This window comes from Streptomyces sp. NPDC053541 (assembly GCF_044544705.1).
Lineage (GTDB): Bacteria > Actinomycetota > Actinomycetes > Streptomycetales > Streptomycetaceae > Streptomyces.
Map to the genome: position 1 here is coordinate 281536 of NZ_JBITXM010000008.1, position 112424 is coordinate 393959.

General features: G+C 73.0%; 107 protein-coding genes, 7 tRNA genes and 1 riboswitch (1 of these 115 running past the window's edge). Of the genes, 88 read left to right on the top strand and 26 right to left on the bottom strand.

All coding sequences use genetic code 11. The features are described 5' to 3' along the window. On the bottom strand, nucleotides 1–169 hold the 5' end (the start) of the coding sequence (locus ACIGW2_RS21940; RefSeq protein ID WP_399845220.1) for a protein kinase. The gene continues 1091 nt to the left of window position 1, outside the view; only the first 169 of its 1260 coding nucleotides appear in the window; the start codon lies at nucleotides 167–169; its stop codon lies off the left edge, out of view. 485 nt (nucleotides 170–654) lie between these two features. On the opposite strand from ACIGW2_RS21940, the gene ACIGW2_RS21945 reads away from it, so the two are divergent. The 3 genes from ACIGW2_RS21945 (at nucleotide 655) to ACIGW2_RS21955 (ending at nucleotide 2315) form a co-directional block, all read left to right on the top strand. Continuing rightward, the gene (locus ACIGW2_RS21945) at nucleotides 655–822 is read left to right on the top strand and encodes a hypothetical protein (RefSeq protein ID WP_361580021.1); all 168 of its coding nucleotides are present in this window, start codon (nucleotides 655–657) and stop codon (nucleotides 820–822) included. A gap of 215 nt (nucleotides 823–1037) precedes the next feature. Next, nucleotides 1038–2030: a phosphotransferase family protein gene (locus ACIGW2_RS21950; protein ID WP_399845222.1), complete on the top strand. Its 993-nt coding sequence runs from the start codon at nucleotides 1038–1040 to the stop codon at nucleotides 2028–2030. Nucleotides 2031–2036: 6 nt separating this feature from the next. After that, nucleotides 2037–2315 (top strand): zf-TFIIB domain-containing protein, encoded by a 279-nt coding sequence (locus tag ACIGW2_RS21955; RefSeq protein ID WP_356072552.1) that lies wholly within the window; start codon nucleotides 2037–2039, stop codon nucleotides 2313–2315. 119 nt (nucleotides 2316–2434) lie between these two features. Here the strand turns inward: ACIGW2_RS21955 and ACIGW2_RS21960 are convergent. The 5 genes from ACIGW2_RS21960 to ACIGW2_RS21980 form a co-directional block, all read right to left on the bottom strand. Then, nucleotides 2435–2509 (bottom strand) — tRNA-Val (locus ACIGW2_RS21960). A 35-nt stretch (nucleotides 2510–2544) separates the two neighbouring features. Beyond that, nucleotides 2545–2616, bottom strand: a tRNA-Val gene (locus ACIGW2_RS21965). A 34-nt stretch (nucleotides 2617–2650) separates the two neighbouring features. Then, nucleotides 2651–2722, bottom strand: a tRNA-Val gene (locus ACIGW2_RS21970). A 1-nt stretch (nucleotide 2723) separates the two neighbouring features. After that, nucleotides 2724–2797, bottom strand: a tRNA-Cys gene (locus ACIGW2_RS21975). Nucleotides 2798–2835: 38 nt separating this feature from the next. Next, nucleotides 2836–2908, bottom strand: a tRNA-Gly gene (locus ACIGW2_RS21980). A 276-nt stretch (nucleotides 2909–3184) separates the two neighbouring features. On the opposite strand from ACIGW2_RS21980, the gene ACIGW2_RS21985 reads away from it, so the two are divergent. From ACIGW2_RS21985 to ACIGW2_RS21995, 3 genes are read left to right on the top strand one after another with little or no spacing between them, the layout of a single operon-like run. Further along, nucleotides 3185–4237 (top strand): chorismate-binding protein, encoded by a 1053-nt coding sequence (locus ACIGW2_RS21985; protein WP_356072550.1) that lies wholly within the window; start codon nucleotides 3185–3187, stop codon nucleotides 4235–4237. After that, nucleotides 4234–5064 (top strand): aminotransferase class IV, encoded by an 831-nt coding sequence (locus tag ACIGW2_RS21990; protein ID WP_391653811.1) that lies wholly within the window; start codon nucleotides 4234–4236, stop codon nucleotides 5062–5064. The genes ACIGW2_RS21985 and ACIGW2_RS21990 overlap by 4 nt, the downstream gene beginning before the upstream one ends. 43 nt (nucleotides 5065–5107) lie before the next feature. After that, nucleotides 5108–5947 (top strand): GNAT family N-acetyltransferase, encoded by an 840-nt coding sequence (locus tag ACIGW2_RS21995; RefSeq protein WP_391653809.1) that lies wholly within the window; start codon nucleotides 5108–5110, stop codon nucleotides 5945–5947. A 24-nt stretch (nucleotides 5948–5971) separates the two neighbouring features. Here the strand turns inward: ACIGW2_RS21995 and ACIGW2_RS22000 are convergent, their stop codons facing one another. Next, the gene (locus ACIGW2_RS22000) at nucleotides 5972–6484 is read right to left on the bottom strand and encodes a DsbA family protein (RefSeq protein ID WP_399845225.1); all 513 of its coding nucleotides are present in this window, start codon (nucleotides 6482–6484) and stop codon (nucleotides 5972–5974) included. Between the two features lie 133 nt (nucleotides 6485–6617). On the opposite strand from ACIGW2_RS22000, the gene ACIGW2_RS22005 reads away from it, so the two are divergent. After that, a complete protein-coding gene (locus ACIGW2_RS22005) occupies nucleotides 6618–7046 on the top strand; it encodes a hypothetical protein (protein ID WP_361580011.1) in 429 nt (142 codons plus the stop codon). 133 nt (nucleotides 7047–7179) lie between these two features. Continuing rightward, on the top strand, nucleotides 7180–7401 hold the full coding sequence (locus ACIGW2_RS22010) for a hypothetical protein (protein ID WP_391653806.1): 222 nt from the start codon (nucleotides 7180–7182) through the stop codon (nucleotides 7399–7401). Nucleotides 7402–7432: 31 nt separating this feature from the next. On the opposite strand, the gene ACIGW2_RS22015 is transcribed toward ACIGW2_RS22010, so the two are convergent. Both ACIGW2_RS22015 and ACIGW2_RS22020 read right to left on the bottom strand, forming a co-directional pair. Beyond that, a complete protein-coding gene (locus ACIGW2_RS22015) occupies nucleotides 7433–7990 on the bottom strand; it encodes a CGNR zinc finger domain-containing protein (protein WP_356072537.1) in 558 nt (185 codons plus the stop codon). 190 nt (nucleotides 7991–8180) lie between these two features. After that, nucleotides 8181–8594: an SsgA family sporulation/cell division regulator gene (locus tag ACIGW2_RS22020; RefSeq protein WP_015032345.1), complete on the bottom strand. Its 414-nt coding sequence runs from the start codon at nucleotides 8592–8594 to the stop codon at nucleotides 8181–8183. A gap of 189 nt (nucleotides 8595–8783) precedes the next feature. Here ACIGW2_RS22020 and ACIGW2_RS22025 point away from each other — a divergent pair, with 189 nt between their 5' ends. Further along, the gene (locus ACIGW2_RS22025) at nucleotides 8784–9266 is read left to right on the top strand and encodes a TIGR02611 family protein (RefSeq protein WP_391653805.1); all 483 of its coding nucleotides are present in this window, start codon (nucleotides 8784–8786) and stop codon (nucleotides 9264–9266) included. Between the two features lie 63 nt (nucleotides 9267–9329). Further along, nucleotides 9330–9401 (top strand) — tRNA-Val (locus ACIGW2_RS22030). A 50-nt stretch (nucleotides 9402–9451) separates the two neighbouring features. Here ACIGW2_RS22030 and ACIGW2_RS22035 read toward each other — a convergent pair. Further along, nucleotides 9452–11866 (bottom strand): SCO7613 C-terminal domain-containing membrane protein, encoded by a 2415-nt coding sequence (locus ACIGW2_RS22035; protein WP_399845229.1) that lies wholly within the window; start codon nucleotides 11864–11866, stop codon nucleotides 9452–9454. Between the two features lie 82 nt (nucleotides 11867–11948). On the opposite strand from ACIGW2_RS22035, the gene ACIGW2_RS22040 reads away from it, so the two are divergent. Beyond that, entirely contained in the window at nucleotides 11949–12392 is a 444-nt protein-coding gene (locus ACIGW2_RS22040; protein WP_399845231.1) for an SRPBCC family protein, read from the top strand. A 77-nt stretch (nucleotides 12393–12469) separates the two neighbouring features. Further along, nucleotides 12470–12541, top strand: a tRNA-Val gene (locus ACIGW2_RS22045). A 99-nt stretch (nucleotides 12542–12640) separates the two neighbouring features. Here the strand turns inward: ACIGW2_RS22045 and ACIGW2_RS22050 are convergent. Further along, nucleotides 12641–13369: a 3'-5' exonuclease gene (locus ACIGW2_RS22050; protein ID WP_361580004.1), complete on the bottom strand. Its 729-nt coding sequence runs from the start codon at nucleotides 13367–13369 to the stop codon at nucleotides 12641–12643. A gap of 120 nt (nucleotides 13370–13489) precedes the next feature. On the opposite strand from ACIGW2_RS22050, the gene ACIGW2_RS22055 reads away from it, so the two are divergent. The 3 genes from ACIGW2_RS22055 to thrS all read left to right on the top strand — a co-directional run bounded on the left by ACIGW2_RS22055 (nucleotide 13490) and on the right by thrS (nucleotide 17523). Next, a complete protein-coding gene (locus ACIGW2_RS22055) occupies nucleotides 13490–14065 on the top strand; it encodes a DUF4365 domain-containing protein (protein ID WP_391653801.1) in 576 nt (191 codons plus the stop codon). After that, nucleotides 14065–15408: a hypothetical protein gene (locus tag ACIGW2_RS22060; RefSeq protein WP_399845234.1), complete on the top strand. Its 1344-nt coding sequence runs from the start codon at nucleotides 14065–14067 to the stop codon at nucleotides 15406–15408. The genes ACIGW2_RS22055 and ACIGW2_RS22060 overlap by 1 nt, the downstream gene beginning before the upstream one ends. A gap of 138 nt (nucleotides 15409–15546) precedes the next feature. Then, entirely contained in the window at nucleotides 15547–17523 is a 1977-nt protein-coding gene (gene thrS, locus ACIGW2_RS22065; RefSeq protein ID WP_391653799.1) for a threonine--tRNA ligase, read from the top strand. A 13-nt stretch (nucleotides 17524–17536) separates the two neighbouring features. Here thrS and ACIGW2_RS22070 read toward each other — a convergent pair whose 3' ends face one another. After that, a complete protein-coding gene (locus ACIGW2_RS22070) occupies nucleotides 17537–18223 on the bottom strand; it encodes a potassium channel family protein (protein WP_391653798.1) in 687 nt (228 codons plus the stop codon). Between the two features lie 65 nt (nucleotides 18224–18288). On the opposite strand from ACIGW2_RS22070, the gene ACIGW2_RS22075 reads away from it, so the two are divergent. Then, nucleotides 18289–18852: an HIT domain-containing protein gene (locus ACIGW2_RS22075; protein WP_361579994.1), complete on the top strand. Its 564-nt coding sequence runs from the start codon at nucleotides 18289–18291 to the stop codon at nucleotides 18850–18852. Between the two features lie 86 nt (nucleotides 18853–18938). Here the strand turns inward: ACIGW2_RS22075 and ACIGW2_RS22080 are convergent, their stop codons facing one another. Then, on the bottom strand, nucleotides 18939–20597 hold the full coding sequence (locus tag ACIGW2_RS22080) for a hypothetical protein (protein WP_361579992.1): 1659 nt from the start codon (nucleotides 20595–20597) through the stop codon (nucleotides 18939–18941). Between the two features lie 244 nt (nucleotides 20598–20841). Then, nucleotides 20842–23043, bottom strand: a complete 2202-nt coding sequence (locus ACIGW2_RS22085; protein ID WP_391653797.1) for an elongation factor G-like protein EF-G2 — start codon at nucleotides 23041–23043, stop codon at nucleotides 20842–20844. A gap of 307 nt (nucleotides 23044–23350) precedes the next feature. On the opposite strand from ACIGW2_RS22085, the gene pgsA reads away from it, so the two are divergent. From pgsA to ACIGW2_RS22160, 15 genes are all read left to right on the top strand, one after another. Further along, nucleotides 23351–24010, top strand: coding sequence for a phosphatidylinositol phosphate synthase (gene pgsA, locus ACIGW2_RS22090; RefSeq protein ID WP_361579988.1), 660 nt, complete (start codon nucleotides 23351–23353; stop codon nucleotides 24008–24010). Further along, entirely contained in the window at nucleotides 24007–24987 is a 981-nt protein-coding gene (locus ACIGW2_RS22095; RefSeq protein WP_391653796.1) for a phosphatidylinositol mannoside acyltransferase, read from the top strand. The genes pgsA and ACIGW2_RS22095 overlap by 4 nt, the downstream gene beginning before the upstream one ends. Then, a complete protein-coding gene (locus ACIGW2_RS22100; RefSeq protein WP_356072502.1) occupies nucleotides 24984–26141 on the top strand; it encodes a glycosyltransferase family 4 protein in 1158 nt (385 codons plus the stop codon). The genes ACIGW2_RS22095 and ACIGW2_RS22100 overlap by 4 nt, the downstream gene beginning before the upstream one ends. Nucleotides 26142–26291: 150 nt before the next feature. Then, nucleotides 26292–26834 carry a hypothetical protein gene (locus ACIGW2_RS22105; protein WP_391653795.1) on the top strand — a complete coding sequence of 181 codons (543 nt, stop codon included), beginning with the start codon at nucleotides 26292–26294 and terminating at the stop codon, nucleotides 26832–26834. Between the two features lie 124 nt (nucleotides 26835–26958). After that, nucleotides 26959–27873, top strand: a complete 915-nt coding sequence (pdxS, locus tag ACIGW2_RS22110; protein WP_356069255.1) for a pyridoxal 5'-phosphate synthase lyase subunit PdxS — start codon at nucleotides 26959–26961, stop codon at nucleotides 27871–27873. A gap of 6 nt (nucleotides 27874–27879) precedes the next feature. Then, the gene (gene pdxT / locus ACIGW2_RS22115; protein ID WP_361579982.1) at nucleotides 27880–28470 is read left to right on the top strand and encodes a pyridoxal 5'-phosphate synthase glutaminase subunit PdxT; all 591 of its coding nucleotides are present in this window, start codon (nucleotides 27880–27882) and stop codon (nucleotides 28468–28470) included. A gap of 62 nt (nucleotides 28471–28532) precedes the next feature. Then, nucleotides 28533–29285: a YebC/PmpR family DNA-binding transcriptional regulator gene (locus tag ACIGW2_RS22120; RefSeq protein WP_356069249.1), complete on the top strand. Its 753-nt coding sequence runs from the start codon at nucleotides 28533–28535 to the stop codon at nucleotides 29283–29285. Between the two features lie 140 nt (nucleotides 29286–29425). Next, the gene (gene ruvC / locus ACIGW2_RS22125) at nucleotides 29426–29956 is read left to right on the top strand and encodes a crossover junction endodeoxyribonuclease RuvC (RefSeq protein ID WP_356069247.1); all 531 of its coding nucleotides are present in this window, start codon (nucleotides 29426–29428) and stop codon (nucleotides 29954–29956) included. Further along, nucleotides 29953–30585, top strand: a complete 633-nt coding sequence (gene ruvA, locus ACIGW2_RS22130) for a Holliday junction branch migration protein RuvA (RefSeq protein WP_361579980.1) — start codon at nucleotides 29953–29955, stop codon at nucleotides 30583–30585. The genes ruvC and ruvA overlap by 4 nt, the downstream gene beginning before the upstream one ends. Before the next feature lie 44 nt (nucleotides 30586–30629). Then, on the top strand, nucleotides 30630–31721 hold the full coding sequence (gene ruvB, locus ACIGW2_RS22135; RefSeq protein ID WP_399845245.1) for a Holliday junction branch migration DNA helicase RuvB: 1092 nt from the start codon (nucleotides 30630–30632) through the stop codon (nucleotides 31719–31721). 175 nt (nucleotides 31722–31896) lie between these two features. Further along, nucleotides 31897–32361, top strand: a complete 465-nt coding sequence (gene yajC / locus ACIGW2_RS22140; protein ID WP_391653792.1) for a preprotein translocase subunit YajC — start codon at nucleotides 31897–31899, stop codon at nucleotides 32359–32361. Between the two features lie 145 nt (nucleotides 32362–32506). Beyond that, entirely contained in the window at nucleotides 32507–34267 is a 1761-nt protein-coding gene (gene secD / locus ACIGW2_RS22145; RefSeq protein ID WP_399845248.1) for a protein translocase subunit SecD, read from the top strand. Nucleotide 34268: 1 nt separating this feature from the next. After that, nucleotides 34269–35348, top strand: a complete 1080-nt coding sequence (secF, locus tag ACIGW2_RS22150) for a protein translocase subunit SecF (protein WP_361579974.1) — start codon at nucleotides 34269–34271, stop codon at nucleotides 35346–35348. Next, entirely contained in the window at nucleotides 35345–35899 is a 555-nt protein-coding gene (locus ACIGW2_RS22155; protein ID WP_356069232.1) for an adenine phosphoribosyltransferase, read from the top strand. The genes secF and ACIGW2_RS22155 overlap by 4 nt, the downstream gene beginning before the upstream one ends. A gap of 306 nt (nucleotides 35900–36205) precedes the next feature. After that, on the top strand, nucleotides 36206–38671 hold the full coding sequence (locus ACIGW2_RS22160) for a bifunctional (p)ppGpp synthetase/guanosine-3',5'-bis(diphosphate) 3'-pyrophosphohydrolase (RefSeq protein WP_361579972.1): 2466 nt from the start codon (nucleotides 36206–36208) through the stop codon (nucleotides 38669–38671). Nucleotides 38672–38741: 70 nt separating this feature from the next. On the opposite strand, the gene ACIGW2_RS22165 is transcribed toward ACIGW2_RS22160, so the two are convergent. Then, entirely contained in the window at nucleotides 38742–39971 is a 1230-nt protein-coding gene (locus ACIGW2_RS22165) for a DUF349 domain-containing protein (RefSeq protein WP_361579970.1), read from the bottom strand. Between the two features lie 209 nt (nucleotides 39972–40180). Next, nucleotides 40181–40969: a peptidylprolyl isomerase gene (locus tag ACIGW2_RS22170; RefSeq protein WP_392174227.1), complete on the bottom strand. Its 789-nt coding sequence runs from the start codon at nucleotides 40967–40969 to the stop codon at nucleotides 40181–40183. 164 nt (nucleotides 40970–41133) lie between these two features. On the opposite strand from ACIGW2_RS22170, the gene ACIGW2_RS22175 reads away from it, so the two are divergent. From ACIGW2_RS22175 to ACIGW2_RS22195, 5 genes are all read left to right on the top strand, one after another. Continuing rightward, entirely contained in the window at nucleotides 41134–41853 is a 720-nt protein-coding gene (locus ACIGW2_RS22175; protein WP_399845253.1) for an MBL fold metallo-hydrolase, read from the top strand. A gap of 10 nt (nucleotides 41854–41863) precedes the next feature. Continuing rightward, nucleotides 41864–43126: a histidine--tRNA ligase gene (gene hisS / locus ACIGW2_RS22180; RefSeq protein ID WP_391653787.1), complete on the top strand. Its 1263-nt coding sequence runs from the start codon at nucleotides 41864–41866 to the stop codon at nucleotides 43124–43126. Nucleotides 43127–43285: 159 nt separating this feature from the next. Further along, nucleotides 43286–43912, top strand: coding sequence for a vitamin K epoxide reductase family protein (locus ACIGW2_RS22185; protein WP_399845257.1), 627 nt, complete (start codon nucleotides 43286–43288; stop codon nucleotides 43910–43912). Between the two features lie 52 nt (nucleotides 43913–43964). Beyond that, nucleotides 43965–45320, top strand: a complete 1356-nt coding sequence (locus ACIGW2_RS22190) for a replication-associated recombination protein A (protein WP_391653785.1) — start codon at nucleotides 43965–43967, stop codon at nucleotides 45318–45320. 19 nt (nucleotides 45321–45339) lie between these two features. Continuing rightward, nucleotides 45340–46056: an HNH endonuclease family protein gene (locus ACIGW2_RS22195; RefSeq protein WP_399845259.1), complete on the top strand. Its 717-nt coding sequence runs from the start codon at nucleotides 45340–45342 to the stop codon at nucleotides 46054–46056. Between the two features lie 28 nt (nucleotides 46057–46084). On the opposite strand, the gene ACIGW2_RS22200 is transcribed toward ACIGW2_RS22195, so the two are convergent. Further along, complete coding sequence (locus ACIGW2_RS22200; RefSeq protein WP_399845395.1) at nucleotides 46085–46780, bottom strand: DUF2470 domain-containing protein; 696 nt, start codon at nucleotides 46778–46780, stop codon at nucleotides 46085–46087. Nucleotides 46781–46995: 215 nt separating this feature from the next. On the opposite strand from ACIGW2_RS22200, the gene rpsD reads away from it, so the two are divergent. After that, on the top strand, nucleotides 46996–47610 hold the full coding sequence (gene rpsD / locus ACIGW2_RS22205; RefSeq protein ID WP_356069209.1) for a 30S ribosomal protein S4: 615 nt from the start codon (nucleotides 46996–46998) through the stop codon (nucleotides 47608–47610). A gap of 34 nt (nucleotides 47611–47644) precedes the next feature. Here the strand turns inward: rpsD and ACIGW2_RS22210 are convergent, their stop codons facing one another. Further along, on the bottom strand, nucleotides 47645–49822 hold the full coding sequence (locus tag ACIGW2_RS22210) for an ATP-binding protein (protein ID WP_391653781.1): 2178 nt from the start codon (nucleotides 49820–49822) through the stop codon (nucleotides 47645–47647). 175 nt (nucleotides 49823–49997) lie between these two features. Here ACIGW2_RS22210 and ACIGW2_RS22215 point away from each other — a divergent pair, with 175 nt between their 5' ends. From ACIGW2_RS22215 to nusB, 14 genes are all read left to right on the top strand, one after another. After that, the gene (locus ACIGW2_RS22215; RefSeq protein WP_391653780.1) at nucleotides 49998–50429 is read left to right on the top strand and encodes a DUF948 domain-containing protein; all 432 of its coding nucleotides are present in this window, start codon (nucleotides 49998–50000) and stop codon (nucleotides 50427–50429) included. Nucleotides 50430–50434: 5 nt separating this feature from the next. Further along, nucleotides 50435–50791 (top strand): DUF6167 family protein, encoded by a 357-nt coding sequence (locus tag ACIGW2_RS22220; protein WP_391653779.1) that lies wholly within the window; start codon nucleotides 50435–50437, stop codon nucleotides 50789–50791. Next, nucleotides 50791–53460 carry an alanine--tRNA ligase gene (alaS, locus tag ACIGW2_RS22225; RefSeq protein WP_391653778.1) on the top strand — a complete coding sequence of 890 codons (2670 nt, stop codon included), beginning with the start codon at nucleotides 50791–50793 and terminating at the stop codon, nucleotides 53458–53460. Before ACIGW2_RS22220 ends, alaS begins: the two co-directional genes overlap by 1 nt. Continuing rightward, nucleotides 53460–53924 (top strand): Holliday junction resolvase RuvX, encoded by a 465-nt coding sequence (gene ruvX, locus ACIGW2_RS22230; protein WP_361579946.1) that lies wholly within the window; start codon nucleotides 53460–53462, stop codon nucleotides 53922–53924. Before alaS ends, ruvX begins: the two co-directional genes overlap by 1 nt. A gap of 101 nt (nucleotides 53925–54025) precedes the next feature. Next, a complete protein-coding gene (gene mltG / locus ACIGW2_RS22235) occupies nucleotides 54026–55783 on the top strand; it encodes an endolytic transglycosylase MltG (RefSeq protein WP_399845264.1) in 1758 nt (585 codons plus the stop codon). After that, complete coding sequence (locus ACIGW2_RS22240) at nucleotides 55780–56607, top strand: shikimate dehydrogenase (protein ID WP_399845267.1); 828 nt, start codon at nucleotides 55780–55782, stop codon at nucleotides 56605–56607. Before mltG ends, ACIGW2_RS22240 begins: the two co-directional genes overlap by 4 nt. 182 nt (nucleotides 56608–56789) lie before the next feature. Beyond that, nucleotides 56790–57974, top strand: a complete 1185-nt coding sequence (aroC, locus tag ACIGW2_RS22245; protein ID WP_391653775.1) for a chorismate synthase — start codon at nucleotides 56790–56792, stop codon at nucleotides 57972–57974. Beyond that, nucleotides 57971–58489, top strand: coding sequence for a shikimate kinase (locus tag ACIGW2_RS22250; RefSeq protein ID WP_391653774.1), 519 nt, complete (start codon nucleotides 57971–57973; stop codon nucleotides 58487–58489). The genes aroC and ACIGW2_RS22250 overlap by 4 nt, the downstream gene beginning before the upstream one ends. Next, on the top strand, nucleotides 58486–59580 hold the full coding sequence (gene aroB, locus ACIGW2_RS22255; protein WP_399845272.1) for a 3-dehydroquinate synthase: 1095 nt from the start codon (nucleotides 58486–58488) through the stop codon (nucleotides 59578–59580). Before ACIGW2_RS22250 ends, aroB begins: the two co-directional genes overlap by 4 nt. Then, nucleotides 59577–60023 carry a type II 3-dehydroquinate dehydratase gene (gene aroQ / locus ACIGW2_RS22260; RefSeq protein ID WP_361579934.1) on the top strand — a complete coding sequence of 149 codons (447 nt, stop codon included), beginning with the start codon at nucleotides 59577–59579 and terminating at the stop codon, nucleotides 60021–60023. Before aroB ends, aroQ begins: the two co-directional genes overlap by 4 nt. Nucleotides 60024–60129: 106 nt before the next feature. Continuing rightward, nucleotides 60130–60978 (top strand): AAA family ATPase, encoded by an 849-nt coding sequence (locus ACIGW2_RS22265; RefSeq protein WP_391653772.1) that lies wholly within the window; start codon nucleotides 60130–60132, stop codon nucleotides 60976–60978. An 80-nt stretch (nucleotides 60979–61058) separates the two neighbouring features. After that, nucleotides 61059–62165 carry an aminopeptidase P family protein gene (locus tag ACIGW2_RS22270; protein ID WP_391653771.1) on the top strand — a complete coding sequence of 369 codons (1107 nt, stop codon included), beginning with the start codon at nucleotides 61059–61061 and terminating at the stop codon, nucleotides 62163–62165. 49 nt (nucleotides 62166–62214) lie between these two features. Beyond that, nucleotides 62215–62781, top strand: a complete 567-nt coding sequence (gene efp, locus ACIGW2_RS22275; protein ID WP_356069172.1) for an elongation factor P — start codon at nucleotides 62215–62217, stop codon at nucleotides 62779–62781. Nucleotides 62782–62783: 2 nt separating this feature from the next. Continuing rightward, nucleotides 62784–63221 carry a transcription antitermination factor NusB gene (gene nusB / locus ACIGW2_RS22280; protein WP_356069169.1) on the top strand — a complete coding sequence of 146 codons (438 nt, stop codon included), beginning with the start codon at nucleotides 62784–62786 and terminating at the stop codon, nucleotides 63219–63221. A 179-nt stretch (nucleotides 63222–63400) separates the two neighbouring features. On the opposite strand, the gene bldD is transcribed toward nusB, so the two are convergent. Beyond that, nucleotides 63401–63904 (bottom strand): transcriptional regulator BldD, encoded by a 504-nt coding sequence (gene bldD / locus ACIGW2_RS22285; protein ID WP_356069166.1) that lies wholly within the window; start codon nucleotides 63902–63904, stop codon nucleotides 63401–63403. Nucleotides 63905–64151: 247 nt separating this feature from the next. On the opposite strand from bldD, the gene pyrR reads away from it, so the two are divergent. The 14 genes from pyrR to ACIGW2_RS22355 all read left to right on the top strand — a co-directional run bounded on the left by pyrR (nucleotide 64152) and on the right by ACIGW2_RS22355 (nucleotide 80740). After that, complete coding sequence (gene pyrR, locus ACIGW2_RS22290) at nucleotides 64152–64721, top strand: bifunctional pyr operon transcriptional regulator/uracil phosphoribosyltransferase PyrR (RefSeq protein ID WP_356069164.1); 570 nt, start codon at nucleotides 64152–64154, stop codon at nucleotides 64719–64721. A 93-nt stretch (nucleotides 64722–64814) separates the two neighbouring features. Then, entirely contained in the window at nucleotides 64815–65795 is a 981-nt protein-coding gene (locus ACIGW2_RS22295) for an aspartate carbamoyltransferase catalytic subunit (protein ID WP_361579927.1), read from the top strand. Between the two features lie 4 nt (nucleotides 65796–65799). Then, nucleotides 65800–67086: a dihydroorotase gene (locus ACIGW2_RS22300; RefSeq protein WP_361579925.1), complete on the top strand. Its 1287-nt coding sequence runs from the start codon at nucleotides 65800–65802 to the stop codon at nucleotides 67084–67086. Further along, nucleotides 67083–67676, top strand: coding sequence for a hypothetical protein (locus ACIGW2_RS22305; protein WP_391653770.1), 594 nt, complete (start codon nucleotides 67083–67085; stop codon nucleotides 67674–67676). The genes ACIGW2_RS22300 and ACIGW2_RS22305 overlap by 4 nt, the downstream gene beginning before the upstream one ends. Beyond that, complete coding sequence (gene carA, locus ACIGW2_RS22310) at nucleotides 67673–68815, top strand: glutamine-hydrolyzing carbamoyl-phosphate synthase small subunit (RefSeq protein WP_391653769.1); 1143 nt, start codon at nucleotides 67673–67675, stop codon at nucleotides 68813–68815. The genes ACIGW2_RS22305 and carA overlap by 4 nt, the downstream gene beginning before the upstream one ends. Beyond that, nucleotides 68808–72116 (top strand): carbamoyl-phosphate synthase large subunit, encoded by a 3309-nt coding sequence (gene carB / locus ACIGW2_RS22315; RefSeq protein WP_391653768.1) that lies wholly within the window; start codon nucleotides 68808–68810, stop codon nucleotides 72114–72116. Before carA ends, carB begins: the two co-directional genes overlap by 8 nt. 55 nt (nucleotides 72117–72171) lie before the next feature. Continuing rightward, a complete protein-coding gene (locus ACIGW2_RS22320) occupies nucleotides 72172–73293 on the top strand; it encodes a quinone-dependent dihydroorotate dehydrogenase (protein ID WP_391653767.1) in 1122 nt (373 codons plus the stop codon). Beyond that, on the top strand, nucleotides 73290–74126 hold the full coding sequence (pyrF, locus tag ACIGW2_RS22325) for an orotidine-5'-phosphate decarboxylase (RefSeq protein WP_391653766.1): 837 nt from the start codon (nucleotides 73290–73292) through the stop codon (nucleotides 74124–74126). Before ACIGW2_RS22320 ends, pyrF begins: the two co-directional genes overlap by 4 nt. Nucleotides 74127–74450: 324 nt before the next feature. Beyond that, a complete protein-coding gene (locus tag ACIGW2_RS22330; protein WP_026246651.1) occupies nucleotides 74451–74774 on the top strand; it encodes an integration host factor in 324 nt (107 codons plus the stop codon). A gap of 61 nt (nucleotides 74775–74835) precedes the next feature. Beyond that, nucleotides 74836–75399, top strand: a complete 564-nt coding sequence (gene gmk / locus ACIGW2_RS22335; RefSeq protein ID WP_391653765.1) for a guanylate kinase — start codon at nucleotides 74836–74838, stop codon at nucleotides 75397–75399. Between the two features lie 52 nt (nucleotides 75400–75451). Next, nucleotides 75452–75724 carry a DNA-directed RNA polymerase subunit omega gene (gene rpoZ / locus ACIGW2_RS22340; RefSeq protein ID WP_005319902.1) on the top strand — a complete coding sequence of 91 codons (273 nt, stop codon included), beginning with the start codon at nucleotides 75452–75454 and terminating at the stop codon, nucleotides 75722–75724. 100 nt (nucleotides 75725–75824) lie between these two features. Beyond that, nucleotides 75825–77054, top strand: coding sequence for a bifunctional phosphopantothenoylcysteine decarboxylase/phosphopantothenate--cysteine ligase CoaBC (gene coaBC / locus ACIGW2_RS22345; protein WP_391653764.1), 1230 nt, complete (start codon nucleotides 75825–75827; stop codon nucleotides 77052–77054). 234 nt (nucleotides 77055–77288) lie between these two features. Further along, nucleotides 77289–78497 (top strand): methionine adenosyltransferase, encoded by a 1209-nt coding sequence (metK, locus tag ACIGW2_RS22350; protein ID WP_361579909.1) that lies wholly within the window; start codon nucleotides 77289–77291, stop codon nucleotides 78495–78497. A 95-nt stretch (nucleotides 78498–78592) separates the two neighbouring features. Continuing rightward, nucleotides 78593–80740 (top strand): primosomal protein N', encoded by a 2148-nt coding sequence (locus ACIGW2_RS22355; protein WP_391653763.1) that lies wholly within the window; start codon nucleotides 78593–78595, stop codon nucleotides 80738–80740. Nucleotides 80741–80820: 80 nt separating this feature from the next. Here ACIGW2_RS22355 and ACIGW2_RS22360 read toward each other — a convergent pair whose 3' ends face one another. Continuing rightward, entirely contained in the window at nucleotides 80821–81339 is a 519-nt protein-coding gene (locus ACIGW2_RS22360; RefSeq protein ID WP_356072002.1) for a hypothetical protein, read from the bottom strand. 260 nt (nucleotides 81340–81599) lie between these two features. On the opposite strand from ACIGW2_RS22360, the gene fmt reads away from it, so the two are divergent. The 8 genes from fmt (at nucleotide 81600) to ACIGW2_RS22400 (ending at nucleotide 89147) form a co-directional block, all read left to right on the top strand. Beyond that, nucleotides 81600–82532, top strand: coding sequence for a methionyl-tRNA formyltransferase (gene fmt, locus ACIGW2_RS22365; RefSeq protein ID WP_361579903.1), 933 nt, complete (start codon nucleotides 81600–81602; stop codon nucleotides 82530–82532). A 115-nt stretch (nucleotides 82533–82647) separates the two neighbouring features. Then, nucleotides 82648–84081: an RsmB/NOP family class I SAM-dependent RNA methyltransferase gene (locus ACIGW2_RS22370; RefSeq protein ID WP_399845282.1), complete on the top strand. Its 1434-nt coding sequence runs from the start codon at nucleotides 82648–82650 to the stop codon at nucleotides 84079–84081. A gap of 118 nt (nucleotides 84082–84199) precedes the next feature. Further along, the gene (gene rpe, locus ACIGW2_RS22375) at nucleotides 84200–84883 is read left to right on the top strand and encodes a ribulose-phosphate 3-epimerase (protein ID WP_391653760.1); all 684 of its coding nucleotides are present in this window, start codon (nucleotides 84200–84202) and stop codon (nucleotides 84881–84883) included. 174 nt (nucleotides 84884–85057) lie between these two features. Then, a complete protein-coding gene (locus tag ACIGW2_RS22380) occupies nucleotides 85058–86107 on the top strand; it encodes a sugar-binding domain-containing protein (RefSeq protein WP_361579897.1) in 1050 nt (349 codons plus the stop codon). Between the two features lie 61 nt (nucleotides 86108–86168). After that, nucleotides 86169–86666, top strand: coding sequence for a ribonuclease domain-containing protein (locus tag ACIGW2_RS22385; protein ID WP_391653759.1), 498 nt, complete (start codon nucleotides 86169–86171; stop codon nucleotides 86664–86666). After that, the gene (locus tag ACIGW2_RS22390; RefSeq protein WP_399845285.1) at nucleotides 86653–87033 is read left to right on the top strand and encodes a barstar family protein; all 381 of its coding nucleotides are present in this window, start codon (nucleotides 86653–86655) and stop codon (nucleotides 87031–87033) included. Before ACIGW2_RS22385 ends, ACIGW2_RS22390 begins: the two co-directional genes overlap by 14 nt. A 65-nt stretch (nucleotides 87034–87098) precedes the next feature. Next, the gene (locus tag ACIGW2_RS22395; protein ID WP_361579891.1) at nucleotides 87099–88541 is read left to right on the top strand and encodes a GuaB1 family IMP dehydrogenase-related protein; all 1443 of its coding nucleotides are present in this window, start codon (nucleotides 87099–87101) and stop codon (nucleotides 88539–88541) included. Nucleotides 88542–88625: 84 nt separating this feature from the next. Further along, on the top strand, nucleotides 88626–89147 hold the full coding sequence (locus ACIGW2_RS22400; RefSeq protein ID WP_391653758.1) for a GNAT family N-acetyltransferase: 522 nt from the start codon (nucleotides 88626–88628) through the stop codon (nucleotides 89145–89147). On the opposite strand, the gene ACIGW2_RS22405 is transcribed toward ACIGW2_RS22400, so the two are convergent. Further along, entirely contained in the window at nucleotides 89131–90144 is a 1014-nt protein-coding gene (locus ACIGW2_RS22405; protein ID WP_399845289.1) for a GDSL-type esterase/lipase family protein, read from the bottom strand. The two genes, ACIGW2_RS22400 and ACIGW2_RS22405, sit on opposite strands and share 17 nt — an antisense overlap. Nucleotides 90145–90477: 333 nt before the next feature. On the opposite strand from ACIGW2_RS22405, the gene ACIGW2_RS22410 reads away from it, so the two are divergent. Both ACIGW2_RS22410 and ACIGW2_RS22415 read left to right on the top strand, forming a co-directional pair. Then, on the top strand, nucleotides 90478–91950 hold the full coding sequence (locus ACIGW2_RS22410; RefSeq protein ID WP_399845290.1) for an amino acid permease: 1473 nt from the start codon (nucleotides 90478–90480) through the stop codon (nucleotides 91948–91950). Nucleotides 91951–91960: 10 nt separating this feature from the next. Then, nucleotides 91961–92416: an Lrp/AsnC family transcriptional regulator gene (locus tag ACIGW2_RS22415; protein WP_356072032.1), complete on the top strand. Its 456-nt coding sequence runs from the start codon at nucleotides 91961–91963 to the stop codon at nucleotides 92414–92416. A gap of 55 nt (nucleotides 92417–92471) precedes the next feature. Here the strand turns inward: ACIGW2_RS22415 and ACIGW2_RS22420 are convergent, their stop codons facing one another. After that, entirely contained in the window at nucleotides 92472–93017 is a 546-nt protein-coding gene (locus tag ACIGW2_RS22420) for a Repetin (RefSeq protein ID WP_391653754.1), read from the bottom strand. A 312-nt stretch (nucleotides 93018–93329) separates the two neighbouring features. Here ACIGW2_RS22420 and ACIGW2_RS22425 point away from each other — a divergent pair, with 312 nt between their 5' ends. Both ACIGW2_RS22425 and ACIGW2_RS22430 read left to right on the top strand, forming a co-directional pair. Further along, a complete protein-coding gene (locus ACIGW2_RS22425) occupies nucleotides 93330–94148 on the top strand; it encodes a carbon-nitrogen hydrolase family protein (RefSeq protein WP_391653753.1) in 819 nt (272 codons plus the stop codon). 57 nt (nucleotides 94149–94205) lie between these two features. Further along, entirely contained in the window at nucleotides 94206–95906 is a 1701-nt protein-coding gene (locus ACIGW2_RS22430; RefSeq protein WP_391653752.1) for a flavin monoamine oxidase family protein, read from the top strand. Nucleotides 95907–95927: 21 nt separating this feature from the next. On the opposite strand, the gene ACIGW2_RS22435 is transcribed toward ACIGW2_RS22430, so the two are convergent. The 3 genes from ACIGW2_RS22435 to ACIGW2_RS22445 form a co-directional block, all read right to left on the bottom strand. Further along, nucleotides 95928–96629, bottom strand: coding sequence for a DUF5995 family protein (locus ACIGW2_RS22435; protein WP_391653751.1), 702 nt, complete (start codon nucleotides 96627–96629; stop codon nucleotides 95928–95930). A 76-nt stretch (nucleotides 96630–96705) separates the two neighbouring features. Next, entirely contained in the window at nucleotides 96706–98112 is a 1407-nt protein-coding gene (locus ACIGW2_RS22440; protein WP_356072046.1) for a solute carrier family 23 protein, read from the bottom strand. 56 nt (nucleotides 98113–98168) lie between these two features. Beyond that, nucleotides 98169–99377, bottom strand: coding sequence for an MFS transporter (locus tag ACIGW2_RS22445; RefSeq protein ID WP_399845294.1), 1209 nt, complete (start codon nucleotides 99375–99377; stop codon nucleotides 98169–98171). A gap of 106 nt (nucleotides 99378–99483) precedes the next feature. Between ACIGW2_RS22445 and ACIGW2_RS22450 the strand changes: the two genes are divergently transcribed. Further along, the gene (locus tag ACIGW2_RS22450) at nucleotides 99484–100608 is read left to right on the top strand and encodes an ROK family transcriptional regulator (protein ID WP_391653750.1); all 1125 of its coding nucleotides are present in this window, start codon (nucleotides 99484–99486) and stop codon (nucleotides 100606–100608) included. A gap of 203 nt (nucleotides 100609–100811) precedes the next feature. Here the strand turns inward: ACIGW2_RS22450 and ACIGW2_RS22455 are convergent, their stop codons facing one another. Continuing rightward, nucleotides 100812–103196, bottom strand: a complete 2385-nt coding sequence (locus tag ACIGW2_RS22455) for a chitinase C-terminal domain-containing protein (protein WP_399845296.1) — start codon at nucleotides 103194–103196, stop codon at nucleotides 100812–100814. Between the two features lie 282 nt (nucleotides 103197–103478). Then, nucleotides 103479–103608: riboswitch (FMN riboswitch) on the top strand. A gap of 209 nt (nucleotides 103609–103817) precedes the next feature. Between ACIGW2_RS22455 and ribD the strand changes: the two genes are divergently transcribed. The 10 genes from ribD to ACIGW2_RS22505 all read left to right on the top strand — a co-directional run bounded on the left by ribD (nucleotide 103818) and on the right by ACIGW2_RS22505 (nucleotide 112401). Next, entirely contained in the window at nucleotides 103818–104900 is a 1083-nt protein-coding gene (gene ribD / locus ACIGW2_RS22460) for a bifunctional diaminohydroxyphosphoribosylaminopyrimidine deaminase/5-amino-6-(5-phosphoribosylamino)uracil reductase RibD (RefSeq protein WP_391653972.1), read from the top strand. Between the two features lie 2 nt (nucleotides 104901–104902). Next, nucleotides 104903–105511: a riboflavin synthase gene (locus ACIGW2_RS22465; protein ID WP_361579873.1), complete on the top strand. Its 609-nt coding sequence runs from the start codon at nucleotides 104903–104905 to the stop codon at nucleotides 105509–105511. A 44-nt stretch (nucleotides 105512–105555) separates the two neighbouring features. After that, the gene (locus tag ACIGW2_RS22470) at nucleotides 105556–106149 is read left to right on the top strand and encodes a nicotinamide mononucleotide transporter family protein (RefSeq protein WP_361580417.1); all 594 of its coding nucleotides are present in this window, start codon (nucleotides 105556–105558) and stop codon (nucleotides 106147–106149) included. Beyond that, a complete protein-coding gene (locus tag ACIGW2_RS22475; RefSeq protein WP_391653748.1) occupies nucleotides 106146–107423 on the top strand; it encodes a bifunctional 3,4-dihydroxy-2-butanone-4-phosphate synthase/GTP cyclohydrolase II in 1278 nt (425 codons plus the stop codon). Before ACIGW2_RS22470 ends, ACIGW2_RS22475 begins: the two co-directional genes overlap by 4 nt. A 33-nt stretch (nucleotides 107424–107456) precedes the next feature. Continuing rightward, nucleotides 107457–107942, top strand: a complete 486-nt coding sequence (ribH, locus tag ACIGW2_RS22480; protein ID WP_361579869.1) for a 6,7-dimethyl-8-ribityllumazine synthase — start codon at nucleotides 107457–107459, stop codon at nucleotides 107940–107942. A 48-nt stretch (nucleotides 107943–107990) separates the two neighbouring features. Beyond that, a complete protein-coding gene (locus ACIGW2_RS22485; RefSeq protein ID WP_356072066.1) occupies nucleotides 107991–108263 on the top strand; it encodes a phosphoribosyl-ATP diphosphatase in 273 nt (90 codons plus the stop codon). A gap of 61 nt (nucleotides 108264–108324) precedes the next feature. Then, nucleotides 108325–109173, top strand: coding sequence for an ATP phosphoribosyltransferase (gene hisG / locus ACIGW2_RS22490; RefSeq protein ID WP_361579867.1), 849 nt, complete (start codon nucleotides 108325–108327; stop codon nucleotides 109171–109173). A 59-nt stretch (nucleotides 109174–109232) separates the two neighbouring features. Next, nucleotides 109233–109688, top strand: coding sequence for a PH domain-containing protein (locus tag ACIGW2_RS22495; RefSeq protein WP_391653747.1), 456 nt, complete (start codon nucleotides 109233–109235; stop codon nucleotides 109686–109688). A 242-nt stretch (nucleotides 109689–109930) separates the two neighbouring features. Next, on the top strand, nucleotides 109931–111271 hold the full coding sequence (locus ACIGW2_RS22500) for a hemolysin family protein (RefSeq protein WP_391653746.1): 1341 nt from the start codon (nucleotides 109931–109933) through the stop codon (nucleotides 111269–111271). After that, complete coding sequence (locus ACIGW2_RS22505; protein ID WP_391653744.1) at nucleotides 111268–112401, top strand: hemolysin family protein; 1134 nt, start codon at nucleotides 111268–111270, stop codon at nucleotides 112399–112401. The genes ACIGW2_RS22500 and ACIGW2_RS22505 overlap by 4 nt, the downstream gene beginning before the upstream one ends. Nucleotides 112402–112424 lie beyond the last annotated feature (23 nt).

Below are 112424 nucleotides of genomic sequence, written 5' to 3' on the forward strand. Positions count from 1 at the left end.
ACTCCTGGTCCTCGGCCAGGTCGGGGCGGATCACCTTGAGCGCCACCCGCTGGCCCCGCCGGTCCGAACCGAGGTACACGACCCCCATCCCGCCGGCGCCCAGCCGGCGGTGCAGCCGGAACGACCCGACGATCCGCGGGTCCTCGCGCCGGAGCCGCATCATCGCCATGTCCGTCCCCTCGTCCGTTCGACGTGGCACAGCTTACGTACCCCTGCCCCGGCCCGCTCACAGGCCGCGCCCTCCGGGCCGGGTCGATTGTCAGTGCTGAGGGGGACACTTGAGGCGGGGTCAGCCGGTTTCCCTGCCAACACTCCCTCATATCAAGGGTGTTGGGCTTCGGGCGCGGCGACACCCCGGCCGGTCCCGCCAAACGTGGCCCGGGTCACACCGGGCCCGCGCACCCGTCCGGAGGCACCCGGAGGAGGCGCGCCGGGCCGCCCCCTCCGGGAAGTCCCCCAGTCCGGGGCGCCCGTCTCCACCCAGGGGAGTACGCCGTCCGGAGGCCCGTCATCCTCCGGGAGGCCCGCAAGTAGGTACGCGGGCATGACGCCCGGGGCCCGCCCGCTCCCTAGATTGGATGTCGAGCGGCGGGTGCAGCACTCGTCCCCCGAGGTCACCGCACCCGCCGCGTCCGACACGACAGGAGAGGAACCATGGCGTACCCGGCCCCGCGGATGAACACCCGCCCTTCGAGCCGCCGTCACCCGCTGGTGGCGACCGCCATGGTCCTCCCTCTCGCGGCCCTGCTCGTGGTCGTCTTCGGCGGCTGGGACGCGGTGGTCACTCAGGCGTCGTCCGTGGGCGTGATGCTGGGGCGCTGAACGGCGCCCCGGACCCGGGAGAGCGGCCCGGGTCGGGGACATCCGGCCAACAGCCCCGTGGGGACGGGGGTGCGGCGGACGGCAGCGTGTGGCCGGTCAGCTGGGGAGCTGACCGGCCCTCGCGCTTTCCGGGCCCCGCGCCCGCCCTCGCCCCCCCCTGTCGCTCACCTTCCTCGCCCGGCCCCGTCACCCCGGTTCCGCGTAGGCTCCACGCCGTGGACGACACCGCCCTGCTCCAGCTGCACGCCCTCGCCCGCGCCGCCGCGCACCCCGGCGAGGCCGCCGCGCCGTGCCCCTGCCGGTCGGGCCTGCTCGCCGACCGGGCCGACGGCACCGTCGTACGGCACGGGCGGCTCGTCCTCAAGGCGCACGGCCCCGACGGCGACCCGGCCGCGCTGCGCGCGCGGATCTCGGTGGCCGCGCTCCCGGCCCTCGCCGAGGTCCTGCTGCCGCCGCTGCCCGGCCCCCGAGCCGCCGACACCGAGCGGCCGCTGAGCCTGTGGCCGTACGGCAGCCCCGTGGACCCCGAGGACCCCGGCGCCGCCCCCTGGGAGGCGGCCGGACGGCTGCTCGCGCGCCTGCACCGCGTCCCGGTCCCGCCCGGCACCCCGCCGATGCGCGCTCCCGTGAAGGCCGCCCTCGCCGTCGAGCGGATGCGCCGCGCCGCGCCCGGCCACCCCGCGACCCCGGTGGTGCTGCGCGCCTGGTCCCGCGTCCCCGAGCCGGTGCCGGGCGCCGTGCCGCCGGCCCTGTGCCACGGTGACTTCCACCTCGGGCAGCTCGTACGGCTCGGGGAGCCGGGCCCGGCGGCCCGCTGGCGGCTCATCGACGTGGACGACCTGGGGACCGGCGACCCGGCCTGGGACCTGGCCCGGCCCGCGGCCTGGTTCGCCGCCGGACTGCTCGCCCCGGAGATCTGGACCCGCTTCCTGTCCGCGTACGAGACGGCCGGCGGCCCCGCCACCCGCGGCCCCGGCCCCGATTCCGGCGCGGCCGATCCCTGGGCCCGGCTCGACGTCCCGGCCCGCGCGCTCACCGTGCAGACGGCGGCGCTGGCCGTCGCCAAGTCCACCGCCGAGGGGCGCCCGCTGGACGAGGTGGAGCACGTGATGATCGACACCTGCGCCCGAATCGGTTCGCTCCGAACCGAGTTGGCCCCGCCGGCGTCCCCGTATGGTGAGAGCACCATCCGAACGGCAGGGAGTTGAGTCCGCATGCAGTGTCCCAAGTGCCACGCGGCCATGCACACGTACAACCGCAACGGCGTCCAGATCGAGCAGTGCAGCGGCTGCCGCGGCATCTTCCTGGACTACGGCGAGCTGGAGGCCCTGACCCGCCTGGAGTCCCAGTGGGTCCAGCAGGCCCCGCCGCCGCCCGCGCCGCCGGCCTACCCGGCGCAGCCCGCCGCCCCGGCCTGGGGCGCCCCGCACCACGGCGGGCACCACGGGCACCACGGCCACCGCGGCTTCGGCCGGATGCTCTTCTCCTCCTGAGCCCGGCGGGCCCGAGCCGCGCGGTCGGATCCCCGAGGGACCCGGCCCACGCGGCTCCGCCCTCTCGCGGGCAGCACGACGAAGCCCCCGGTCGCCTGGGCGGCCGGGGGCTTCGTGACTGGTGCGCGATACTGGGATTGAACCAGTGACCTCTTCCGTGTCAGGGAAGCGCTCTCCCGCTGAGCTAATCGCGCGGGACGACCCGAAGGTCAGGGACCCGAGGGTCCAGTGCGCGATACTGGGATTGAACCAGTGACCTCTTCCGTGTCAGGGAAGCGCTCTCCCGCTGAGCTAATCGCGCGGGGGATCCGAAGATCCGGGACCCGAAGGTCCAGTGGACGATACTGGGATTGAACCAGTGACCTCTTCCGTGTCAGGGAAGCGCTCTCCCGCTGAGCTAATCGTCCTTGGAGGTGGAGACGGGATTTGAACCCGTGTAGACGGCTTTGCAGGCCGTTGCCTCGCCTCTCGGCCACTCCACCAGGAGTGATTCGGGGGTTCGGGAAGATCCCCCACATCGAGCGGACGACGAGATTCGAACTCGCGACCCTCACCTTGGCAAGGTGATGCTCTACCAACTGAGCCACGTCCGCTTGTCGTTTCCGTTTCGCTTGCGCGTCCCGGCGACGTGTTGAACTCTAGCGGATTCCTGGGCCAGTACAAAAACGCGTTTCCGCAGCGTGCTGACCTGCGCCCCCGCGAGGGGCTCCGGGAGCGTTCGTACGGCGTTCACTCCCCGTGTCCCCGGAGTGGCTCCCGGGCACCCCCGGCCGCCCCGCCCGGCACGCCCGCCCCGGTGGCCCCGCCCGCCCCTGGGGCGCCGTCCGGCACCCCCGGCCGCTTCCCCCGCACCGACCTAGACTCGCCCTGTGCACCCCCTCGCTCCTCTGGCCCGCTTCGGCGGCCTCCTCGCCACCGACCTCCGGGACGTCACCCACGACCCCGAGGCCCTGGACTCCTCCGGTTTCTGGGCGGTCGTCGCGGACTTCGAGGGCCGGCTGACCTGCGCGCGCTTCGGCGACGTGCGGCCCGATCCCGTCCCCGCGCCCGTCCCGGGCGCCTGGCGCGGACCGGCGGCCGGCGACTGGACGTCCTCGCTCGACCGCGCCGCGTACACCGCGGGCGTGCGCCGCGTGCGCGCACACATCGCGCGCGGCGAGGTCTACCAGGCGAACCTCTGCCGCGTGCTCTCCGCTCCGCTGCCCGACCCCGACGGCGCCGACGTGGACGCGCTCACCGCGCTCCTCGCGCGCGGGAACCCCGCTCCTTACGCCGGTACGGTCCGGCTGCCCGCGCACGGCGTGGAGATCGCCACCGCCTCGCCCGAGCTCTATCTGCGCCGCTCCGGCCCCGTCGTCGAGTCCGGCCCCATCAAGGGCACCGGCCGGACCGCCGACGATCTCCTGGAGAAGGACCACGCCGAGAACGTGATGATCGTGGACCTGGTCCGCAACGACCTCGGCCGGGTCTGCGCCACCGGCTCCGTCACCGTGCCCGAGCTGTGCGCCGTGGAGCAGCACCCCGGCCTGGTCCACCTGGTGTCCACCGTCCGCGGCGAGCTGCGCGAGGGCGCCGGCTGGCGCGAGCTGCTCGGCGCGACCTTCCCGCCCGGCTCGGTGACCGGCGCCCCCAAGTCCAGCGCCCTGCGGATCATCGAGGCCCTGGAGACCGTCCCCCGCGGCCCCTACTGCGGCGGCATCGGCTGGGTCGACGCCGACCGGCGCACCGCCGAGCTGGCCGTCGGCATCCGCACCTTCTGGATCGACCGCGCCGAGGGCGTGCTCCGCTTCGGCACCGGCGCCGGCATCACCTGGGGCTCCGACCCCGAGCGCGAGTGGGCCGAGACCGAACTCAAGGCCGCCCGCCTGGTCGCGATAGCGTCGGGCGCGTACGAGGCGACTGGAAAGGCCATATCCCGATGAAACTGTGGGTCAACGGCGCGCTGCACGACGTCGAGAGCGCGCGCGTCTCGGTCCTCGACCACGGGCTGACCGTCGGCGACGGCATCTTCGAGACGGTCAAGGCCGAGCGCGGCGAAACGTTTGCGCTCACCCTCCACCTGGAGCGGCTGACCCGCTCGGCCCGCGGTCTCGGCCTGCCCGACCCGGACCTCGACGAGGTGCGCCGGGCGGTCACCGCCGTGCTGGAGGCCAACCCGATGGAGCTCGGCCGGCTGCGCATCACCTACACCGGCGGGCTCTCCCCGCTGGGCTCCGAGCGCGGCGACGCCGGCCCCGGCCTGGTCGTCGCCCTCGGCGAGACCCATCGCCGCCCGGACAGCACCGCCGTGATCACGGTCCCCTGGACCCGCAACGAGCGCGGCGCCCTGACCGGCCTGAAGACCACCTCGTACGCCGAGAACGTCGTCGCGCTGGCCCGCGCGCACGAGCGGGGCGGCTCCGAGGCGCTCTTCGCCAACACCGTGGGGCAGCTGTGCGAGGGCACCGGCTCCAACGTCTTCGTCGTGGTCGACGGGCGGATCCTGACCCCGCCGGTGTCCTCCGGCTGCCTCGCCGGCATCACCCGCGCCCTCACCGTGGAGTGGACCGGCGCGGAGGAGACCGACCTCCCGCTGGACGTCCTGGAGAGCGCCGACGAGATCTTCCTGACCTCGACCCTGCGCGACGTCCAGGCCGTGCACCGGGTGGACGACCGCGAGCTCGCCGGGGTGCCCGGACCGGTCACCGCCAAGGCGATGCGGATCTTCGAGGAGCGGGCCGCCCGGGACCGGGACCCGCGACTGGTCTGAAAACCGGATGACGGCCGGGGGAGCGGTGGGTAGAACACCACTGATGACCACCACCCTGCGGCCGTCCGAGCCGCTCCAGCAGTCCGCCGACGGCGGCCGTTCGCGCACCTACGACATCTGCGTGAACAGCCGTCCGGTCGGCTCCGTCCGCCTGGCCACGGACCCGGCCTTCGGGCCGGCCTCAGGCATCGTCGAGGGGCTCCGGGTCGACGAACCGGACCGCGGGCGCGGCCGGGGCACGGTGGCGGCCCTCGCCGCCGAGGAGGTGCTGCGCTCCTGGGGCTGCGTCGAGGTGCAGATCTCGGTCCCCGCCGAGGCCACGGCCGCGCTGCGGATCGCCGGCTCGCTGGGCTACACCGAACGCAGCCGGAACATGCTCAAGGAACTGCCGGACGAGCCGCCGGAGCTGCCGGCGGGCTTCGCCCACCGGCCCGCCACGGAGGAGGAGTTCGCCGCCTGGTCGGCCCGCTCCATGGCGCGCTTCGCGCAGAGCTGGGTCGAGCGCGGGGTGCCGGAGGAGCTGGCACGGGCGAAGGCGGAGGACGGCCGCCGCCGCTTCCTGCCGCAGGGCCTGGCCACGCCGGGCGTCACGGTGGCGGTCTCGACCCGGGACGGCGAGGTGACCGGCTATCTGTGGACCGGCGGCATGCAGCCGGCCGCGGGACCCCGGCAGTCCTTCGTGTTCGAGGTCGAGGTCGAGGAGGGGCAGCGTGGCCGGGGTTACGGGCGCGGGCTGATGCTGCTGGCCGAGCGCGTGGCGCTGGCGGCCGGGGAGCGCCTGCTCGGACTGCACGTCTTCACGGGCAACACCCCGGCGGTGCGGCTGTACGAGTCGCTGGGCTACCGCACGACCCACGTCAACAGCTACAAGGAGCTCCGCTAGCGGCGCTCTCGGGGGCCGGGCGCCTCAGGCGCCCAGGAGGCGGTCGGCGATCTCCGTGACGCGCTCGCGCAGGCTCTCCTGGCTCTGGCCGCCGTCGAGGCGTTCGCCGCCGATGACGTACGTGGGGGTGCCGGTGACCTTGATCGCCTTCCCCTCGGCCTCGTCGGCGTCGACGGTCAGCAGGTGCCGGCCGTCGATCAGCGCGGTGTCGAACTCCTCGGCGTCCAGGCCGAGTTCGGCCGCCACCTCGATGAGGACCGGCTCGCCGCGGTCGGCGAGCTCGGCGGTCCGGGCGAGCAGGGCCTCGGTGTACGGCCAGCCCCGGCCCTGGGCGAAGGCCTCCTCGGCGGCCTGGGCGGCGGCGTACGCGTGCTTGTGCTTGGGCAGCGGGAAGTGGCGCAGCTGCACGTCGAGGCGGTCGCCGTACGCGGCGCGCAGGGCGCGGACGTCGTCGAGGGCCTTGAAGCAGTCGGGGCACTGCAGGTCGAACCAGGCCTCCAGGACGACCGGGGAGGCGGGGGTGGTGGACTCACTCATGGGAAGAGTCTCCCATCCGGTCCTCCCTGGGGGACGACCCGGAGATCTCCCTGATCCCGGTCCGGGGGCATGGCCCGCGGGGCGGGTGCGGTGCAGGATGGAAGGGACGTATCACCCGGACCAGGAGGACCGCATGCTTGCCGAGACCGTTTGCTCCGCGGTGGCCGCTGCGGGCCTGGGCATCGCCGCGATCACGGCCTGGCGGCGGAAGTTCCTGACCGCGACCCGGATCGCGGCCTATGCGCTGGTGCCGCTGGGCCTGGTGATGACGGGCGCGATCGACTGGCTCTTCGAGGCCCTCAGCTTCAACGTGACGGTGTGGGCCGGCTTCGGTGTCCTCGGTCTCGCCTGGCTGCTGTTCATGAGCACGCGGGCGGTCGAGCGGCGCAGGTCCGGGCGGAAGGCGGCGGCCGGGGGAGAGGCCCCGCCGGCGGTGGCGCCGACCGCCTCGGCGCCGTCCCTGGGAGCGGGGGCCGGACCCGGAGCGGGTGCCCGGCGGTCCGCGCCGGCGGACGAGGACTTCAGCGACATCGAGGCGATTCTGAAGAAGCACGGAATATGACCGGGGCCGGGGCGCGGTCCGACCGGTTCTGACGCTTCTCGGCCCCGGGGGCCACGGGATGGGGTGAACGCCGCCCGGTGCGGGGTGTGTTGCGTGATCTTCCGGCGCGGCCGTGCTGCATCATCCCCCCGAGATGCTCGAGACCTCCGCGGACACCGCCCCCGCCCCCGCACCCGCCCCGCTGTCCGGCTCGTCGCCGGGAGCGCCCGCCGTGCCGGCCGTCCCGGCCGTGCCCGTCGCGGAGGAGCCGCGCGGCTGTCTGTTCGCGCTGTCCCAGCCGCCGCTGATGATCTTCCTCGGGGTGATCGGCGCGCTGCTGCTCATGGCCGCGCTGCACGACCTCTTCCTGCTCTGAGCGGTCCGGGCGCCGCGGCCCGGCCGCCGGGTCAGCCCGCGGCTTCCTTGCGGCGGGCCCGGTAGGCGGCGACGTGCAGCCGGTTGCCGCAGGTGCGGCTGTCGCAGTAGCGGCGGGAGCGGTTGCGCGAGAGGTCGACGAAGGCCCGGCCGCAGTCCGGTGCCTCGCAGCGGCGCAGCCGCTCCTGCTCGCCGGCGACGACGATGAAGGCCAGTGCCATGCCGCAGTCCGCGCCCAGGTGGTCGGCGACCGAGGCGCCCGGGGCGAAGTAGTGCACGTGCCAGTCGTAGCCGTCGTGGTCGGTCAGCTGCGGGGTGGTGCCGGCGGCGGCGACCAGCTGGTTGATCAGGGTGGCGGCGATCCGGGCGTCGGGTGCGGAGAAGACCGCGGCGAACCGGTCCCGCACCTCGCGCACGGCGCGCAGGTCGGCGGGTCCGAGCTCGCCCACGTCACTGATCTTGTGGGCGCGCACGAAGGACTCGAGTGCCCGGACGTCCCCGAGGGCGTCGTCGCGGTCCCCCTCCGGGGCGGTGTTCATCAGATCGACGACGGTGTCGAGGGCGATCCGGGTGTCGTGGGGGATCAGCACGATTCGCTCCCTGGCCGGCTGCGGGCGGGCGCCCGCGAATTGCGCTGACTCTAGCGTGACCCGGAAACGCGCATCGGCGCCCCGCACCGCGCCGGCTGCGCGGTGGGGACGCCGATGGGTGAAGTGCGCGGCTGTCCGCGCGGCGCCGTCTCCCCGAGTCGGACGGCGCCGTGCGGCTGGAGGCCTGGCCTCAGCTGTCGGCCAGGATGTGGGAGAGCTCCGTGTCCAGGTCGAAGTGGCGGTGCTCGGTGCCCGGTGGCACGGCAGCGTCGGTCCGCTTGAGGAACGACTCCAGGGCCCTCGCCGGGGCCTCGAGCAGGGCCTCGCCCTCGGGCGAGCTCAGTGCGATGCAGACGACTCCCTGACCGTGGCTGCGGGACGGCCAGACCCGGACGTCGCCCGTGCCGGTGGGCCGGTGCAGCCCCTCGGCGAGAAGGTCGCGGGCGAAGACCCACTCGACCGTCTCCTCGGCTCCGGTGTGGAAGGTGGCGTGCACGGCATACGGATCGGCCGTGTCATACCGCAGGCCCGCGGGTACAGGCAGTGAGGACTCGCTCGACACAACGAGGCGCAGGTGCAGCTCGCAGCTGACCGTGGTGTTCATAAGCGCCAGGGCCTTTCGCTCAGTGTGCGCTCGGGGATTCGCACGTCGGCGAAATCGACATGCCACCTACGGTGCCGTTGTAAACCCCTCTGTCTGTTTTGTGATCGTTCAGGTAGCTCGAATGGGCGCGTGTGACTTTGGGTAATAGGTCCATTTCGGCACGGCGGACCGGTCCGGTAAGTTGGGGCCATGAATGCGGAGAGTGACGAGCGCACCGGGGCGTCCGCGGCCGACGGGGACAAGAGCGCGCAGCAGCAGAACACACCGGACACGCCGGACGCCGCGGCCGGGGACGAAGGGGCGCCGCTCGGCTCGCGGGCGCCGGAGTTCATCAAGGCCCGCCGGACCCTGCACCTGAGCTGGCAGGTCGGCGTCTTCGTGGTCGGCCTCGCCGTCGTCGGCGCCGGCATCGTGATGCTGCCGCTGCCCGGCCCCGGCTGGCTGGTGATCTTCGCCGGCATGGCGATCTGGGCGACCGAGTTCGTCTGGGCCCAGCTGGTGCTGCGCTGGACCAAGCGCAAGGTCACCGAGGCCGCCCAGCGCGCCCTCGACCCGAAGGTCCGGCGCCGGAACATCATCCTCACCAGCATCGGCCTGGTGATCGTCGGCGTGCTGCTGGCGATCTACCTGTGGAAGTTCGGCTTCGTCATGCCGTGGAAGATCGACGAGTGAGGCGAGGGAACCGGCGCCGGTTCGGAAGCACCGCTGACATGCGGTAATGTTTGCGGTGCGCCCGGGCGATTAGCTCAGCGGGAGAGCACTTCGTTCACACCGAAGGGGTCACTGGTTCGATCCCAGTATCGCCCACCCGGGACCGAGGGCCCGGAGACGGATTCCGTCTCCGGGCCCTCGGCGTCTCACCGCATCCGGCCCAGCCGCTCCCGCAGCCGGCGCGCGTCCCGCAGCCGCTGCTCGTACGTCGCCCCCACCCCGAGCAGCAGCAGACCCGCCAGGGCCGGCGGCAGCCAGCGCGGCAGCGCGCCCACCGCCTGCACCACGTACGGCGCGAGCTCGTGCAGCCCCACCAGGGCCAGCACCCCACCGCCCAGCAGCAGCGGGGCCTGCAGCCGGAACCGGGCGCCCAGCAGCGTCACCGCCAGCGCCCCCAGGCCGAGCAGCAGCGGACGCGCCCAGTGCGGGTCCACCCAGGCCGCGCACAGGCTCGGCAGCAGCGTCACCGCCAGACCCGGACCGTAGGCCGTCCACGAGGACGCCTCCGGGTCACGGCGCCGCCGCAGCACGCCGACCACCAGGGCCGGCACCGTCGCCGGCAGGGTGTACGCCTCCGGGGCCGCGACACCCCACACCGCGAGCCGCACCCAGCTCGCGAGCAGGAACAGCACCGCCGCCGCCCACGAGGCCACCGGCCGCCGCTCCGGCCGTACCGCCGTCGCCGCCGCGACCACACCGGCCAGCGCAAGGCCGAGCGCGAGCAGCGCCGGCCGCCCGGCCGTCAGGGCCACCCCGAACAGGCCCACCGCCGCGCCCGTGGCCTCCACCGCCACCGCCGGCGGACGCCGGCGCAGCCAGGCGCCCAGGACACCCGTCCCGGCCGGCACGGCGAGCAGCAGCAGCCCCGTCACCGGCTCCGACGCGCCCGAGGCCACCGCGCCCGCCCCCACCAGACCGGCCACCGCGAGCACGCCCGCACAGGCCGCCACCGTCCGCCGGACCCCGCCGCCCAGCACCGCCACCGCGCCGAACAGCGCCGCCAGCACCCCGAGCACCGCGAACGTCGCCGCCCGCGCGTCCAGCGCCGGAAGCACCGCCGTCACACCCGAGACCATGCCGCACCCGAAGCCGGTCCAGGCCAGGAGCTCGGTCGCGCCGTCGAGACCGCGCGCCGACGGCGCCGGGCGCACCGCCACCGCCAGGGCCGCCGCCGTCGCCCCCAGCCGGACGGCGAGCGAGGCCCCGTACGACAGCCCGAACACCACGGGCAGACCCACCACCAGCGCCCAGCCCAGGGCGAGAGCGGCACCTCGGGTCCACCGGCGCGGCACCACCGCGAGCCCGGCCGTCACCACGAGGAGCACCAGCGGGGCCGTCGCCGGATAGCCGGAGAGCATCCGCTCCGCGTGCTCACCGGACCAGACGGCCGTCGAGCGCACCGCCGGATCCAGCAGTCCGACGACCGTCGGCGGCAGCGCCCACACCGTCGCGAGACCCAGCACCCCCGCCCCCGCGAGCGCCAGACCGTCCCGCAGCCGCGGCAGCGCCACCGGCTCCGGTCGCGCACCCGCCCACGGGCCCCGGTGCCAGGCCGCCGCGCCCGTCAGCAGCAGCGCGCACAGCGCGTACCCCGGCACGATCCACGCCTCCGGCACCCCGGAGCGCAGCAGACCGCCGGCCGCGGCGATCCCCGTCAGACCCGCCACCCCGGCCGAGGCCGGCGCCGACGGCGCGTGGCGCACCGCGAGGAACAGCAGCACCGCGGCGCAGCCCAGCAGCAGCGGCAGCGCCGTCACCGGTGCCGTCAGCGACAGACCGAGACCCGTCAGCAGAGCCCAGCCGCCGAGGGCCGCGGCGCCCGTGCCCGCCGTCACCCGCACCGGCAGACCCTTGCCCCACACCACCGCCGCCGCGTCCAGCGCGGCCGTCCCCAGCGCCGCCCAGGCGAACGCGGTCAGCCCGCCGTCCGCCGCCAGGACCCCCAGCGGCAGCGGCAGTTGGGCCGCCGCCACAGCGGTCGGCAGCGGGCCGCGCAGCCGGGGGAGCACGGAGCCGTACCCGGCCCACAGGCCGGCCAGGACCGCCGAGGCCGCCGCCGTGTAGCCGAGGCCACCGGTCTCCGGCAGCGCCACCCGGTGCAGGGCGTACGCGTCCAGGACCGTCAGGACCAGACCCAGCGCCGCCACCGACTCGGCCGTCGACGCCAGACCCCGCCGCAGCAGCACCGCCGGCGCGGCGAGGGCCGCCGAGGTGACCACGACGAGCACCGCGGCCCGACCGCCGATGCCCATCGTGCCCCAGCTGACCAGCGTGAACACCAGCGCGGCCACGGTCAGCAGCACGCCGCCGAGGGTGAGCAGCACGTTCTGCGTGCTGCGCGGGGTCGCCTCCGGCCGCGGCGGCACCGCACCCGGCACCGCACCCGGTGCCGGCCAGGGCCGCGGGCCGGCCGCCGGGAGGGCCGGCGCCGCCCGCTGGGCGTCCAGGACCCGCACCAGCCAGTCCCGGCGCAACAGCAACTCCGCCCGCCGGGCGTCGAGTCGGGCCAGTTCGCGGTCGACGAGCACGAGCTCCTCCGCGGGAGGCAGGAAGGTGTTCATAGGCGGAGTGTGGCGCCGGGCACACGCGAAGGGGATGCGCGCGGATACTCAGATCCGTCCCTGAGTAGCCCACACTGGCCCCATGGACTGGTGCCGCTACCGCTTCCGCAGCGTCTGGCGTCTCGCCGCCCCGCCGGCCGCCGTCTACGCCGCCCTGGAACGGGCCGAGGACTACCCGCTCTGGTGGCCGCAGGTCCGCGAGGTCGTCGCGCTCGACGAGCACACCGGCACCGCCCGCTTCCGCTCCCTGCTCCCGTACGACCTCGTCGTCACCGCCGAGGCCCGGCGCCACGACCCGGCCACCGGCGTCCTGGAGATCCGCATGTCCGGCGACCTGGACGGCTGGGCCCGCTGGACCCTCACCGCCGAGGGCACCGGCACCCGCGCCGTCTACGAGCAGGAGGTCGAGGTCCGCAACCCCCTCATGCGTGCCCTCGCCGTCCCCGGCCGCCCCTTCTTCCGGGCCAACCACGCCCTGATGATGCGCGGCGGCCGCCGCGGCCTCGCCGCCCACCTGCGCCGCTGACCGGCGCCCGGCGCGCGCCCCGCCGGAACCGGTTTGAACGAAGGGCGCCGGGGCCTGTATGGTTTCACCCGTTGCCCGGGCGATTAGCTCAGCGGGAGAGCACTTCGTTCACACCGAAGGGGTCACTGGTTCGATCCCAGTATCGCCCACCGGGACAAGGCCGGTCCGTCACCAGACGGACCGGCCTTCGCCGTTTCCGGAGCCCCGCGACCTGGCGAGTCCCGTGCGCCCCCGCTCGCGGCCCCCGCTCACGCCGCCGTCGACAGCTCGGGCCGCAGCGGCCACGCCGGGTCCACCGCCTCCGGGGTGCCCTGCCGGGCGAACCACGCCTGCAGCCCGCGCGCCTGCGCCGCGTGCCACACCGCCTGCAGCGTGTGCAGCTCCGCCGGCGTCAGCCGCTCCAGACGGGACGCGAACCGCCGCCCCACCGCCCGGACCACCTCCAGCGCCGCCTTCGCGTCCGCCGCCGCGTCGTGCGCCCCGTCCAGCACCACCCCGTACTGCTCGCACAGGTCCGTCAGCGTCCGCCGACCCTTGCGGTAGCGGTCCAGGTGCTTGTCCAGGACCCGCGGGTCCAGCACGCACAGCGACACGTGCTCCGTGTAGCGGCCCAGCGAGGACGCCCGGTGCCGGCGCAGCTCCCGGTCCAGGATCGTCAGGTCGAACGGCGCGTTCATCACCACCAACGGGCGGCCCGCCGCGCTCTGTTCGGCTATCGCCCGGCCCAGCTCCTCCATCACCGGCGCGGGCCACCGCCCGTTGCGCTGGAGGTGATCCTCCGTCAGACCGTGCACCGCGGTGGCCTCCGGGGGCACCGGAACCCCCGGATTCACCAGCCAGCGCGTCACCCGCGGCCGCATGCCCGCCGCGTCCTGGACGACGAGGGCGGCGGACACGATCCGGTCCTCCTCGACGTCGACTCCCGTCGTCTCCGTGTCGAACGCGGCCAGGGGCCCGTCGAACCAGTGCGTCGTCATCCCCGAACTCCTCGCACGTGCGCGGCAGATGGCCATCCCCCTGCCCGAATCGTTGATACCCGGGCTGTTTGCGCCGTACGCGGACCGGTCACAACACAGGGGACGGGGAAGGGAACTGACATGGCGCTCGCCCAGCCCGCGTCGGACGGGCTGCCGCCCCAGCGGGCGGCACCGCTGCGCGGCTCGCTCGCCACCACCGCCTGCATGGAGACCCTCCAGGTCGGCTATCTCCACGCGGTCGCGGCGGCGGCGGGCTGCTCGCTCTCGCAGCCGTTTCCGGACAACGGCATCGACTGGCACGTGAGCCACAGCGCCCCCGGCCACACCGTCGACGACGAGGTGACCATCAAGGTGCAGCTCAAGTGCACCTACCAGCTACCGCCGCGCACCGGCCGGGACGCCGACGGCAGCTTCTCCTTCACGCTCGACAACGAGCACCTGGCGAAGCTCGCCCGCACCCCCGTCGCGGTCCACAAGATCCTGGTCGTGATGCTCGTGCCCCGCGACCGCGAGGACTGGCTGCGGGCCGGGCACGACCGGCTCGACCTGCGGCACTGCTGCTACTGGATCAACCTGGCCGGCCATCCGGTCACGGGACGCCGCCGGACCACCGTGCGCATCCCGACGGCACGGATCTTCGACGACCGGGCGCTCTGCGAGATCATGGCGCGGGTCGGCGTGGGAGGGAGACCCTGATGCACCGGCCGATCGACGACCCGGAGAACGGAGCCGGCCACGGCCCCGAACCCCTGCCCCCACCCGGGCGCTCCCTCCCCGCACGCCCCCAGCCCCACCCGGCGCCCGGCGAGCACCCCGGCCACTGGACCGGGGTGCCCGCCGCGCCCGCCGGCCCCTGGGCCGGCGCCGGGGAGGCCCCCGACCCCTGCCGGGTCGACCCGCGGGTGCTCGGCGCGCTCCTCGCCCGGCACGGCTGGCGCCGCCGCGGCGGCGCGGCCGGCCGCTACAGCCGCTGGACCCCGCCCGGCCCCGCGACCGGCGGCCGCGGCACCAGCCTGCTCGTCCCCGAGAACCGCGGCTTCCCCGACTCCGACGACCTCATCGGCGAGGCGCTCACCGCCCTCGCGCACAGCGCCGACCCCTCCGCCCGCGAGGTGCTCACCGGCCTCGCCGTGCCCAGCGACGAGATCCGCTGGTGGCGCGACGTGCCGCCGGGACCCGCCGGGGCCGTGCCCTGGCCCGTCCAGGAACAGCTGCGCGCCGCCGCCCGCGGCATGCTCCTCGCCGGGGCCCTCGCCGTCCGCGATCGGGCCGGCTACCACGGCGCCCGGCACAAGCGGCAGGCCCAGACCGCCCTGGAGTCCGTCGTCGTCGGCGCCGCCCCCGGCGGCCGGGGACTCACCGCCTTCCTGCCCGTCGACCCCGGCCGCGCCGTCGCCGTCCGGCTCCACCACGCGCTCCACGCGGCCCGGGAGGCCGTCGACTACCGGCGGGCCACCGGCGGCATGGAGGCCTTCGACTCCGCCGTCCGGGCCGGCGTCAGCCGCGAGCTCACCGAGGCCCTGGTCGCCCTGGTGCGCGGCACCGAGGGCGCCGGGATCACCCTGGAGTGGTCCCCGGCCGCCGGCACCCCGGCCGGCTGCGCCGCCCGGCCCGAGCCCGTGGAGTTCTCGCCCGGCGACCTGCCGGCCCTGCGCGAGGCCGGCGCCCGCTATCTGCACGACGAGCCCTCCGTCCCCGTGCGCATCACCGGCACCGTCGTCCGCATGCGCCGCTCCGGGCCGCGCGGCGAGGGCACCGTACGGCTCCGGGTGCTCGCCGGCGCCGAGGTCGGGCACGTCCGCGCCACCCTCGACGAGGAGGCCTACCGCACCGCCGGGCACGCCCATCTCGTCGGCCTGCCCATCCGGGTCTCCGGACGCCTGGAGAGCCGCGGCGGCTTCCGCCGGCTCACCGACGCCACCGGGGTCGTCCCCGTCCAGGTCGACGAGGCCGAGCGGGACCGCCTGATGAAGGCGGCGCACGACCCCGGCGAGGGCGAGGGGTTCTTCGACGAGGGGAGCGACCCGGAGGCCGGGTGAGCCGGCCGGGCATCCCTCGGGGCGCGACCGGGCGGGCCCCGAGCCCGTAGGATCGGTGTCGCGCGGCACCTCGTCTCTGCCGCGCACCGTTGGCGCCGGCACCTCGTGTCTGCCCGCGCCCCTATGTATGGAGCATCCGTGTCTGAAGTCCGTGTGACCGTCCAGTCCGCCTCAGGACCCGAGGAGAGGACGGTGAGCGCGGGCACCACGGCCGGCGCGCTGTTCGCCGACGACCGCACCGTCATCGCCGCCCGCGTGGGCGGCGAGCTGAAGGACCTGTCGTACGAGCTCGCCGAGGGCGATGTCGTCGAGGGCGTCGAGATCTCCTCCGAGGACGGTCTCGACATCCTGCGCCACTCCACCGCGCACGTCATGGCGCAGGCCGTGCAGGAGCTCTTCCCCGAGGCCAAGCTGGGCATCGGCCCGCCGGTCCGGGACGGCTTCTACTACGACTTCGACGTGGCGAAGCCGTTCACGCCCGAGGATCTCAAGGCCATCGAGAAGAAGATGCAGGAGATCCAGAAGCGCGGCCAGCGCTTCTCGCGCCGAGTCGTCACGGACGAGGCGGCCCGCGAGGAGCTCGCCGACGAGCCGTACAAGCTGGAGCTCATCGGCATCAAGGGCTCGGCCGGCTCCGAGGACGGCGCGAACGTCGAGGTGGGCGGCGGCGAGCTGACCATCTACGACAACCTGGACGCCAAGACCGGCGAGCTGTGCTGGAAGGACCTGTGCCGCGGTCCGCACCTGCCCACGACCCGGAACATCCCGGCGTTCAAGCTGATGCGCAACGCCGCCGCCTACTGGCGCGGCAGCGAGAAGAACCCGATGCTCCAGCGCATCTACGGCACCGCCTGGCCGTCGAAGGAGGAGCTGAAGGCCCACCTCGACTTCCTCGCCGAGGCCGAGAAGCGCGACCACCGCAAGCTGGGCAACGAGCTGGACCTCTTCTCCATCCCGGACGAGATCGGCTCCGGCCTCGCCGTCTTCCACCCCAAGGGCGGCATCATCCGCCGGGTCATGGAGGACTACAGCCGCAAGCGGCACGAGGAGGAGGGCTACGAGTTCGTCTACTCGCCGCACGCCACCAAGGGCGCCCTCTTCGAGAAGAGCGGCCACCTGGACTGGTACGCGGAGGGCATGTACCCCCCCATGCAGCTCGACGGTGGTACGGACTACTACCTCAAGCCCATGAACTGCCCGATGCACAACCTGATCTTCGACGCCCGCGGGCGCAGCTACCGTGAGCTGCCCCTCAGGCTCTTCGAGTTCGGCACCGTGTACCGGTACGAGAAGTCCGGCGTGGTGCACGGCCTGACCCGCGCCCGCGGCTTCACGCAGGACGACGCGCACATCTACTGCACCCGCGAGCAGATGGCGGAGGAGCTCGACCGGACCCTCACCTTCGTGCTCAACCTGCTGCGCGACTACGGTCTGACCGACTTCTACCTGGAGCTGTCCACCAAGGACCCGGAGAAGTTCGTCGGCTCGGACGAGGTCTGGGAGGAGGCCACCTCGGTCCTCCAGCAGGTCGCCGAGAAGCAGGGCCTCCCGCTGACCCCCGACCCGGGCGGCGCCGCGTTCTACGGCCCGAAGATCTCCGTGCAGGCGCGCGACGCCATCGGCCGCACCTGGCAGATGTCGACCGTGCAGCTCGACTTCAACCTGCCGGAGCGCTTCAACCTGGAGTACACCGCGCCGGACGGCTCCCGCCAGCGGCCGGTCATGATCCACCGCGCGCTGTTCGGCTCGATCGAGCGCTTCTTCGCGGTGCTCCTGGAGCACTACGCGGGCGCCATGCCGCCGTGGCTGGCCCCGGTGCAGGCGGTCGGCATCCCGATCGGCGACGCGCACGTCGAGTACCTGCAGGAGTTCGCCGCCGAGGCGAAGAAGAAGGGCCTGCGGGTCGAGGTGGACGCCTCCTCGGACCGCATGCAGAAGAAGATCCGGACCTGGCAGAAGCAGAAGGTCCCGTTCATGGTCATCGTCGGTGACGAGGACATGAGCGCGGGCACCGTCTCCTTCCGCTACCGCGACGGCTCGCAGGAGAACGGCATCCCGCGCGAGGAGGCGCTGGCGAAGCTGGCCGACGTGGTGGAGCGCCGCGTCCAGGTCTGACGCGCCGAGCCCGTCAGGAGGCCCCCGGGAAGTCCCCCGGGGGCCTCTTCTCGTCCTCCCGCGTGAACACCTGGATCAGCCACGACGAGAACGAACCCGTCACCGCGCCGAGCAGGGCGAGCCCGCAGGCCATCAGGCCCACCGCCACCAGCCGGCCCCAGGGGGTCACCGGGGAGACGTCCCCGTAGCCCACGGTCGCCAGCGTCGCGCAGGTCCACCACACCGAGTCGCCGAAGGTGCGGATGGTCGCGCCCTCGGCGCCGTACTCGGCCTGGTAGACGGCGAGCGCCCCGGCGAAGCCGATCAGGCCGGTCGACAGGCCCGCGTACGCCATGACCCGGGCGTAGAGCGTGAGCCGGGGCCGGTCGCGGCGGCGCTGGACGCGGTCGTACACGCGCACCACGCGCAGCGGACGCAGCAGCGGCAGCAGCAGGACGACGGTGTCGAGGAAGTGGCGGCGCACGAAGCGCCAGGGGGTCAGGCCGCTGAGCCGCAGGCGCACCGCGTAGTCGACGACGAAGACGGCCCAGGCGGCGAAGGTGAGGGCCAGGCAGAGCTGCCGCCAGAAGTCGGGCAGGTCGTGGGCGAGGACCCGCAGGGCGTAGGCGCCGAGGTAGACCAGGGAGGCCACGGCCAGCGGGGTCTCCATGCGGCGGTCCCAGCGCTCCTCGCGGGGAGGTGTCGGCGGCCTGTCGCTCATCGGATCAGGATGGCCCGGCCGGGGATGTTCCGCCCCGGCGACACGTTCCGAACGGGCGAAGCAATATGCTGCTCAGCATGACGACTGAGCCGGAGCAGCAGATCGGAGTGGGGACGCCGGACGCGTTCCAGCGCCTGTGGACGCCTCACCGGATGGCGTACATCCAGGGCGAGAACAAGCCGACCGGGCCGGGTGCCGAGGACGGCTGTCCCTTCTGCACGATCCCGGCGAAGTCGGACGAGGACGGGCTGGTGATCGCGCGCGGCACGAGCGTGTACGCGGTGCTGAACCTCTACCCGTACAACGGGGGGCACCTGATGGTGGTGCCGTACCGGCACGTCGCCGACTACACGGACCTGGACGCGGAGGAGACGGCGGAGCTCGGCGAGTTCACCAAGCGGGCCATGGTGGCGCTGCGGGCGGCCTCGGGCGCGCACGGCTTCAACATCGGCATGAACCAGGGCTCGGTCGCGGGTGCCGGGATCGCCGCCCACCTGCACCAGCACGTGGTGCCCCGCTGGGGCGGCGACACCAACTTCATGCCGGTCGTGGGGCACACCAAGGTGCTGCCGCAGCTGCTCGCGGACACCCGGAAGATGCTGGCCGACGCCTGGCCGGCCGGTCTCTGACCCGTACGGCGTCCGCGCGGACGCGCGAAGGCCCGGTCCCGGGGTTCCGGGGCCGGGCCTTCGGCGTACGGGCGGAGCCGCGGGCGTCAGGCGTCGTAGACGTCCGCCTTCTTCGGGCCGGGGTCCTGGATGCCGCCGCTGAGCACCAGCGAGCGGGCGGCGAAGCGCTCGGTGTCGACGTTGTGCTCGTCGAGGACCCGGAGGGTCGCCGCGTGCACCGCGCGCAGCACCGGGGTGGCGGCGCGGATGGCGTCGTCGGCCATGAAGCGGTGCCGCCAGGGCTGGCCGGCCCAGGCGTGGCGGAGGCCGAAGGGCTCGGGGAGCACGAGCTTGCCGCCGAGGAAGTCCAGGATCGGCGGGAACCAGGTGAGCGGGGCGCGGACCGCCTGGCGGACCACGTCGTCGGTGTCGGTGAGCGGCAGGGTGATCTCGCGGGTCTCCCAGAACCTGACGGTCTTGGAGACCTCCTTGGTCTTCGCCTTCGGCTTGGTGGTGAAGAGCGAGTGGACCGGACCGAGGGCGTGGCCGGTGACCTCGACGCGCAGGGTGTGGTGGAGCGAGGTGACCGTCACCATCATGGTGAGGACGAGCTGCCCGTCCCAGAGGGTGAACTGGACGCCGAGGTAGTGGCGGTTGCCGCTGCCGAACTGCTGGTCGTTGCAGATGCGCTGTATCTCGTGGGGCTTCACCTGGAAGTGCACGATGTTCTCGCCCTCGGGGCGGGCGACCTCGTCGGCGCCCTCGCCGACCGGGGAGACGATCCAGTGCTTGACGGTCGGCTTGGGGAAGCCGGTCTTGAGCGCGCCGCGCTCCAGCAGGGTGAGCTCGGTGTGGATCTGGCGGACCACGTCCCAGGCGCGGAAGTCGTGGATCTCCTTGCCCTCGCGGGGGACCAGCTCCTCGGCCAGGGTCCAGGAGCCCCAGCGGGTGCCCATGCCGAGTATGCCCTTGGGGCCCGCGTAGAAGACGACGTTGGACTGCTGCTCGGCGCCCAGCTTCTCCAGGTTGACCCGCAGTTCCTCGGCGGTCTTCTCGGTGGGGTCCTTGGGGACGGCCTCGGGGATCACGGTGCCGAGGCCGCCGCCGCTGAGCAGCGTGGTCCAGCGCTCGCGGAGGTCCTTGGCGGTGTTCTCGCAGATCTGCCGGGCCAGGTACCAGCCGACGACCGGGGCGACGATCATCGCGCGCAGGTAGTTGGGCAGCACCCCGTCGAAGGGCAGTTTGACCAGGACGAGCAGGGCGAAGATCCCGGCGGCGACGAGGAGGGCGGTGCCGGCGGCGCTGGTGCGCTTGTTGGCGGAGCCGGCGGCGGTGCGGCGCAGCCAGATGACGCCGAGCCAGAGCAGCAGGCCGGGCAGGAACAGCACGCCGAAGACCAGGGTGACCAGGGTGAGCCGGACGTCGCGCCGCTTGCGGATGCCGGTGGCGGCCAGGCAGTGCTCGACGACCGGCTGCGGGTCGGCGCCGAAGGACTGGATGAGCGGCTTGCGGGCGCCGCCGAGCATCCGGACCTGCACGGCGCGGGAGAAGGCCTCGCCGAGGTCGGGCCGGAAGAGCTTGGCGGCCTTGCCCGGCTTGACCGTCGACTTGTGCAGGTCGTTGTTGGCCTCCAGGATCGTCTCGACCGGGCTGTCGCGGTACGCGGCGGAGGCGAGGGCATGGGTCGCCGCCGTAGTCGCGTCCGAGCCCTGGAGGGGAATCTGTGCCCCGGGTCCGAAACTGCCGATCGTCACTGCCGCCCCCATCGCCACGGTTCCTGTGCGGGCTGTTCCCAACTGCCGCGCCCCGCACACCTTCTGAGCTGGGCACCACAGCGTAACCGGGTGGCGACGGATGCGTCACCGGAGCGCACGGAGGCGGCCGAATGCACGAGGGGCGGCCGAATGCCGCCCGCCGGAGGGGAGTTGACGGGCGGCACCGGCCGTCGGGGCCGGGATCAGGGCACCGGGCGCGTGTTCCGGCCGGATCCCGGCGCGGGTTCACGGGCCGTCAGGCGGCGGCCTCGGCGCGGATCTTCTCGGCCAGGTGCGGGGGCATCGCCTCGTGCCGGGCGTAGCTGCGGTCGAAGGTGCCGGTGCCGTGCGAGACGGACCGCAGGTCGATCGCGTACCGCCCGATCTCGATCTCCGGCACCTCGGCGCGGACCACGGTGCGGCCCGGTCCGGCCTGTTCGGTGCCGACGACCCGGCCGCGCCGTCCGGACAGGTCGCTCATCACGGCGCCCACGTAGTCGTCCGGGACCAGGACGGTGACCTCGGCGACCGGCTCCAGGAGGTGGATCGGGGCCTCTGCGGCGGCCTCGCGCAGGGCCAAGGCGCCGGCCGTCTGGAAGGCGGCGTCGGAGGAGTCCACCGAGTGGGCCTTGCCGTCGCGCAGGGTGACCCGGATGTCGACCAGCGGGTAGCCGGCGGCGACCCCGCGGGCGGCCTGGGCGCGGACGCCCTTCTCGACGGAGGGGACGAACTGGCGGGGCACCGCGCCGCCCACCACCTTGTCGACGAACTCGATGCCGCTGCCGGGCGGCAGCGGTTCGACGTCGATCTCGCAGATGGCGTACTGCCCGTGGCCGCCGGACTGCTTGACGTGCCGGCCGCGCCCGGCGGCCCCCGCGCCGAAGGTCTCGCGCAGCGACACCTTGTGCGGGACGGTGTCGACCTGGACGCCGTACCGGCCGCGCAGCCGCTCCAGGGCCACGTCCGCGTGCGCCTCGCCGAGGCACCAGAGCACCACCTGGTGGGTGTCCGGGTTCTGTTCGAGCCGCATGGTCGGGTCCTCGGCGACGAGCCGGGCGAGCCCCTGCGAGAGGCGGTCCTCGTCGGCCTTGCTGTGCGCCTCGATGGCCAGCGGCAGCAGCGGCTCGGGCATCCGCCAGGGCTCCATCAGGAGCGGGGCGTCCTTGGCGGACAGGGTGTCGCCGGTCTCGGCGCTGCCGAGTTTGGCGACGCAGGCGAGGTCGCCGGCGACGCAGTGGGCGAGGGTGTTCTGCTGTTTGCCGAAGGGGGCGGTGAGCGCCCCGATCCGTTCGTCGACGTCGTGGTCCTCGTGGCCGCGGTCGGCGAGGCCGTGCCCGGAGACGTGCACCGTCTCGTCGGGCCGCAGCGTCCCGGAGAAGACCCGGACCAGTGAGAGCCGTCCGACGTAGGGGTCGGAGGAGGTCTTCACGACCTCGGCGACCAGCGGTCCGTCCGGGTCGCAGACCAGCGGTGGGCGGGACTGCCCGTCCGGGGTGGTCACGGCGGGCGCCTCCCGCTCCAGCGGGCTGGGGAAGCCGCCGGTGATCAGCTCCAGGAGCTCGACCGTGCCCAGGCCCTGCCGGCCGCCGTCGGAGGCGGGGGCCGCGGCGAGCACGGGGTGGAAGGTGCCGCGCGCGACGGCCTTCTCCAGGTCGTCGACCAGCGTCTTCAGATCCACTTCCTCGCCGCCGAGGTAGCGGTCCATCAGGGTCTCGTCCTCGCTCTCGGCGATGATCCCCTCGATGAGCCGGCCGCGGGCCTCCTCGATCAGCGGCCGCTGCGCCGCGTCGGGCGGGTCCTCGCGCCTCTCCCCGGTGGAGTAGTCGAAGACGCGCTCGGTGAGCAGCCCCACCAGTCCGGTGACGGGGGCGTGTCCGTCGGCGCCCTCGGTGCCGCGCACGGGCAGGTAGAGCGGGAGGACGGCGTCGGGGTCGTCGCCGCCGAAGTGCTCGCCGAGGAGCTCGGTCAGCCGGCCGAAGTCGGTGCGGGCGGTGTCCAGGTGGGTGACCACGACGGCCCGGGGCATGCCGACGGCCGCGCACTCCTCCCAGACGGCGCGGGTCGAGCCGACGAGCGCGTCGGCCTCCTGGGCGGCCGAGACGACGAAGAGGGCCGCGTCCGCCGCGCGCAGACCGGCCCTCAGTTCCCCGACGAAGTCGGCGTATCCCGGGGTGTCCAGGATGTTGATCTTGTAGCCGCCCCATTCGACCGGGACGAGCGAGAGCTGTACGGAACGCTGCTGGCGGTGCTCGATCTCGTCGTAGTCGGAGACCGTCGCGCCGTCCTCGACCCGGCCGGCCCGGTTGACCGCGCCCGCGGTCTGCGCCAGGGCCTCCACCAGGGTCGTCTTCCCGGATCCGCTGTGGCCGACCAGCACCACGTTCCGCACGGCCGAGGGCCGGTCGGCCGTTGGAGCCCTGCCGGCGGCTCCGGAGCGGGGGTTCGCCTTGTCGCCCATGATGTTCCTCCCGACTGCTCGTACGGTGAGGGGGGGCGGGCCCGGGGGAGCGGCGCACCCGTGCGGGGGCCGCCCGTCGCGTGCGGCTCGGCTCCGGCCGACGCCCGCGGTTGTCCTTCGAGCTTTGCACCGACGTCACGGTGCGTCCATACGTCGTACGCGCGGCCGCCGCCGGCCGGCCCGGCGCGACGGGGCGACGCGACGGGCGGGTGCCGCCGCTGCCGCGGGGGCCCGCGTGGCTACGATGGGCGGGCCGGTGGTCGTAGGGGCCGCGCGGCCCACCGAACCTCGGGAAGGCCACAGGGCCATGCTGAACAAGTACGCGCGTGCGTTCTTCACGCGTGTCCTCACACCGTTCGCCGCGTTTCTGCTCCGCCGGGGCGTGAGCCCCGACACCGTCACGCTCATCGGCACGGCCGGCGTCGTCGTCGGCGCGCTGGTCTTCTTCCCCCGCGGAGAGTTCTTCTGGGGGACGATCATGATCACGCTGTTCGTCTTCTCGGACCTGGTCGACGGGAACATGGCCCGGCAGGCCGGGGTCTCCAGCCGCTGGGGCGCCTTCCTCGACTCGACCCTCGACCGGGTGGCCGACGGGGCGATCTTCGGCGGCTTCGCGCTCTGGTACGCGGGCAAGGGCGACGACAACGTGCTGTGCGCGGTCGCGATCTTCTGCCTGGCCAGCGGCCAGGTGGTGTCGTACACCAAGGCGCGCGGCGAATCGATTGGCCTTCCGGTGGCCGTCAACGGTCTCGTCGAGCGCGCCGAGCGGCTGGTGATCTCGCTGGTCGCGGCCGGCCTCGCCGGTCTGCACGGCTTCGGCGTGCCCGGCGTGCAGGTGCTGCTGCCGATCGCCCTGTGGATCGTGGCGGTCGGCTCGGCCGTGACGCTGGGGCAGCGGGTCGTGACCGTGCGCAGGGAGTCGGCGGAGGCGGACGCCGCCGCCCGGGGGAGCGAGGCGACATCATGAGCGGGCTGAAGGACCGGGTCACCGACGGGCTGTACGGGCTCGGCTGGGCCACCGTGAAGAAGCTGCCGGAGCCGGTGGCCAGGGCGCTGGGCCGGCGGATCGCGGACACCGCGTGGAAGCGGCGCGGCCGGAGCGTGCTGCGCCTGGAGGCCAACCTGGCCCGGGTGGTGCCCGACCCGACGCCGGCGCGGCTCCAGGAGCTGTCGCGGGCCGGCATGCGCTCGTACATGCGCTACTGGATGGAGTCCTTCCGGCTGCCCACCTGGAGCAAGGAGCGGGCCGCCGGCAGCTTCGACCCCAAGGACGTGCACCACCTCACCGACGGGCTCGCCTCCGACCGGGGCGTCATCCTCGCCCTGCCGCACATGGGCAACTGGGACCTCGCGGGGGTGTGGGTGACCCGGGCGCTCGGCGTCCCGTTCACCACCGTCGCCGAGCGGCTCAAGCCGGAGACCCTCTACGACCGCTTCGTCGCCTACCGCGAGTCCCTGGGCATGGAGGTGCTGCCGCACACCGGCGGCGCCGCCTTCGGCACGCTCGCCCGCCGGCTGCGCGCCGGCGGGCTGGTCTGCCTGGTCGCCGACCGCGACCTGTCGGCCTCGGGCGTCGAGGTGTCCTTCTTCGGCGAGAAGGCGCGGATGCCCGCCGGCCCCGCCATGCTCGCCCAGCAGACCGGGGCGCTGCTGCTGCCGGTGACGCTCTGGTACGACGAGACCGACGTCATGAAGGGGCAGGTGCACGCGCCGATCGAGGTGCCGGAGTCAGGCACCCGGGCCGAGAAGACGTCCTCCATGACGCAGGCCCTCGCCGACGTCTTCGCCGGGGGCATCGCCGAGCACCCGGAGGACTGGCACATGCTGCAGCGGCTGTGGCTCGCGGACCTGGAGCCGCGCCCCGAGGACGAGCGGGCCCGCGAGGAGCGGGCCGGGGGAGCGCCGGCCGCGGGCGGGCGGAGCGAGGGGGAGCGGACCGCGTGAAGATCGGGATCGTCTGCCCGTACTCCTGGGACGTGCCGGGCGGCGTCCAGTTCCACATCCGCGACCTCGCGGAGCACCTGATCCGGCTGGGCCACGAGGTCTCCGTGCTGGCGCCCGCCGACGACGAGACCCCGCTGCCGCCGTACGTGGTCTCCGCCGGCCGCGCGGTCCCCGTGCCGTACAACGGCTCGGTGGCCCGGCTGAACTTCGGCTTCCTGTCGGCGGCCCGGGTGCGGCGCTGGCTGCACGAGGGCACCTTCGACGTGGTCCACATCCACGAGCCCACCTCGCCCTCGCTCGGCCTGCTCACCTGCTGGGCGGCCCAGGGCCCGATCGTGGCCACCTTCCACACCTCCAACCCGCGCTCGCGGGCGATGATCGCCGCCTATCCGATCCTCCAGCCCGCCCTGGAGAAGATCAGCGCGCGGATCGCGGTGAGCGAGTACGCGCGCCGCACCCTGGTCGAGCACCTGGGCGGCGACGCGGTCGTCATCCCGAACGGCGTCGACGTGGACTTCTTCGCCCGCGCCGAGCCGCGCAAGGAGTGGACCGGCGGCACGCTCGGCTTCATCGGCCGCATCGACGAGCCGCGCAAGGGCCTGCCGGTCCTGATGCGCGCCCTGCCGAAGATCCTGGCCGAGCGGCCCGACACCCGGCTGCTGGTGGCCGGCCGCGGCGACGAGGAGGAGGCGGTCGCCTCCCTGCCGCGCGAGATGCGCTCCCGGGTCGAGTTCCTCGGCATGGTCAGCGACGAGGACAAGGCGCGGCTGCTGCGCAGCGTCGACGTGTACGTGGCGCCCAACACCGGCGGCGAGAGCTTCGGCATCATCCTGGTCGAGGCCCTGTCGGCGGGCGCGCCGGTGCTCGCCTCCGACCTCGACGCCTTCGCCCAGGTCCTGGACCAGGGCGCGGCCGGCGAGCTCTTCGCCAACGAGGACGCCGACGACCTCGCCGCCCGGGCCGTGGCCCTGCTCGGCGACGCTGCCCGCCGCGAGGAGCTGCGCGAGCGCGGCTCGGCCCACGTCCGCCGCTTCGACTGGTCGACGGTGGGCGCGGACATCCTGGCCGTCTACGAGACGGTGACCGACGGTGCCGCCTCGGTGGCCACCGACGAGCGCGCCGCCGGGGGACTGCGGGCACGGCTCGGACTGTAGGCCGGCCGCGCGGACCGGCCGGACCGAGCCGGGCGGGCCGGACGAGCGGGCGCACGTCGCTTGCCGGTCCGCCCGCGCGGGCGAGCCGGGCGCCGGTGAGGGCGAGGTGCGGGCCGGGGCGGCGGCCGGGCCCCGGTAGCCTGTGCGCCCGTGACCGAAACCCTGATCTGGACCGTCGCCGCGCTGATCCTCGTCGGCGTCTACCTCAGCTGGACGGCCGGCCGGCTCGACCGGCTGCACACCCGCATCGACGCGGCCCGCGCCGCCCTCGACGCGCAGCTGCTGCGCCGCGCCTCGGTCACCCAGGAGCTCGCCACCTCCGGCGTCCTCGACCCGGCCGCCTCGATCGTCCTGTACGAGGCGGCGCACGCCGCCCGGCAGGCCGAGGAGGACCAGCGGGAGGTCGCCGAGAGCGAGCTGAGCCAGGCGCTGCGCGCCGTGTTCGGGGAGCCCGAGCAGGTGGACGTCGTGCGGGCGGCGCCCGGTGGCGAGGAGGCAGCGGGGGAGCTCGCGGCGGCCGTGCGCCGGGTGCCGATGGCCCGCCGCTTCCACAACGACGCCGTGCGCGCGGCCCGCGCCCTGCGCCGCCACCGCAAGGTCCGCTGGTTCCGCCTCGCGGGCCACGCTCCGTTCCCCATGGCCTTCGAAATGGACGACGAACCGCCCGCCGCGCTTGCGGATCGTCCGGCGTGAGCGCTGATCACCTTCGTAAGCTGCGAAAACGAGCCACCGCCTGCACATTGGCCCTTGATGTGGACCGCTCCTGGCCTGTTTCCTCGCTCTTGTCGTCAACCCCGTTGTCACATGTGAGGTACCCGTGTCCAGCACGCCTTCCACCACCGCCCAGTCCCCCGAGACCGGCACCGCCCGCGTCAAGCGCGGCATGGCCGAGCAGCTCAAGGGCGGCGTGATCATGGACGTCGTCACCCCGGAGCAGGCGAAGATCGCCGAGGACGCGGGTGCCGTGGCCGTCATGGCCCTCGAGCGGGTCCCGGCCGACATCCGCAAGGACGGCGGCGTGGCCCGGATGTCCGACCCGGACATGATCGAGGGCATCATCAACGCCGTCTCCATCCCGGTGATGGCCAAGTCCCGCATCGGCCACTTCGTCGAGGCCCAGGTCCTGCAGTCGCTCGGCGTCGACTACATCGACGAGTCCGAGGTGCTCACCCCGGCCGACGAGGTCAACCACTCCGACAAGTGGGCCTTCACCACCCCCTTCGTCTGTGGCGCCACCAACCTGGGCGAGGCCCTGCGCCGCATCGCCGAGGGCGCGGCCATGATCCGCTCCAAGGGCGAGGCCGGCACCGGCAACGTCGTCGAGGCCGTCCGCCACCTGCGCCAGATCAAGAACGAGATCGCCAAGCTGCGCGGCTTCGACAACAACGAGCTGTACGCCGCCGCCAAGGAGCTGCGCGCCCCGTACGAGCTCGTCAAGGAGGTCGCCGAGCTCGGCAAGCTGCCGGTCGTGCTGTTCTCCGCCGGTGGTGTGGCCACCCCGGCCGACGCCGCGCTGATGCGCCAGCTCGGCGCCGAGGGCGTCTTCGTCGGCTCCGGCATCTTCAAGTCCGGCGACCCGGCCAAGCGCGCCGCCGCCATCGTGAAGGCCACCACCTTCTACGACGACCCGAAGGTCATCGCGGACGCCTCCCGCAACCTGGGCGAGGCCATGGTCGGCATCAACTGCGACACCCTGCCCGAGGCCGAGCGCTACGCGAACCGGGGCTGGTAAGCACCGATGAGCAGCACCCCCGTGATCGGTGTCCTGGCCCTCCAGGGTGACGTACGGGAGCACCTGATCGCCCTGGCCGCGGCGGACGCCGTGGCCAGGCCGGTCCGGCGCCCCGAGGAGCTCGCCGAGGTCGACGGCCTGGTCGTCCCCGGCGGCGAGTCCACCACCATCTCCAAGCTGGCCGTGCTCTTCGGCCTGATGGAGCCGCTGCGCGAGCGGATCGCCGCCGGCATGCCCGTCTACGGCACCTGCGCCGGCCTGATCATGCTCGCCGACAAGATCCTCGACCCGCGCTCGGGCCAGGAGACCTTCGGCGGCATCGACATGATCGTGCGCCGCAACGCCTTCGGGCGGCAGAACGAGTCCTTCGAGGCCGGCGTCACCGTGGCCGGGATCGACAGCCCGGTGGAGGGCGTCTTCATCCGCGCCCCGTGGGTGGAGTCCGTCGGCGCCGAGGTCGAGGTGCTCGCCGAGCACGACGGCCACATCGTGGCCGTGCGGCAGGGCAGGGCCATGGCGACCTCGTTCCACCCCGAGCTGACCGGTGACCACCGCATCCACGAGCTGTTCGTGGACATGGTGCGCGCCGAGCGGTGACCCGATCCTTGTAGGATCTCTGGGGTTCGTTCAGAAATGGGTTACGCGAAGGAGACAGGCAGATGTCCGGCCACTCTAAATGGGCTACGACGAAGCACAAGAAGGCCGTGATCGACGCCAAGCGCGGCAAGCTCTTCGCGAAGCTGATCAAGAACATCGAGGTCGCGGCCCGCACCGGCGGCGCCGACCCGGACGGCAACCCGACCCTCTTCGACGCCATCCAGAAGGCCAAGAAGCAGTCGGTGCCCAACAAGAACATCGACTCGGCGGTCAAGCGCGGCGGCGGCCTGGAGGCCGGCGGCGTCGACTACCAGACGATCATGTACGAGGGCTACGGTCCGAACGGCGTCGCGGTGCTCATCGAGTGCCTCACCGACAACCGCAACCGCGCCGCCTCCGACGTGCGCGTCGCCATGACCCGCAACGGCGGCTCGATGGCCGACCCGGGCTCGGTGTCGTACCTGTTCAACCGCAAGGGCGTCGTCGTGCTCCCCAAGGGCGACCGCTCCGAGGACGACGTCCTGGAGGTCGTGCTCGACGCGGGCGCCGAGGAGGTCAACGACCTCGGCGAGAACTTCGAGGTCATCAGCGAGGCGACCGACCTGGTCGCGGTCCGCACCGCCCTCCAGGAGGCCGGCATCGACTACGACTCGGCCGAGTCCAGCTTCGTCCCGACCCTCCAGGTCGACCTGGACGAGGAGGGCGCGCGCAAGATGTTCAAGCTGATCGACGCCCTCGAGGACAGCGACGACGTGCAGAACGTCTACGCCAACTTCGACGTCAGCGACGAGGTCATGGCGAAGGTCGACGCCTGATTCGCGGACCCTCGCAGCAGCGGGCCGACGGGACACACCCCGTCGGCCCGCTGCTTTGTGCCGCGTTGTCAGTGGCAGCGGATAGCCTGCACAAACAGACTTGCGATCAGGGAGATCCGCAGCGACCAGGGAGGGGCGGCGTGCGCGTACTCGGGGTGGACCCCGGACTCACCCGGTGCGGTGTCGGGGTGGTCGAGGGCGTCGCCGGACGGCCCCTCACCATGCTCGGCGTCGGCGTCGTCCGCACCCCCGCCGACGCCGACATCGGCCTCCGGCTGGTCGGCATCGAGCGCGGCATCGAGGAGTGGATCGACCGCTTCCAGCCCGAACTCGTCGCCGTGGAGCGGGTGTTCAGCCAGCACAACGTGCGCACGGTGATGGGCACCGCCCAGGCCAGCGCCGTCGCCATGCTGTGCGCCGCCCGCCGCGGACTGCCCGTCGCCCTGCACACCCCCAGCGAGGTCAAGGCCGCCGTCACCGGCAGCGGCCGCGCCGACAAGGCCCAGGTCGGCGCCATGGTCACCCGGCTGCTCCGGCTCTCCGCGCCGCCGAAGCCGGCCGACGCCGCCGACGCCCTCGCCCTCGCCATCTGCCACATCTGGCGCGCCCCCGCCCAGAACCGCCTCCAGCAGGCCGTCGCCCTGCACGCCTCGAAAGGCCGCACGTCATGATCGCCTTCGTCAGCGGCCCCGTGGCCGCCCTCGCCCCCACGACCGCCGTCGTCGAGGTCGGCGGCGTCGGCATGGCCGTCCAGTGCACCCCGAACACCATCGCGGGCCTCCGCGTCGGCGAGCACGCGCGCCTGGCCACCTCCCTGGTCGTCCGCGAGGACTCCCTCACCCTCTACGGCTTCGCCGACGACGACGAGCGGCAGGTCTTCGAGCTGCTCCAGACCGCCAGCGGCGTCGGCCCCCGCCTCGCCCAGGCCATGCTCGGCGTGCACAGCCCCGACGCGCTGCGCCTCGCCGTCTCCACCGGCGACGAGAAGGCGCTCACCGCCGTCCCCGGCATCGGCAAGAAGGGCGCGCAGAAACTCCTCCTCGAACTGAAGGACAAGCTCGGCGCCCCGCTCGGCAGCAGCGGCCTGGTCGGCCAGCAGCGCGCCGTCGCCACCGGCCCCGCCCCCTGGACCGAGCAGCTCGCCGCCGCCCTCGTCGGCCTCGGCTACGCGAGCCGCGAGGCCGAGGAGGCCGTCGCCGCCGTCACCCCGCAGGCCGAGGCCGCCCTCGCCGAGACCGGCTCCGCGCCCGTGCCGCAGCTGCTGCGCGCCGCCCTCCAGACCCTCAACCGCGCCCGCTGACCCGGCCGCCCCCTCCCCGTACGAGCGAAAAGGCAACCACCACCGTGAACTGGGACGACGAGTCGGCCGAAGCCGCCGAGGAGCGGATCGTCGGCGCCGCCGCCGAGGGCGACGACCAGGCCGTCGAGGCCGCGCTGCGCCCCAAGGACCTGGGCGAGTTCATCGGCCAGGAGAAGGTGCGCCAGCAGCTCGACCTGGTCCTCAAAGCCGCCCGCCAGCGCGGCGCCACCGCCGACCACGTGCTGCTCTCCGGCGCCCCCGGCCTCGGCAAGACCACCCTGTCGATGATCATCGCCGCGGAGATGAACGCGCCGATCCGCATCACCTCCGGCCCCGCCATCCAGCACGCCGGCGACCTCGCCGCGATCCTCTCCTCCCTCCAGGAGGGCGAGATCCTCTTCCTCGACGAGATCCACCGGATGTCCCGGCCCGCCGAGGAGATGCTCTACATGGCGATGGAGGACTTCCGCGTCGACGTCATCGTCGGCAAGGGCCCCGGCGCCACCGCCATCCCGCTCGACCTGCCGCCCTTCACCCTGGTCGGCGCCACCACCCGGGCCGGCCTGCTGCCGCCGCCGCTGCGCGACCGCTTCGGCTTCACCGCCCACATGGAGTTCTACGAGCCGCACGAGCTGGAGCGGGTCGTCACCCGCTCCGCCGGACTCCTCAACGTCGCGATCGACCCGGCCGGCGCCGCCGAGATCGCCGGCCGCTCCCGAGGCACCCCGCGCATCGCCAACCGGCTGCTCCGCCGCGTCCGCGACTACGCCCAGGTCAAGGCCGACGGCACCATCACCCGTGAGGTGGCCGCCGCCGCCCTCGGCGTGTACGAGGTGGACAGCCGCGGCCTCGACCGCCTCGACCGCGCGGTCCTGGAGGCCCTGCTCAAGCTCTTCGGCGGCGGCCCGGTCGGCCTGTCCACCCTCGCGGTCGCGGTCGGCGAGGAGCGCGAGACCGTCGAGGAGGTGGCCGAGCCCTTCCTCGTACGGGAGGGACTGCTCGCCCGCACCCCCCGCGGCCGGGTCGCCACACCGGCGGCCTGGAGCCACCTCGGACTCGTTCCGCCGCAGGCCGCGGGCCCCGGCGGGGCCGGGAGCGGCGGGGGAAAGGGACAAGCGGGGCTGTTCGGGATGTGACGGCGGGGTGACGGCGCGGATAGTCGCCCGGTCAGGAACCACGGTGCCATGCTGGGCGTTGTTCCATCGATGCGGACTCGCCTAGACTCCGCCGATGCCGCCCTTTCCGGTCGGCAGCCCACCCCCGAAGATCAGGCCGCGGATTCACCGCGACCGTGCGAAGGAATCCCGTCCCGTGAACCTCGTGACCCTCCTCCCCTTCATCGTCCTCATCGGGGCCATGTTCCTGATGACCCGCTCTGCCAAGAAGAAGCAGCAGCAGGCGGTGGAGATGCGCAACCAGATGCAGCCCGGCACCGGCGTACGCACCATCGGGGGGATGTACGCCACCGTCAAGGAGATCGGCGACGAGACCGTCCTCCTCGAGGTCGCGCCCGGCGTGCACGCCGTCTACGCCAAGAACGCGATCGGCGCGGTGCTCGAAGACTCCGAGTACAACCGGATCGTCCACGGCGACGACGACACCGACACCGACACCGTCGTTCCGGACGACGCCTCCTCGCTCACCGGGGACGCCGACGCCGCCGCGGACCAGGAGGGGGCGGCCAAGACCGACCTGACCAAGAAGGACACCGCCCCGGCGGCGGACTCCGAGGTCGAGAAGGACGGCAAGGCCGACGGGGAGACCGAGGCGAAGTAATCGCCTCCGGGGTGGCGGCCGACGCCCACCGGCGTCCGCCGCCCCGGAACGGTTCCACGTCTTGCGGGGGCAGGTCCCCACACACACTTCGTGGCCGTCTCGCGCCCACCCGGCGCGGGACGGTTTGGACAGGGAGAAACGACAGGTGGCAGCACCGAAGAAGGGCCGAAGGCCGGCGGGGGGCCAGAGCCGGCCGGGCCGCGCCCTGGCACTCATTCTGATCGCCATGGTCGCGCTCACCGGCGGCATGTTCTGGTCGGGGCACACCACCCCGCGCCTGGGCATCGACCTCGCCGGCGGCACGTCGATCACGCTCAAGGCGAAGGCGGAGCCCGGACAGGAGTCCGCCGTCAACGAGACCAACATGAACACGGCGGTCGGCATCATCGAGCGCCGTGTCAACGGTCTGGGTGTCTCCGAGGCCGAGGTCCAGACGCAGGGCCGCGAGAACATCATCGTGAACATCCCCAAGGGGACGAACGAGAAGCAGGCCCGCGAGCAGGTCGGCACCACCGCCCAGCTGTACTTCCGGCAGGTCCTGGCCGTCGCCGCCGCCGAGCAGCCCGCGCCGAAGCCGAGCGCCACGCCCAGCGGCTCCGCCACCCCGTCCGCGAAGCCCTCGGGCGCCACCGCGGACCAGGGCAAGGACAAGAAGTCCGCCACCCCGTCGGCGAGCGCCTCCACCCAGGGCCGCGCGGTCTCCGAGGCCCTGAAGGCCCCGAGCCCCACGCCCACCGCGAGCTCCTCCGCCTCGCCGAAGGCCAGCACGCCGCCGGCTCCCACCCCCACCGCGGACGCGGCCACCGCCGCCCTGCAGCAGAAGTTCGCGGCGCTCAACTGCCTCGACCCCAAGCAGCGCAGCGCCGCCGGTGACGGCGTCAAGCCCACCGAGCCCACCGTGGCCTGCGGCAAGAACTCGATCGGCCAGTGGGAGAAGTACATCCTCGGCCCGGCCGAGGTCGACGGCAAGGACGTCGACGACGCCCAGGGCGTCTTCGACCAGCAGCGCGGCATGTGGATCGTGACCATGGACTTCACGGGCGAGGGCTCGAAGAAGTTCCAGAAGATCACCAGCAAGCTGTCCCAGCAGACCGAGCCGCTGAACCAGTTCGCCATCGTCCTCGACGGCGAGGTCGTCTCGGCCCCGTCCGTGCGCCAGACGCTGAGCGCCAGCGCCGAGATCTCCGGCAGCTTCAACCAGCAGTCCGCCCAGGACCTCGGCAACATCCTGTCCTACGGCGCCCTGCCGCTGACCTTCGAGACGCAGAGCGTCGACACCGTCACCGCCGCCCTCGGCGGCGAGCAGCTGGAGGCCGGTCTGATCGCCGGCGCCATCGGCCTCGGCCTGGTCGTCCTCTACCTGGTCGTCTACTACCGCGGCCTGTCGCTCATCGCCATCGCCAGCCTCGGCGTCTCGGCCCTGCTCACCTACGTGATCATGGCCCTGCTCGGCCCGGCCATCGGCTTCGCGCTGAACCTGCCGGCCGTCTGCGGCGCCATCGTCGCCATCGGCATCACGGCCGACTCGTTCATCGTGTACTTCGAGCGCATCCGCGACGAGATCCGCGAGGGCCGCACCCTGCGCCCGGCCGTCGAGCGCGCCTGGCCGCGGGCCCGCCGCACCATCCTGGTCTCCGACTTCGTGTCGTTCCTCGCCGCCGCGGTGCTCTTCATCGTCACCGTCGGCAAGGTCCAGGGCTTCGCGTTCACCCTCGGCCTCACCACGCTGCTCGACATCGTGGTGGTCTTCCTCTTCACCAAGCCGGTGATGACGCTGCTGGCCCGCACCAAGTTCTTCGCAGGCGGCCACAAGATGTCCGGCCTCGACCCGAAGAGCCTCGGTGCCAAGCCGCCGCTGCGCCGCACGCGCCGCACCACCGCCCCCGTCGACCCGAAGGAGGCGTGAGATGTCGAAGCTCGGCGATCTCGGCGCCCGACTGCACCGCGGTGAGGTCGGCTACGACTTCATCGGCAACCGCCGCATCTGGTACGGCCTGTCGATCCTCATCACCATCACGGCCATCGTCGCCCTCGCGGTGCGCGGCCTGAACATGGGCATCGAGTTCCAGGGCGGCGCCGTCTTCACCACCCCGAAGACGAACGTCTCCGTCACCCAGGCCACCGAGTACGCGGAAGAGGCCTCCGGCCACGACGCGATCGTCCAGCAGCTCGGCAACGGCACCCTGCGCATCCAGGTCGGCGGCCTCGACACCGCCAAGTCCGACCAGGTGCGCTCCCAGCTCGCCAAGGACCTGAACGTCCCCGAGCCGAAGATCGCCGCCGAGCTGGTCGGACCCAGCTGGGGCGAGCAGATCGCCACCAAGGCCTGGACCGGCCTCGGGATCTTCATGATCCTCGTGGTGCTCTACCTGGCGATCGCCTTCGAGTGGCGGATGGCCGTCGCCGCGCTCATCGCGCTGATCCACGACCTCACCATCACCGTCGGCATCTACTCACTGGTCGGCTTCGAGGTCACGGTCGGCACGGTCATCGGTCTGCTCACCATCCTCGGCTACTCGCTCTACGACACGGTCGTCGTCTTCGACTCGCTCAAGGAGCAGACGAAGGACATCACCAAGCAGACCCGCTGGACCTACAGCGACGTCGCCAACCGCTCGATCAACGGCACCCTGGTCCGCTCGATCAACACCACGGTCGTGGCGCTGCTCCCGGTCGCCGGCCTGCTGTTCATCGGCGGCGGCGTCCTCGGCGCCGGCATGCTGAACGACATCTCCCTGTCGCTGTTCGTGGGTCTCGCCGCCGGTGCGTACTCCTCGATCTTCATCGCCACCCCGCTCGTCGCCGACCTCAAGGAGCGCGAGCCGGCGATGAAGGCCCTGAGGAAGCGCGTCCTCGCCAAGCGGGCCGCCGCGTCCGCCAAGGGCGAGGAGCTCGACGGCGCCGACTTCGCGGACGAGACGGACGCCGAGCCGGCCGTCGTCGGCCAGCGCGGCCGCCGCGGCCGCCCCTCCGGGCGGCGCGGATGACCGCCGAGGCCCAGCGCACCACCACCGAGCTGCTGCTCAGCCGGATCCGGGACGTCCCCGACTACCCGAAGCCCGGGGTGCTGTTCAAGGACATCACCCCGCTGCTCGCGGACCCGGAGGCCTTCACGGCGCTCACCGACGAGCTGGCCGGGCTGTGCGCCGCGCAGGGCGCCACGAAGATCGTGGGCCTGGAGGCCCGCGGCTTCATCCTGGCCGCGCCCGTCGCCGTCCGCGCGGGCCTGGGCTTCATCCCGGTCCGCAAGGCCGGCAAGCTGCCCGGAGCCACCCTGCGGCAGGCCTACGAGCTGGAGTACGGCACCGCCGAGATCGAGGTGCACGCCGAGGACCTGGCCGCGGGCGACCGCGTCATGGTCATCGACGACGTCCTCGCCACCGGCGGCACCGCCGAGGCCTCCATCGAGCTCATCCGGCGCGCCGGGGCCGAGGTCGCCGGCGTCGCCGTCCTGATGGAGCTGGGCTTCCTGCCGGGCCGCGCACGGCTGGAGCCCGCCCTCGGCGGCGCACCGCTCACCGCGCTCATCACGGTCTGACGGCCCACCGCCCGACCGGTACCGGGACCGCCCCGGCCGAGGCCCACCGCCTCCGGCCGGGGCGGTTTCCGCGTTCCCGGCCCGGGCCCCGGCGGCGGGCCGCACGCGTCCGCGGGACGTCCGGGGAATCCCCCGGGCGCCCCCGTCGTTTTTCGGACAGGGACCGGATCGGGTCCCCGGCGCCGTCTCAGCTCCCAGGCACGTGAGCACAGGCGCCGTCAGCTCGATACGATGGCCTTTCCGGGCCTGACCGGGGGACCCGGAAACCCCCCGACCGTGTCCGGGGGTACCGCCAGAGGAGCGCTCTTGCCAGACGAGGCCCAGCCACTCTCCGCCGCGCAGCCCGACCAGCGGGCCGACCAGGCCGCGCCGAACGCCGCCGCGCCCCAGAACCCGCCCGCGGAGAACAGGCCCCGGCCCGCAGCGCCCACGCCTGCCCCGCCCGCCCGGCCCGCGCCGGCCCCGCCCGCGCGCGGCGGCGGCTCCTCCAGCCGCGTCCGCGCTCGCCTCGCCCGGCTCGGCGTCCAGCGTTCCTCCCCGTACAACCCGGTCCTCGAACCGCTGCTGCGGATCGTCCGCTCCAACGACCCGAAGATCGAGACGGCGACCCTGCGCCAGATCGAGCGCGCCTACCAGGTCGCCGAGCGCTGGCACCGCGGCCAGAAGCGCAAGAGCGGCGACCCGTACATCACCCACCCGCTGGCCGTCACCACGATCCTCGCCGAGCTCGGCATGGACCCGGCGACGCTGATGGCCGGGCTGCTCCACGACACCGTCGAGGACACCGAGTACGGCCTGGAGGACCTGCGCCGCGACTTCGGCGACCAGGTCGCCCTGCTCGTCGACGGCGTCACCAAGCTCGACAAGGTCAAGTTCGGCGAGGCCGCCCAGGCCGAGACCGTCCGCAAGATGGTCGTCGCCATGGCCAAGGACCCCCGGGTCCTGGTCATCAAGCTCGCCGACCGCCTGCACAACATGCGCACCATGCGCTACCTCAAGCGGGAGAAGCAGGAGAAGAAGGCCCGCGAGACCCTGGAGATCTACGCCCCGCTGGCGCACCGGCTGGGCATGAACACCATCAAGTGGGAGCTGGAGGACCTCGCCTTCGCGATCCTCTACCCCAAGATGTACGACGAGATCGTCCGGCTGGTCGCCGAGCGCGCGCCCAAGCGCGACGAGTACCTGGCGATAGTGACCGACGAGGTCCAGGCCGACCTGCGGGCCGCCCGCATCAAGGCCACCGTCACCGGCCGGCCGAAGCACTACTACAGCGTCTACCAGAAGATGATCGTCCGCGGCCGTGACTTCGCGGAGATCTACGACCTGGTCGGCATCCGCGTCCTCGTGGACACCGTCCGCGACTGCTACGCGGCCCTCGGCACCGTCCACGCGCGATGGAACCCGGTCCCCGGCCGGTTCAAGGACTACATCGCGATGCCGAAGTTCAACATGTACCAGTCGCTGCACACGACGGTCATCGGCCCCAACGGCAAGCCCGTCGAGCTGCAGATCCGCACCTTCGACATGCACCGCCGCGCCGAGTACGGCATCGCCGCGCACTGGAAGTACAAGCAGGAGGCCGTCGCCGGCGCCTCCAAGGTGCGCACCGACGTGCCGCGGAAGGCCGGCAAGGACGACCACGTCAACGACATGGCGTGGCTGCGGCAGCTGCTCGACTGGCAGAAGGAGACCGAGGACCCCAGCGAGTTCCTGGAGTCGCTGCGCTTCGACCTCTCCCGCAACGAGGTCTTCGTCTTCACGCCCAAGGGCGACGTCATAGCGCTGCCCGCCGGCGCCACCCCGGTCGACTTCGCCTACGCCGTCCACACCGAGGTCGGCCACCGCACCATAGGAGCCCGGGTCAACGGCCGGCTGGTCCCGCTGGAGTCCACCCTGGACAACGGCGACCTGGTCGAGGTCTTCACCTCCAAGGCCGCCGGCGCCGGACCGTCCCGGGACTGGCTGGGCTTCGTCAAGTCACCGCGCGCCCGCAACAAGATCCGCGCCTGGTTCTCCAAGGAGCGCCGCGACGAGGCCATCGAGCAGGGCAAGGACGCCATCGCGCGGGCCATGCGCAAGCAGAACCTGCCGATCCAGCGCATCCTCACCGGCGACTCGCTGGTCACCCTCGCCCACGAGCTGCGCTACAGCGACATCTCCTCGCTGTACGCGGCGATCGGCGAGGGCCACGTCACCGCCCAGTCCATCGTCCAGAAGCTGGTCCAGGCCCTCGGCGGCGAGGAGGCCGCGACCGAGGACATCGCCGAGACCGCCCCGCCGACCCGCGGCCGCGCCAAGCGCCGCTCCAGCGCCGACCCCGGCGTGGTCGTCAAGGGCGTCGAGGACGTCTGGGTCAAGCTGGCCCGCTGCTGCACCCCGGTGCCCGGCGACCCCATCATCGGCTTCGTCACCCGCGGCAGCGGCGTCTCGGTGCACCGCAGCGACTGCGTCAACGTCGAGTCGCTGTCCCGGGAGCCCGAGCGCATCCTCGACGTCGAGTGGGCCCCGACCCAGTCCTCGGTCTTCCTGGTCGCCATCCAGGTCGAGGCGCTGGACCGCTCGCGCCTCCTCTCGGACGTCACCCGGGTCCTCTCCGACCAGCACGTCAACATCCTGTCCGCCGCCGTCCAGACCTCCCGGGACCGCGTGGCCACCTCCCGCTTCACCTTCGAGATGGGCGACCCCAAGCACCTGGGCCACGTCCTGAAGGCGGTCCGGGGCGTGGAGGGCGTCTACGACGTGTACCGCGTCACCAGCGCCCGCAGGCCGTGACCGCGTACGAGGAGGGCCCCCGGCACCATGTGTGCCGGGGGCCCTCCTCGTACCGCTGCGGTGCCGGGCGTCAGCCGCCGAACTCCTGGAGGCCCTTCAGGGCCTGGTCCAGCAGGGCCTGGCGGCCCTCCAGCTCCTTGGCGAGCTTGTCGGCCTTGGCGTCGTTGCCGGCGGCGCGGGCCGCGTCGATCTGCTTCTGCAGCTTGTCGACGGCGTCCTGGAGCTGACCGGTGAGGCCGGCGGCACGGGCCCGGGCCTCCGGGTTGGTGCGGCGCCACTCGGCTTCCTCGGCGTCCTGGATGGCGCGCTCCACCGCGTGCATCCGGCCCTCGACCTTCGGGCGGGCGTCCCGCGGCACGTGGCCGATGGCTTCCCAGCGCTCGTTGATCGCACGGAAGGCGGCCCGGGCGGCCTTGAGGTCGGTGACCGGGACCAGCTTCTCCGCCTCGCCCGCGAGCTCCTCCTTCAGCTTGAGGTTCTCGACCTGCTCGGCGTCGCGCTCGGCGAAGACCTCGCTGCGGGCCGCGAAGAACACGTCCTGGGCGCCGCGGAAGCGGTTCCACAGGTCGTCCTCGTGCTCGCGCTGGGCCCGGCCCGCCGCCTTCCAGTCCGCCATCAGCTCGCGGTAGCGGGCCGCCGTCGCACCCCAGTCGGTGGAGTTCGACAGCGACTCGGCCTCGGCGACCAGACGCTCCTTGGTCTTGCGGGCCTCCTCGCGCTGCGCGTCGAGCGCCGCGAAGTGCGCCTTGCGGCGCTTGGAGAACGCCGAGCGGGCGTGCGAGAAGCGGTGCCACAGCTCGTCGTCGGACTTCCGGTCGAGCCGCGGCAGACCCTTCCAGGTGTCCACCAGGGCCCGCAGCCGCTCGCCCGCGGCGCGCCACTGCTCGCTCTGCGCCAGCTCCTCGGCCTCGCTGACCAGGGCCTCCTTGGCGGAGCGCGCCTCGTCGGCCTGCTTCGCCTTCTGGACCTTGCGCTCCTCGCGGCGCGACTCCACCGTCTCGGCCAGCTTGTCGAGCCGGACCTTCAGCGCGGCGAGGTCGCCCACGGCGTGGTGCTCCTCGACCTGCTGCCGGATGTGCTCGATGGCCGCCGTCGCGTCCTTGGCCGACAGGTCGGTGGTCCGCACCCGCTTCTCGAGGAGGCCGATCTCGACCACCAGGCCCTCGTACTTGCGCTCGAAGTAGGCCAGCGCCTCCTCGGGGCTGCCGGCCTGCCACGATCCGACGACCTTCTCGCCCTCGGCCGTACGCACGTACACGGTGCCCGTCTCGTCGACGCGGCCCCACGGGTCGCTGCTCACAGCGCCTCCTCAACATGATGCCGACGCGGGGTTCCCGCCCCTGGCATCGTCCACGGTTTCCCGGCGGGCCTCGCCCGCCCTCCACAGCACGGCCGACGGCCTGCGCTGCACAACGCCAATCTAGGCGAACGGCGGCCCGGCTGTCCGCACTCAGCGCGACCGAAATTCCACGCTCGTACGCGGTCGTGCCCGCCGGGCCGCCCCCGCCCTCACTTCTTGGTGACGGTCGCCTTCTCGATCGTGACCGCCTTCTGCGGCGCGCCGTCCCCGCCGCCACCCTGGACGCCCGCCTTCGCCACGTCCTCGACGGCCTTCAGGCCGTCCGCGTCGAAGGTGCCGAAGGGGGTGTAGTTCGGCGGGAGCTTGGTGTCCTTGTAGACGAGGAAGAACTGGCTGCCGCCGGTGTTCGGGCCGGCGTTCGCCATGGCCACGGTGCCCTTCGGGTACGTGACCGTGCCGTCCTGGCCCGCCTTGCCGAGGCCGTTCAGGTTCTCGTCCGGGATCGAGTAGCCGGGGCCGCCGGTGCCGTCGCCCTTGGGGTCGCCGCACTGGAGCACGAAGATGCCCGAGGTGGTCAGCCGGTGGCACTTGGTCCCGTCGAAGTACTTCTTGTCGGCGAGGTGCTTGAAGGAGTTCACGGTGTGCGGGGCCTTCGCCGCGTCCATCGTGATCCGGATGTCGCCGACGTTCGTCCCGAGGGCCATCGTGTACGTGGCCTTCCGGTCGATCGACATCGCCGGCTCGGGCTGCGCCGAGGGCGTCGGCTCCGCGCTCGGCGTGTTGCTCGCGCTCGCCGCGGCGTCGTTCTTGGTGTCGCTCTTGTCGCCGGTCAGGGCCACCGAGGCCCAGACGGCGAGGCCGGCCGCGAGCACCACCGCGAGCGACGAGGCGATGACGGTGTTCCGGCGCGCCTTGCGCCGCGCGTCGGCCCGCCGCTGCTGCTGCCGCGCGTACTTCTCCCTGGCGAGCTGCCGCCGCCGCTGATCGCTGCTGACCACCGGGTCCGCTCCCTTTCGATCGGCCGTTCCTGTCCTGGTCGGATGTGCCCGTACCGTATACGGGTTGGCTGTGGAATACGCACCGCCGGTAGGCTCTGATCTGCTGCATTCCGCTGTGTTCCGCACTGGCGCAGCCATCTGCCGGACGACAAATGAGGACGATCGTGCTGATTGCCGGGTTCCCCGCCGGGGCCTGGGGGACCAACTGTTACGTGGTCGCCCCCGCCGCGGGCGAGGAGTGCGTCATCATCGACCCGGGCCACCAGGCCGCCCAGGGAGTCGAGGAGACGCTGAGGAAGCACCGGCTCAAGCCGGTCGCCGTGGTCCTCACGCACGGCCACATCGACCATGTCGCCTCCGTCGTGCCGGTCTGCGGCGCCCATGACGTACCCGCGTGGATCCACCCCGCCGACCGGTACATGATGAGCGACCCGGAGAAGGCCCTCGGCCGTTCCATCGGGATGCCCCTCATGGGCGAGCTGACCGTGGGCGAGCCGGACGACGTGCACGAGCTCACCGACGGCGCCGCGCTGAAGCTCGCGGGCCTCGACTTCTCCGTCGCGCACGCGCCCGGTCATACCAAGGGGTCGGTGACCTTCCGGACGCCGGAGACCACGGAGATCCCCTCCGTCCTCTTCTCCGGCGACCTGCTGTTCGCCGGCTCCATCGGACGCACCGACCTGCCCGGCGGTGACATGGACGAGATGCTCGCATCGCTGACCCGCGTGGTCCTGCCGCTCGACAACTCGACCGTCGTCCTGTCCGGCCACGGTCCCCAGACGACCATCGGCCAGGAGCGCGCCACCAACCCCTACCTGCGGCAGGTGGCGGCGAGCCGCCAAGGGAGCAGGAGCGAGACCCGGGCTCCCCGACGAGGAATGTGACAAGACTTTCGTGAGCACCTTCAAGGCCCCCAAGGGCACGTACGACCTGATCCCGCCGCGTTCGGCCAAGTTCCTGGCCGTGCGCGACACGATCGCGACCCAGGTGAGGAACGCCGGCTACGGCTACGTCGAGACGCCCGGTTTCGAGGACGTCAGCCTCTTCTCCCGCGGTGTCGGCGAGTCCACGGACATCGTCACCAAGGAGATGTACACCCTCACCACGAAGGGCGGCGACCAGCTCGCCCTGCGCCCGGAGGGCACCGCCTCCGTGCTGCGCGCGGCCCTGGAGGCCAACCTGCACAAGCAGGGCAACCTCCCGGTCAAGCTCTGGTACTCCGGCTCCTACTACCGCTACGAGCGCGCGCAGGCGGGCCGCTACCGCCACTTCTCGCAGGTCGGTGCCGAGGCCATCGGCGCCGAGGACCCGGCGCTCGACGCCGAGCTGATCATCCTGGCCGACCAGGCCTACCGCGCGCTCGGACTGCGCGACTACCGGATCCTGCTGAACTCGCTCGGCGACAAGGAGTGCCGCCCCGTCTACCGCGAGGCCCTGCAGACCTTCCTGCGCGGCCTCGACCTCGACGAGGAGACCCTGCGTCGCGCCGAGATCAACCCGCTGCGCGTCCTCGACGACAAGCGGGCCGACGTCCAGAAGCAGCTGGTCGACGCCCCGCTGCTGCGCGACTACCTGTGCGACGCGTGCAAGGCGTACCACGAGGAGGTGCGCGCCCTGATCACCGCGGCGGGCGTGGTCTTCGAGGACGACCCGAAGCTGGTGCGCGGTCTGGACTACTACACCCGGACCACCTTCGAGTTCGTCCACGACGGTCTCGGCTCGCAGTCCGCGGTCGGCGGCGGCGGGCGCTACGACGGCCTGTCCGAGATGATCGGCGGCCCGGCGCTGCCGTCCGTCGGCTGGGCGCTCGGCGTGGACCGCACGGTCCTCGCCCTGGAGGCGGAGGGCGTGGAGCTCGACCTGCCCGCCACCACGAGCGTCTTCGCCGTGGCGATCGGCGAGGAGGCGCGCCGGGTGCTGTTCGGCAAGATCACCGAGCTGCGCCGCGCGGGCGTCGCCGCCGACTTCTCCTTCGGCGGCAAGGGCATCAAGGGCTCGATGAAGGACGCCAACCGCTCCGGCGCCCGCTTCACCCTTGTCGCCGGCGAGCGCGACCTCGCCGAGGGCGTGGTGCAGCTCAAGGACATGGAGTCCGGCGAGCAGACCGCGGTCGCGCTGGAGGAGCTGGTCGACGCGGTGCGGGCGAAGCTCGCCTGATCGAGGTCCGGAAGCTCCGGACGTGCCGTACGAGCAGGGCCCCCGGCGTCGCGCCGGGGGCCCTCGCCCTTACCGTCCGCTCACGCCGGTCCTGCCACCGTGTGCGGCAGAATGTCCGTGCCCCGGTCGGCGGGGACGACGCAGTGCGAGTGGAGCGACATGACAGACGCAGCGGCCGCCAGCGGGACCGCCGCGCGGGAGGACTCCCGCACCATCGGCGCGAGCCGTGCCTTCGCCTGGCTCCTGATGATCACCGGCGCGGCGGGACTGCTCGCCTCCTGGGTGATCACCATCGACAAGATCAAGCTCCTGGAGGACCCGGACTTCGTCCCCGGGTGCAGCCTCAACCCGATCGTGTCCTGCGGGAACATCATGAAGAGCGAGCAGGCCTCGGTCTTCGGCTTCCCGAACCCGATGCTCGGCCTGGTCGCCTACTCCGTGGTGATCGCGATCGGCGTCGGCCTGCTCGCCGGCGCCCGCTACCGCCGCTGGTACTGGCTCGGCCTCAACGCCGGCACCCTCTTCGGCGTCGGCTTCTGCACCTGGCTCATGCAGCAGTCCCTGTACGAGATCAACTCGCTCTGCCTGTGGTGCTGCCTCGCCTGGGTCGCCACCATCGTCATGTTCTGGTACGTGACCTCGCACAACGTCCGCAGCGGGGCGCTGCCCGCGCCGGCCGGCCTGCGCACCTTCTTCGCCGAGTTCACCTGGGTCCTCCCCGTGGTGCACATCGGCATCATCGGCATGCTGGTGCTGACCCGCTGGTGGGACTTCTGGACGAGCTGAGCCGGGGGCGGGCCGGCCGCGTTGTCAGTGGTCTGACTTAGGCTTCATGACCGTGGAGCCCGACCTTTTCACCGCAGCCGCAGAAGAACGCCAGGAGAAGGACCCGGCCGGCAGCCCGCTCGCCGTCCGGATGCGTCCGCGCACCCTGGACGAGGTCGTGGGGCAGAGCCACCTCCTCAAGCCCGGCTCCCCGCTGCGCCGTCTGGTCGGCGACGGCGCCGGCGGACCGGCCGGCGCCTCCTCGGTGATCCTCTGGGGCCCGCCCGGCATCGGCAAGACCACCCTGGCGTACGTGGTCTCCAAGGCCACCAACAAGCGCTTCGTGGAGCTGTCCGCGATCACCGCGGGCGTCAAGGAGGTCCGGGCCGTCATCGACGGGGCCCGCCGGGCCGTCGGGGGGTACGGCAAGGAGACCGTCCTCTTCCTGGACGAGATCCACCGCTTCTCCAAGGCCCAGCAGGACTCCCTGCTGCCCGCCGTCGAGAACCGCTGGGTGACCCTGATCGCCGCCACCACCGAGAACCCGTACTTCTCGGTGATCTCCCCGCTGCTCTCCCGCTCCCTGCTGCTCACCCTGGAGCCGCTCACCGACGCCGACCTCAGCGGACTGCTGCACCGCGCCCTCGACGAGGAGCGCGGGCTCGGCGGCGCGGTCGGCCTCGCGGAGGACGCCGAGGCGCATCTGCTGCGGATCGCCGGCGGCGACGCCCGGCGCGCCCTGACCGCCCTGGAGGCGGCGGCCGGCGCGGCCCTCGCCAAGCAGGAGGCGGTCATCACGCTGGAGACGGTGGAGGAGACCGTCGACCGGGCCGCCGTGAAGTACGACCGGGACGGCGACCAGCACTACGACGTCGCGAGCGCCCTGATCAAGTCGATCCGCGGCTCCGACGTGGACGCGGCGCTGCACTATCTGGCCCGGATGATCGAGGCGGGGGAGGACCCGCGGTTCATCGCCCGGCGCCTGATGATCTCGGCCAGCGAGGACATCGGCCTCGCCGACCCGAACGCGCTGCCGCTCGCCGTGGCCGCCGCCCAGGCCGTCGCCATGATCGGCTTCCCGGAGGCGGCGCTGACCCTGAGCCACGCGACCATCGCCCTGGCCCTCGCCCCCAAGTCCAACGCGGCGACGAACGCGATCTTCGCGGCCCGCGCCGACGTCCAGGGCGGCCTGGCCGGCCCCGTGCCCCCGCACCTGCGGGACGGCCACTACAAGGGCGCCGCCAAGCTGGGCCACGCCCAGGGCTACGTCTATCCGCACGACGTGCCGGGCGCCATCGCCCCCCAGCAGTACGCACCGGACGCGATCCACGGCAAGCGCTACTACGAACCGACGCGCTACGGAGCGGAGGCGCGCTACGCGGACGTGGTGGAGAAGGTCCGGGAGCGCCTGAAGGGCGAGGGCGGCTGACCGCCCCTACGCTCGGGCCATGACCCGGAGCACGATCCGCGCGGCGGCGGTGCCGCTGCTCCTGGCGCTCGCCGGGCTCGCCGGCTGCGCCGCCGGACCCGGCGCCGGCCCGGCTGCCGAGCCCTGGCCCGTCCCCGTACCGGCGGTCGGTTCGCCCGGTTTCCCGCCCGCCGCGGCGCGGGCACGGCAGCAGCTGGCCGCGCTGAGGGTGGCGTGGGGGGAGCACGGGGAGACGTACGAGCGCAGCGCGTTCGGGGAGACCTGGTCGGACGAGACGGACGCGCCGGGCGGGCGCAACGGCTGTGACACCCGCGACGACGTGCTGCGCCGCGATCTGAGCGCAGTGCGGGTGGGGGACCGGAATCCGTGCGTGGTGCTGTCCGGGGTGCTGCGCGACCCGTACACCGGCCAGGAGCTGCCGTACTCCTTCCGGCGGGCCTCGCGGATCCAGACCGACCACGTGGTGGCGCTGGCCGCGGCCTGGCGGGCGGGGGCCTGGGCGTGGTCGTCGGAGCGGCGGCTGGCGTACGCCAACGACCTGGACGTGCTGCTGGCCACCAACAAGGAGACCAACTACGAGAAGGGCGCGAAGACGCCCGACAAGTGGCGGCCGCCGCGCCGGGAGTACGGGTGCGAGTACGGCCGGCGCTGGACCGGGATCAAGGCGAAGTACGGGCTGACGGTCACGCCGCCCGAGAAGCGGGCGCTGGAGGAGCTGCTCGCCACGTGCGGGTGACGGCGGGGCCGGTGCCGGGGCGGGCGGGTCAGGCGCGGGCGGCCTCGAAGAGGCGGTGCAGCTCGCGGCGCAGCCCGGTGACGTCCCGCACCGGCCGCGGGAAGTCGAAGCGGGCGTCGAAGCAGTGCTCGGGCCCGGCGCTGAAGCGCACCCGCAGGCCGAAGCGGTCGAGCGCGAGCGGGGCCACGTCACGGGTCGGGACGAGCCCGGCGGCGTACGTGCCGAGCAGCGACGCCAGCTCGCGCAGCCGGTCGCCGTGAGCGACGTGCAGATGCTGGAGCAGCTCGGTCTCGTGCCCGTGCAGCGGGTCGGGCGCGGCGGCGGCGAAGTCCTCGGCGGTCACGTCGGCGCTGCCCCACAGGTCGTCGACGGTCGCCGAGCCGACCTCCAGGCGCAGCATCATCCGGCCGGGCTCGGCGACCCCGGGCAGACGGGTGAGCCGGCCGCAGAGCCAGGCCCGGCCGCGGATGCGGTGGGGGACGGAGACCGGGGCGACGTCGGTGAGCTCCAGGACCACCGGCAGCTCGTCGTCCTCGGCGTGGGTGGCCGCCCGCACCGGCGGGGCGTCGCCCGGGTAGAGCAGGAAGACCTCGCCGTCCGGGCCCGTCGCGCGGGCCTCGGGAACGAGCAGCTCGGGGTGGGTGCCGGGGGACCCGGGCAGAAGCAGCACCGCGGAGCATGTACTCTGTACGAGAGTTCGTGTGCGCTCGGCTGCTGACGGCATCCGTGCGGATTCAAGCCCGTTTGGACGCGGCTGACCATGAGCTGATCGGACCTCCGTCACTTCGATGCCGCCCGTGGCATCCCCTTCGGGATGCGTGGGCTCAGGGGCGTCGTTCTTCGTGCTGTCCGTGATGCGTGTGGTGTTCCCCGGGCGAGACATGCGATCTCCTTGAGTAAGGTGAGCCTAACCTAACCTATTTCGGAGGTCTGGAGAACGTGCCTAACCAGTCGCGTCCCAAGGTCAAGAAGTCCCGTGCGCTCGGCATCGCGCTGACGCCGAAGGCCGTCAAGTACTTCGAGGCCCGCCCCTACCCGCCGGGCGAGCACGGCCGTGGCCGCAAGCAGAACTCGGACTACAAGGTCCGTCTGCTCGAGAAGCAGCGTCTGCGCGCCCAGTACGACATCAGCGAGCGCCAGATGGCCCGCGCCTACGACCGCGCCAAGAAGGCCGAGGGCAAGACGGGCGAGGCGCTGGTCGTCGAGCTCGAGCGCCGTCTCGACGCCCTGGTCCTGCGTTCGGGCATCGCCCGCACCATCTACCAGGCCCGCCAGATGGTCGTCCACGGCCACATCCAGGTCAACGGCCAGAAGGTCGACAAGCCGTCCTTCCGCGTCCGTCCCGACGACGTCGTGATGGTCCGCGAGAAGTCCCGCAACAAGACCCTCTTCCAGGTGGCCCGCGAGGGTGGCTTCGCCCCCGACGGCGAGACCCCGCGCTACCTGCAGGTCAACCTGAAGGCCCTGGCCTTCCGCCTCGACCGCGACCCGAACCGCAAGGAGATCCCGGTCGTCTGCGACGAGCAGCTGGTCGTCGAGTACTACGCCCGCTGATCCTCCGCGTGCCGTAGTACCGCCTCCGCGGTGTTCAGCCCGCCGCTTCCCCGCCCGACACGGTGGGGGAGCCGGCGGGCTTCCGCGTTCCCGGGACCGGCGCCCGGCCGGTGCGGAACGGACGCGGCGCCGCCGCCCCCGCCCCGCCCCGCGTGGCCGGATCCGGACGGCCGGCCAGCGCCCGGCCCACCGTCTCGTCCAGTGACAGGCGCTCGCCCTCGCGGTACCAGGCCGCGTACGCCTCCGCGCCGAGCAGCTCGCGCGCCTGCCGCGCGCACAGCGCCCGCGCCCCGTTGAAGGTGCCCGAGCCGAACAACGGCAGCCCCACCGACTGCCACACCGGCACCGTCGCCCCCTGGAGCACCGCCGCCTCCGCCGGATCCCCCTCGACCACCGTCACCAGCGCCAGCAGCTCGATCCCGAGCACCAGGCCCACCAGGTCGTGGAAGGCGTGGTCGATCGTCACGCACTCGGTGAGCAGCTCCCGGGCCGCCACCGGATCGCCGTCCGTCAGGGCCGCGTACCCGAGGACGTACAGCGCGTACGCCCGGGTCCAGCGCTCCCCGCGCTCCTCGCAGACCTCCCGCACCTCCGCGCACAGCGCGACCGCGCCCTCCAGGTCCCCCTGGAAGGCCCGCGCCATCGCCAGCTCCACCTGCCCCATCAGCACGTTGCTGTTCAGCTCGCCCAGCTCGCGGTACGCGTCGAGGGCCCGCCCGATCAGCTCCTCGGCCCGCGGCAGCTCGTCCGAGATCAGCGCCAGACACCCCATCCGGTGCGTCGCGTACGCCTCCGCCAGCGCGTTCCCGGTGATCCGGGCCCGCTCCCCGCACTCGTGCAGGGCCGCCACCGCCGCCGTCGGATCGCCCTGCAGCACCGCCACGTACCCGAGCACCCACAGCGCCTTCAGGCGCGCCTCCTCGTGCAGCGCCACCGGTTGGTTCCCGCAGGCCGCCACCGCCCGGTCCAGCCAGTGCCGGCCCTCCGAGAGCCGTCCGCAGCCCGCCCAGTAGAACCACAGCGTCCCCGCCAGGTGCTGGGCCAGCGCCGAGTCCTCCGCCGACTCCAGGCACAGCTCCAGGGCCGCCCGCAGATTCGGCAGCGCCACCTCCGTGGCCGCCGCCACCTCGGCCTGCCGGGGGCTGAACCACTCCAGCTCGCACCAGGTCGCCAGGCCCATGTACCAGTCCCGGTGCCGGCGCCGCATCCGCTCGGTGTCGCCGAGCGCCGCCAGCCACTCCGCCCCGTACGCCCCGACCGTGTCCAGCATCCGGTAGCGCGGCCCCGCCGCCGTCTCCTCGCGGGTCACCACCGACTGCGCGAGCAGCTCCCCGAGCACGTCGAGCACCCGGTCCGCCGGCAGCTCCGGCCCTCCGCACACGTACTCCACGGCCTCCAGGTCGAAGGGGCCCGCGAACACCGAAAGGCGCGCCCACAGCAGCCGCTCCTCCGGGGTGCACAGCTCGTGGCTCCAGCCGATCGCCGTGCGCAGCGTCCGGTGCCGGGGCAGCGCGCCCCGCCGCCCGCCGTCCAGCAGCCGGAAACGGTCCTCCAGGCGCCACAGCAACTGCTCCGGAGTGAGCAACGGCAGCCGCGCCGCCGCCAGTTCGAGGGCGAGCGGAATCCCGTCGAGCCGCCGGCACAGCTCCCGCAGCACCTCCGGGTCCCCGTCCGTCACCGGACCCGCGCCCGCCTCCGCCGCCCGCCCCGCGAGCAGCTCCAGCGCGTCCGCCGCGCCCATCGGCGCCAGCGAGCACACCGCCTCGCCGTCCACCCGCAGCGGCCGGCGGCCGGCCGCGAGCACCGTGAGCCCCGGACAGCCGGCGAGCAGCTCCCGCAGCAGCCCCGCGCACTCCTCCACCAGGTGCTCGAAACCGTCCACCACGAGCAGCAGCCGCCGCTGCGCCAGGTGCTCCAGGAGCACCTCGCGCGGCGGGCGCACCGTGTGGTCGGTCAGGCCGAGCGCCTCCACCAGGGCGTGGGCCACCAGATCCGGGTCGCGCAGCGCGCTCAGCTCCACGAGCCGCACCCCGTCGACGTAGCGTTTCTTCAGCGCCGAGGCAGCCCGCAGGGCCAGCCGCGTCTTGCCCACGCCGCCCACCCCGACCACCGTGACCAGGCGGAACTCGCCGAGCATCCGGGCCAGTCGGTCCTGTTCGGCGACCCGGCCCACGAACCGGTTCAGCTCCGCCGGGAGATCGCTCCGTCGCATGGCACACGGAGCGTACTCACCCGCGCGCGCTCCGTACAATCGGTGCCCCGGGACTCCCGTCCCGCGTGCGGTAATGCGGTGCGGTCGCGGACCGCGGGCGCGATAGGGTCGGAGCATTGATACACACGGGTCCGACGACCGTCCGGGACCCGACGACAGCAGAGAGCGGTGCAGCGTGACCGGTGGTGAGGTTGCCGGGATCCTGGTGGCCGTGTTCTGGGCGATCCTCGTCTCCTTCCTCGCCGTGGTGCTGGTGAGGCTGGCGCAGACGCTCCGGGCGACCACCAAGCTCGTGGCGGACGTGACCGAGAAGGCCGTGCCGCTGCTCGCCGACGCCTCCGCGACCGTGCGCTCCGCGCAGACCCAGCTGGACAAGGTCGACGCCATCGCGTCCGACGTCCAGGAGGTCACCTCCAACGCCTCCGCCCTCGCCGGCACCGTGGCCTCCACCTTCGGCGGCCCGCTCGTCAAGGTCGCGGCCTTCGGCTACGGGGTGCGCCGGGCGCTGGGCCGGGGCCGCCAGGACGCGCCGCCCGCGGCCGACCGGCGTACTGTGATCGTCGGGCGTACCGTGCCGTCCGCCAGACGCCGGAAGCAGAAGGGCTGAGCTGGATGTTCCGCCGTACGTTCTGGTTCACCGCGGGCGCGGCCGCCGGCGTGTGGGCCACCACCAAGGTCAACCGGAAGCTCAAGGAGCTGACCCCGGAGAGCCTGGCCGCGCAGGCGGCGAACAAGGCAGTCGAGACCGGCCACCGGCTCAAGGACTTCGCCCTCGACGTGCGGGCGAGCATGCTCCAGCGGGAGGCCGAACTCGGCGAGGCCCTGGGCCTGGACGCCCCGCCGCCCGCCGAGCAGGAGCGCGAACTGCCCGCCGCGCGCCGCCGCGCGGCGCTCGGCGGCCGCCCCACCGACGACCCGACCACCTCTTCGTTTTCCTACAAGACCCACAACCGGAATGAGGACCACTGATGGAGTCGGCTGAAATCCGCCGCCGCTGGCTGAGCTTCTTCGAGGAGCGCGGGCACACCGTCGTGCCTTCGGCGTCGCTCATCGCGGACGACCCGACTCTGCTGCTGGTCAACGCGGGCATGGTGCCGTTCAAGCCCTACTTCCTGGGGGAGACGAAGCCGCCCTTCAAGCGCGCCTCCTCCGTGCAGAAGTGCGTGCGCACGCCCGACATCGAAGAGGTCGGCAAGACCACCCGCCACGGCACCTTCTTCCAGATGTGCGGCAACTTCTCCTTCGGCGACTACTTCAAGGAAGGCGCCATCAAGCTCGCCTGGGAGCTGCTGACCACCCCGGTCGAGCACGGCGGCTACGGCCTGGAGCCGGAGAAGCTCTGGATCACCGTCTACCAGGACGACGACGAGGCCGAGCAGATCTGGCGCGACGTCGTGGGCGTCCCCGCCGAGCGCATCCAGCGCCTGGGCAAGAAGGACAACTTCTGGTCCATGGGCGTCCCCGGCCCCTGCGGCCCCTGCTCCGAGATCAACTACGACCGCGGCCCCGAGTTCGGCGTCGAGGGCGGCCCGGCCGTCAACGACGAGCGCTACGTCGAGATCTGGAACCTCGTCTTCATGCAGTACGAGCGGGGCCAGGGCATCGGCAAGGAGGACTTCGAGATCCTCGGCGACCTGCCGTCCAAGAACATCGACACCGGCCTCGGTCTCGAGCGCCTGGCGATGATCCTCCAGGGCGTGCAGAACATGTACGAGACCGACACCCTCAAGGTCGTCATCGACAAGGCCACCGAGCTCACCGGCGTCGCCTACGGCAAGGCCCACGACTCGGACGTCTCGCTGCGCGTGGTCGCCGACCACATGCGCACCAGCGTCATGCTCATCGGTGACGGCGTCACCCCGGGCAACGAGGGCCGCGGCTACGTGCTGCGCCGCATCATGCGCCGCGCCGTCCGCAACATGCGCCTGCTCGGCGCCACCGAGCCGGTCGTCGGCGCGCTCGTCGACACCGTCATCCGGACCATGGGCGAGCAGTACCCGGAGCTGGAGACCGACCGCAAGCGCATCGAGACGGTCGCCCTCGCCGAGGAGGCCGCGTTCCTCAAGGCCCTCAAGGGCGGCACGAACATCCTCGACACCGCCGTGACCGAGACCAAGGCCGCCGGTGGCACGGTCCTCTCCGGCGACAAGGCCTTCCTGCTCCACGACACCTGGGGCTTCCCGATCGACCTCACCCTGGAGATGGCCGCCGAGCAGGGCCTCTCCGTGGACGAGGACGGCTTCCGCCGCCTGATGAAGGAGCAGCGGGAGCGGGCCAAGGCCGACGCCCAGGCCAAGAAGACCGGTCACGCCGACGTCACCTCGTACCGCGAGATCGCCGACAGCGCCGGCGCCACCCAGTTCACCGGCTACACCAACACCGAGGGCGAGACCACCGTCGTCGGCCTGCTGGTGAACGGCGTCCCGTCGCCGGCCGCCTCCGAGGGCGACGAGGTCGAGGTCGTCCTCGACCGCACCCCGTTCTACGCCGAGGGCGGCGGCCAGCTCGCCGACCAGGGCCGCATCAAGCTGCACTCCGGCGCCGTCATCGAGATCCGCGACGTGCAGCAGCCGGTCCCCGGCGTCTCCGTGCACAAGGGTTCGGTGCAGGTCGGCGAGGTCACCGTGGGCGCCACCGCCTACGCCGCCATCGACGTGCGCCGCCGCCGGGCCATCGCCCGCGCCCACAGCGCCACCCACCTCACCCACCAGGCGCTGCGCGACGCCCTGGGCCCGACGGCCGCCCAGGCCGGTTCGGAGAACTCCCCGGGCCGCTTCCGCTTCGACTTCGGCTCGCCGAACGCCGTGCCCGGCACCGTCCTCACGGACGTCGAGCAGAAGATCAACGAGGTGCTGGCCCGCGAGCTGGACGTGCACGCCGAGGTCATGCCGATCGACGAGGCCAAGCGCCAGGGCGCCATCGCCGAGTTCGGCGAGAAGTACGGCGAGCAGGTCCGCGTCGTCACCATCGGCGACTTCTCCAAGGAGCTGTGCGGCGGCACCCACGTGCACAACACCGCCCAGCTGGGCCTGGTGAAGCTGCTCGGCGAGTCCTCCATCGGCTCCGGCGTGCGCCGCATCGAGGCCCTGGTCGGCGTGGACGCCTACCACTTCCTGGCCCGCGAGCACACGGTCGTCGCCCAGCTCCAGGAGCTGGTCAAGGGCCGCCCGGAGGAGCTGCCGGAGAAGATCTCCTCGATGCTCGGCAAGCTGAAGGACGCCGAGAAGGAGATCGAGAAGTTCCGCGCGGAGAAGGTCCTCCAGGCCGCCGCCGGCCTGGTCGACTCGGCCCGGGACATCCGCGGCGTCGCCCTGGTCACCGGCCAGGTCCCGGACGGCACCGGCGCCGACGACCTGCGCAAGCTGGTCCTCGACGTCCGCGGCCGCATCCCGTCGGACCGCCCGGCCGTCGTCGCCCTGTTCACCACGGCCAACGGCAAGCCGCTGACGGTCATCGCCACCAACGAGGCGGCCCGCGAGCGCGGCCTCAAGGCCGGCGAGCTGGTCCGCACGGCCGCCAAGACCCTCGGCGGCGGCGGTGGCGGCAAGCCGGACGTCGCCCAGGGCGGCGGCCAGAACCCCGAGGCCGTCGGCGAGGCCATGGCCGCCGTCGAGCGCCAGGTCCTGGAAACGGTCTGATGCGACGAGGACGACGACTCGCCGTCGACGTCGGGGACGCCCGCATCGGGGTCGCCTCGTGCGACCCCGACGGGGTCCTGGCCACGCCGGTGGAGACCGTGCCGGGGCGTGACGTCCCGGCCGCCCACCGGCGGCTCCGCCAGATCGTGGCGGAGTACGAGCCGATCGAGGTCGTCGTGGGCCTGCCCCGCTCGCTCAGCGGGCGGGAGGGCCCGGCCGCGACCAAGGTCCGCGCCTTCGCCCGCGAGATGGCCAAGGGCATCGCCCCGGTGCCGGTCCGGCTGGTCGACGAGCGGATGACCACGGTCACCGCGACCCAGGGCCTGCGGGCCTCGGGCGTGAAGTCCAAGAAGGGGCGGTCCGTCATCGACCAGGCCGCCGCCGTGATCATCCTGCAGAACGCTCTTGAGTCCGAACGGGTATCAGGTAATCCGCCCGGTGAGGGCGTCGAAGTGGTCATCTGATCGCGATACGGTAACGTTCCGCGCGATGCGGCGGCGTTCGAACAGCTGCCGCACAACGTAGAGGCGGAACGTCCGGAAGCCTCGCGGCTGTTTGGGGATCGATGACTGAGTATGGCCGGAGCCCGGGCTCCGAACCGTGGCACCCCTCGGACCCCTTGTACGGGGACCAGGGGTGGGAGGGCCAGCAGCAGTACCCGCAGCAGCAGTACCCGCAGCAGGCCGCGTACGGCCACCAGGACCCGTACGGTCAGCAGCAGGCGTACACCGGCGGACCGTACGAGCAGCAGCCCCAGCAGCATCCGCAGCACCCGCAGGACTACGGACAGCAGTACGGCGATCAGCAGTACGGCGACCAGCAGTACGGGAACCCGGGCGGTTACGACACGCCCGGGTATCCCGCACAGCAGTACGACGGGCACTGGGAGACGGGCCAGGCGGCGATGCCGTACAACGCCCCGCCCGCCGATCCGTACGGCGGCCAGCAGCCCGACCTCTACGGCACCCCCGAGGCCTACCCGCCGCCGCAGCCCCCCGGCCGGCGCCAGGTCCCGCCGCAGCCGGTCACCGACTGGGACGCGGAGCCGGAGGAGGAGAACCACCCCTTCTTCACCGGCGAGGACGCCCCCGCGCCCGGCGAGCGGTCCGGCCGCGAGGGCGGCCGGGGCGACCGCGACGACCGCGACGCCTACGAGGACGAGTACGGCGACGACTACGAGGACGAGCCGGACGGCCGCCGTCCGGGCCGCCGCGGCGGCAAGGGCGAGAAGGGCAAGAAGGCCAAGAACGGCGTGGCCTGCCTGGTCGTCGCGCTCGTCCTGGTCGGCGGCGTGGGCGGCGTCGGCTACGTCGGCTACAAGTTCTGGCAGGGCCGCTTCGCCGAGGCGCCCGACTACGCGGGCGAGGGCACCGGAGAGGTCCAGGTCGAGATCCCGCAGGACGCCGGCGGCTACGTCATCGGCAACATCCTGAAGAAGGCCGGCGTGGTCGCGAGCGTCGACGCCTTCGTCTCGGCCCAGCAGAAGAACCCCAGGGGCCTGTCCATCCAGGCCGGTGCCTACACCCTGAAGAAGGAGATGTCGGCGGAGGCCGCGGTCAGGCTGATGCTCAGCCCGGCGAGCCAGGCCGGCCTCACCATCCCCGAGGGCAAGCGGAACGCCTGGGTCTACGAGCAGATCGACAAGAAGCTCGAGCTCAAGGCCGGTACGACACAGGGCGTCGCCAAGGCGAAGGCGAACGACCTGGGCCTGCCCGACTGGGCGAAGAACCACGAGAACGTCAAGGACCCGCTGGAGGGCTTCCTCTTCCCGGCGAAGTACCCGGTGGTCAAGGGCCAGAAGCCCGAGGACGTCCTGCGCAAGATGGTCTCCCGCACGAACGCCGAGTACACCAAGCTCGACCTCGACGCCAAGGCCCGGGAGCTCGGCCTCAAGGGGCCGTGGGAGCTCGTCACCGTCGCGAGCCTCGTCCAGGTCGAGGGCAAGTACAAGCACGACTTCGACAAGGTCTCGCGGGTCGTCTACAACCGCCTCAAGCCCGGCAACATGGAGACCGTGGGCCGGCTGGAGTTCGACTCCACCATCAACTACCTGCGCGGCGAGAGCACGCTCGACGTCGGCCAGGTCAAGGACCTGCGCCAGATCGACGACCCGTACAACACCTACCGCGTCCAGGGCATCATCCCCGGCCCGATCAGCAACCCGGGTCTCGACGCCCTGCACTCCGCGATGAACCCGACCCCGGGCCCGTGGTACTACTTCGTGTCGATCAACGAGAACAAGACGGTCTTCGCCGTGACGATCGCGGAGCACAACCGCAACGTCGCGGAGTACGAGAGGGAGCGGAGGAAGTCCGGGCAGTGAGCACTCGACACCGGGCGGCCGTCCTCGGTTCGCCCATCGCCCACTCGCTCTCCCCGGTCCTGCACCGGGCCGCGTACGCCGAACTCGGCCTCGACGACTGGTCCTACGGGCGGTTCGAGGTCGACGAGGCGGCGCTGCCCGGGTTCGTCGCGGAGCTCGACGACTCCTGGGCCGGGCTCTCGCTGACCATGCCGCTCAAGCGGGCGATCATCCCGCTGCTCGACGAGATCACCGACACCGCGACCTCGGTCGAGGCCGTCAACACCGTGGTGTTCACGGACGACGGACGCCGGGTCGGCGACAACACCGACATCCCCGGCATGGTCGCCGCGCTGCGCGAGCGGGGCGTCGAGAAGGTGGAGTCCGCCGCGGTCCTGGGCGCCGGCGCCACCGCCTCCTCGGCCCTGGCCGCCCTCGCCCGGATCTGCGCCGGACCCGTCACCGCGTACGTGCGCAGCGAGGCCCGCGCGGAGGAGATGCGCGGCTGGGGCGACCGGCTCGGCGTGGAGGTGCGCACGGGCGCCTGGGAGGACGCGGCCGAGGCCTTCGCCGCCCCGCTGGTGATCGCGACCACCCCGGCCGGGACCACCGACGCCCTTGCGGAAGCCGTTCCGGACGCCCCCGGCACCCTCTTCGACGTCCTCTACGACCCCTGGCCCACCCGGCTCGCCGCCGCCTGGTCGGCGCGCGGCGGGCGGCTCGTCGGCGGGCTCGACCTCCTCGTCCACCAGGCGGTGCTCCAGGTCGAGCAGATGACCGGGCGCACGCCGGGGCCGCTGGCCGCGATGCGCGCGGCGGGGGAGCGGGCGCTGGCCGAGCGCTGAGCGCCGGCGGCGGACGCGCCGGAGCGGACCCCGGTCGCCCCCGAGGCGTGAGACATGCGTCCCGACCCGTGGACCGGCGATCGATCGGCCGTCCGGACGTGGGAGGATCGGGGGAGGCGGGCCCGGGCCGCGCACCCGGGTCGTGTCGTCGCAGTGCCCAGGCGCGAGCATGAGGAGCATCGTTGAGCAGGTTGCGTTGGCTGACGGCGGGGGAGTCGCACGGCCCCGCGCTGGTTGCAACCCTTGAGGGACTTCCGGCCGGTGTTCCGGTCACCACGGAGCTGGTGGCGGACCATCTCGCACGGCGGCGGCTCGGCTATGGACGCGGTGCCCGCATGAAGTTCGAGCAGGACGAGGTCACCTTCCTGGGTGGCGTCCGGCACGGTCTCTCCCTCGGGTCGCCGATCGCGGTCATGGTCGGCAACACCGAGTGGCCCAAGTGGGAGAAGGTCATGTCGGCCGACCCGGTCGACCCCTCCGAGCTCAAGGAGACCGGCCGCAACGCCCCGCTGACCCGCCCCCGGCCCGGTCACGCCGACCTCGCCGGCATGCAGAAGTACGGCTTCGACGAGGCCCGGCCGGTCCTGGAGCGCGCCAGCGCCCGCGAGACCGCCGCCCGCGTCGCGCTCGGCGCCGTCGCCCGCTCCTTCCTCAAGGAGGCCGCGGGCATCGAGATCGTGTCGCACGTGGTCGAGCTGGCCCAGGCCAAGGCCCCCTACGGCGTCTACCCGGTCCCCGCCGACGTCGAGCGGCTGGACGCCGACCCGGTGCGCTGCCTCGACGCCGACGCGTCGAAGGCGATGGTCGCCGAGATCGACCAGGCCCACAAGGACGGCGACACCCTCGGCGGCGTCGTCGAGGTCCTCGCCTACGGCGTGCCCGTCGGCCTCGGCTCGCACGTGCACTGGGACCGCCGGCTCGACGCGCGGCTGGCCGCCGCGCTCATGGGCATCCAGGCCATCAAGGGCGTCGAGGTCGGCGACGGCTTCGAGCTCGCCCGGGTCCCCGGCTCCCAGGCCCACGACGAGATCGTCAAGGGCCCCGACGGCATCAAGCGCGCCACCGGCCGCTCCGGCGGCACCGAGGGCGGTCTGACCACCGGCGAACTGCTGCGCGTGCGCGCCGCGATGAAGCCCATCGCGACCGTCCCGCGGGCCCTCGCCACCGTCGACGTCGCCACCGGCGAGCCCGCGGCCGCGCACCACCAGCGCTCCGACGTCTGCGCCGTGCCCGCCGCCGGCATCGTCGCCGAGGCCATGGTCGCCCTGGTCCTCGCCGACGCCGTCGTCGAGAAGTTCGGCGGCGACTCGGTCCCCGAGACCCGCCGCAACGTCCGGGCGTACCTCGACAACCTGCACATCCGGTGACCGGCGGCCCGCTGGTCGTCCTCGTCGGGCCCATGGGCTCCGGCAAGTCCACCGTCGGCGCGCTGCTCGCCGAGCGGCTCGGCGCCGCCTACCGGGACACCGACGCGGACATCGTGGCCGCCGAGGGGCGCGAGATCTCGGACATCTTCGTCGAGGACGGCGAAGAACGCTTCCGCGCCCTGGAACGGGCGGCCGTGGCCACTGCCGTCGCCGAGCACGAGGGCGTCCTCGCGCTCGGCGGCGGCGCCGTGCTCGACCCCGGCACCCGCGCCCTGCTGCGCGGGCGCCCCGTCGCGTACCTCTCCATGGACGTCGAGGCAGCCGTCCGCCGGGTCGGCCTCGGCGCCGCCCGGCCGCTGCTCGCCGTCAACCCGCGCCGGCAGTGGCGCGAACTCATGGACGCGCGCCGCCATCTGTACGAAGAAGTCGCGAGCGTCGTCGTCGCCACCGACGAGCGCACGCCCGAAGAGGTCGCCGAGGCGGTCCTCGACGCACTGGAGTTGAAGGACGTATGACGGACCAGGAAGTCACCCGGATCCCGGTCGCCGGCTCCGCGGGCACCGACCCCTACGAGGTGCTGGTCGGCCGGCAGCTGCTCGGCGAGCTCGCCGGGCTCATCGGCCCGCAGGCCAAGCGCGTGGCGGTGATCCACCCCGAGGCGCTCGCCGAGACCGGTGACGCGCTGCGCGCCGACCTCGCCGAGCAGGGCTACGAGGCCGTCGCCATCCAGGTGCCCAACGCCGAGGAGGCCAAGACCGCCGAGGTCGCCGCCTACTGCTGGAAGGCGCTCGGCCAGACCGGCTTCACCCGCAGCGACGTCATCGTCGGCGTCGGCGGCGGCGCCACCACCGACCTGGCCGGCTTCGTCGCCGCGACCTGGCTGCGCGGCGTGCGCTGGATCGCCGTGCCCACCACGGTGCTCGGCATGGTCGACGCCGCCGTCGGCGGCAAGACCGGCATCAACACCGCCGAGGGCAAGAACCTCGTCGGCGCCTTCCACCCGCCGACCGGTGTGCTCTGCGACCTGGCCGCGCTCGACTCGCTGCCGGTGCACGACTACGTCTCCGGCCTCGCCGAGATCATCAAGGCCGGCTTCATCGCCGACCCGGTCATCCTCGACCTGATCGAGGCCGACCCGGAGGCCGCCCGCACCCCGGCCGGACCGCACACCGCCGAGCTGATCGTGCGCTCGATCAAGGTCAAGGCCGAGGTCGTCTCCGGCGACCTCAAGGAGGCCGGCCGCCGCGAGATCCTCAACTACGGGCACACCCTCGCGCACGCCATCGAGAAGAACGAGCGCTACAAGTGGCGCCACGGCGCCGCGGTCTCCGTCGGCATGGTCTTCGCCGCCGAGCTCGCCCGGCTCGCCGGCCGGCTCGACGACGCCACCGCCGACCGGCACCGCGCGATCCTGGAGTCCGTCGGCCTGCCGCTCAGCTACCGCGGCGATCAGTGGCCCAAGCTCCTGGAGACCATGAAGGTCGACAAGAAGTCCCGCGGCGACCTGCTGCGCTTCATCGTCCTCGACGGCCTCGGCAAGCCCACCGTCCTGGAGGGCCCCGACCCGGCGGTGCTGATCGCCGCCTACGGCGAGGTGTCCGCGTGACCGCGCGGCGCCGCGTGCTCGTGCTGAACGGCCCGAACCTGGGCCGGCTCGGCTCGCGCGAGCCCGACATCTACGGGGCCACCTCGTACAAGGGCCTGGTGGAGTCCTGCCGCGCGCTCGGCGAGCAGCTCGGGTTCGACGTCGAGGTGCGCGAGACCAACGACGAGGGCGAGATGATCCGCTGGCTGCACGAGGCCGCCGACGGCTCGCTGCCGGTGGTGCTCAACCCCGGCGCCTTCACCCACTACTCGTACGGGATGCGCGACGCGGCCGCCCAGCGCACCGCCCCGCTCATCGAGGTGCACATCTCCAACCCGTACACCCGCGAGGAGTTCCGGCACACCTCGGTGGTCGCCGCCGTGGCCACCGGGACCGTCGCCGGCTTCGGCATCGGCTCCTACCGGCTCGCGCTGCGCGCGCTCGCGGAGGAACTCGACGCCTGAGGGCACCCCTTGCCGCCCCCGTCCGTTTCCCCTCGGGAAGGCGGGGGCGGTAACGTTCCGGCAACGACGGAAACATCGCCGGCAGGGGAACGGAGTGGGGCACCGGATGCAGCACGGAATGGGGGCTCCGCTGCCACCGCAGGAACCCGCGGGCCACACCGGCTGGGCGCACGGCCCGCAGGCCCACGCCCCCGGCGCCCCGCCGCAGGGCGGACACCCGCCGGTGCCGCCGCCCGCTCCCGGACACCACCCCTATCCCGCGCCCGCGGCCCCGCAGGCCCCGCCCGTGCCGCCCGGCCCGCCCGCCGTGCAGGGCCCGCCGCCGGGCTGGGGCGGCGCCCCGGCGGGGCAGGCCACCGGCCACATCACCCTGCCGCCCCCGGTCACCGGCACCGGCGGCGCCACCATCGCCGTGCTGCTGATCGGCCCGGCCGGCGCGGGCAAGACCACCGTGGCCCGCCACTGGGCCGGCCGCCGGCCCGTGCCGACCGCCCACATCAGCCTCGACGACGTCCGCGAATGGGTCTGCTCCGGCTTCGCCGACCCCCAGTCCGGCTGGAACGAGAACTCCGAGGCCCAGTACCGGCTGGCCCGCCGCACCTGCGGCTTCGCCGCCCGCAACTTCCTCGCCAACGGCATCTCCTGCATCCTCGACGACGCCGTCTTCCCCGACTGGCCCGTGGTCGGCCTCGGTGGCTGGAAGCGCCACGTCGGCCCCGGGCTCCTGCCGGTCGTGCTGCTGCCCGGCCTCGACGTGGTCCTGGAGCGCAACGCCGAGCGCAGCGGCAACCGGCGCCTCTCCGACGAGGAGGTCGCCGCCATCCACGGCCGGATGGCCGGCTGGTACGGCTCCGGGCTGCCGATCATCGACAACTCCACCTACGACGTGGAGACCACCGCCCGGGTCCTGGACGAGGTCCTCGCCCGCGCGATATCCGGCGCGCCGCCGGCCTGACCGCCCCGCGCGCCCCCGGGCCCCGCCCGGTCGGATGCGCACAACAGGCCGCGGCGCCCGGGCGCTCGTAGGCTCGGAACATGTCAGAGGTGTATGCGGACCGCCGGACCCGGCTGCGCGACCGCTGTGTGGCCGCGGGAAGCCCGGCGGCACTGGTCTCCCGCCCCGCCAACGTCCGCTATCTCACGGGCGGTTCGCCCGCCGGGGCCGTCCTGCTCGTCGGGCCCGACGAGGACGTGCTCGTCTGTCCCACCGCCCCCGGCGGTGATCCGGCCGACGGGCGCCTGGACGAGCTGCTGCGCACGCAGGTGCTGCCCACCGGCGCCGGCGACCCGGCCGTCGCCGCCGTCGACCTCGCCCGCAAGGGCGGCGCGGACGCGCTGTCCGTGGAGGAGCACCACCTGACCGTGGCCCGGCACCGCGCCATGGGCGCGGCCGCCCCCGGACTGCGGCTCGCCGACCTGGCCGGCTCGGTCGAGCAGCTGCGGATCGTCAAGGACGAGGACGAGATCGGCTGTCTGCGGATCGCCGCCGAGATCGCCGACCAGGCCCTCGGCGAGCTCCTGGAGTCGATCCTGGTCGGCCGCACCGAGCGGCACCTCGCCCTGGAGCTGGAGCGCCGGCTCGTGGACCACGGTGCCGACGGACCGGCCTTCCCGACCTCGGTGGCCACCGGTCCGCACTCCGGGCGCTCCGGGCACCGGCCCACCGACCGGCGGGTCGAGGAGGGCGACTTCCTCACCGTCTGCCTGGGCGCCGACTACCGCGGCTACCGCTGCGAGATCGGCCGCACCTTCGTCATCGGGACCACCCCGGCCGACTGGCAGATCGAGCTGTACGACCTCGTCTTCGCCGCTCAGCGGGCCGGCCGGGAGGCCCTGGTGCCCGGTGCCGAGTACCGCGACGTGGACCGCGCGGCCCGGCAGATCCTCGCCGCGGCGGGCCACGGCGACGCCGCCGCGCCCCTCACCGGGCACGGCGTGGGCCTGGAAATCGACGAGGACCCGCAGCTCGCACCCTCCGCCATGGGTAAACTGGACGCTTGCGTGCCGGTCACCGTCGAACCGGGGGTCCACCTCCCGGGCCGGGGCGGGGTCCGGATCGATGACACGCTCGTCGTACGCCAGGAGGCGGACGGCGGACCCGAGCTACTCACCATCACGACCAAGGAGCTGCTCGCGCTGTAGCGCGCGCCCCGCCTCTCGGTCCACGTCAGTACCAGGAGATTCCGCAACCGTGGCTTCCACGAACGACCTCAAGAACGGCATGGTGCTCAAGCTCGAAGGCGGCCAGCTCTGGTCCGTCGTCGAGTTCCAGCACGTCAAGCCCGGCAAGGGCCCGGCCTTCGTGCGCACCAAGCTCAAGAACGTGCTGTCCGGCAAGGTCGTCGACAAGACCTTCAACGCCGGTGTGAAGGTGGAGACCGCGAACGTCGACAAGCGCGACATGCAGTTCTCCTACATGGACGGCGACTACTTCGTCTTCATGGACCTGGACACGTACGACCAGCTGCACATCGACCGCAAGGTCGTCGGCGACGCCGCCAACTTCCTCGTCGAGGGCTTCACCGCGCTCGTCGCGCAGAACGAGGGCCAGGTGCTCTACGTCGAGCTGCCGGCCGCCGTCGAGCTGACCATCGCCGAGACCGAGCCGGGCGTCCAGGGCGACCGCTCCACCGGTGGCACCAAGCCCGCCACCCTGGAGACCGGCCACCAGATCCAGGTCCCGCTCTTCATCACCACCGGTGAGAAGATCAAGGTCGACACCCGCACCAGCGACTACCTCGGCCGGGTGAACAGCTAACCGTGGCTGCCCGGAGCAAGGCCCGCAGGCGGGCCTTCCAGATCCTGTTCGAGGCCGACCAGCGCGGTGCCTCGGTGCAGGCGGTCCTCGCGGACCAGGTCCGGCTCCACCGGGCCGACGACCGCCAGCCGCCGGTCAACGAGTTCACCATGCAGCTGGTGGAGGGCTACGCGAAGCACGTGGCCCGGATCGACGAGCTCATCGCGACCTACGCGGTGGACTGGGACCTCGACCGGATGCCCGTCGCCGACCGGAACATCGTGCGCCTCGCCGCGTACGAGCTGATCTGGGAGGACGGCACCCCGGACGCGGTGGCCATCGACGAGGCGGTGAACCTCGCCAAGGAGTTCTCCACGGACGAGTCGCCGACCTTCGTCAACGGCCTGCTCGCGCGCTTCAAGGACCTCAAGCCGCGCCTGCGCCGGGACGCGGACGTCTAGCACGTCCCCACCCCACAGACAGTCGAAAGGGGCCCGCAGCACCGAGGTGCTGCGGGCCCCTTCGGCGTTCCCGTCCCGGGGCGTTGCGCCGAACGGGTGAGGCAAGCGCCGGGGCCCCGGGAGTCGGATCGACTCCCGGGGCCCCGGCGGCACGTTTCTGCGGTGGGCGTTCCGGCAGGTCAGCCCTGGTCCTCGTGGGCGACGGCGCGGCGCGCGTCCGCGTCCAGGACGCCCCAGCTGATCAGCTGCTCGGTGAGGACCGAGGGGGACTGGTCGTAGATCACGGCCAGGGTGCGCAGGTCGTCCTGGCGGATCGACAGCACCTTGCCGTTGTAGTCGCCGCGCTGCGACTGGATCGTCGCCGCGTAGCGCTGGAGCGGGCCGGCCTTCTCCGCGGGGACGTGGGCCAGGCGCTCCAGGTCCAGGACCAGCTTCGGCGGCGGCTCGGCGGCACCGCCGGGGGTCGTGCCCGGCAGCAGCTCCTGCACCGGCACGCCGTAGAAGTCCGCCAGCTCGGCCAGGCGCTGCACCGTCACGGCGCGGTCGCCGCGCTCGTACGAACCGACCACGACCGCCTTCCAGCGGCCCTGGGACTTCTCCTCCACCCCGTGGAGGGAAAGGCCCTGCTGGGTGCGGATCGCACGGAGTTTGGCCCCGAGCTGCTTTGCGTATTCGCTGGACATAACGCTCCCGGACGCTGAGACGACGTTGCGGCTGCGCCGCGCGGCTGGTAACTCACTGTGAGGTTACGCAGCGTGACACTCTCCCGTCAAGCCGAATGGTCCATACCGCCCCCTCCCGGGGGACGGCGCCCGGAGCGGCGGACGGGGGGTGCGCGGGCGGCCCGTCAGCCCCTGGTAGGGTGGATGGCGCAATTCCGACGTCCTTTAAGGTCCGTCCCGTGAGGCGGAGAAGGAGGTCCGTTTCCACATGGACGCTCAGCAGCAGTACAGCGAGACGGCGCGGCCCGTTCTGGAGGCCCCCGACATCGCCCGGGTCCTGACCCGCATCGCCCACGAGATCGTCGAACGCGCCAAGGGCGCCGACGACGTGGTCCTCCTCGGCATCCCCACCCGTGGCGTGTTCCTCGCCGCCCGGCTGGCCGAGAAGCTCGAGTCCATCACCGGCGGCAAGATCCCGGTCGGCTCCCTCGACATCACCATGTACAGGGACGACCTGCGCCTGAAGCCCGCCCGCGCCATCGGCCGCACCGAGATCCCCGGTGACGGCATCGACGGCCGCCTCGTCGTCCTCGTCGACGACGTCCTGTTCTCCGGCCGCACCATCCGCGCCGCCCTCGACGCCCTCGGCGACATCGGCCGCCCCCGCGCCGTCCAGCTCGCCGTCCTCGTCGACCGCGGCCACCGCGAGCTGCCCATCCGCGCCGACTACGTCGGCAAGAACCTCCCCACGTCGCTGCGGGAGACGGTCAAGGTCCTGCTCGCCGAGGAGGACGGGCGCGACACCGTGCTGCTCGGCGGCAAGCCCGCCTCCTCCTAGGCACGGCCCACCGGACCGGCACCCCCGACGGGTCCGGGGCACAGCCCTGCGCGCCCGCATGCCCTCACCCTCCCACCACGGAGCGAAACCCCGATGATGCGTCACCTCATCTCGGCCGCCGACCTCACCCGCGACGACGCCGTCCTGATCCTCGACACCGCCGAGGAGATGGCCCGGGTGGCCGACCGGCCGATCAAGAAGCTGCCGACCCTGCGCGGCCGCACGATCTGCAACCTCTTCTTCGAGGACTCCACCCGCACCCGGATCTCCTTCGAGGCCGCCGAGAAGCGCCTCTCCGCGGACGTCATCAACTTCGCCGCCAAGGGCTCCAGCGTCTCCAAGGGCGAGTCCCTCAAGGACACCGCCCAGACCCTGGAGGCGATGGGCGTCGACGCCGTCGTCATCCGGCACAGCGCCTCCGGCGCCCCGTACCGCCTGGCCACCTCCGGCTGGATCGACGCGCCCGTCATCAACGCCGGCGACGGCACCCACCAGCACCCCACCCAGGCCCTGCTCGACGCCTTCACCATGCGCCGCCGCCTGGTCGGCCGGGACGCCGGCCTCGGCCAGGACCTGGCCGGCAAGCGCGTCACCATCGTCGGCGACGTCCTGCACAGCCGGGTCGCCCGCTCCAACGTCGACCTGCTGCACACCCTCGGCGCCGAGGTCACCCTGGTGGCCCCGCCCACCCTGGTCCCGGTCGGCGTCGAGACCTGGCCCTGCGCGGTCTCCTACGACCTCGACGAGGTGCTGCCGAAGTCCGACGCGGTGATGATGCTGCGTGTGCAGCGCGAGCGGATGAACGCCGCCTTCTTCCCGACCGAGCGCGAGTACTCGCGCCGCTACGGGCTCGACGGCCAGCGGATGGCGAGGATGCCCGAGCACGCCGTCGTCATGCACCCCGGCCCCATGGTCCGCGGCATGGAGATCACCGCCGAGGTCGCCGACTCCGACCGCTGCACGGTCGTCGAGCAGGTCGCCAACGGCGTGTCCATCCGGATGGCCGTCCTCTACCTGCTGCTCGGCGGCTCCGAGCCCGCCGCCCCCGCCACCACCCGTACCGAGGAGCGTTAAGAACATGAGCAAGATCCTGATCCGCGGTGCGAAGGTGCTCGGCGGCGAGGCGAGGGACGTCCTGATCGACGGCGAGGTCATCGCGGCCGTCGGCACCGGCCTCGACGCCGAGGACGCCCAGGTGATCGAGGCCGAGGGGCAGATCCTGCTGCCCGGCCTGGTCGACCTGCACACCCACCTGCGCGAGCCCGGCCGCGAGGACTCCGAGACCGTCCTCACCGGCACCCGCGCCGCCGCCTCCGGCGGCTACACGGCCGTCTTCGCCATGGCCAACACCTTCCCCGTCGCCGACACCGCCGGCGTCGTCGAGCAGGTCTACCGGCTCGGCAAGGAGGCCGGCTACTGCGACGTGCAGCCCATCGGCGCCGTCACCGTCGGCCTGGAGGGCAAGAAGCTCGCCGAGCTCGGCGCCATGCACGACTCCGCCGCCGGCGTCACCGTCTTCTCCGACGACGGCAAGTGCGTCGACGACGCCGTGATCATGCGCCGCGCCCTGGAGTACGTGAAGGCCTTCGGCGGCGTCGTCGCCCAGCACGCCCAGGAGCCCCGCCTCACCGAGGGCGCCCAGATGAACGAGGGCGTCGTCTCCGCCGAGCTGGGCCTCGGCGGCTGGCCCGCCGTCGCCGAGGAGTCGATCATCGCCCGCGACGTGCTCCTCGCCGAGCACGTCGGCTCCCGCGTGCACATCTGCCACCTCTCCACCGCCGGCTCCGTCGAGATCGTCCGCTGGGCCAAGTCCCGCGGCATCGACGTCACCGCCGAGGTCACCCCGCACCACCTCCTCCTCACCGACGAGATGGTCCGCAGCTACAACCCGGTCTACAAGGTCAACCCGCCGCTCCGCACCGAGCGCGACGTGCTGGCCCTGCGCGAGGCCCTCGCCGACGGCACCATCGACATCGTGGCCACCGACCACGCCCCGCACCCGCACGAGGACAAGGACTGCGAGTGGGCCGCCGCCGCCATGGGCATGGTCGGCCTGGAGACCGCGCTGTCCGTCGTCCAGCAGACGATGGTCGAGACCGGCCTGCTCGACTGGGCCGGCGTCGCCGACCGCATGTCCGTCGCCCCGGCCCGGATCGGGCGGGCGAACGGCCACGGACGCCCCGTCTCGGCAGGTGAGCCCGCCAACCTGACCCTGGTCGATCCGGCATACCGTGGAGTCGTGGACCCCGCCGACTTCGCCTCCCGCAGCCGCAACACCCCCTACGAGGGCCGCGAGCTGCCGGGACGCGTCACCCACACCTTCCTGCGGGGCCGGGCAACGCTCGTCGACGGGAAGCTGGCGTGACACCACTCATTCAACTGGCCGAGTCGGCCGACGGCGCAGCGCGGAAGTCGGCCGAGGTCACCGACTGGGCCGGACGGCTCGGCTGGGTCGTCGGACTGCTGATCCTCGTCGCCTTCGTCTACTGGCTGATGCGCCAGGGCTGGTCCTGGCGCCGCAGCCTCCAGTCCGGCCTCCCGCCCCTCCCCGAGGTGCCGGAGACCACCGCGGAGGCGAGGCTGACCCTCCAGGGCCGCTACCACGGCTCCACCACCGCAGGACAGTGGCTCGACCGGATCGTCGCCCACGGCCTCGGCACCCGCAGCCGCGCCGAGCTCACCCTGACGGACGCCGGAATCGACGTCGTGCGTCCCGGGGCGAACGACTTCCGCATCCCGGCCGCCGCCCTGCGCGAGGCCCGCCTCGACAAGGGCATCGCCGGAAAGGTCCTCACCGAGGGCGGCCTGCTGGTCGTCACCTGGGAGCACGGCGACACCCTGCTCGACTCCGGCTTCCGCTCCGACCGCGCGGCCGAGCACGCCGCCTGGGTCGAGGCGATCAACTCCATGAGCACGAACCACCCCGCAAGCACGACGGAAGGCACCGCACGATGACGACCTCCACCCGGGGAACCGCCAAGGTTCCCGCCGTACTCGTCCTGGAGGACGGCCGCATCTTCCGCGGCCGCGCCTACGGGGCCGTGGGGGAGACCTTCGGCGAGGCCGTGTTCTCCACCGGCATGACCGGCTACCAGGAGACCCTCACCGACCCGTCGTACCACCGCCAGGTCGTCGTGATGACCGCCCCCCACGTGGGCAACACCGGCGTCAACGACGAGGACCCCGAGTCCGCCCGCATCTGGGTCTCCGGCTACGTGGTCCGCGACCCCGCCCGCGTCTCCTCCAACTGGCGCGCCCGCCGCTCCCTCGACGAGGAGCTCCGCGACCAGGGCGTCGTCGGCATCCAGGGCATCGACACCCGCGCCCTCACCCGCCACCTGCGCGAGCGCGGCGCCATGCGCGTCGGCATCTTCTCCGGCAACGCCCTGCCCGATGACGGCAGCCTCCTCGCCGAGGTCCGCCGGCAGCCCGAGATGACCGGCGCCGACCTCTCCGCCGAGGTCGCCACCAAGGAGCCGTACGTCGTCCCCGCGATCGGCGAGAAGAAGTTCACCGTCGCCGCGGTCGACCTCGGCATCAAGGGCATGACCCCGCACCGGATGGCCGAGCGCGGCATCGAGGTCCACGTGCTGCCCGCCACCGCCACCGCCGAGGACGTCTACGCGGTGAACCCGGACGGCGTCTTCTTCTCCAACGGCCCGGGCGACCCGGCCACCGCCGACGGCCCCGTCGCCGTCATGCAGGAGGTCCTGCGCCGCAAGACCCCGCTCTTCGGCATCTGCTTCGGCAACCAGATCCTCGGCCGCGCGCTCGGCTTCGGCACCTACAAGCTGAAGTACGGCCACCGGGGCATCAACCAGCCGGTCCAGGACCGCACCACGGGCAAGGTCGAGGTCACCGCGCACAACCACGGCTTCGCCGTCGACGCGCCCCTCGACAAGGTCTCCGACACCCCCTTCGGGCGTGCCGAGGTCTCCCACGTGTGCCTGAACGACAACGTCGTGGAAGGCCTCCAGCTGCTCGACCAGCCGGCCTTCTCCGTCCAGTACCACCCCGAGGCGGCCGCGGGCCCGCACGACGCCGCGTACCTCTTCGACCGCTTCGTTTCGCTGATGGAGGCCGAGCGTGCCTAAGCGCACCGACATCCAGTCCGTCCTGGTCATCGGTTCCGGCCCGATCGTCATCGGTCAGGCCGCCGAGTTCGACTACTCCGGCACCCAGGCCTGCCGGGTCCTCAAGTCCGAGGGCCTGCGGGTGATCCTGGTCAACTCCAACCCGGCCACGATCATGACCGACCCGGAGATCGCCGACGCCACCTACGTCGAGCCGATCACCCCCGAGTTCGTCGAGAAGATCATCGCCAAGGAGCGCCCCGACGCCCTGCTGCCCACCCTCGGCGGCCAGACCGCGCTCAACACCGCGATCTCGCTCCACGAGAACGGCGTCCTCGAGAAGTACGGCGTCGAGCTCATCGGCGCCAACGTCGAGGCCATCCACAAGGGCGAGGACCGCGACCAGTTCAAGCTGGTCGTCGAAGAGGTCAACAAGAAGATCGGCCACGGCGAGTCCGCCCGCTCGGTCATCTGCCACTCCATGGACGACGTCCTCAAGGGCGTCGACACCCTCGGCGGCTACCCCGTCGTCGTCCGCCCCTCCTTCACCATGGGCGGCGCCGGCTCCGGCTTCGCCCACGACGAGGAGGAGCTGCGCCGCATCGCCGGCCAGGGCCTCACGCTCTCCCCGACCACCGAGGTGCTCCTGGAGGAGTCCATCCTCGGCTGGAAGGAGTACGAGCTGGAGCTGATGCGCGACAAGAACGACAACGTCGTGGTCGTCTGCTCCATCGAGAACTTCGACCCCATGGGCGTCCACACCGGCGACTCGATCACCGTCGCCCCGGCGATGACCCTCACCGACCGCGAGTACCAGATCCTCCGCGACATCGGCATCGCCGTCATCCGCGAGGTCGGCGTCGACACCGGCGGCTGCAACATCCAGTTCGCGGTCAACCCCGAGGACGGCCGGGTCATCGTCATCGAGATGAACCCGCGCGTCTCCCGCTCCTCCGCGCTCGCCTCCAAGGCCACCGGCTTCCCGATCGCCAAGATCGCCGCCCGGCTCGCCGTCGGCTACACGCTGGACGAGATCCCGAACGACATCACCGAGCAGACCCCGGCCTCCTTCGAGCCGACCCTCGACTACGTCGTCGTCAAGGCCCCGCGCTTCGCCTTCGAGAAGTTCCCGTCCGCCGACTCCACGCTGACCACCACCATGAAGTCGGTCGGCGAGGCCATGGCCATCGGCCGCAACTTCACCGAGGCCCTGCAGAAGGCCCTGCGCTCCCTGGAGAAGAAGGGCTCGCAGTTCGCCTTCACCGGCGAGCCCGGCGACAAGGCCGAGCTGCTGGAGCTCGCGGTCCGCCCGACCGACGGCCGGATCAACACGGTCATGCAGGCCATCCGCGCGGGCGCCACGCCCGAGGAGGTCTTCGAGGCCACCAAGATCGACCCCTGGTTCGTCGACCAGCTCTTCCTCATCAAGGAGATCGCCGACGACCTGGCCGCCGCCGAGAAGCTCGACCCCGAGCTGCTCGCCGAGGCCAAGCGGCACGGCTTCTCCGACGCCCAGATCGCCGAGATCCGCGGCCTGCGCGAGGACGTCGTCCGCGAGGTCCGGCACGCCCTCGGCGTCCGCCCGGTCTACAAGACGGTCGACACCTGCGCCGCCGAGTTCGCCGCGAAGACGCCGTACTTCTACTCCTCGTACGACGAGGAGACCGAGGTCGCGCCGCGCGAGAAGCCCGCCGTGATCATCCTGGGCTCCGGCCCGAACCGCATCGGCCAGGGCATCGAGTTCGACTACTCCTGCGTCCACGCCTCCTTCGCGCTCAGCGACGCCGGCTACGAGACCGTGATGGTCAACTGCAACCCGGAGACCGTCTCCACCGACTACGACACCTCCGACCGGCTCTACTTCGAGCCGCTCACCCTGGAGGACGTCCTGGAGATCGTGCACGCCGAGTCGCTCGCCGGCCCGATCGCCGGCGTCGTCGTCCAGCTCGGCGGCCAGACCCCGCTGGGCCTCGCCCAGGCGCTCAAGGACAACGGCGTGCCGGTCGTCGGCACCTCCCCGGAGGCCATCCACGCCGCCGAGGACCGCGGCGCCTTCGGCCAGGTGCTCGCCGAGGCGGGCCTGCCCGCGCCGAAGCACGGCACCGCCACCACCTTCGCCGGTGCCAAGGCCATCGCCGACGAGATCGGCTACCCGGTGCTCGTGCGCCCCTCGTACGTGCTCGGCGGCCGCGGCATGGAGATCGTCTACGACGAGGCGCGCCTGGAGGCGTACATCGCCGAGTCCACCGAGATCTCCCCGACCCGCCCGGTCCTCGTCGACCGCTTCCTCGACGACGCCATCGAGATCGACGTCGACGCGCTCTACGACGGCACCGAGCTCTACCTCGGCGGCGTCATGGAGCACATCGAGGAGGCCGGCATCCACTCCGGCGACTCGGCCTGCGCCCTGCCCCCGATCACGCTGGGCGGCTTCGACATCAAGCGGCTGCGCGCGTCCACCGAGGCCATCGCCAAGGGCGTCGGCGTCCGCGGACTGATCAACATCCAGTTCGCCATGGCCGGCGACATCCTCTACGTCCTGGAGGCCAACCCGCGCGCCTCCCGCACCGTCCCCTTCACCTCGAAGGCGACCGCGGTGCCGCTCGCGAAGGCCGCCGCCCGCATCTCGCTCGGCGCCACCATCGCCGAACTGCGCGCCGAGGGCCTGCTGCCGGCCCAGGGCGACGGCGGCACCCTGCCGCTGGACGCGCCGATCTCGGTCAAGGAGGCCGTCATGCCGTGGTCGCGCTTCCGCGACATCCACGGCCGCGGCGTCGACACCGTCCTCGGCCCGGAGATGCGCTCCACCGGCGAGGTCATGGGCATCGACTCGGTCTTCGGCACGGCCTACGCCAAGTCGCAGGCCGGCGCCTACGGCCCGCTGCCCACCAAGGGCCGCGCCTTCATCTCCGTCGCCAACCGCGACAAGCGCTCGATGATCTTCCCGGCCCGCGAGCTCGTCGCCCACGGCTTCGAGCTGCTCGCCACCTCCGGCACCGCCGAGGTCCTCAAGCGCAACGGCATCAACGCCACCGTCGTCCGCAAGCTCAGCGAGGGCGAGGGCCCCGGCGGCGAGAAGACCATCGTCCAGCTCATCCACGACGGTCAGGTCGACCTGATCGTCAACACCCCGTACGGCACCGGCGGCCGCCTCGACGGCTACGAGATCCGTACGGCGGCGGTGTCCCGCGGCGTCCCGTGCCTCACCACGGTCCAGGCGCTCGCGGCGGCCGTCCAGGGCATCGACGCGCTCAACCACGGCGACGTGGGCGTCCGCTCGCTCCAGGATCACGCGGCACACCTGATCGCGGCCCGCGACTAGCAGCCCACAGGGGGACACCGGAAACGGTGTCCCCCTCTTGCTGAGGACACTCTTCATGTACAAGTTCTTCTTCCACCTGGTCTTCAAGCGGATGGATCCCGAGGAGGCCCACCACCTCGCCTTCCGCTGGATCCGGCTCGCCGCCCGCGTTCCCGTCCTGCGGACCTTCATCGCCGCCGTTCTCGCCCCCCGCCACAAGTCGCTGCGCGTCGAGGCGCTGGGCCTCCGCATGCACGGCCCCTTCGGCCTCGCCGCCGGCTTCGACAAGAACGCGGTCGCCATCGACGGCATGGCCATGCTCGGCTTCGACCACGTCGAGATCGGCACCGTGACGGGCGAGGCCCAGCCCGGCAACCCCAGGAAGCGCCTCTTCCGGCTGGTCCCCGACCGCGCCCTGATCAACCGCATGGGCTTCAACAACGAGGGCTCCGCCGCCGTCGCCGCCCGCCTGGCCGCCCGCACCCCGGTGTTCCGGACGGTCGTCGGCGTCAACATCGGCAAGACCAAGGTCGTGCCGGAGGCCGAGGCCGCCGCCGACTACGTGAAGTCCACCGAGCGGCTCGCCGCCCACGCCGACTACCTCGTCGTCAACGTCTCCTCGCCCAACACCCCCGGCCTGCGCAACCTGCAGGCCACCGAGTCGCTGCGCCCGCTGCTGACCGCCGTCCGCGAGGCCGCCGACCGCACGGTCACCACCCGCCGGGTGCCGCTCCTGGTGAAGATCGCCCCCGACCTCGCCGACGAGGACGTGGACGCCGTCGCCGACCTGGCCCTGGAACTCGGCCTCGACGGCATCATCGCCACCAACACCACCATCGCCCGCGAGGGCCTCGGCCTGACCTCCGACCCCGCGCTGATCAAGGAGACCGGCGGACTGTCCGGCGCCCCGGTCAAGCAGCGATCCCTGGAGGTGCTGCGCCGGCTGTACGCGCGCGTGGGCGACCGGATCGTCCTGGTGGGCGTCGGCGGCGTCGAGAACGCCGAGGACGCCTGGCAGCGGATCCTCGCCGGCGCCACCCTCGTGCAGGGCTACAGCGCCTTCATCTACGAGGGCCCCTTCTACGCCCGCGCGATCCACAAGGGCCTCGCCGCGCGCCTCGCGGCCTCCCCGTACGCCACCCTCGCCGAGGCCGTCGGCGCCGACCACCGCTCCACGACCGGAAAGGCCGCCCCGTGACCCTCTCCTTCGGCACCCGTCTGCGTTCCGCCATGGACGAGCGCGGACCGCTGTGCGTGGGCATCGACCCGCACGCCTCCCTGCTCGCCTCCTGGGGCCTCGCCGACGACGTCGCGGGCCTGGAGCGCTTCACCTTCACCGTGGTGGAGGCGCTCGCCGACACCGTGGCCGTCTTCAAGCCGCAGGCGGCCTTCTTCGAGCGCTTCGGCTCGCGCGGCGTGGCCGTCCTGGAGCGGGCCACCGCCGATCTGCGCGCGGCCGGCGGCCTGGTCGTGATGGACGCCAAGCGCGGCGACATCGGCTCCACCATGGGCGCCTACGCGGAGGCCTTCCTGCGCAAGGACTCCCCGCTCTTCTCCGACGCGCTCACCGTCTCCCCGTACCTCGGCTACGGCTCGCTCGCGCCCGCGGTCGAGCTGGCCCGGGAGTCCGGCGCCGGCCTCTTCGTGCTCGCGCTCACCTCGAACCCGGAGGGGGGCGAGGTCCAGCGGGCGGTGCGCGAGGACGGGCGGTCCGTCGGCGCGACGATGCTGGCCCACCTGGCCGAGGAGAACGCGGGGGAGACCCCGATGGGCTCCTTCGGCGCGGTGGTCGGCGCCACGCTCGGCGACCTGTCCTCCTTCGACCTGGACATCAACGGCCCGCTGCTCGCCCCCGGCATCGGCGCCCAGGGCGCGAGCCCGGCGGACCTGCCGAAGGTCTTCGGCGCGGTTGTCCGCAACGTCGTCCCGAACGTGAGCCGCGGGGTCCTCAAGGCCGGTCCGGACGCCGTCGCGCTGCGCTCGGCCGCGGAACGTTACGCGAACGAGATCGGCGAGGCCGTCGGCTCCTGAGGCACCCCGGGGACGGTTTTCCCCGGCTTCCGGTCAATCCGCAGGTCGGGCGGCGTGTCCTCGCCGTCTCACTCCTTGACAAAACTTGACCCAAAACCACGTCGTTATGCCGGAAATGTCCTGGTCGGCCGATGCTGACCAGGACTTTTCGTCTGTTCTCGCTGACTCCGGAGCCCTCGGCCGCTAGTCTCCGGGGCAGAGTCGGCGTTCGGCGTACTCCACGTCGGGCGTTGCTCCACTGGTGTGGCGTGCCCCGCTCGCGCGGGGCGGGCCGTTTTCCCACCGGTCCGTATCCGACAGTTCGACATCCGAGGTGACGTAGGCGTGGCTCTTCCGCCCCTTACCCCTGAACAGCGCGCAGCCGCGCTCGAAAAGGCCGCCGCGGCTCGCCGGGAGCGGGCCGAGGTCAAGAATCGACTCAAGCACTCCGGCGCCTCCCTCCACGAGGTCATCAAGCAGGGCCAGGAGAACGACGTCATCGGCAAGATGAAGGTCTCCGCGCTGCTCGAGTCCCTCCCGGGCGTGGGCAAGGTCCGCGCCAAGCAGATCATGGAGCGGCTGGGCATCTCCGAGAGCCGCCGGGTCCGCGGCCTCGGTTCCAACCAGATCGCCTCCCTGGAGCGCGAGTTCGGCAGCACCGGCGCCTGACGGGCGCCGGCCCGGGGCCCGGACGTCCCGGGCACCCCGGCGAAGCTGGAATAATCGCTGCATGGCAGCAGAGGTACGTCCGCGACTGACCGTGCTCTCCGGCCCCTCCGGGGTCGGCAAGAGCACGGTCGTCGCTCATATGCGCAAGGTCCACCCCGAGGTCTGGCTCTCGGTGTCGGCCACGACACGGAAGCCCCGGCCGGGCGAGCAGCACGGCGTCCAGTACTTCTTCGTCACCGACGACGAGTTCGACAAGCTGGTCGCCAACGGTGAGCTCCTGGAGTGGGCCGAGTTCGCGGGCAACCGCTACGGCACCCCCCGGCGCGCGGTCCTGGACCGCCTGGAGGCCGGCGAGCCGGTGCTCCTGGAGATCGACCTCCAGGGTGCCCGCCAGGTCAAGGAGTCGATGCCCGAGGCGCAGCTGGTCTTCCTGGCCCCGCCGAGCTGGGAGGAGCTGGTCCGCCGGCTCACGGGCCGCGGCACCGAGTCGCCCGAGGTCATCGAGCGGCGCCTGGAGGCCGCGAAGATCGAGCTGGCGGCCGAATCGGAGTTCGACACCACGCTCGTCAACACCTCGGTCGAGGACGTCGCGCGCGAGCTGCTAACGTTGATGCACGTTGTCTGATCTTTTATCCGTCATGATCCGTGACCGGATATCCATCTTCGGAAGGTAGAGCGTGTCCTCTTCCATCACCGCGCCCGAGGGCATCATCAACCCGCCGATCGACGAGCTGCTCGAGGCGACGGACTCCAAGTACAGCCTCGTGATCTACGCCGCCAAGCGCGCGCGCCAGATCAACGCGTACTACTCGCAGCTGGGCGAGGGCCTGCTCGAGTACGTCGGTCCGCTCGTCGACACCCACGTCCACGAGAAGCCGCTGTCGATCGCGCTGCGCGAGATCAACGCGGGTCTGCTGACCTCCGAGGCCATCGAGGGCCCGGCCCAGTAAGCACCGCTCTTGTAACGCTTGTCACCACGGGCCCGGCGGAACATCCGCCGGGCCCGTGGTGTCTCATGGAGGGGTACGCATCCGAGCGCGGGGAGTGACAGTGGAGACGACGAAGCCGGCGCCGAAGCCGAAGGTCGTGCTGGGCGTGAGCGGCGGCATCGCCGCGTACAAGGCCTGCGAGCTGCTGCGCCGGCTCAGCGAGTCCGGCCACGACGTCCGCGTGGTCCCGACCGACTCCGCGCTGCACTTCGTCGGCGCCGCCACCTGGTCCGCGCTCTCCGGCAACCCGGTCTCCACCGAGGTCTGGGAGACGGTCCACGAGGTGCCGCACGTGCGCATCGGGCAGGGCGCCGACCTCGTCGTGGTCGCCCCGGCCACCGCCGACCTGCTGGCCAAGGCCGCCCACGGCCTCGCCGACGACCTGCTCACCAACACCCTGCTCACGGCCCGCTGTCCGGTGGTCTTCGCCCCGGCCATGCACACCGAGATGTGGGAGCACCCGGCGACGCAGGAGAACGTGGCCACGCTCCGCCGCCGCGGCGCCGTGGTGATCGAGCCCGCCGTCGGCCGGCTCACCGGCGTCGACACCGGCAAGGGCCGGCTGCCCGACCCCGGCGAGATCTTCGAGGTCTGCCGCCGCGTGCTGGCGCGCGGGGTGACCGCCCCCGACCTGGCCGGCCGGCACGTGGTGGTCAGCGCGGGCGGCACCCGCGAGCCCCTCGACCCGGTCCGCTACCTGGGCAACCGCTCCTCGGGCAAGCAGGGCTACGCGCTGGCCAAGGCCGCCGCCGCCCGCGGCGCCCGGGTCACCCTGGTCGAGGCCAACACCGGCCTGCCCGACCCGGCAGGCGTCGACGTGGTCCGCGTCGGCACCGCCGTCCAGCTGCGCGAGGCCGTCCTCAAGGCGGCGGCCGACGCCGACGCCGTCGTCATGGCCGCCGCCGTCGCCGACTTCCGGCCCGCCGTCTACGCCGCCGGGAAGATCAAGAAGACGGACGACGGCGGCGCGCCCACCGTTGAGTTGGTCCGCAACCCCGACATCCTCGCCGAGCTCTCCGCCGACCGTGCCCTGCCGGGCCAGGTCGTCGTGGGCTTCGCCGCCGAGACGGACGACGTCCTCGCCAACGGGCGCGCCAAGCTCGCCCGCAAGGGCTGCGACCTGCTCGTCGTCAACGAGGTGGGGGAGCGCAAGACCTTCGGCTCCGAGGAGAACGAGGCCGTGGTCCTCGCCGCGGACGGCGCCGAGACCCCCGTGCCGTACGGGCCGAAGGAGGCCCTCGCCGAGACCGTCTGGGACCTGGTCCTGCCGCGCCTGCGGCCCACGGCCTGACCCGCCGGGAGCGGAGTGACATCCGTCGCCCTGCACCACCCGGCCCGTCCTCGCAAGAGGCGTCCTCCGGCCGAAACGAGGCCGGTTTCACTCGCTCAGGGCATTCGGCAGGCGAGACACCTGGTCCAATGTCCGACCACGACCGATAGAATGTACGCGGAACGTCGCGGGGCGCAGCCCCCTGCCGGTCCGATCAACGAATAGCCAGCAGCCGCTGCAACCCCAGGGAGCGTTGTGTCCCGTCGTCTGTTCACCTCGGAGTCCGTCACCGAGGGGCACCCCGACAAGATCGCTGACCAGATCAGCGACACCATCCTCGACGCGCTGCTCAAGGAGGACCCCACCTCCCGCGTCGCCGTCGAGACGCTGATCACCACCGGCCTCGTGCACGTCGCCGGTGAGGTCACCACCAAGGCGTGGGCGGACATCCCGACCCTCGTCCGGAACAAGATCCTCGAGATCGGGTACGACTCCTCGAAGAAGGGCTTCGACGGCGCCTCCTGCGGCGTCTCGGTGTCCATCGGGTCGCAGTCCCCGGACATCGCCCAGGGTGTCGACACCGCGTACGAGAAGCGCGTCGAGGGCGACGAGGACGAGCTGGACAAGCAGGGCGCCGGCGACCAGGGCCTGATGTTCGGCTACGCCTCGGACGAGACCCCGGAGCTCATGCCGCTCCCGATCCACATCGCGCACCGGCTCTCCCGCCGGCTGACCGAGGTCCGCAAGAACGGCACCATCCCGTACCTGCGCCCCGACGGCAAGACCCAGGTCACCATCGAGTACGACGGCGACAAGGCCGTCCGCCTCGACACCGTGGTCGTCTCCTCGCAGCACGCCTCCGACATCGACCTGGAGTCGCTGCTCGCGCCCGACATCCGCGAGTTCGTCGTCGAGCACGTGCTCAAGCAGCTCGTCGAGGACGGCATCAAGCTCGACACCGACGGCTACCGCCTGCTGGTCAACCCGACCGGGCGCTTCGAGATCGGCGGCCCGATGGGCGACGCCGGCCTCACCGGCCGCAAGATCATCATCGACACCTACGGCGGCATGGCCCGGCACGGCGGCGGCGCCTTCTCCGGCAAGGACCCGTCGAAGGTCGACCGCTCGGCCGCCTACGCCATGCGCTGGGTCGCCAAGAACGTGGTCGCCGCGGGCCTCGCCTCCCGCTGCGAGGTCCAGGTCGCGTACGCGATCGGCAAGGCGGAGCCCGTCGGCCTCTTCGTCGAGACCTTCGGCACCAACACCGTCGACACCGAGAAGATCGAGACCGCCATCGCCGAGGTCTTCGACCTCCGCCCGGCCGCGATCATCCGCGACCTCGACCTGCTCCGCCCGATCTACTCCCAGACCGCCGCCTACGGCCACTTCGGCCGCGAGCTGCCGGACTTCACCTGGGAGCGCACCGACCGCGTGGACGCCCTCAAGGCCGCCGCGGGCCTGTAAGCACCAGGAGCCGCCCGAAGGCCCGGCACCCCTTGGGGTGCCGGGCCTTCGGCGTGCCGGAGCCGCTGTCGGTGGCGTCTGGTAGGTATGGGGCTGTGAGCAGCGAGAACGAGAACTCCGGGGGGCGGCCCGGGCCCGAGGAGCCCGAGCAGCTCGCGCTCATCCGCGAGACGGTGCGCAAGGCCAAGGTGCCCCGGGCGAAGCCGCGGACCTGGCGCGGGGCCGCGCTCGCCAAGGAGCTGCCCGTCGCACGGGTCGTGGTCAACAAGGGCGTGCTGCACCTCGACCAGTTCTTCGACTACGCCGTGCCCGAGGAGCTCGACGAGGCCGCCCGGCCAGGAGTGCGGGTCCGGGTGCGCTTCGGCGCCGGGGCCCACCAGGTGCGCGGCGGGCGGCGCGAGGGCGGCCGGCTCATCGACGGCTTCCTCGTCGAGCGCCGGGCCGAGTCGGACTACTCGGGACCGCTGGCCGCGCTCGCCGACGTCGTCTCGCCCGAGCCGGTGCTCGGCCCCGAGCTGCTCGGACTGGCCCGGGCCGTCGCCGACCGGTACGCGGGCAGCCTCGCCGACGTGCTCCAGCTCGCCGTCCCGCCGCGCAACGCCACCGCCGAGAAGCGGCCCTCGCCGGAGCCGCTGCCACCGCCCCGCGCGCCGGAACCGGGCACCTGGAGCCGGTACGAGCAGGGGCCCGCCTTCCTGGAGTCGCTGGCCCGCGGCGGCGCTCCCCGAGCCGTGTGGAACGCGCTGCCCGGACCGCACTGGGCCGAGGAGATCGCCCGTGCCGTCGCCGCCACCCTCGCCTCCGGGCGCGGCGCCCTCGTCGTGGTGCCCGACGGCCGGGCCGCCGGCCGCCTCGACGCCGCCCTCACCGCGCTGCTCGGCGAGGGCCGGCACGCCCTGCTCACCGCCGAGGCCGGCCCCGAGAAGCGCTACGCGCAGTGGCTCGCCGTGCGCCGGGGCGCCGTCCGCGCCGTCGTCGGCACCCGGGCCGCGATGTTCGCCCCGGTCCGCGACCTCGGACTCGCCGTCATCTGGGACGACGGCGACACCAGCCACAGCGAGCCGCACGCCCCCCAGCCGCACGCCCGCGACGTCCTGCTGCTGCGTGCCGCGCACGACCGCTGCGCCTTCCTGCTCGGCTCCGTCAGCTGCACCGTCGAGGCCGCCCAGCTCGTCGAGTCCGGCTGGGCCCGGCCGCTGCTGCCGGGCCGCGAGCACCTGCGGGCGGCCGCCCCGCTCGTACGGACCGTGGGCGACGAGCAGCTCGCCCGCGACGAGGCCGCCCGGGCCGCCCGGCTGCCGTCCCTGGCCTGGCAGACCGTACGGGAGGCGCTCAAGAGCGGCCCGGTCCTCGTCCAGGTGCCCCGCCGCGGCTACGTCCCCCGGCTCGCCTGCCAGCGCTGCCGCACCCCCGCCCGCTGCCGGCACTGCTCCGGCCCCCTGGAGGCGCCCGAGCAGCAGGAACTGCACTGCGCCTGGTGCGGGCGCGGCGCCCCCGACTGGCACTGCGTGGCCTGCGGCTCGAACCGGCTGCGCGCGCAGGTCGTCGGCGCCCGGCGCACCGCCGAGGAACTCGGCCGCGCCTTCCCCGCCGTGCCCGTGCGCACCTCGGGCCGCGACCACGTCCTGGACCGGGTGCCCGACCGGCCCGCGCTCGTCGTCTCCACCCCCGGCGCCGAGCCGGTCGCCGACGGCGGCTACGCGGCCGCGCTGCTCCTGGACGGCTGGGCCATGCTCGGCCGCCCCGACCTGCGGGCCGGCGAGGAGGCGCTGCGCCGCTGGATCGACGCGGCCTCGCTGGTGCGCGGCCAGGCCGAGGGCGGCACGGTGGTGGTCGTCGCCGAGCCCACCCTGCGGCCGGTGCAGGCCCTGGTCCGCTGGGACCCGGTCGGGCACGCCCAGCGCGAGCTGGCCGAGCGGGCCGAGCTGGGCTTCCCGCCGGTCTCCCGGATGGCCGCGGTGTCCGGCCCGCCGGACGCGCTCGGCGCCTTCCTGCAGGCCGCCGAACTGCCGCCCGACGCCGAGGTGCTCGGCCCCGTGCCGCTGCCGGTGACCCGGCCCGGCGGTCCGCGCCGGCCCGGCGACACCCCGCCGGGCGAGCAGTGGGACCGCGCCCTGATCCGTGTCCCGCCCGGCAGCGGCGCGGCGCTCGCCACCGCCCTGAAGCGGGCCCGGGCGGCCCGCCTCGCGCGCGGCGGCGGGGAGCCGGTGCGGGTGCGCGTGGACCCGCCGGACATCGGCTGAGCGTGCCCCGGTGCGGGAGCGCGCGAAGGGCCGCCCGCGGCACGGCGGGCGGCCCTTTCGGAGGCGGACGCGGCGGTGCGTCAGCCGTTGCGCGGGGCTGGGAAGACCGGCGGGCGCGGCTCCTCGCGGAGCGCCTGGCTGCCGGAGGTCGGCTGCGGCGGCATGCTGCGGGCGGGCGGCACCACGGGCATCGTGCGGGTGGTGCCCGGCTCCGCCGTCCGCTCCTGCTCCAGGGTGCCGGCGGGCTGCGGGGTGCGGCGGGAGCCGTAACGGCGGTGGACGGCCTGCTTGGTGACGCCGAGCGCGGAGCCCACCGCGTCCCACGAGAAGCCGAGCGAACGGTCGAAGTCCACCGCGGCGGTCACCAGGGTCTCGACGCTGTCCCGGAGCTCCTGGGCGAGGCGGACGGTGGGGGCGGGGGCGCGTCCGTAGACGACGAAGCCCGTCGAAGGGGCGGTGCGGCGCGGGCGGTAGACATTGCCCAGCTGGGCCGTGAGCGTGCGCAGTGCGTCCACCTGCCGCCGGACCCGCTCGATGTCCCGCACGAGCAGGTGCAGACTTGCCCGGGCCTGGGCGTCGTGGGTTGCGTGGTCGGCCATGGATGAGCCTCTCGAACCGGCGTGAAAGGGGAGCGGGTCGCTGGGGGGAGGGGCGACCCGATTCGGTCAATCTCTCTTGACCAACGCGCCACTTGGGGTTGGGTCACGCTGCGGGGGCGTATCCGCATATGCGCAGGGCGCTCACCCCCGCGCACGCCCCCGGCCCCCGCGCCCGGCCCGCACCCCGCAAGCCCGGGGTCCTGACGGCGCATAGACTGGTGCGCTGCCCGTCACCGCCCCGAGATGCGAGGTTCTCCCGCGTGAAGCTGGTCTTCGCCGGCACCCCCGAGGTCGCCGTACCCGCCCTGGACGCCCTGCTCGCCTCCGGGCGGCACGAGGTGGCCGCCGTCGTCACCCGGCCCGACGCGCCCGCCGGGCGCGGCCGGCGGCTGGTCGCGAGCCCCGTCGCCGAGCGCGCGGAGGAGGCCGGGATCGAGGTGCTGAAGCCGGAGCGGCCGCGGGACGAGGCGTTCCTCGCGCGCCTGCGCGAGATCGCGCCCGACTGCTGCCCCGTCGTGGCCTACGGCGCGCTGCTGCCGCGCGTGGCGCTCGACGTCCCCGCGCACGGCTGGGTCAACCTGCACTTCTCGCTGTTGCCCGCCTGGCGCGGGGCCGCGCCCGTGCAGCACGCGATCATGGCCGGCGACCAGGTGACCGGCGCGTCCACCTTCCAGATCGAGGAGGGCCTGGACTCCGGCCCGGTGTACGGGGTCGTCACGGAGGAGGTGCGGCCCACCGACACCAGCGGCGACCTGCTGACCCGGCTGGCCTTCGCGGGTGCCGGGCTGCTCGCCGCGACCATGGACGGCATCGAGGACGGCACCCTCAAGGCGGTGCCGCAGCCCGCCGAGGGCATCACGCTCGCCCCGAAGATCCAGGTGGAGGACGCCCGCGTCGACTTCGCCGCCCCGGCGCTGCGGGTCGACCGCGTGGTCCGCGGCTGCACCCCGGCGCCCGGCGCCTGGACCCTCTTCCGCGGCGAGCGCCTGAAGATCGTCCAGGCCGCCCTGGTCCCCGACCGCACCGACCTCGCGCCGGGCGAGCTCGCGGCCGGCAAGAACAACGTCCACGTCGGCACCGGCTCCCACGCGGTGGAGCTGCTGTGGGTCCAGCCGCAGGGCAAGAAGCCGATGAAGGGCGCGGACTGGGCCCGCGGCGTGCGCATCGCGCCGGGGGAGCGGGTCGGCGTCTGACCGGCACCCGGCAGGCGCCGGGCCCCGGTCGGGGCCCGGCCCGTTTTCCCCGGTGGGGGCCCGCGGACGTAGGCTGGGGAGGTTCGGCCTCTTCCTTTCGTCACGCGGAGCACCTTTGAGCGAGCAGGCACGTCGTCGCACCCCCACGTCCCCCAAGGCCCCCCGCCCGCACCGGCGGCCCAAGAAGGACCCGGTCCGGATCCTGGCCTTCGAGGTGCTGCGGGCGGTGGACGAGCGGGACGCCTACGCGAACCTGGTGCTGCCGCCGCTCCTGAAGAAGGCGCGCGAGAAGCACGAGGGCTTCGACGGGCGGGACGCGGCGCTGGCCACCGAGCTGGTGTACGGGACGCTGCGCCGGCAGGGCACGTACGACGCGATCATCGCGGCCTGCGTGGACCGGCCGCTGCGCGAGGTCGACCCGCCGGTGCTCGACGTCCTCGCGCTCGGCGCCCACCAGCTGCTCGGCACCCGGATCCCCAGCCACGCCGCCGTGTCCGCCACCGTCGAGCTGGCCCGGGTGGTGCTGGGCGACGGACGGGCCAAGTTCGTCAACGCCGTGCTGCGCAAGATCGCCCAGGACGACTTCGACACCTGGGTGGCCCGGGTCGCGCCGCCCTACGAGGACGACGCCGAGGACCACCTCGCGGTCGTCCACTCGCACCCGCGCTGGGTGGTCTCCGCGCTCTGGGACGCGCTCGGCGGGGGCCGGGCCGGCATCGAGGAGCTGCTCCGGGCCGACAACGAGCGGCCCGAGGTCACCCTGGTCGCCCGGCCCGGCCGGGCCACCACCGCCGAGCTGGCCGAGGCCGCCGAGACCGAGCCGGGCCGCTGGTCCCCGTACGCCCTGCGGATGGCGGAGGGCGGCGACCCCGGCACCCTGGAGGCCGTCCGGCAGGGCCGCGCCGGCGTCCAGGACGAGGGCAGCCAGCTCGTCGCCCTCGCCCTGGCCAACGCCCCGCTCGACGGACCCGACACCCGCTGGCTCGACGGCTGCGCCGGCCCCGGGGGCAAGGCGGCCCTGCTCGGCGCGCTGGCCGCCGAGCGCGGCGCCGCGCTGCTGGCCTCCGAGAAGCAGCCGCACCGCGCCCGGCTCGTCGGCCGCGCGCTGGCCGGCAACCCCGGCCCGTACCAGGTCATCGCCGCCGACGGCACCCGCCCGCCGTGGCGCGAGGGCAGCTTCGACCGGGTCCTGATGGACGTGCCCTGCTCCGGGCTCGGCGCGCTGCGCCGCCGCCCGGAGGCCCGCTGGCGCCGCCGCCCCGGCGACCTCGACGGCTTCGCCCCGCTCCAGCGCGGACTGCTCGCCGAGGCGCTGCGCGCGGTCCGGATCGGCGGCGTGGTCGGCTACGCGACCTGCTCCCCGCACCTGGCCGAGACCCGGGTGGTCGTGGACGACGTCCTGAAGAAGACGCCCGGCGCCGAACTCGTCGACGCCCGCCCGCTCCTGCCCGGCGTCCCCGACCTGGGCGACGGCCCCGACGTCCAGCTGTGGCCGCATCTGCACGGCACGGACGCGATGTACCTGGCGCTGATCCGCCGCACGGCCTGAGCCCGGCCCGCCGGAACCTCCTGGTCTGTACCATTACGTCCCCGGCCCGGGGCGACCCCCGCACAATCCGCACCGCCTCGCGGCAAAGAAGTCCTCAAGAACATGGCAGGCTTGGCACATGGCGCAGATCAATCCCAGCATCCTGTCCGCGGACTTCGCCCGGCTCGCCGATGAGGCGAAGGCGGTCGAGGGGGCCGACTGGCTGCACGTCGACGTGATGGACAACCACTTCGTGCCCAACCTGACGCTGGGCGTCCCGATCGTCGAGTCGCTGAGCCGGGCCACGGACACCCCGCTCGACTGCCACCTGATGATCGAGGACCCGGACCGCTGGGCGCCGCAGTACGTCGAGGCCGGCGCCGGCTCCGTCACCTTCCACGTGGAGGCGGCGGCCGCCCCGGTGCGGCTCGCCCGGGAGATCCGGGCCAAGGGCGCCCGGGCCTCCATGGCGCTCAAGCCGGCCACCCCGATCGAGCCGTTCGAGGACCTGCTGCCCGAGCTCGACATGCTCCTGATCATGACCGTCGAGCCCGGCTTCGGCGGGCAGGCCTTCCTCGACATCATGCTGCCGAAGATCCGCCGCACCCGTGAGCTGATCTCCAAGCACGGACTGGAGCTCTGGCTCCAGGTCGACGGCGGCGTCTCCGAGTCCACCATCGAGCGGTGCGCCGAGGCCGGCGCCGACGTCTTCGTGGCCGGCTCCGCCGTCTACGGGGCGGCCGATCCGGCCGAGGCCGTCCGCTCCCTCCGGGCCAGGGCCGAGTCCGCGACCGCCTCGGCGGCGTGGGCGTGTGGCCACTGAGCCTCCACTGACCCACCGGTACGTGAACGCGGTCCGTCGGGCCGCCGACACGGCGCTCGGGGCCCGCCGGATCTGACAGGATGAACGGTGGGTCCGGAGTGTGAACAGCAGCACCTCGAACAAGCCGCGGCGGCGCCCCGAACCGGCGCCCCGGATGGCAGTGAGCAGCCGTACGTGAACAGCAGTGAGGAGATCGCGGTGGCGGGTATGTCGGCGGGACGGTCAGCCCTGCGGATGGGCCCCGCGGAGCTCGTGCAGGCGGCGGCCATGGCCCGCCGCTTCTACCTCGAGGGCAAGTCCAAGATCCAGATCGCCGAGGAGTTCGGCGTCAGCCGCTTCAAGGTGGCCCGGGTCCTGGAGACCGCCCTGGAGCGCGACCTCGTGCGCATCGAGATCCGCGTGCCGGCCGAGCTGGACGCCGAGCGCTCCGACGCGCTGCGCGCCCGCTACGGGCTGCGCCACGCGGTCGTCGTCGAGTCCCCGGCCGAGGGCGAGGACGAGTCGCCCGACCCGGAGAACCTCGGCGAGGTCGCGGCCGACCTGCTCGGCGAGCTGGTCACCGAGGGCGACGTCCTGGGCCTGGCCTGGGGCCGCTCCACCATCCACATGGCCGCCGCCCTCGACCGGCTGCCGCCCTGCACCGTCGTCCAGCTCACCGGCGTCTACGACGCGGGCACGGCCGAGCGCGGCTCGGTCGAGGCGGTCCGCCGGGCCGCCCAGGTCTCCGGCGGCGAGGCGCACCCCATCTACGCGCCGATGCTGCTGCCCGACGCGGCGACCGCCAACGCGCTGCGCAGCCAGACCGGCATCGCCCGCGCCTTCGAGTACTTCGACAAGGTCACCGTCGCCTGCGTGTCCATCGGCTCCTGGGAGCCGGGCATCTCCACCGTCCACGACATGCTGTCCGACGCCGAGCGCGCCCACTACGCCTCGCTCGGCGTCGCCGCCGAGATGTCCGCGCACCTCTTCGACGCCGAGGGCCGCCGGGTCGGCCGGGACCTCGGCGAGCGCTGCATCACCGTCGAGGCGGACCGGCTGCGCCGGATCCCCGAGGTGGTCGCCATCGCCGGCGGCCAGCGCAAGGCGGCGGCGATCGGCGCGGTGCTCCGCTCCGGCCTGGTCACCAGCCTGGTGACCGACCGCTCGGCCGCCGACTACCTGCTCACCGAGTTCAGCCCCGGCCCGCGCCCGGCCCTCGACCGCGCGGACCCCGACGGCCTCTGACCGCCGTGCCCCCGGGCGCGCCCCGCCCGCCTGCCGGGCGGGGCGGTGGCAGCATCGGGGCATGACCCAGCGTTGTGCCCGGTCCGGGCTCGCCCTGCTGGCCGGTCTCGTGCTGCTCCTCGCCGGCCTCACGGCCCTCGCGGGCTGTGCCGGCGGCTCCGACGGCGCTCCCGGCGACCGTACGGCCACGGCGACGGCGGCCCGTACGGCCACGTCCCCGGCCCGTACGCCCACCGGCACGGCCCCGGCGAGCCTCGCCCCCTCGTCCGGCCTGCCCACCGTCCGCGAGGCCGAGCTGCCGCCCGAGGCCCGCCGGACCCTCGCCCTCATCAGGAAGGGCGGCCCCTTCCCGTACGCCAAGGACGGCGCCGTCTTCTCCAACTTCGAGCGCGTCCTGCCCCGGCACCCGCGCGGCTACTACCACGAGTACACCGTGCCGACCCCCGGCGAACGCGATCGCGGCGCCCGGCGCATCGTCACCGGCCGGCAGGGGGAGACGTACTACACGGACGACCACTACCAGAGCTTCCGGGAGGTGGTCGCGGATGAGGATCGATGACGCCGTCGTCCTCGACCTGCACGGGGTCACCGACAAGACGGCCTTCATGAACCGCTGCGTGCGCACCCTCCCGCTGCCCGTCTGGTTCGGGCGCAACTGGGACGCCCTCGCGGATTCCCTCGCCGACATGCGCAGACCCATGGCCATCGTGGTCACGCACTGGCAGGCTTATGCCGAGGCCGAACCGGACGAGTGGTCCATCGCCCAGGAGGTGTTCTCGGCGGCGGCCCGCGCCAGCTCGGCCGGCCTCGCGGTCCTGCTGTCCCTGGGTGGCGACCCCACCCACTTGGAGGATCTGCCAAGCGCCCCCGCGCAAGCCTCGGACGATTCGCCCGCACCGCCCGCGCCACCCGGCGTGGGAGAATGAACTACGTGCTTTTTCCCCTGGCTGAAATGCCTAGGGGCCGATCCGAACGACTGGGATGTCAGCACGTGCGTTTCCTCAATGACGTCAAGCCGCCGTACGACCTCACGTACGACGATGTGTTCATGGTGCCGAGCCGCTCGGCCGTGGGTTCCCGCCAGGCCGTGGACCTCTCCGCCCCCGACGGCACCGGCACGACGATCCCGCTGGTCGTGGCCAACATGACCGCCATCGCCGGCCGCCGCATGGCCGAGACCGTCGCCCGCCGTGGCGGCCTGGTCGTCATCCCGCAGGACATCCCGATCGAGGTCGTCACCGACGTCATCGGCTGGGTCAAGTCCCGCCACCTCGTCCTCGACACCCCGATCGTCCTGGAGCCGCACCAGACCGTCGCCGACGCGCTGGCCCTGCTGCCCAAGCGGGCCCACGACGCCGGTGTGGTCGTCGACGAGGACCGCCGCCCGATCGGCGTCGTCACCGACGCCGACCTGTCCGGCGTGGACCGCTTCACCCAGCTGTCCGAGGTCATGTCCAAGGACCTGCTGCTGCTCGACGCCGACATCGAGCCCCGCGAGGCCTTCACCACCCTCGACGCCGCCAACCGGCGCTACGCCCCGGCCGTCGACAAGGACGGGAAGCTCGCCGGCATCCTCACCCGCAAGGGCGCGCTGCGCGCGACCCTCTACAGCCCGGCCGTCGACAAGAACGGCGCGCTGCGCATCGCGGCCGCCGTCGGCATCAACGGCGACGTGGCGGGCAAGGCCAAGCAGCTGCTCGACGCGGGCGTGGACACGCTCGTCATCGACACCGCGCACGGCCACCAGGAGTCGATGATCTCCGCGATCCGCACCGTCCGGGCGCTCGACCCGCAGGTCCCGATCGTGGCCGGCAACATCGTCGCCGCCGAGGGCGTCAAGGACCTCATCGAGGCCGGCGCCGACATCATCAAGGTCGGCGTGGGCCCCGGCGCCATGTGCACCACCCGCATGATGACCGGCGTGGGCCGCCCGCAGTTCTCCGCCGTCCTGGAGTGCGCCGCCGAGGCGAAGAAGTACGGCAAGCACGTCTGGGCCGACGGCGGTGTCCGGCACCCGCGCGACGTCGCCATGGCGCTCGCCGCCGGCGCGTCCAACGTGATGATCGGCTCCTGGTTCGCCGGCACCCACGAGTCCCCGGGCGACCTCCAGCACGACGCCCAGGGCCGTGCCTACAAGGAGTCCTTCGGCATGGCCTCGGCCCGCGCCGTGAAGAACCGCACCTCCGAGGAGTCCTCGTACGACCGCGCCCGCAAGGCGCTGTTCGAGGAGGGCATCTCCACCTCACGGATGTTCCTCGACCCGCAGCGCCCGGGCGTCGAGGACCTGATCGACTCGATCATCGCCGGCGTCCGCTCGTCCTGCACCTACGCGGGCGCGAGCAACCTCGCCGAGTTCGAGGAGCGGGCCGTCGTCGGCATCCAGTCCGCCGCCGGCTACGCGGAGGGCAAGCCGCTGCACGCCAGCTGGAGCTGAGCCTCCGGCCACCGGCACACCGGGCCGCGGGCCCCCGGGAAAATCCTTCCCGGGGGCCCGCGGCCTTCCCGTACGGTCGGCCGCATGGACCACGACAGCACGCGGATCAGGCCCTGCCGCGCCGAGGACCTCGCCCTGCTCGACCGCCATCTGCCCACCCCCGACGCCCCCGGCCGGCACGCCGGCCGCCTCGCCCGCCAGCAGGCCGGCCTCGGCACGTACCTGATCGCCTGGCGGGACGGCGTCCCCGCCGGCAACGGACAGGTGCGCTGGGACGGCTGCGCCGCCCCGGAGGTCCGGGCGCGGCTCGCCGACTGCCCGGAGCTCAACGGCCTGGACGTACGGGAGGAGCTGCGCGGCCGGGGCATCGGCACCGCCCTGGTGCGCGCGGCCGAGGCGCTGGCGCGCGAGCGCGGCCGCACCCACCTGGGCCTCGGCGTGGCCGACGACAACCCCCGGGCGGCGGCGCTGTACGCCCGGCTCGGCTACACGCCCGTGACCGCCTACACCGACCGCTACGCCTACACCGACCCCCAGGGCGTCCGGCACGAGTGCGCCGACCCCTGCACCTTCCTCGTCCGGCCGCTGCTCACGCCACCGGGCTGACCGGCCGCCCCGCCCAGCCCGCCCTCCGCAGCGCGCCCGCCACCGCCGCCGCGATCCGGGCGTGGCCGCGGTCGTTGGGGTGCAGGCCGTCCGCCAGGTCCCCTGGGCCGAGCAGCGGGCCGCCGGGGAGCAGCGCGAGCCGGGAGTCGCCCGCCGCGACCAGGTCCCGTAGGGCGGCCTCCATGGCCGCGCGCAGCTCGCCCAGCGTGGCGCCCAGGGCGTTGCCGGTGTGCTCGGCCGCCGGGCGCAGCACGGGGGAGACGAGCAGCATCGGGGTGTCCGGGTGGCCGCGGCGCACCAGGGTGACGAAGGCCCGGGTGGTCTCGTAGAGCAGCGGCGCCGAACAGGGCACCGCTGCCCAGCAGTTGGTGCCGAAGGCCAGGGTGATCAGCTCGCCGGGCAGCCGGGCCAGGTGCTCGGCCAGCGGGAGCTCGCCGCGCGCCCCGCCCGCGTACCCGAGGTTCACCGGGTCCAGGCCGAGCCGTCGGCCGGCCGTGGCGGGCCAGGAGCGGGCGGGGCGGGTCGCCCACCAGCCCTCGGTGATCGAGTCGCCGTGGACCAGCCAGCGCGGGCGGCGCGGGGCGGGCGCCAGGGCGCCGCCGACGGCCCGCAGGGCGCGCACGACGGGCGCCTGGCCCTCCGGCAGGTGGAGGGTGAAGGTGCCGCCGCCGGGCGGCAGCCGGAGCCGCACGGTGCCCTCCTCGGCCGGCTCCGGGAACACCTCCGCCAGGCACCGGGCGCCCCGCCAGAGCGCGAAGCCGTGCCGCAGGGCGCGCAGCGGGTCGCCGGGCTCCGGGAGCGCCGCCCGGTAGCGCACCAGCACCGCGCGGGTGCCGGGCGCGGCCGTGAACTCCAGGCGCACCCCGATCGGCAGCTCGGCCCGCGCCGCGACGTCCCAGGGCAGCCGGGCCAGGTCGGCCGGATCGGCGCGGACCGGGCGGTCGCCGTCCCGCCACGCCGTGCCGCGCAGAAAGGGTTCGGGCTCCAGCCAGCTCACCGGGGACCTCCTTCCGGGCGGGTGCAGCGTGCTCGATCCGGCCCGCGGAGTCAATGCGCGGGCCAGGGGCGCGTCATGCCCCCGATGTGTCGATTCATGCGGGGGAGCGCAATGTTTCCCCGTTCGCACGGCAAGCGCGCAATGATCATCCGCCACTGCGCAACAACCCTGCATTACGAGTGCGAAGCTCGAAGCCTTAGGCTCGTGCCCCGTACCAGGAGTGGCGGCGACCGCCTGCTCGGCGGTTCCCCCTTCCCTCGTGGGCTGTTCTCGCACGCCCACGCACCGCCGCGGTCCCCGCTCGTCGACAGGCAGCGATAAGGAGCCCCCGCAGTGCTTGACCACGGCGCAGCCCCACCGGCCGAGGACACGTCCGTCCCGGCCGCCCGCACGACCTCCGGGCTCAGGGCCCTCATCCGTCGCAAGCCGGTTGAAGCGCTGGTCGCGGAGGGTGGGCAGGGTGAGGGCGGCAGCCTTCGCCGCTCGCTCTCGATGTGGCAGCTGACGATGATCAGCATCGGTGCGACGCTCGGCACCGGCATCTTCGTGGTGCTCGGCGAGGCCGTTCCGCTGGCCGGCCCCGCGGTCACGATCGCGTTCATCTTCGCGGGACTCACCGCGCTCTTCTCCGCGCTGTCCTACGCGGAGCTCGCCGGAACGATTCCGGTGGCCGGATCCTCGTACTCGTACGCGTACGCAACGATGGGTGAATTCATCGCCTGGATCTGCGGCTGGTGCCTGCTCCTCGAGTACGGCGTTTCCGTCGCGGCCGTGGCCGTCGGCTGGGGTGACTACCTCAACGAGCTGCTCGACGGCACCATCGGTGTGACGCTGCCGGCGGCCCTCACCGCGCCGCCCGGCGACGGCGGTGTGTTCAACCTGCCCGCCCTGATCGTGGTCGTGCTGGCCATGCTGTTCCTGCTCGGTGGCGCCAAGGAGTCCGCCCGGGCCAACACGATCATGGTGTTCGTCAAGATCGTCTCGCTGGCGCTCTTCTGCGTGGTCGGATTCCTCGGCTTCAAGTCCGGCAACTACTCGGACTTCATGCCGCTCGGCCCCGGCAGCATCGGCGCCGCCGGCGCCATCCTCTTCTTCTCGTACATCGGCTTCGACGCCGCCTCCACGGCCGGTGAGGAGGCCAAGAACCCGAAGCGGGACCTGCCGCGGGCGATCATGCTCTCCCTGGTCATCGTGACCGCGCTGTACGTGCTCGTCGCGGCCGTGGCCGTGGGCGCCTGGGACTGGAAGAAGTTCTCGGGGTCCGAGGCCTCGCTGGCCGCCATCATGAACGACGTCACCGGCCAGAGCTTCTGGGGCACCCTGCTCGCGGCGGGCGCGGTCATCTCGATCGCCAGCGTCGTCCTCACCGTGCTCTACGGCCAGACCCGCATCCTCTTCGCGATGTCCCGCGACGGACTCGTGCCGAAGGTGTTCGGCAAGGTCGAGCCCAAGACCGGCACCCCGCGGGTCAACACGCTGATCGTCTCGCTCTTCTGCGGTGTCCTCGCCGCAGCGGTACCGCTCGGCGAGCTGGTGAACGCCACCAGCATCGGCACGCTCTTCGCGTTCGCCCTGGTCAACGTTGCCGTCGTGGTGCTTCGCTACACCCGCAAGGACATGGACCGTTCCTTCAAGGTGCCCTTCGGGCCGGTCTTCCCGGTCCTCGGCTTCATCTGCTGCGCGTACAGCATGTACAAGCTCGACCTGATCACGTGGCAGTACTTCGGTGGCTGGATGGCCGTCGGCCTCGTGGTCTACTTCCTGTACGGCATACGCCGCTCGAAACTGGCATCCGCAGAGAAGTGATCCACCCGTAGTGCGACTCAACGACCTCGACGAACGCATCGTCCACGCCCTCGCGGAAGACGCCCGCCGCAGCTACGCCGACATCGGCTCGCTCGTCGGACTCTCCGCGCCCGCCGTGAAGCGGCGCGTGGACCGGCTCCGGGCCGAGGGCGCCATCACCGGCTTCACCGTGCGGGTGGACCCGGCGGCGCTCGGCTGGGAGACGGAGGGGTTCGTCGAGATCTTCTGCCGCCACAACACCTCGCCGGAGGACATCCGGCGCGGTCTGGAGCGGTACCCGGAGGTGGTGTCCGCGTCGACTGTGACCGGTGACGCGGACGCCGTCGTGCAGGTCTTCGCCTCCGACATGCGCCACTTCGAGCGCGTCCTGGAGCGGATCGCGGGCGAGCCCTTCGTGGAGCGCACCAAGTCCGTCCTCGTGCTGTCGCCGCTGCTGCGGCGCTTCTCCTCGGGCTCGCCCGCGTAGCGGCGCGCGAAGGAGCAGTGAAGGGCCGCCCACCCCCGTGGGGCGGCCCTTCGGCTCATTCGGTGGGGTAGTCCAGGAGCCAGGGCAGCACGTCGAAGTCGCCGGTGCCGGACCTCACCTTCTCGAAGGGCGGCGCCGTCTGGCACTTCGGCACGTCGCCCGCCTCCGGGTCCTGGGTCAGCCAGCTGTAGCCCAGCCGGTCGCGCTTCCCGAGGTCGTGCACCGAGACCCCGACCCGCGCGCCCTCGAACTCCTTCACGTCGGTCTCGACGACCCGGCCCGTCACCACGGCCACCGCGCCGCCGGTGGCCAGGCAGTCCACCTCCGCCACCGCGTAGCCGCCCCGGCCGTCCTTGTAGTGGCTGAAACGGAAGGTGCCGGTCGCCGCCTCCGGGTTCCGGTTGTCCTTCGCGGCCAGGTGCGCGTCGAAGGAGAACGTGATGTCGTCGCCCGCCGGGCGGTACAGCTTGGCGGTGCCGGTCAGCGCCGCCGCCTCCCGGTGCGCGCCCCGGCCGTCCCCGGCGGCGGTCGCCGAGCCGGCCGCCCCGGCGGTGATCAGCAGGGCCGCGGCGACGGCGGCGATCCTCGTGCGGCGGTTCATGTCGTGTCGGTCCTTTCGGCAGGTCAACCGGACGCCCACCACTCTTCCGGGCCGCGCCCGCCGGAGCGTCGGGCCCGGGAACGGTTGCCGTCTCCGCCGCACGGCGGGGGAGGGGTACGCCCCGCGGACGATCACCCCGGGAGGGTGCGCGACGGGGCGCGCAACGAATCACTGCCCGGCCGGGTGATCGCGCAACGGTTCGACGGTCGGTCCGCAACGGTCCCGCCTTGTCCCGGCCGAGTCCGGAACCGTACCGTTTTTGACAGCTTCCCCTTGAATTCCTCCCTCACCTTCGACCTTCGAGGACGGCCCATGCCCGCGCTGCGCACCGCCCTGCTCCAGAGCTCCGGGGAGCTCGGTGACGTGGCCGCCAACCTCAAGATCCTCGACGAGGCCGGCGCCCGCGCCGCCGCCGCGGGCGCCGGCCTGCTGCTCGCCCCCGAGCTCTTCCTCACCGGCTACGCGATCGGCGCCGACATCGCCCGCCTCGCCGAGCCCGCCGACGGCCCCTCCGCGCGTGCCGTCGCCGCCATCGCCGCCCGCCACGGCCTGGCCGTCGGCTACGGCTACCCCGAGCGGGACACCGGGGCCCACGGCGTGATCTACAACGCCGCGCAGCTCTTCGGCCCCGACGGCGCCGCCCTCGCCCACTACCGGAAGACCCACCTCTTCGGCGACTTCGAGCTGAAGTGGTTCACGCCCGGCGACACGGCCGTGGTCCAGGCGGAGCTCGGCGGCCTCACCCTCGGCCTGATGATCTGCTACGACGTCGAGTTCCCGGAGAACGTCCGGGCCCAGGCGCTGGCCGGCACCGACCTCCTCCTGGTGCCGACCGCGCTGATGCACCCGGCCGAGATCGTCCCCGAGGCCGTCGTCCCGGTGCGCGCCTTCGAGAACCAGATGTACATCGCGTACGCCAACCGGACCGGCCCCGAGGGCGACTTCGAGTTCGTCGGCCTGTCCACGCTCGCCGCCCCCGACGGCACCGCCCGGGTCCGCGCCGGCCGCGGCGAGGACCTGGTCGTCGGCGACGTCGACCCCGACTTCCTCGCCGCCTCGCGCGCGGAGAACCCCTACCTCAGGGACCGCCGCCCCGGCCTCTACGGCCCCCTGGTCCACGACCGGGCCTGAGCCGCCCCCACCCCTCCCTCCCCGCGTCACCCGCTTCGTGCAAGGAGTCCGTACCCCATGACGTCCACCGTGCCCAACGCCGTCGAGCACGCCGACGAGCAGCAGCCGCCGATCACCATGTTCGGTCCGGACTTCCCCTACGCCTACGACGACTTCCTGGCCCACCCGGCCGGTCTCGGGCAGGTCCCCGCGACCGAGCACGGCACCGAGGTCGCGATCATCGGCGGCGGTCTGTCCGGCATCATCTCCGCCTACGAGCTGATGAAGATGGGCCTGAAGCCGGTCGTGTACGAGGCCGACCAGATAGGCGGCCGGCTGCGCACCGTCGGCTTCGAGGGCACGGGCGCCGAGGGCCTGACCGCCGAGATGGGCGCGATGCGCTTCCCGCCCTCCTCCACCGCGCTCCAGCACTACATCGACCTGGTGGGCCTGACCACCAGGCCGTTCCCGAACCCGCTGGCCGAGGCCACCCCGTCGACCGTCGTCGACCTCAAGGGCGAGTCGCACTACGCGGAGACCATCGCGGACCTGCCGCAGGTCTACCGCGACGTCGCCGAGGCCTGGAACAAGTGCCTGGACGAGGGCGCCGACTTCTCCGACATGAACCGCGCCATGCGCGAGCGCGACGTGCCGCGGATCCGCGAGATCTGGGCCAAGCTGGTCGAGAAGCTCGACAACCAGACCTTCTACGGCTTCCTCTGCGACTCCGAGGCCTTCAAGTCCTTCCGGCACCGCGAGATCTTCGGCCAGGTCGGCTTCGGCACCGGCGGCTGGGACACCGACTTCCCCAACTCCATCCTGGAGATCCTGCGGGTCGTCTACACCGAGGCCGACGACCACCACCGCGGCATCGTCGGCGGCTCGCAGCAGCTGCCGCTGCGCCTGTGGGAGCGCGAGCCGGAGAAGATCGTGCACTGGGCGCACGGCACCTCGCTCGCCTCGCTGCACGAGGGCGGCGCCCCGAAGCCGGCCGTCACCCGGCTGCACCGCACGGCCGACAACCACATCACGGTGACCGACGCCAACGGCGACATCCGCACCTACCGGGCCGCGATCTTCACCGCCCAGTCCTGGATGCTGCTGTCCAAGATCGCCTGCGACGACGCGCTGTTCCCGATCGACCACTGGACGGCGATCGAGCGCACCCACTACATGGAGAGCTCCAAGCTCTTCGTGCCGGTGGACCGCCCGTTCTGGCTGGACAAGGACGAGGAGACCGGCCGGGACGTCATGTCGATGACCCTCACCGACCGGATGACCCGCGGCACCTACCTGCTGGACGACGGCCCGGACAAGCCGGCCGTGATCTGCCTCTCGTACACGTGGTGCGACGACAGCCTGAAGTGGCTGCCGCTGTCCGCGAACGAGCGCATGGAGGTCATGCTCAAGTCGCTCGGCGAGATCTACCCGAAGGTCGACATCCGCAAGCACATCATCGGCAACCCGGTGACCGTGTCCTGGGAGAACGAGCCCTACTTCATGGGCGCGTTCAAGGCCAACCTGCCGGGGCACTACCGCTACCAGCGCCGCCTGTTCACGCACTTCATGCAGGACCGGCTGCCCGAGGACAAGCGGGGCATCTTCCTGGCCGGCGACGACATCTCGTGGACGGCCGGCTGGGCCGAGGGCGCGGTGCAGACGGCGCTCAACGCGGTCTGGGGCGTGATGCACCAGCTCGGCGGCGCGACCGACCCGACCAACCCGGGCCCGGGCGACGTCTACGACGAGATCGCCCCGGTCGAGCTGCCGGAGGACTGACCCTCCCGGTCCTCCCCGGGATCAGGGCCTGGTGAGGGGCGTGAGGAGCATCCGCCCCACCAGGCCCACCGACCGGTCGAGGCGTTCGGTGAACTCCTCGGCCAGGTCGGGCAGCCGCCGCAGCTGCCACAGCGAGCGGGCGGCGAGCCAGGCCCCGTCGCGGGCCCGGTCCAGGCTCCAGCAGCCGAGCAGGTGCGTCAGCGGGTCCGCGACCTCCAGGAGGTCCGGGCCCGGCATCAGTTCCTCCCGGATCCGCTCCTCCAGGAGCACCAGGACGTCGCCGACCCGGTCGAACTCGTCCTCCAGGTCGCCGGGCGCGCAGTCCAGGGTGCGGCAGGTGTCGACGACGGCGAGCGCCAGGTCGTGCCCGATGTGGGCGTTGATCCCGGCCAGCGCGAACTGCAGCGGGCGGACCCCGGGGTGCCGCCGGTAGTGGAAGAGCGGCCGCCAGCAGGCGGGCGCCGGGCCGCCGGCGGCGACCGAGTCGACCACGGTCAGATAGCGCTGGGCGAAGCGCACGTCGAGGGTGGCGGCGGCCCGCCGGTCGGCGAAGGTGCCGGCCTCGATGGCCCGGCCGATCTCCTCGGTGACGGTCAGATAGACCCGGTTGAACACCGCGACCCCGTCGGCCGGGTGCGCGGTGGCGCGGATGGCCCGCATGCGGGCCACCACGGGGTCGACGGCCGTGAACGGCCCGAGCTGGATGTCCTGCGTCTGCGCCATGGGTGCAGGGTGGCAGCCGGAGGACCGGACGGTGGCGTTCCGCCGCCCGGCTTCCCCAGAACGGGCGAACGCGCCGCTACTTCGCGGCCGGCTCCCCGCCGGAGCTGCTCTCGGCGCCCTCGTACGAGCTGGTGCCGGAGTCGAGCAGCGGCTCCTGCTCCTTGAGGTGGGCCGGGGCGAAGGCGCGCAGCACGTGATAGCCGGTGATGACCACGATCGTGCCGAGCGCGATGCCGCCGAGCTCGAAGGTGTCGGTGAAGGTCAGCTTGACGCCGCCGACGCCGATGATGATGCCGGCCGCGGCGGGCACCAGGTTGAGCGGATTGCGCAGGTCGACCTTGGCGTTGATCCAGATCTGGGCGCCGAGCAGGCCGATCATGCCGTACAGGATCACGGTGATGCCGCCGAGCACCCCGCCGGGGATGGCGGCGACGACCGCGCCGAACTTCGGGCACAGACCGAAGAGCAGGGCGAAGCCGGCGGCGGCCCAGTAGGCGGCGGTCGAGTAGACCCGGGTGGCCGCCATGACGCCGATGTTCTCGGAGTACGTGGTGTTCGGCGGGCCGCCCACGCCGGTGGAGAGCATGGACGCGGCGCCGTCGGCGGCGATCGCGGTGCCGAGCTTGTCGTCGAGCGAGGAGCCGGTCATCTCGCCGACCGCCTTGACGTGACCGGCGTTCTCCGCGACCAGGGCGATGACCACGGGCAGCGCGACCAGGATCGCGGACCACTCGAAGCTGGGGCCGTGCAGCGACGGCAGGCCGATCCAGTCGGCCTTGGCGACGCCGGAGAGGTCGAGCCGCCAGTGGTCGGTGACCTGGCCGCTCGCCGACTGGGAGTGGATCATGCCGAAGACCAGGTCGAAGACCCACGAGATGCCGTAGCCGAAGACCAGGCCGAGGAAGATCGCGATCCGCGACCAGAAGCCGCGCAGACAGACCACGGCAAGCCCGGTGAAGAGCATCACCAGCAGCGCCGTCCACTGGTCCTGCGGCCAGTACGTGGCGGCGGTGACCGGCGCCAGGTTGAAGCCGATCAGCATGACCACGGCGCCGGTGACCACCGGCGGCATCGCCGCGTGGATGATCCGCGCGCCGAACCGCCGCACCGCGAGACCGACCAGGAACAGCACCGCGCCCACCACGAACACCGCGCCGGTCACGGTGGCGCTGCTGCCGCCGGAGGCCCGGATCGCGGCCGCGACCCCGACGAAGGACAACGAGCAGCCCAGGTACGAGGGGACCGTGCCGCGGGTCGCGAGCAGGAAGATCACCGTGGCGACGCCGGACATCATGATCGCCAGGTTCGGGTCCAGGCCCATGAGCACCGGGGCCACGAAGGACGCGCCGAACATGGCCACCACGTGCTGGGCGCCGAGCCCGACCGTACGGGGCCAGGAGAGGCGCTCGTCCGGCCGGACCACCGCCCCCGGAGCGGGTGTCCTCCCGTCGCCGTGCAGGCTCCAGCGCACGCCGAGGTTCATGTGCTCGCTCCAGTTCTCCGGGGGTGGGGATTCAGCCATATGGTAGGCGCCGCAGGTCAGCGGACCTTTTCCGAAGAGCCGGCCGCGGCCGGGGCGGACGGGGCGCGGCCCGCCGACCGCAGCACGCCCGCGCCGAGCACCAGGCCGAAGGCGAGCAGGGTCACCAGGCCGAAGGACAGCACCAGTGAGGTCGCGTCGGCGATGCCGCCGATGGCCGAGGGGGCGATGAGCCCCGAGGTGTACGTGATGGTGGCGACGCCCGCGATGGCCTGGCTGGGGTTCGGGCCGCTGCGCCCGGCGGCGGCGAAGGCCAGCGGCACGACCACCGCGACGCCCAGGCCGATGAGCCCGAATCCGGCCAGCGCCAGGGCCGCGTGCGGGGCGGTCACCACGAGCAGCCCGCCGAGGGTGGCGGCGCAGCCCCCGACCCGTACCGTACGCACCGCGCCGAAGCGGTCCACGACCCGGTCGCCGACCAGGCGCGCCACGGCCATGGTGAGCGCGAAGGCGGTGGTGGAGGCGGCCGCGAGCCCGGCCGAGCTGCCCAGCTCCTCCTTCAGGTAGACCGCCGACCAGTCCAGGCTGGCCCCCTCGGCGAACACCCCGCAGAAGCCGATGGCGCCGATCACCAGCGCGGACCTCGGCGGCAGCGCGAACCGCGGCGGGGCCTCCTCCTCGGGCGCGCTGTGCAGGTCGAGCACGCCCTGGCAGGCGGCGAGCCCGATCCCGGTGAGCACCAGCGCGGCGACCAGGTGGTGCAGCCGGGCGTCGCCGCCGAGGTGGGCGGCGACCGTGCCGGCCGCCGAGCCGAGCAGGGCGCCCAGGCTCCACATGCCGTGCAGGCCGGACATGATCGAGCGGCCGAGCCGGTTCTCGGTCTCCACGCCGAGGGCGTTCATGGCGACGTCCGACATGCCGGCGGTGGCGCCGTAGACGAAGAGGGCCGCGCACAGGCCGTACACGTTCGGCGCGAGCGAGGGCAGCGTCAGGGACAGCGTCCAGAGCGCGAGCAGGCCGCGCAGCGCGGTGCGGGCGCCGAAGCGGTGGCTGATCGCGCCGGCCAGCGGCATCGCCAGCGAGGCGCCGAGCGCGGGGAAGGCCAGGGCGAGGCCGAGCTGCCCCGCACTCACGTGCGCGTGCTCCTGGATCCACGGGATCCGGGTGGCGAAGCTGCCGGTGACGGCGCCGTGCACGCAGAAGACGGCGGCGACGGCGTACCGCGCCCGGCGCAGCCGCTCGGTGATGAAGACGGTCTCTGCCGCCATGGGTCCCTCCCTCGGTCCTGGTTCCCGCGTAAACTATCAGGGACCCTGCCTGATAAATAGTGGGCCGACGGCCCGGGCGCCCGCGACCGTCTGAGAGGATCCCCGCATGGCCGCATCCCCGAGCACCGCGCGGGCCATCAACGACCGGCTCGCCCTGCGACTGCTCCAGGACGAGGGCCCGTTGACGGCGACCCAGCTGAAGACGCTCACCGGACTGTCCCGCCCCACCGTCGCCGACCTCGTCGAGCGGCTCAGCGGCTCCGGACTCGTGCACGTGGTCGGCGAGACCGGCGCCGAGCGCCGCGGCCCCAACGCCAAGCTGTACGGGATCGTCGCCGACCGCGCCCACCTCGCCGCCCTCGACGTGCGCACCCGCTCCGTCTCCGTCGTCGTCGCCGACCTGCTCGGCACCACCCTCGCCGAGGCCGCGGCACCGATCGGCGACACGGGAGGCACCGGCGCGGCCGTGGAACAGGCCGTCGCCCTCCTCCAGCGGGCCGCCGAGGAGGCCGGCGCCGACCGGCTGCACACCGTCGCCGTCGGCGCCCCCGGCCTCATCGACCCGGCCACCGGTGAGCTGCGCGATTCCACCGGCCTGCCCGCCTGGCACCGCCGGCTCATCGGCGTCCTCCAGGAACGGCTGCCCGCCCGGGTCCTGGTCGAGAACGAGACCAACCTCGCCGCCGTCGCCGAACTGCGCGCCGGCGCGGCCCGCGACCGCGAGGACTTCGTCCTGCTCTGGCTCGGCCAGGGTGTCGGCGCGGCCGTCGTCCTCGACGGCCGACTGCGCCGCGGGGCCTCCGGCGGCGCCGGCGAGATCGGCTTCCTGCCGGTGCCGATGACCTCCGGGCTGCCCTCGGCCACCCACTGCGACGGCGGTTTCCACGAACTGGCCTGCGTCGCCGCCGTGGAGGCGCTGGCCGCCGCCCACGGCCTCGACCCGTCCACCGCCCTCGGCTCCGGTCACGGCCCCTTCCTCGACGCCCTGGCCCAGCGGCTCGCCGTCGGCGCGGCGGCGGTGGCCGCCGTCCTGGACCCCGGCTGCGTGGTGCTCGCCGGCGAGACCGGCCACCAGGGCGGCCCGGAGCTCGCCGCCCGCGTCCAGTCCGTCCTCGCCCGGCTCTCGCCGCTGCGCACCGAGGTGCGCGCCACCGCGCTCGGCGACGCGGCGGTGCTGCGCGGCGCGCTGCTGCGGGCCCGCGACGCGGCGCAGGACGAGCTCTTCCCGTAACCCCCGTAACCCGCCGTGACCCCCATGACCCCTGTGACCCCGCCATCCCGTGGACCGCGCACACGCGTCCGCGCCGCGCCCCGGACAGGGGGACGCGGCGCGGTGGGAGGCCCGGCGGCGGCAAGGGCCGTGAGAACCGCCGCCGGGGGCATTTCAGGTGGTGAGGATCCTCAGGTGGTGCGGATCGTCAAAAGCGGGGCGGTCTAGCAGGCGCCCTGGTCCTTCCAGACGCCCCACTCGCCGGTCGTGCCCGGCTCCTCGTTCTGGGTCCACCACTGGGCCTTCCAGGTGTGCCCCTTGTGGGAGACCAGGCTGCCCGCGTTGTAGACCGTGCCGGCCACGTACGCCGGGGCGGTGCAGGTGCCACCGGTCGGCGTCGGGGTCGGGGTGGGGGTCGGCGACGTGGTGGTCGGGGTGGGGGTCGGCGACGTGGTGGTCGGGGTCGGGGTGGGCGTCGGGGTCGAGCCGCCCGGCTCCACGAGCGTCGTGCCGCGCGCCAGGTCACCGGCGAGGGCGTATGCCGTGCCGTTGATCGTCACCGTCCAGTTCGACGGGGTCGACACCGGCAGGTAGTAGTTGAACGCCAGGTCCACGGTGGCGCCCGGGGCCAGCGACTGCCAGGCCGGCAGCTTCAGCGAGACCCGGTGGAAGTCGCCCTTGAGGCCGCCCACGTTGCTGCCCGTGTGGTCGCTGCTGATCACCTTGGTGCCGAAGCCCGACTGGTCCGAGGCGTTGCCCGGCGCCGAGGTCGCGTAGTCGAACTGGAACTCCGTGCCGCCCGGGAGCGCGGTGGCGGTGTTGTTGGTGATCCGGAGCTTCGGGGTGATCGGGTAGTTGGAGTCGCCGAGCTTGAAGTCGGTGAACTCCACGCCCACGTTCACGGTCTGGGTCGGCAGCGCCTTGTTGCTCTTCTTCGCCCCGTAGGGGGTGGCGGCCTTGAACTTGTCGTACATCAGCGAGGTGAGCGTGGAACCCATCTCGTACTGGCCCTTGGCCGCGTTCCAGGAGTAGTCGCCGGCCAGCTCCCAGATCATGGTGCCACCGATGCCGCGGTCGATCACGTAGTCGGCCTTGGCGCCGACCGACTGCTCGTCCTCGGTGGAGAGGAAGACCTTCTTGTCGGCGTTCCACAGCCAGGGCGCGACCAGGGTCGCGTCGTACTTGCGGGCGTAGGTGCCGGTCAGCCGGGTGTCGGCCGGGAAGCCGTACTTCGTGACGTAGTCGCCGACGATCCCCTTCTCCAGGTTCTTGGCGTGCCACATCGGGTTGGAACCGGCGGGCGACTCCTGCCCGTTGGTGTCCTTGTCGTGCCACAGGTTGTCGATGCCGACGGCGCCGTCACCGCACTTGGTCAGGCCGGAGCCGGCCGGGCAGGCGGTCGTGGCGGCCTTGCCCCACAGGCCGTCGGTGCCGCCCTGCACGTTCTTGAAGCCGCGGGTGTAGTACGGCAGGCCGATGTTGATCCGGCCGGAGGGCATCGAGCCGCGGAAGTAGTGGTACGCCCAGTCGGTGTTGAGGTAGCCGAGGGAGCCGTACTGCGCGCTGCCGTAGACGTTGGCGGCGGCGAGCTCGGCGTCCTTGCCGTCGTCGAACAGCGAGGCGTTCGGGCCGACGTACTCGTTCCAGGCGCCGTGCAGGTCGTAGGACATGATGTTGACGTAGTCCAGGTACTTCTGCATCTGGAACGTCTCCATGCCGCGCAGCAGATAGCCCGAGGAGGGCGCGGCGACGGTCAGCATGTAGTGCCTGCCGTCGGCGGCGCCGGCCCGGTCCAGCTTCTCGCGCAGCGACTTCATCAGGGCCGCGTAGCCCTGGACGAGGCCGGCCCGGCGCGCGTTGGAGAGCTGCCAGTCGAGCGGGTTGCCCGAGTCCTTCATCGTCGTCGGGTACTCGTAGTCGATGTCGACGCCGTTGAACCCGTACTTCCGGATGAAGTCGACGGCGGAGTTCGCGAACGTGTCGATCCCGGCCTGGTTGACCGACCCGTCGGCGTTGGTGGCCATCGAGTAGAAGCCGCCGGAGTTCACGCGGTTGCCGTTGTCGTCGAAGTAGCCGCCGGTCTCCGCCCAGCCGCCGACCGAGATCAGCGTCTTCACGTTCGGGTGCTGCTTCTTGAACTTGGTGAGCAGGTTGAAGTGGCCCTTGTAGGGGAGCGCCGGGTCCATCTCCGCGCCCGCGACACCGGGCCAGGTCATCCCGGTGGCCGCGTTGCCCGGCCCGTCCGTGCCCACGGAGAGCTTGTTGTCGCCGCCGACGTGGCCGAAGGCGTAGTTGATGTGGGTGACCTTGTCCCACGGGATGTCGGAGGCGAGGTACGCGGGCTCGCCGTTCTTCCCGGTGCGCCAGCCGGTGAAGTAGCCGATCACGCGCCGCTGGTGGTCCGCGCCCATCTTCTCGCGGCCCTCGGAGTCGTAGACCGAGCAGTACGGGACGTCGACGCCGGGCGTCCTGTAGAGGCCGTCGGGGCGACAGGACTCGTTGTCGGCCGCGTACGAGACGCCGCCGGCGGCGAGGGAGCTGATCAGCAGCCCGGCGACGGCGGCACCGGACGCGAGCAGCGAGGCCCTCTTCTGGGTGGGGGACAACACGATCTTTCCTCCGTGGTGGGGGTGCCACCGCGCCACAGGCGCAGGGGGAGTCGGGTTTGCTCAACGAACAAGGGGGTGGGTCGTGTTGGGCCCGTGGAGTGCGCACACCGGCGGGCCGTGCCTCGGAGGTGACACGGACATTAAGAGGACTAGACCAGTGCGTCAATAGGTCTGGACCAAAGGGGTTTTCCGTGGGAGGGTGGGCCGGGCTGTGAGTCAGCCCACAGGCCCTCACCCGCATGGCCGGTCCCCGGCCGTGGCATATTGGACCTGTATCAGCAGCAGCGCACTCCGGGGTCGGTGTAATTCCGAACCGGCGGTATAGTCCGCGACCCGTCCGCAGCCAGCGGCCGGTTGACCAGGTGAGATTCCTGGACCGACGGTGAAAGTCCGGATGGGAGGCAGTGCGCGGCGGGCGACCCCTTCAGGGGTGGGCCGGCCGTACGTCCGCTGGTCGCCGCACCGGTTTCCCGGTCCCGGCGCACCCTCGCGGCATCCGGCCCCGGCGCACCCCGTGCGAAGCCGTCGTATCCGCTCTCTGTCGTCATCGACAGGCCCCGGAGTCCGTGCCCGAAGAGGCAGGAGGACCCGGTGGCCGCCACCCAGGCCGACATCACCGCCATGCGGCGCGCGATCGCGCTCGCCGCCCGCGGTCTCGGCGCCACCAGCCCCAACCCGGTGGTCGGCTGCGTCATCACCGACGCCTCCGGACACCAGGTCGGCGAGGGCTGGCACCAGCGCGCCGGCGGCCCGCACGCCGAGATCCACGCCCTGCGCGCGGCCGGCGTCCTGGCCCGCGGCGGCACCGCCTACGTCACCCTCGAACCCTGCAACCACACCGGTCGCACCGGCCCCTGCGCCCAGGCCCTGATCGAGGCCGGGATCGCCCGTGTCGTGTACGCGGTCGGCGACCCGAACCCGCAGGCCACGGGTGGTGCGGACACCCTGCGCGCGGCCGGCGTCGAGGTCGCCCACGGTCTCCTGGCCCCCGAGGCCGAGGCCGGCAACCTGGCCTGGCTCACCTCCGTGCGGCGCGGCCGCCCCTTCGTGCGCTGGAAGTACGCCGCCACCCTCGACGGGCGGATCGCCGCCGCCGACGGCACCTCCCGCTGGATCAGCTCCGCCGAGTCCCGCGCCGACGTCCACCGGCTGCGCGCCGAGGCCGACGCGGTCGTGGTCGGCTCCGGCACCGCCCGCGCCGACGACCCCCACCTGGCCGTACGGGGCGTGGACGGCGCCGTCCAGCCGCTCCGCGTGGTCGTCGACACCGAGGGCACCGCCGTCAAGCCCGGCGCCCGGGTCCTGGACGACGCCGCGCCGACCCTGATCGCCGTCGCCGAGGACGCCGGGACCGCCCTCGAACCGGTCGTCCGGCTGCCCCGGGCCGAGGGCGGCGGGCTGTCCGTCCCCGCCCTCCTGGACGCCCTGCACGCCCGCGGCGTCCGCTCCGTCCTCCTGGAGGGCGGCCCCACCCTCGCGGGCGCCTTCCTCGCCGCCGGCGCCGTCGACCAGGTCGTCGGATACCTCGCCCCGGTCCTCCTCGGCGCGGGCCCCGCCGCCCTCGCCGACGCCGGAATCACCACCCTCGCGGACGCGTTGCGCCTCGACGTCACCGAGACCGTGCGCATCGGCGCCGATCTCCGCGTCACCGCCGTTCCCGCCGCCCCCGTTCCCACCGACCCCGCCACCACCAAGGGAGCCTGACCGTGTTCACCGGAATCGTCGAAGAGCTGGGCGAGGTCGTCGCCGTCGAGCAGCTGGCGGACGCCTCCCGCTTCCGCCTGCGCGGCCCCCTGGTCACCGAGGGCGCCCGGCACGGCGACTCCATCGCCGTCAACGGCGTCTGCCTCACGGTCGTGGAGACCGGCGACGGCGAGTTCACCGCCGACGTGATGGCCGAGACCCTCAAGCGCTCCTCGCTCGGCGCCCTGGAGACCGGCTCCCGGGTCAACCTGGAGCGGCCCATGGCCGTCGGCGGCCGCCTCGGCGGCCACATCGTCCAGGGCCACGTCGACGGCACCGGCACCATCCTGGACCGCGAGCCCTCCGAGCACTGGGAGATCGTCAAGGTCGGCCTGCCCGCCCCGCTCGCCCGCTACGTCGTCGAGAAGGGCTCCATCACGGTCGACGGCGTCAGCCTCACCGTCGTCGAGGTCGGCGACGACTGGTTCACCATCAGCCTCATCCCCACCACCCTCGCCCTGACCACGCTCGGCATCAAGCAGGCCGGCGACCCGGTCAACCTCGAAGTGGACGTCATCGCCAAGTACGTCGAGCGGCTGCTCGGCCCGAACGCACAGGAGAACGTCAAGTGAACTGGCTCAACTCCGAGGCGTTCGCCGTCTTCGGCCAGCACATCATGTGGTCCGACATGATCGGCAACACGATCGGTCTGATCGCCCTGGCCCTCGGCTGGCGCCGCTCCATCCTCACCTGGCCCGCCCAGCTGCTCTCCGGCGTCGTCCTCGTCGGCGCCTACGCCTCCGCCCACCTCTCCGGAGGCGTCGGCAAGCAGCTCCTGGTCATCGGCGTCGCCGCCTGGGGCTGGTGGCAGTGGAACCGCGGCAAGCGGCAGGCCCAGGACGGCTCCATCGCCGTCCGCTTCGCGAGCTGGAAGGAGCGCGGGCTGCTGCTCGCCGGCGCCGTGCTCGGCACCCTCGCCGTCGGCGGCCTCTTCACCCTCTACCCGTCGCTCTCCTGGAGCCCTTGGGCCGACGCGTACATCTTCGTCGGCACCCTCGTCGCGATGGTCGCCCAGGCCCGCGGCCTGGTCGAGTTCTGGTTCGCCTGGCTGCTCGTCGACCTCGTCGGCGTCCCGCTCGCCTTCAGCAGCGGCCTCGCCTTCTCCGGCCTCGTCTACGTCATCTACTTCGCCCTCGTCATCTGGGGCATGCGCGACTGGTGGCTCCGGTCCCGCACCGCCCCCGCCGCTCTGGAAGGAGCCCACGCATGAACGCGCTGCCCCTGTGGGACGCCTCCGACCTCGCCCTCGACCCCGTCGAGCAGGCCATCGCGGACATCGCGGCCGGACGCCCCGTGGTCGTCGTCGACGACGAGGACCGGGAGAACGAGGGCGACCTCGTCATCGCCGCCGAGAAGGCCACCCCCGAGGTCGTCGCCTTCATGATGAGCGAGTGCCGCGGCCTCATCTGCGCCCCCATGGAGGGCGAGGAGCTGGACCGCCTCCGGCTGCCGCAGATGGTCGAGCACAACACCGAGTCGATGCGGACCGCCTTCACCGTCTCCGTCGACGCGAGCCCCGCCCACGGCGTGACCACCGGCATCTCCGCCGCCGACCGCGCCACCACCCTGCGGATGCTGGCGAGCGGCGCGCACGAGCCCGGCGACTTCGTCCGCCCCGGCCACATCTTCCCGCTGCGCGCCCGGCCCGGCGGCGTCCTCGCCCGCAACGGGCACACCGAGGCCGCCGTCGACCTCGCCCGGCTCGCCGGACTCCGCCCGGCCGGCGCGATCGTGGAGATCGCCGGCGAGGACGGCGTCATGCTGCGGCTGCCCGAGCTGGTCCCCTTCGCCCGCAAGCACGGCCTCACGATCATCTCCATCGAGGACCTGATCGCCTACCGGCGCTCCGCCGAGCCCACCGTGCGCCGCGAGGCCGAGGTCCAGCTGCCCACCCGGCACGGCGAGTTCACCGCGTACGGCTACCGCTCCACCGTCGACGGGGTCGAGCACGTGGCCCTCGTCCACGGCGACATCGGCGACGGGCAAGGCGTCCTGGTCCGGGTCCACTCCGAGTGCCTCACCGGCGACGTCTTCCACTCGCTGCGCTGCGACTGCGGCCCCCAGCTGGAGGCCTCCATGGACCGCATCACCGAGGCCGGCCGCGGCGTCGTCGTCTATCTGCGCGGCCACGAGGGCCGCGGCATCGGACTGCTCTCCAAGCTGCGCGCGTACGAGCTCCAGGAGCGCGGCCGCGACACCCTGGACGCCAACCTGGAGCTCGGCCTGCCCGCCGACGCCCGCGACTACGCGGCCGGCGCGCAGATCCTCGCCGACCTCGGGGTGCGCAGCCTGCGCCTGATGACCAACAACCCCGACAAGGTCGACGCCCTCACCCGGCACGGCCTCGCCGTCGAGGGCCGCGAGCCGATGCCGGTCCAGGCCGGCGAGCACAACCTCCGCTACCTGCGCACCAAGCGGGACCGGATGGGCCACGACCTGCCCTGGCTGGACGGCGCCCCCGCCGCCACCTGCGGCAACCAGTAAGTCAGCACCTACCGAGATCGACCAAGGAGCACCATGAGCGGCAAGGGCGCACCCGTCCTCAGCGTCAAGAACTGCGGCGACCTCCGCGTCGCCGTCATCGCGGCCCAGTGGCACGAGAAGATCATGGACGGCCTCGTCGACGGCGCCCTGCGCGCCCTCGCCGAGCTCGGCATCGAGGAGCCCACCCTGCTCCGCGTCCCCGGCAGCTTCGAGCTCCCGGTCGTGGCCAAGGTCCTCGCCCAGCGCGGCTACGATGCCGTGGTCGCGCTCGGCGTCGTCATCCGCGGCGGAACCCCGCACTTCGAGTACGTGTGCCAGGGCGTGACCCAGGGCCTCACCCAGGTCTCGATCGACACCGGCGTACCCGTCGGATTCGGCGTCCTGACCTGCGACACCGAGGAGCAGGCCCTGGACCGGGCCGGCCTGGAGGGCTCCAGCGAGGACAAGGGCCACGAGGCCGTCACCGCCGCCGTCGCGACCGCGACCATCCTGCGCACGGTCAGCGAACCCTGGCGCTGAAGCCCTGACGCCGAACGGCCTCCGTCCACCCCGTACTCTTAGGACATCATGGCGAACAAAACCTTCGAAGAGCTCTTCGCCGAGCTCACGCTCAAGGCCGAGACCGGCGACCCGGCGACCTCCCGTACCGCGGAACTGGTCGGCAAGGGCGTCCATGCCATCGGCAAGAAGGTCGTCGAGGAGGCCGCCGAGGTCTGGATGGCCGCCGAGTACGAGGGCAAGGAAGCCGCCGCGGAGGAGATCTCGCAGCTGCTGTACCACGTCCAGGTGATGATGGTCGCCCGCGGGATCTCGCTCGACGACGTCTACGCCCACCTCTGACCCCAGAGCCCCAGCCGCACCACGCAAGACACCGACATCCGAGGCAAAGGAAGCCCGTCCCATGCTGCGCATCGCCGTCCCCAACAAGGGTTCTCTCTCCGGACCTGCGATGGAGATGCTCCATGAGGCGGGCTACCGGCAGCGCAAGGAGTCCAAGGAACTCGTCACCGTCGACCCCGAGAACGAGGTGGAGTTCTTCTACCTCCGCCCCAAGGACATCGCGATCTACGTGGCGTCCGGCCGGCTCGACATCGGCATCACCGGCCGCGACCTGCTCCTGGACTCCGGCGCCAACGCCGAGGAGATCCTCCCGCTGAACTTCGGCCGCTCCACCTTCCGCTACGCCACCCGTCCGGGCACCGCGAGCGGACCCGCCGACTTCCACGGCATGACGATCGCCACCTCCTACGAGGGCATCGTCGCCAAGCACCTCGCCGAGCAGGGCGTCGACGCCTCCGTCGTGCACCTCGACGGCGCCGTCGAGACCGCGATCCAGCTGGGCGTCGCCCAGGTCATCGCGGACGTCGTCGAGACCGGCACCAGCCTGCGCAACGCCGGCCTCGAGGTCATCGGCGAGCCGATCCTCACCTCCGAGGCCGTCGTCGTGCGCCGCACCGGCGCCCCCGACGACGATCCCAAGGTCCAGCAGTTCCTGCGCCGCCTCCAGGGCGTCCTGGTCGCCCGCAGCTACGTGATGATGGACTACGACTGCCGCGCCGAGCACCTGGAGCAGGCCGTCGCCCTCACCCCGGGCCTGGAGTCGCCCACCGTCTCGCCGCTCCACAACGAGGGCTGGGTCGCCGTGCGCGCCATGGTCCCCGCCAAGGAGGCGCAGAAGGTCATGGACGACCTGTACGAGCTCGGCGCCCGCGCCATCCTCACCACGGCCATCCACGCCTGCCGCCTCTGAGCCGCCGGCAGCAGGCCCCAGGAACACAGGACCCCAGGAACACAGGACCAGGAACGCCGATGTCCTCCGACAGCACCCTCCCCACCCTCCCGGTCACCTTCCGGCCGGGCCGCACCCGGGCCGTCCTGCTGAGCCTGGGCGTGGCGATGTTCGTCGTCATCACGGCGGTCGGACTGGTCCTGGAGAAGCTGAACCCGGGGGAGCGGGCCAGCTTCGTCTTCACCGCCGCGCTCTTCCTCGGCGTCCTGGTGCTGCTCAGCCGGCCCAAGGTGGTCGCCGACGACGAGGGCGTGACGGTCGTCAACATCACCCGCAAGCGCCGGCTCGCCTGGGCCGAGATCCTCAAGGTCAACCTGCGCCCCGGCGACGCCTGGGTGTTCCTCGACCTGAGCGACGGCACCAGCCTGCCGGCCCTCGGCATCCAGCCCGGCATCGCCCGGGAGCAGGCCATCCGCGACGCCCGCGCGCTGCGCGCGCTCGCCGAGAGCCGGGGCACCGGGACCGAGTCCCGCTGACCCCGGCCCGGATCGGGGACGACCCCGATCCGTCCCCCATACGGGGCCGACCCCCTGCCCGTGACGGCCGGGGCGTGACTAATCTGGTGGCGGTGGTGCCGAGCGGCACCACCGCCTCGCACGTGCAGGGCCGCCCGCCGGCGGCCCGCGAGGCCGCCCAACGACTCCGAGGAGTGACTCCCTCCGGCAATGGACGGATCGTCCGGTAGTACCTGCGCCGCCCCCTCCCCCGAGGCGGCGGCATGATCGTCTCCCTGTCGCTGCTCGCCGCAGCCTTCCTGCTCATCCTCGCCAACGGCTTCTTCGTGGCCGCCGAGTTCGGCCTCGTCACCGTCGAGCGCGCCGAGGCCGAGCGGGCCGCCGCCGAAGGCGACCGCCGCGCCCGCGGCGTCGTCCGGGCCCTCAAGGAGCTGTCCTTCCAGCTCTCCGGCACCCAGCTCGGCATCACCATCACCTCGCTCGTCACCGGCATGCTCGCCGAGCCCGCGCTCGCCGGACTGCTCGACGGGCCGCTCACCGCGACCGGACTGCCCGAGGGGGCCGTCCCCGGCATCGCCGTCCTCGTCGGCATGCTGCTCGCCTCCGCGGTCCAGATGGTCGTCGGCGAACTCGTCCCGAAGAACTGGGCGGTCTCCCGGCCGCTCCAGGTGGCCCGCTTCGTGGCCGGACCGCAGCACGTCTTCGCGAGCCTCTTCCGGCCCGTGATCACCCTGCTCAACACCGTCGCCAACCGGCTCGTCCGGCTGTTCGGCGTGGAGCCGGCCGACGAGCTCGACTCCGTCCGCACCCCCGGCGAGCTGGTCCAGCTGGCCCGCCACTCCGCCGAGGCCGGCGCCCTGGAGCAGGACACCGCCGACCTCTTCGTGCGCACCCTCACGCTCGGCGGGCTGACCGCCGAGCAGCTCATGACCCCGCGGGTGCGGGTGAGCGCCCTCCAGACGGACGCCACCGCGGCCGACGTCCTCAACCTGACCCGGGCCACCGGCCTGTCCCGCTTCCCGGTCTACCGGGAGCGGATCGACGAGATCGTCGGCATGGTCCACCTCAAGGACGCCCTCGCCGTCGTCCCGCACGAGCGGCACCGCACCTCGGTGGGCCGGATCGCCGTCCCGCCGCTGCTCGTCCCCGAGTCGCTGCCGGCCCAGGCCCTCCTGGAGCGGCTGCGCCGCGAGCAGCCCATCGCGGTCGTCGTCGACGAGTACGGCGGCACCGCCGGCGTCGTCACCCTGGAGGACATCGTCGAGGAGCTGGTCGGCGAGGTCCGCGACGAGCACGACACCGCCGCCGACGAGCGGCCCGAGCTGGCCGCCGTGCCGACCGAGGACGGCAGCCAGATCTGGGAGGCCGACGGCTCCTGCCGGGTGCACACCCTGCACCGGATAGGCCTCGACGTGCCCGACGGGCCGTACGAGACGGTCGCCGGGCTCGTCGCCGACCTGCTCGGGCGCATCCCCGCCCCCGGCGACCGGGCCGAGCTGCCCGGCTGGCGGCTCTCCGTCCGCCAGGTCGACCGCTACCGCGCCGAGCGGGTGCGCATCGTGCGCACCGCCCCGGTGCCCGTCGGGGCGGAGGCCGCCCGATGAGCCTGCTGCCCCTGCTCCTCGCCGTGCTCCTGGTGCTCGCCAACGGCTTCTTCGTGGGCGCCGAGTTCGCGCTCGTCTCCGTCCGCCGCAGCCAGATCGAGCAGCGCAGCGGCAAGCGGGCCCGCCAGGTGCTGTACGGCCTGGAGAACCTCCCGCAGATGATGGCCGCCGCCCAGTTCGGCATCACGGTGGCCTCGCTGACCCTCGGCGCCGTCGCCGAGCCGACCGTGGCCCGGCTGCTCGAACCGGTCTTCCACGCCGTGGGCGTGCCGGACGGCCTGGTCCACCCGCTCGGCTATGTGATCGCGCTCGCCGTGGTGGTCTTCCTCCACCTGGTGATCGGCGAGATGGTCCCGAAGAACCTGGCCATGGCCGACCCCGAGCGCACCGCGCTCGTCCTCGGCCCCGCCCTGGTCGGCTTCGCGCGCCTGTGCCGCCCGGTCACCACCGCGCTCGGCGCCTGCGCCCGGCTGGTCCTGAGGGCCTTCAAGGTCGAGCCGAAGGACGAGGTGGAGGCCGTCTTCACCTCCGCCCAGCTCGGCCGGCTCGTCGAGGACGCCGGCCAGGCCGGACTGCTCGACCCGGCCGAGCAGGAGCGCCTGGAGGACGCGCTCGAACTGGGCACCCGCCCGGTCACCGACGTCCTCATCCCGTACGCCTCGCTGGTCACCGTGCCCCCGTCGGTCACCCCCCGGGAGATCGAGGAACTGACCGTGCGGACCGGCTTCTCCCGCTTCCCCGTGCGCGCCCCCGGCGGCGCGGCCGGCGGCCGGGGCGCCTTCATGGGATTCGTGCACGTGAAGGACGTCCTCGACCTGGAGGACCCGGAGCGGGCGGTGCCCCAGCAGGTGTGGCGCCCCATGGCCACGCTGCGGGCCGAACTCCCGCTGGACGACGCGCTCACCGTGATGCGCCGGGCCGCGACCCACCTCGCCCAGGTGTCCGACGCCTCCGGCCGGGTGCTCGGCCTGGTCGCGCTGGAGGACGTCCTGGAGATGCTGGTCGGCGAGGTCCGTGACCCCGCGCACCGGATCCGGACCGTGGTGCGCCACCCGTCCGCCGGGACGTCCACCGGGTCGGCCGGAGGGTCGTCCGGCGGCCGGCCGTCCCCCCGGGTGCTCGCCGGCTGAGTCCGGGCCCGGGGCCGAGTCCC

Coding starts and splice junctions, on each gene's coding strand:
- ACIGW2_RS21945 (WP_361580021.1), top strand. CDS start 655: ATGGCGTACCCGGCCCCGCGGATGAACACCCGCCCTTCGAGCCGCCGT.
- ACIGW2_RS21955 (WP_356072552.1), top strand. CDS start 2,037: ATGCAGTGTCCCAAGTGCCACGCGGCCATGCACACGTACAACCGCAAC.
- ACIGW2_RS21990 (WP_391653811.1), top strand. CDS start 4,234: ATGAAACTGTGGGTCAACGGCGCGCTGCACGACGTCGAGAGCGCGCGC.
- ACIGW2_RS21995 (WP_391653809.1), top strand. CDS start 5,108: ATGACCACCACCCTGCGGCCGTCCGAGCCGCTCCAGCAGTCCGCCGAC.
- ACIGW2_RS22000 (WP_399845225.1), bottom strand. CDS start 6,484: ATGAGTGAGTCCACCACCCCCGCCTCCCCGGTCGTCCTGGAGGCCTGG.
- ACIGW2_RS22005 (WP_361580011.1), top strand. CDS start 6,618: ATGCTTGCCGAGACCGTTTGCTCCGCGGTGGCCGCTGCGGGCCTGGGC.
- ACIGW2_RS22010 (WP_391653806.1), top strand. CDS start 7,180: ATGCTCGAGACCTCCGCGGACACCGCCCCCGCCCCCGCACCCGCCCCG.
- ACIGW2_RS22020 (WP_015032345.1), bottom strand. CDS start 8,594: ATGAACACCACGGTCAGCTGCGAGCTGCACCTGCGCCTCGTTGTGTCG.
- ACIGW2_RS22025 (WP_391653805.1), top strand. CDS start 8,784: ATGAATGCGGAGAGTGACGAGCGCACCGGGGCGTCCGCGGCCGACGGG.
- ACIGW2_RS22035 (WP_399845229.1), bottom strand. CDS start 11,866: ATGAACACCTTCCTGCCTCCCGCGGAGGAGCTCGTGCTCGTCGACCGC.
- ACIGW2_RS22040 (WP_399845231.1), top strand. CDS start 11,949: ATGGACTGGTGCCGCTACCGCTTCCGCAGCGTCTGGCGTCTCGCCGCC.
- ACIGW2_RS22050 (WP_361580004.1), bottom strand. CDS start 13,369: ATGACGACGCACTGGTTCGACGGGCCCCTGGCCGCGTTCGACACGGAG.
- ACIGW2_RS22055 (WP_391653801.1), top strand. CDS start 13,490: ATGGCGCTCGCCCAGCCCGCGTCGGACGGGCTGCCGCCCCAGCGGGCG.
- ACIGW2_RS22060 (WP_399845234.1), top strand. CDS start 14,065: ATGCACCGGCCGATCGACGACCCGGAGAACGGAGCCGGCCACGGCCCC.
- ACIGW2_RS22070 (WP_391653798.1), bottom strand. CDS start 18,223: ATGAGCGACAGGCCGCCGACACCTCCCCGCGAGGAGCGCTGGGACCGC.
- ACIGW2_RS22075 (WP_361579994.1), top strand. CDS start 18,289: ATGCTGCTCAGCATGACGACTGAGCCGGAGCAGCAGATCGGAGTGGGG.
- ACIGW2_RS22080 (WP_361579992.1), bottom strand. CDS start 20,597: ATGGGGGCGGCAGTGACGATCGGCAGTTTCGGACCCGGGGCACAGATT.
- ACIGW2_RS22085 (WP_391653797.1), bottom strand. CDS start 23,043: ATGGGCGACAAGGCGAACCCCCGCTCCGGAGCCGCCGGCAGGGCTCCA.
- pgsA (WP_361579988.1), top strand. CDS start 23,351: ATGCTGAACAAGTACGCGCGTGCGTTCTTCACGCGTGTCCTCACACCG.
- ACIGW2_RS22095 (WP_391653796.1), top strand. CDS start 24,007: ATGAGCGGGCTGAAGGACCGGGTCACCGACGGGCTGTACGGGCTCGGC.
- pdxT (WP_361579982.1), top strand. CDS start 27,880: ATGAGCAGCACCCCCGTGATCGGTGTCCTGGCCCTCCAGGGTGACGTA.
- ACIGW2_RS22120 (WP_356069249.1), top strand. CDS start 28,533: ATGTCCGGCCACTCTAAATGGGCTACGACGAAGCACAAGAAGGCCGTG.
- ruvA (WP_361579980.1), top strand. CDS start 29,953: ATGATCGCCTTCGTCAGCGGCCCCGTGGCCGCCCTCGCCCCCACGACC.
- secF (WP_361579974.1), top strand. CDS start 34,269: ATGTCGAAGCTCGGCGATCTCGGCGCCCGACTGCACCGCGGTGAGGTC.
- ACIGW2_RS22155 (WP_356069232.1), top strand. CDS start 35,345: ATGACCGCCGAGGCCCAGCGCACCACCACCGAGCTGCTGCTCAGCCGG.
- ACIGW2_RS22185 (WP_399845257.1), top strand. CDS start 43,286: ATGACAGACGCAGCGGCCGCCAGCGGGACCGCCGCGCGGGAGGACTCC.
- ACIGW2_RS22195 (WP_399845259.1), top strand. CDS start 45,340: ATGACCCGGAGCACGATCCGCGCGGCGGCGGTGCCGCTGCTCCTGGCG.
- ACIGW2_RS22200 (WP_399845395.1), bottom strand. CDS start 46,780: ATGCCGTCAGCAGCCGAGCGCACACGAACTCTCGTACAGAGTACATGC.
- ACIGW2_RS22210 (WP_391653781.1), bottom strand. CDS start 49,822: ATGCGACGGAGCGATCTCCCGGCGGAGCTGAACCGGTTCGTGGGCCGG.
- ACIGW2_RS22220 (WP_391653779.1), top strand. CDS start 50,435: ATGTTCCGCCGTACGTTCTGGTTCACCGCGGGCGCGGCCGCCGGCGTG.
- alaS (WP_391653778.1), top strand. CDS start 50,791: ATGGAGTCGGCTGAAATCCGCCGCCGCTGGCTGAGCTTCTTCGAGGAG.
- ruvX (WP_361579946.1), top strand. CDS start 53,460: ATGCGACGAGGACGACGACTCGCCGTCGACGTCGGGGACGCCCGCATC.
- mltG (WP_399845264.1), top strand. CDS start 54,026: ATGACTGAGTATGGCCGGAGCCCGGGCTCCGAACCGTGGCACCCCTCG.
- aroB (WP_399845272.1), top strand. CDS start 58,486: ATGACGGACCAGGAAGTCACCCGGATCCCGGTCGCCGGCTCCGCGGGC.
- ACIGW2_RS22265 (WP_391653772.1), top strand. CDS start 60,130: ATGCAGCACGGAATGGGGGCTCCGCTGCCACCGCAGGAACCCGCGGGC.
- ACIGW2_RS22270 (WP_391653771.1), top strand. CDS start 61,059: ATGTCAGAGGTGTATGCGGACCGCCGGACCCGGCTGCGCGACCGCTGT.
- bldD (WP_356069166.1), bottom strand. CDS start 63,904: ATGTCCAGCGAATACGCAAAGCAGCTCGGGGCCAAACTCCGTGCGATC.
- pyrR (WP_356069164.1), top strand. CDS start 64,152: ATGGACGCTCAGCAGCAGTACAGCGAGACGGCGCGGCCCGTTCTGGAG.
- ACIGW2_RS22295 (WP_361579927.1), top strand. CDS start 64,815: ATGATGCGTCACCTCATCTCGGCCGCCGACCTCACCCGCGACGACGCC.
- ACIGW2_RS22300 (WP_361579925.1), top strand. CDS start 65,800: ATGAGCAAGATCCTGATCCGCGGTGCGAAGGTGCTCGGCGGCGAGGCG.
- carA (WP_391653769.1), top strand. CDS start 67,673: ATGACGACCTCCACCCGGGGAACCGCCAAGGTTCCCGCCGTACTCGTC.
- ACIGW2_RS22320 (WP_391653767.1), top strand. CDS start 72,172: ATGTACAAGTTCTTCTTCCACCTGGTCTTCAAGCGGATGGATCCCGAG.
- gmk (WP_391653765.1), top strand. CDS start 74,836: ATGGCAGCAGAGGTACGTCCGCGACTGACCGTGCTCTCCGGCCCCTCC.
- ACIGW2_RS22360 (WP_356072002.1), bottom strand. CDS start 81,339: ATGGCCGACCACGCAACCCACGACGCCCAGGCCCGGGCAAGTCTGCAC.
- rpe (WP_391653760.1), top strand. CDS start 84,200: ATGGCGCAGATCAATCCCAGCATCCTGTCCGCGGACTTCGCCCGGCTC.
- ACIGW2_RS22385 (WP_391653759.1), top strand. CDS start 86,169: ATGACCCAGCGTTGTGCCCGGTCCGGGCTCGCCCTGCTGGCCGGTCTC.
- ACIGW2_RS22390 (WP_399845285.1), top strand. CDS start 86,653: ATGAGGATCGATGACGCCGTCGTCCTCGACCTGCACGGGGTCACCGAC.
- ACIGW2_RS22400 (WP_391653758.1), top strand. CDS start 88,626: ATGGACCACGACAGCACGCGGATCAGGCCCTGCCGCGCCGAGGACCTC.
- ACIGW2_RS22420 (WP_391653754.1), bottom strand. CDS start 93,017: ATGAACCGCCGCACGAGGATCGCCGCCGTCGCCGCGGCCCTGCTGATC.
- ACIGW2_RS22425 (WP_391653753.1), top strand. CDS start 93,330: ATGCCCGCGCTGCGCACCGCCCTGCTCCAGAGCTCCGGGGAGCTCGGT.
- ACIGW2_RS22430 (WP_391653752.1), top strand. CDS start 94,206: ATGACGTCCACCGTGCCCAACGCCGTCGAGCACGCCGACGAGCAGCAG.
- ACIGW2_RS22435 (WP_391653751.1), bottom strand. CDS start 96,629: ATGGCGCAGACGCAGGACATCCAGCTCGGGCCGTTCACGGCCGTCGAC.
- ACIGW2_RS22440 (WP_356072046.1), bottom strand. CDS start 98,112: ATGAACCTCGGCGTGCGCTGGAGCCTGCACGGCGACGGGAGGACACCC.
- ACIGW2_RS22445 (WP_399845294.1), bottom strand. CDS start 99,377: ATGGCGGCAGAGACCGTCTTCATCACCGAGCGGCTGCGCCGGGCGCGG.
- ACIGW2_RS22450 (WP_391653750.1), top strand. CDS start 99,484: ATGGCCGCATCCCCGAGCACCGCGCGGGCCATCAACGACCGGCTCGCC.
- ribD (WP_391653972.1), top strand. CDS start 103,818: ATGCGGCGCGCGATCGCGCTCGCCGCCCGCGGTCTCGGCGCCACCAGC.
- ACIGW2_RS22470 (WP_361580417.1), top strand. CDS start 105,556: ATGTGGTCCGACATGATCGGCAACACGATCGGTCTGATCGCCCTGGCC.
- ACIGW2_RS22475 (WP_391653748.1), top strand. CDS start 106,146: ATGAACGCGCTGCCCCTGTGGGACGCCTCCGACCTCGCCCTCGACCCC.
- ribH (WP_361579869.1), top strand. CDS start 107,457: ATGAGCGGCAAGGGCGCACCCGTCCTCAGCGTCAAGAACTGCGGCGAC.
- ACIGW2_RS22485 (WP_356072066.1), top strand. CDS start 107,991: ATGGCGAACAAAACCTTCGAAGAGCTCTTCGCCGAGCTCACGCTCAAG.
- hisG (WP_361579867.1), top strand. CDS start 108,325: ATGCTGCGCATCGCCGTCCCCAACAAGGGTTCTCTCTCCGGACCTGCG.
- ACIGW2_RS22495 (WP_391653747.1), top strand. CDS start 109,233: ATGTCCTCCGACAGCACCCTCCCCACCCTCCCGGTCACCTTCCGGCCG.
- ACIGW2_RS22500 (WP_391653746.1), top strand. CDS start 109,931: ATGATCGTCTCCCTGTCGCTGCTCGCCGCAGCCTTCCTGCTCATCCTC.
- ACIGW2_RS22505 (WP_391653744.1), top strand. CDS start 111,268: ATGAGCCTGCTGCCCCTGCTCCTCGCCGTGCTCCTGGTGCTCGCCAAC.